98 protein-coding genes (2 of these 98 only partly in view) are annotated in these 115,042 nt (G+C 72.0%); 39 read left to right on the plus strand and 59 right to left on the minus strand.

All coding sequences use genetic code 11. The annotated features are described in order from the left end of the window. The 5 genes from ACZ5WG_RS31315 to ACZ5WG_RS31335 form a co-directional block, all read right to left on the minus strand. Positions 1 to 39: the beginning of a CU044_2847 family protein gene (locus ACZ5WG_RS31315; protein WP_468727626.1), read on the minus strand. 411 nt of this gene lie to the left of the window's left edge; 39 of the gene's 450 nt are visible here — the first part of the coding sequence; it begins with the start codon at positions 37 to 39; its stop codon lies off the left edge, out of view. 251 nt (positions 40 to 290) lie between these two features. Then, positions 291 to 698, minus strand: a complete 408-nt coding sequence (gene msrB, locus ACZ5WG_RS31320) for a peptide-methionine (R)-S-oxide reductase MsrB (protein WP_468727628.1) — start codon at positions 696 to 698, stop codon at positions 291 to 293. 22 nt (positions 699 to 720) lie between these two features. Continuing rightward, a complete protein-coding gene (murC, locus tag ACZ5WG_RS31325; RefSeq protein WP_468727629.1) occupies positions 721 to 2,118 on the minus strand; it encodes a UDP-N-acetylmuramate--L-alanine ligase in 1,398 nt (465 codons plus the stop codon). 82 nt (positions 2,119 to 2,200) lie between these two features. Further along, complete coding sequence (locus ACZ5WG_RS31330) at positions 2,201 to 2,668, minus strand: indole-3-glycerol phosphate synthase (protein ID WP_468727631.1); 468 nt, start codon at positions 2,666 to 2,668, stop codon at positions 2,201 to 2,203. Between the two features lie 148 nt (positions 2,669 to 2,816). Beyond that, a complete protein-coding gene (locus ACZ5WG_RS31335; RefSeq protein WP_468727632.1) occupies positions 2,817 to 3,620 on the minus strand; it encodes a pyrimidine reductase family protein in 804 nt (267 codons plus the stop codon). An 84-nt stretch (positions 3,621 to 3,704) separates the two neighbouring features. Here ACZ5WG_RS31335 and zapE point away from each other — a divergent pair, with 84 nt between their 5' ends. The 5 genes from zapE (at position 3,705) to ACZ5WG_RS31360 (ending at position 8,827) form a co-directional block, all read left to right on the plus strand. After that, positions 3,705 to 4,769 (plus strand): cell division protein ZapE, encoded by a 1,065-nt coding sequence (zapE, locus tag ACZ5WG_RS31340; protein WP_468727780.1) that lies wholly within the window; start codon positions 3,705 to 3,707, stop codon positions 4,767 to 4,769. A gap of 70 nt (positions 4,770 to 4,839) precedes the next feature. Beyond that, complete coding sequence (locus tag ACZ5WG_RS31345; RefSeq protein ID WP_468727633.1) at positions 4,840 to 5,265, plus strand: OsmC family protein; 426 nt, start codon at positions 4,840 to 4,842, stop codon at positions 5,263 to 5,265. Between the two features lie 168 nt (positions 5,266 to 5,433). Continuing rightward, on the plus strand, positions 5,434 to 6,792 hold the full coding sequence (locus ACZ5WG_RS31350) for an alkaline phosphatase PhoX (RefSeq protein WP_468727635.1): 1,359 nt from the start codon (positions 5,434 to 5,436) through the stop codon (positions 6,790 to 6,792). Between the two features lie 191 nt (positions 6,793 to 6,983). After that, on the plus strand, positions 6,984 to 7,814 hold the full coding sequence (locus ACZ5WG_RS31355) for a PPK2 family polyphosphate kinase (protein WP_468727781.1): 831 nt from the start codon (positions 6,984 to 6,986) through the stop codon (positions 7,812 to 7,814). An 83-nt stretch (positions 7,815 to 7,897) separates the two neighbouring features. After that, positions 7,898 to 8,827 (plus strand): polysaccharide deacetylase family protein, encoded by a 930-nt coding sequence (locus ACZ5WG_RS31360; protein WP_468727637.1) that lies wholly within the window; start codon positions 7,898 to 7,900, stop codon positions 8,825 to 8,827. Positions 8,828 to 8,919: 92 nt separating this feature from the next. Here ACZ5WG_RS31360 and ACZ5WG_RS31365 read toward each other — a convergent pair whose 3' ends face one another. From ACZ5WG_RS31365 to ACZ5WG_RS31380, 4 genes are read right to left on the minus strand one after another with little or no spacing between them, the layout of a single operon-like run. Continuing rightward, positions 8,920 to 9,132 carry a hypothetical protein gene (locus tag ACZ5WG_RS31365; protein ID WP_468727638.1) on the minus strand — a complete coding sequence of 71 codons (213 nt, stop codon included), beginning with the start codon at positions 9,130 to 9,132 and terminating at the stop codon, positions 8,920 to 8,922. 14 nt (positions 9,133 to 9,146) lie between these two features. Next, entirely contained in the window at positions 9,147 to 9,761 is a 615-nt protein-coding gene (locus ACZ5WG_RS31370) for an ABC transporter (RefSeq protein WP_468727640.1), read from the minus strand. Between the two features lie 19 nt (positions 9,762 to 9,780). Beyond that, on the minus strand, positions 9,781 to 10,596 hold the full coding sequence (locus ACZ5WG_RS31375; protein WP_468727782.1) for an ABC transporter ATP-binding protein: 816 nt from the start codon (positions 10,594 to 10,596) through the stop codon (positions 9,781 to 9,783). Next, positions 10,593 to 11,267 (minus strand): AIM24 family protein, encoded by a 675-nt coding sequence (locus ACZ5WG_RS31380; protein ID WP_468727641.1) that lies wholly within the window; start codon positions 11,265 to 11,267, stop codon positions 10,593 to 10,595. Before ACZ5WG_RS31380 ends, ACZ5WG_RS31375 begins: the two co-directional genes overlap by 4 nt. A 71-nt stretch (positions 11,268 to 11,338) precedes the next feature. Between ACZ5WG_RS31380 and ACZ5WG_RS31385 the strand changes: the two genes are divergently transcribed. The 4 genes from ACZ5WG_RS31385 to ACZ5WG_RS31400 all read left to right on the plus strand — a co-directional run bounded on the left by ACZ5WG_RS31385 (position 11,339) and on the right by ACZ5WG_RS31400 (position 16,509). Then, positions 11,339 to 12,106 (plus strand): aminoacyl-tRNA hydrolase, encoded by a 768-nt coding sequence (locus ACZ5WG_RS31385; protein ID WP_468727642.1) that lies wholly within the window; start codon positions 11,339 to 11,341, stop codon positions 12,104 to 12,106. A 103-nt stretch (positions 12,107 to 12,209) separates the two neighbouring features. Continuing rightward, a complete protein-coding gene (locus ACZ5WG_RS31390) occupies positions 12,210 to 13,574 on the plus strand; it encodes a multinuclear nonheme iron-dependent oxidase (protein ID WP_468727643.1) in 1,365 nt (454 codons plus the stop codon). Then, complete coding sequence (locus tag ACZ5WG_RS31395) at positions 13,571 to 14,653, plus strand: TIGR04222 domain-containing membrane protein (RefSeq protein WP_468727644.1); 1,083 nt, start codon at positions 13,571 to 13,573, stop codon at positions 14,651 to 14,653. The genes ACZ5WG_RS31390 and ACZ5WG_RS31395 overlap by 4 nt, the downstream gene beginning before the upstream one ends. A 149-nt stretch (positions 14,654 to 14,802) precedes the next feature. Continuing rightward, positions 14,803 to 16,509: an alpha/beta hydrolase gene (locus tag ACZ5WG_RS31400; protein WP_468727645.1), complete on the plus strand. Its 1,707-nt coding sequence runs from the start codon at positions 14,803 to 14,805 to the stop codon at positions 16,507 to 16,509. Between the two features lie 131 nt (positions 16,510 to 16,640). Here the strand turns inward: ACZ5WG_RS31400 and hemQ are convergent, their stop codons facing one another. Next, positions 16,641 to 17,354: a hydrogen peroxide-dependent heme synthase gene (gene hemQ, locus ACZ5WG_RS31405; RefSeq protein WP_053788392.1), complete on the minus strand. Its 714-nt coding sequence runs from the start codon at positions 17,352 to 17,354 to the stop codon at positions 16,641 to 16,643. Between the two features lie 23 nt (positions 17,355 to 17,377). Next, a complete protein-coding gene (gene hemG / locus ACZ5WG_RS31410) occupies positions 17,378 to 18,841 on the minus strand; it encodes a protoporphyrinogen oxidase (protein ID WP_468727646.1) in 1,464 nt (487 codons plus the stop codon). 177 nt (positions 18,842 to 19,018) lie between these two features. Here hemG and ACZ5WG_RS31415 point away from each other — a divergent pair, with 177 nt between their 5' ends. Together ACZ5WG_RS31415 and ACZ5WG_RS31420 are read left to right on the plus strand one after the other, a co-directional pair. After that, positions 19,019 to 20,011, plus strand: a complete 993-nt coding sequence (locus ACZ5WG_RS31415) for a DUF4349 domain-containing protein (protein ID WP_468727647.1) — start codon at positions 19,019 to 19,021, stop codon at positions 20,009 to 20,011. 60 nt (positions 20,012 to 20,071) lie between these two features. Then, entirely contained in the window at positions 20,072 to 21,472 is a 1,401-nt protein-coding gene (locus ACZ5WG_RS31420) for an FAD-dependent oxidoreductase (RefSeq protein WP_468727648.1), read from the plus strand. A 3-nt stretch (positions 21,473 to 21,475) separates the two neighbouring features. On the opposite strand, the gene ACZ5WG_RS31425 is transcribed toward ACZ5WG_RS31420, so the two are convergent. Next, positions 21,476 to 22,606 carry an NADAR family protein gene (locus tag ACZ5WG_RS31425; protein ID WP_468727649.1) on the minus strand — a complete coding sequence of 377 codons (1,131 nt, stop codon included), beginning with the start codon at positions 22,604 to 22,606 and terminating at the stop codon, positions 21,476 to 21,478. 46 nt (positions 22,607 to 22,652) lie between these two features. Further along, positions 22,653 to 23,756 carry a uroporphyrinogen decarboxylase gene (gene hemE / locus ACZ5WG_RS31430; protein WP_468727651.1) on the minus strand — a complete coding sequence of 368 codons (1,104 nt, stop codon included), beginning with the start codon at positions 23,754 to 23,756 and terminating at the stop codon, positions 22,653 to 22,655. A 91-nt stretch (positions 23,757 to 23,847) separates the two neighbouring features. Between hemE and ACZ5WG_RS31435 the strand changes: the two genes are divergently transcribed. The 3 genes from ACZ5WG_RS31435 to ACZ5WG_RS31445 all read left to right on the plus strand — a co-directional run bounded on the left by ACZ5WG_RS31435 (position 23,848) and on the right by ACZ5WG_RS31445 (position 26,871). After that, on the plus strand, positions 23,848 to 24,504 hold the full coding sequence (locus ACZ5WG_RS31435) for a DUF3000 domain-containing protein (RefSeq protein WP_468727652.1): 657 nt from the start codon (positions 23,848 to 23,850) through the stop codon (positions 24,502 to 24,504). Positions 24,505 to 24,811: 307 nt separating this feature from the next. Continuing rightward, entirely contained in the window at positions 24,812 to 25,474 is a 663-nt protein-coding gene (locus ACZ5WG_RS31440) for a helix-turn-helix transcriptional regulator (RefSeq protein WP_007267191.1), read from the plus strand. Between the two features lie 125 nt (positions 25,475 to 25,599). Beyond that, a complete protein-coding gene (locus tag ACZ5WG_RS31445; protein ID WP_468727653.1) occupies positions 25,600 to 26,871 on the plus strand; it encodes an HRDC domain-containing protein in 1,272 nt (423 codons plus the stop codon). Between the two features lie 33 nt (positions 26,872 to 26,904). Here ACZ5WG_RS31445 and ACZ5WG_RS31450 read toward each other — a convergent pair whose 3' ends face one another. Then, positions 26,905 to 28,107, minus strand: a complete 1,203-nt coding sequence (locus ACZ5WG_RS31450) for an alpha/beta fold hydrolase (protein ID WP_468727655.1) — start codon at positions 28,105 to 28,107, stop codon at positions 26,905 to 26,907. Positions 28,108 to 28,440: 333 nt separating this feature from the next. On the opposite strand from ACZ5WG_RS31450, the gene ACZ5WG_RS31455 reads away from it, so the two are divergent. From ACZ5WG_RS31455 to ACZ5WG_RS31490, 8 genes are all read left to right on the plus strand, one after another. Next, on the plus strand, positions 28,441 to 29,667 hold the full coding sequence (locus ACZ5WG_RS31455; protein WP_030154540.1) for a thiolase family protein: 1,227 nt from the start codon (positions 28,441 to 28,443) through the stop codon (positions 29,665 to 29,667). Then, positions 29,664 to 31,793, plus strand: coding sequence for a 3-hydroxyacyl-CoA dehydrogenase NAD-binding domain-containing protein (locus ACZ5WG_RS31460; RefSeq protein ID WP_468727657.1), 2,130 nt, complete (start codon positions 29,664 to 29,666; stop codon positions 31,791 to 31,793). The genes ACZ5WG_RS31455 and ACZ5WG_RS31460 overlap by 4 nt, the downstream gene beginning before the upstream one ends. 164 nt (positions 31,794 to 31,957) lie before the next feature. Next, positions 31,958 to 32,998, plus strand: coding sequence for a phage baseplate protein (locus tag ACZ5WG_RS31465; RefSeq protein ID WP_468727658.1), 1,041 nt, complete (start codon positions 31,958 to 31,960; stop codon positions 32,996 to 32,998). A 169-nt stretch (positions 32,999 to 33,167) separates the two neighbouring features. Next, entirely contained in the window at positions 33,168 to 35,162 is a 1,995-nt protein-coding gene (locus ACZ5WG_RS31470) for a hypothetical protein (protein WP_468727659.1), read from the plus strand. Between the two features lie 89 nt (positions 35,163 to 35,251). Further along, entirely contained in the window at positions 35,252 to 36,757 is a 1,506-nt protein-coding gene (locus ACZ5WG_RS31475; RefSeq protein WP_266997576.1) for a bifunctional cytidylyltransferase/SDR family oxidoreductase, read from the plus strand. Between the two features lie 2 nt (positions 36,758 to 36,759). Further along, complete coding sequence (locus ACZ5WG_RS31480; RefSeq protein WP_362632424.1) at positions 36,760 to 37,578, plus strand: rhamnogalacturonan acetylesterase; 819 nt, start codon at positions 36,760 to 36,762, stop codon at positions 37,576 to 37,578. Continuing rightward, positions 37,575 to 38,375 carry an Ig-like domain-containing protein gene (locus ACZ5WG_RS31485; protein WP_468727661.1) on the plus strand — a complete coding sequence of 267 codons (801 nt, stop codon included), beginning with the start codon at positions 37,575 to 37,577 and terminating at the stop codon, positions 38,373 to 38,375. The genes ACZ5WG_RS31480 and ACZ5WG_RS31485 overlap by 4 nt, the downstream gene beginning before the upstream one ends. Before the next feature lie 16 nt (positions 38,376 to 38,391). Beyond that, positions 38,392 to 39,993: a glycosyltransferase family 2 protein gene (locus tag ACZ5WG_RS31490; RefSeq protein ID WP_468727662.1), complete on the plus strand. Its 1,602-nt coding sequence runs from the start codon at positions 38,392 to 38,394 to the stop codon at positions 39,991 to 39,993. Positions 39,994 to 40,065: 72 nt separating this feature from the next. On the opposite strand, the gene ACZ5WG_RS31495 is transcribed toward ACZ5WG_RS31490, so the two are convergent. Further along, the gene (locus ACZ5WG_RS31495; RefSeq protein ID WP_468727663.1) at positions 40,066 to 41,118 is read right to left on the minus strand and encodes a PLL family lectin; all 1,053 of its coding nucleotides are present in this window, start codon (positions 41,116 to 41,118) and stop codon (positions 40,066 to 40,068) included. Between the two features lie 221 nt (positions 41,119 to 41,339). On the opposite strand from ACZ5WG_RS31495, the gene ACZ5WG_RS31500 reads away from it, so the two are divergent. Continuing rightward, entirely contained in the window at positions 41,340 to 42,407 is a 1,068-nt protein-coding gene (locus ACZ5WG_RS31500; RefSeq protein WP_468727665.1) for an LCP family protein, read from the plus strand. A gap of 74 nt (positions 42,408 to 42,481) precedes the next feature. Here ACZ5WG_RS31500 and ACZ5WG_RS31505 read toward each other — a convergent pair whose 3' ends face one another. The 6 genes from ACZ5WG_RS31505 to ACZ5WG_RS31530 all read right to left on the minus strand — a co-directional run bounded on the left by ACZ5WG_RS31505 (position 42,482) and on the right by ACZ5WG_RS31530 (position 51,105). Then, complete coding sequence (locus ACZ5WG_RS31505; RefSeq protein WP_468727666.1) at positions 42,482 to 43,978, minus strand: amino acid permease; 1,497 nt, start codon at positions 43,976 to 43,978, stop codon at positions 42,482 to 42,484. Positions 43,979 to 44,096: 118 nt separating this feature from the next. Further along, entirely contained in the window at positions 44,097 to 46,046 is a 1,950-nt protein-coding gene (dxs, locus tag ACZ5WG_RS31510) for a 1-deoxy-D-xylulose-5-phosphate synthase (RefSeq protein ID WP_468727668.1), read from the minus strand. 265 nt (positions 46,047 to 46,311) lie between these two features. Then, a complete protein-coding gene (locus ACZ5WG_RS31515) occupies positions 46,312 to 47,571 on the minus strand; it encodes a sugar ABC transporter permease (RefSeq protein ID WP_468727783.1) in 1,260 nt (419 codons plus the stop codon). 29 nt (positions 47,572 to 47,600) lie between these two features. Continuing rightward, on the minus strand, positions 47,601 to 48,389 hold the full coding sequence (locus tag ACZ5WG_RS31520; protein ID WP_030294056.1) for an ATP-binding cassette domain-containing protein: 789 nt from the start codon (positions 48,387 to 48,389) through the stop codon (positions 47,601 to 47,603). 280 nt (positions 48,390 to 48,669) lie between these two features. Further along, positions 48,670 to 49,785: an ABC transporter substrate-binding protein gene (locus ACZ5WG_RS31525; RefSeq protein ID WP_389410353.1), complete on the minus strand. Its 1,116-nt coding sequence runs from the start codon at positions 49,783 to 49,785 to the stop codon at positions 48,670 to 48,672. Positions 49,786 to 49,902: 117 nt separating this feature from the next. Beyond that, entirely contained in the window at positions 49,903 to 51,105 is a 1,203-nt protein-coding gene (locus ACZ5WG_RS31530; RefSeq protein WP_468727670.1) for an ROK family transcriptional regulator, read from the minus strand. 585 nt (positions 51,106 to 51,690) lie between these two features. Between ACZ5WG_RS31530 and mgtA the strand changes: the two genes are divergently transcribed. Beyond that, complete coding sequence (gene mgtA, locus ACZ5WG_RS31535; protein ID WP_468727671.1) at positions 51,691 to 54,438, plus strand: magnesium-translocating P-type ATPase; 2,748 nt, start codon at positions 51,691 to 51,693, stop codon at positions 54,436 to 54,438. A gap of 32 nt (positions 54,439 to 54,470) precedes the next feature. Continuing rightward, positions 54,471 to 55,040 (plus strand): MgtC/SapB family protein, encoded by a 570-nt coding sequence (locus tag ACZ5WG_RS31540; protein ID WP_468727673.1) that lies wholly within the window; start codon positions 54,471 to 54,473, stop codon positions 55,038 to 55,040. Here ACZ5WG_RS31540 and ACZ5WG_RS31545 read toward each other — a convergent pair. From ACZ5WG_RS31545 to acnA, 4 genes are all read right to left on the minus strand, one after another. Beyond that, a complete protein-coding gene (locus ACZ5WG_RS31545) occupies positions 54,983 to 55,918 on the minus strand; it encodes a carbohydrate ABC transporter permease (RefSeq protein WP_468727674.1) in 936 nt (311 codons plus the stop codon). The two genes, ACZ5WG_RS31540 and ACZ5WG_RS31545, sit on opposite strands and share 58 nt — an antisense overlap. 13 nt (positions 55,919 to 55,931) lie before the next feature. Further along, positions 55,932 to 56,876 (minus strand): carbohydrate ABC transporter permease, encoded by a 945-nt coding sequence (locus tag ACZ5WG_RS31550; protein WP_468727676.1) that lies wholly within the window; start codon positions 56,874 to 56,876, stop codon positions 55,932 to 55,934. 22 nt (positions 56,877 to 56,898) lie between these two features. After that, positions 56,899 to 58,326, minus strand: coding sequence for an N-acetylglucosamine/diacetylchitobiose ABC transporter substrate-binding protein (gene ngcE, locus ACZ5WG_RS31555; RefSeq protein WP_468727677.1), 1,428 nt, complete (start codon positions 58,324 to 58,326; stop codon positions 56,899 to 56,901). 294 nt (positions 58,327 to 58,620) lie between these two features. Continuing rightward, positions 58,621 to 61,350, minus strand: a complete 2,730-nt coding sequence (gene acnA, locus ACZ5WG_RS31560) for an aconitate hydratase AcnA (RefSeq protein ID WP_468727678.1) — start codon at positions 61,348 to 61,350, stop codon at positions 58,621 to 58,623. A 505-nt stretch (positions 61,351 to 61,855) separates the two neighbouring features. On the opposite strand from acnA, the gene ACZ5WG_RS31565 reads away from it, so the two are divergent. Together ACZ5WG_RS31565 and ACZ5WG_RS31570 are read left to right on the plus strand one after the other, a co-directional pair. After that, a complete protein-coding gene (locus ACZ5WG_RS31565; protein WP_468727680.1) occupies positions 61,856 to 63,385 on the plus strand; it encodes a helix-turn-helix domain-containing protein in 1,530 nt (509 codons plus the stop codon). A 317-nt stretch (positions 63,386 to 63,702) separates the two neighbouring features. Next, positions 63,703 to 64,206 (plus strand): GNAT family N-acetyltransferase, encoded by a 504-nt coding sequence (locus tag ACZ5WG_RS31570; RefSeq protein ID WP_468727682.1) that lies wholly within the window; start codon positions 63,703 to 63,705, stop codon positions 64,204 to 64,206. A gap of 59 nt (positions 64,207 to 64,265) precedes the next feature. Here ACZ5WG_RS31570 and ACZ5WG_RS31575 read toward each other — a convergent pair whose 3' ends face one another. Continuing rightward, positions 64,266 to 65,090: a hypothetical protein gene (locus tag ACZ5WG_RS31575; protein WP_468727683.1), complete on the minus strand. Its 825-nt coding sequence runs from the start codon at positions 65,088 to 65,090 to the stop codon at positions 64,266 to 64,268. A 99-nt stretch (positions 65,091 to 65,189) separates the two neighbouring features. Between ACZ5WG_RS31575 and ACZ5WG_RS31580 the strand changes: the two genes are divergently transcribed. Next, positions 65,190 to 65,279: an excalibur calcium-binding domain-containing protein gene (locus ACZ5WG_RS31580; RefSeq protein WP_468727784.1), complete on the plus strand. Its 90-nt coding sequence runs from the start codon at positions 65,190 to 65,192 to the stop codon at positions 65,277 to 65,279. Between the two features lie 115 nt (positions 65,280 to 65,394). Next, positions 65,395 to 66,771 (plus strand): cytochrome P450, encoded by a 1,377-nt coding sequence (locus ACZ5WG_RS31585; RefSeq protein ID WP_468727684.1) that lies wholly within the window; start codon positions 65,395 to 65,397, stop codon positions 66,769 to 66,771. 36 nt (positions 66,772 to 66,807) lie between these two features. Here ACZ5WG_RS31585 and ACZ5WG_RS31590 read toward each other — a convergent pair whose 3' ends face one another. Beyond that, positions 66,808 to 68,352 (minus strand): MFS transporter, encoded by a 1,545-nt coding sequence (locus tag ACZ5WG_RS31590; RefSeq protein ID WP_468727686.1) that lies wholly within the window; start codon positions 68,350 to 68,352, stop codon positions 66,808 to 66,810. A gap of 97 nt (positions 68,353 to 68,449) precedes the next feature. Between ACZ5WG_RS31590 and ACZ5WG_RS31595 the strand changes: the two genes are divergently transcribed. Continuing rightward, positions 68,450 to 70,519 carry a prolyl oligopeptidase family serine peptidase gene (locus tag ACZ5WG_RS31595; protein ID WP_468727687.1) on the plus strand — a complete coding sequence of 690 codons (2,070 nt, stop codon included), beginning with the start codon at positions 68,450 to 68,452 and terminating at the stop codon, positions 70,517 to 70,519. Positions 70,520 to 70,534: 15 nt separating this feature from the next. Here ACZ5WG_RS31595 and ACZ5WG_RS31600 read toward each other — a convergent pair whose 3' ends face one another. From ACZ5WG_RS31600 to ACZ5WG_RS31675, 16 genes are all read right to left on the minus strand, one after another. After that, a complete protein-coding gene (locus ACZ5WG_RS31600) occupies positions 70,535 to 71,203 on the minus strand; it encodes an HAD family hydrolase (RefSeq protein ID WP_468727688.1) in 669 nt (222 codons plus the stop codon). 101 nt (positions 71,204 to 71,304) lie between these two features. Further along, positions 71,305 to 72,240: an ABC transporter ATP-binding protein gene (locus ACZ5WG_RS31605; RefSeq protein WP_468727785.1), complete on the minus strand. Its 936-nt coding sequence runs from the start codon at positions 72,238 to 72,240 to the stop codon at positions 71,305 to 71,307. A 98-nt stretch (positions 72,241 to 72,338) separates the two neighbouring features. Further along, entirely contained in the window at positions 72,339 to 73,409 is a 1,071-nt protein-coding gene (locus ACZ5WG_RS31610) for an ABC transporter ATP-binding protein (RefSeq protein ID WP_468727689.1), read from the minus strand. Continuing rightward, on the minus strand, positions 73,409 to 74,395 hold the full coding sequence (locus ACZ5WG_RS31615) for an ABC transporter permease (RefSeq protein ID WP_468727690.1): 987 nt from the start codon (positions 74,393 to 74,395) through the stop codon (positions 73,409 to 73,411). The genes ACZ5WG_RS31610 and ACZ5WG_RS31615 overlap by 1 nt, the downstream gene beginning before the upstream one ends. Beyond that, on the minus strand, positions 74,392 to 75,396 hold the full coding sequence (locus ACZ5WG_RS31620; RefSeq protein ID WP_468727692.1) for an ABC transporter permease: 1,005 nt from the start codon (positions 75,394 to 75,396) through the stop codon (positions 74,392 to 74,394). Before ACZ5WG_RS31620 ends, ACZ5WG_RS31615 begins: the two co-directional genes overlap by 4 nt. 22 nt (positions 75,397 to 75,418) lie before the next feature. Beyond that, complete coding sequence (locus tag ACZ5WG_RS31625; protein ID WP_468727693.1) at positions 75,419 to 77,161, minus strand: ABC transporter substrate-binding protein; 1,743 nt, start codon at positions 77,159 to 77,161, stop codon at positions 75,419 to 75,421. A 269-nt stretch (positions 77,162 to 77,430) separates the two neighbouring features. Continuing rightward, positions 77,431 to 78,150: a scabin-related ADP-ribosyltransferase gene (locus ACZ5WG_RS31630; RefSeq protein WP_468727694.1), complete on the minus strand. Its 720-nt coding sequence runs from the start codon at positions 78,148 to 78,150 to the stop codon at positions 77,431 to 77,433. Positions 78,151 to 78,289: 139 nt separating this feature from the next. Further along, positions 78,290 to 79,000 carry a GntR family transcriptional regulator gene (locus tag ACZ5WG_RS31635; protein ID WP_468727695.1) on the minus strand — a complete coding sequence of 237 codons (711 nt, stop codon included), beginning with the start codon at positions 78,998 to 79,000 and terminating at the stop codon, positions 78,290 to 78,292. Between the two features lie 55 nt (positions 79,001 to 79,055). Beyond that, positions 79,056 to 80,018 carry an ornithine cyclodeaminase family protein gene (locus ACZ5WG_RS31640; protein ID WP_468727696.1) on the minus strand — a complete coding sequence of 321 codons (963 nt, stop codon included), beginning with the start codon at positions 80,016 to 80,018 and terminating at the stop codon, positions 79,056 to 79,058. Further along, positions 80,015 to 81,061, minus strand: a complete 1,047-nt coding sequence (locus ACZ5WG_RS31645; protein WP_468727697.1) for a proline racemase family protein — start codon at positions 81,059 to 81,061, stop codon at positions 80,015 to 80,017. The genes ACZ5WG_RS31640 and ACZ5WG_RS31645 overlap by 4 nt, the downstream gene beginning before the upstream one ends. Then, positions 81,058 to 82,062 carry a proline racemase family protein gene (locus ACZ5WG_RS31650; RefSeq protein WP_468727698.1) on the minus strand — a complete coding sequence of 335 codons (1,005 nt, stop codon included), beginning with the start codon at positions 82,060 to 82,062 and terminating at the stop codon, positions 81,058 to 81,060. Before ACZ5WG_RS31650 ends, ACZ5WG_RS31645 begins: the two co-directional genes overlap by 4 nt. Before the next feature lie 16 nt (positions 82,063 to 82,078). Further along, entirely contained in the window at positions 82,079 to 83,014 is a 936-nt protein-coding gene (locus ACZ5WG_RS31655; RefSeq protein ID WP_468727699.1) for a dihydrodipicolinate synthase family protein, read from the minus strand. A 76-nt stretch (positions 83,015 to 83,090) separates the two neighbouring features. Further along, complete coding sequence (locus ACZ5WG_RS31660) at positions 83,091 to 84,518, minus strand: FAD/NAD(P)-dependent oxidoreductase (RefSeq protein WP_468727700.1); 1,428 nt, start codon at positions 84,516 to 84,518, stop codon at positions 83,091 to 83,093. Continuing rightward, complete coding sequence (locus ACZ5WG_RS31665) at positions 84,499 to 84,813, minus strand: (2Fe-2S)-binding protein (RefSeq protein ID WP_468727701.1); 315 nt, start codon at positions 84,811 to 84,813, stop codon at positions 84,499 to 84,501. The genes ACZ5WG_RS31660 and ACZ5WG_RS31665 overlap by 20 nt, the downstream gene beginning before the upstream one ends. Positions 84,814 to 85,012: 199 nt before the next feature. Beyond that, a complete protein-coding gene (locus ACZ5WG_RS31670; protein ID WP_468727702.1) occupies positions 85,013 to 86,164 on the minus strand; it encodes an NAD(P)/FAD-dependent oxidoreductase in 1,152 nt (383 codons plus the stop codon). A 91-nt stretch (positions 86,165 to 86,255) separates the two neighbouring features. Further along, complete coding sequence (locus ACZ5WG_RS31675) at positions 86,256 to 88,652, minus strand: collagenase (protein ID WP_468727703.1); 2,397 nt, start codon at positions 88,650 to 88,652, stop codon at positions 86,256 to 86,258. A gap of 173 nt (positions 88,653 to 88,825) precedes the next feature. On the opposite strand from ACZ5WG_RS31675, the gene ACZ5WG_RS31680 reads away from it, so the two are divergent. Further along, on the plus strand, positions 88,826 to 90,199 hold the full coding sequence (locus ACZ5WG_RS31680) for an aminopeptidase P family protein (protein ID WP_468727704.1): 1,374 nt from the start codon (positions 88,826 to 88,828) through the stop codon (positions 90,197 to 90,199). A 49-nt stretch (positions 90,200 to 90,248) separates the two neighbouring features. On the opposite strand, the gene ACZ5WG_RS31685 is transcribed toward ACZ5WG_RS31680, so the two are convergent. The 3 genes from ACZ5WG_RS31685 to ACZ5WG_RS31695 all read right to left on the minus strand — a co-directional run bounded on the left by ACZ5WG_RS31685 (position 90,249) and on the right by ACZ5WG_RS31695 (position 92,472). Further along, positions 90,249 to 90,797 (minus strand): hypothetical protein, encoded by a 549-nt coding sequence (locus tag ACZ5WG_RS31685; RefSeq protein WP_468727705.1) that lies wholly within the window; start codon positions 90,795 to 90,797, stop codon positions 90,249 to 90,251. Positions 90,798 to 90,886: 89 nt separating this feature from the next. Further along, a complete protein-coding gene (locus ACZ5WG_RS31690; protein WP_468727707.1) occupies positions 90,887 to 91,312 on the minus strand; it encodes a RidA family protein in 426 nt (141 codons plus the stop codon). Beyond that, a complete protein-coding gene (locus ACZ5WG_RS31695; protein ID WP_468727708.1) occupies positions 91,309 to 92,472 on the minus strand; it encodes an acyl-CoA dehydrogenase family protein in 1,164 nt (387 codons plus the stop codon). Before ACZ5WG_RS31695 ends, ACZ5WG_RS31690 begins: the two co-directional genes overlap by 4 nt. A 138-nt stretch (positions 92,473 to 92,610) precedes the next feature. Here ACZ5WG_RS31695 and ACZ5WG_RS31700 point away from each other — a divergent pair, with 138 nt between their 5' ends. From ACZ5WG_RS31700 to ACZ5WG_RS31715, 4 genes are all read left to right on the plus strand, one after another. Beyond that, positions 92,611 to 94,311 (plus strand): AMP-binding protein, encoded by a 1,701-nt coding sequence (locus ACZ5WG_RS31700; RefSeq protein ID WP_468727709.1) that lies wholly within the window; start codon positions 92,611 to 92,613, stop codon positions 94,309 to 94,311. Further along, the gene (locus ACZ5WG_RS31705; protein WP_053788438.1) at positions 94,281 to 95,087 is read left to right on the plus strand and encodes a PaaX family transcriptional regulator; all 807 of its coding nucleotides are present in this window, start codon (positions 94,281 to 94,283) and stop codon (positions 95,085 to 95,087) included. Before ACZ5WG_RS31700 ends, ACZ5WG_RS31705 begins: the two co-directional genes overlap by 31 nt. Positions 95,088 to 95,219: 132 nt before the next feature. Then, the gene (locus tag ACZ5WG_RS31710) at positions 95,220 to 95,603 is read left to right on the plus strand and encodes a hypothetical protein (RefSeq protein WP_468727711.1); all 384 of its coding nucleotides are present in this window, start codon (positions 95,220 to 95,222) and stop codon (positions 95,601 to 95,603) included. 43 nt (positions 95,604 to 95,646) lie between these two features. After that, positions 95,647 to 96,486: a GNAT family N-acetyltransferase gene (locus ACZ5WG_RS31715; protein ID WP_468727712.1), complete on the plus strand. Its 840-nt coding sequence runs from the start codon at positions 95,647 to 95,649 to the stop codon at positions 96,484 to 96,486. Positions 96,487 to 96,507: 21 nt separating this feature from the next. Here the strand turns inward: ACZ5WG_RS31715 and ACZ5WG_RS31720 are convergent, their stop codons facing one another. The 7 genes from ACZ5WG_RS31720 to ACZ5WG_RS31750 form a co-directional block, all read right to left on the minus strand. After that, a complete protein-coding gene (locus tag ACZ5WG_RS31720; RefSeq protein WP_468727713.1) occupies positions 96,508 to 98,781 on the minus strand; it encodes a bifunctional salicylyl-CoA 5-hydroxylase/oxidoreductase in 2,274 nt (757 codons plus the stop codon). Positions 98,782 to 98,785: 4 nt separating this feature from the next. Further along, positions 98,786 to 99,613 carry an enoyl-CoA hydratase family protein gene (locus ACZ5WG_RS31725; RefSeq protein WP_468727714.1) on the minus strand — a complete coding sequence of 276 codons (828 nt, stop codon included), beginning with the start codon at positions 99,611 to 99,613 and terminating at the stop codon, positions 98,786 to 98,788. A gap of 151 nt (positions 99,614 to 99,764) precedes the next feature. Then, positions 99,765 to 100,778, minus strand: coding sequence for an ornithine carbamoyltransferase (gene argF / locus ACZ5WG_RS31730; RefSeq protein ID WP_468727716.1), 1,014 nt, complete (start codon positions 100,776 to 100,778; stop codon positions 99,765 to 99,767). A gap of 143 nt (positions 100,779 to 100,921) precedes the next feature. Next, on the minus strand, positions 100,922 to 102,148 hold the full coding sequence (locus tag ACZ5WG_RS31735; RefSeq protein ID WP_266634105.1) for an arginine deiminase: 1,227 nt from the start codon (positions 102,146 to 102,148) through the stop codon (positions 100,922 to 100,924). Positions 102,149 to 102,248: 100 nt separating this feature from the next. Beyond that, positions 102,249 to 102,752, minus strand: a complete 504-nt coding sequence (locus tag ACZ5WG_RS31740; protein WP_468727717.1) for a hypothetical protein — start codon at positions 102,750 to 102,752, stop codon at positions 102,249 to 102,251. Positions 102,753 to 102,936: 184 nt separating this feature from the next. Then, positions 102,937 to 105,483: a polynucleotide kinase-phosphatase gene (locus tag ACZ5WG_RS31745; protein ID WP_468727718.1), complete on the minus strand. Its 2,547-nt coding sequence runs from the start codon at positions 105,481 to 105,483 to the stop codon at positions 102,937 to 102,939. Beyond that, the gene (locus ACZ5WG_RS31750) at positions 105,480 to 106,952 is read right to left on the minus strand and encodes a 3' terminal RNA ribose 2'-O-methyltransferase Hen1 (protein ID WP_468727719.1); all 1,473 of its coding nucleotides are present in this window, start codon (positions 106,950 to 106,952) and stop codon (positions 105,480 to 105,482) included. Before ACZ5WG_RS31750 ends, ACZ5WG_RS31745 begins: the two co-directional genes overlap by 4 nt. 214 nt (positions 106,953 to 107,166) lie before the next feature. Between ACZ5WG_RS31750 and ACZ5WG_RS31755 the strand changes: the two genes are divergently transcribed. Beyond that, positions 107,167 to 108,225, plus strand: coding sequence for a hypothetical protein (locus tag ACZ5WG_RS31755; protein ID WP_468727720.1), 1,059 nt, complete (start codon positions 107,167 to 107,169; stop codon positions 108,223 to 108,225). Here ACZ5WG_RS31755 and mmuM read toward each other — a convergent pair. Further along, positions 108,204 to 109,139: a homocysteine S-methyltransferase gene (mmuM, locus tag ACZ5WG_RS31760; RefSeq protein WP_468727721.1), complete on the minus strand. Its 936-nt coding sequence runs from the start codon at positions 109,137 to 109,139 to the stop codon at positions 108,204 to 108,206. The two genes, ACZ5WG_RS31755 and mmuM, sit on opposite strands and share 22 nt — an antisense overlap. A 16-nt stretch (positions 109,140 to 109,155) precedes the next feature. Next, positions 109,156 to 110,079, minus strand: a complete 924-nt coding sequence (locus ACZ5WG_RS31765; protein WP_468727722.1) for an LLM class F420-dependent oxidoreductase — start codon at positions 110,077 to 110,079, stop codon at positions 109,156 to 109,158. 231 nt (positions 110,080 to 110,310) lie between these two features. Here ACZ5WG_RS31765 and ACZ5WG_RS31770 point away from each other — a divergent pair, with 231 nt between their 5' ends. After that, a complete protein-coding gene (locus ACZ5WG_RS31770) occupies positions 110,311 to 110,586 on the plus strand; it encodes a hypothetical protein (protein WP_468727723.1) in 276 nt (91 codons plus the stop codon). Positions 110,587 to 110,652: 66 nt separating this feature from the next. On the opposite strand, the gene ACZ5WG_RS31775 is transcribed toward ACZ5WG_RS31770, so the two are convergent. From ACZ5WG_RS31775 to ACZ5WG_RS31790, 4 genes are all read right to left on the minus strand, one after another. Continuing rightward, entirely contained in the window at positions 110,653 to 111,138 is a 486-nt protein-coding gene (locus tag ACZ5WG_RS31775; RefSeq protein ID WP_468727725.1) for a DUF6099 family protein, read from the minus strand. A 123-nt stretch (positions 111,139 to 111,261) separates the two neighbouring features. Beyond that, complete coding sequence (locus tag ACZ5WG_RS31780; protein WP_468727726.1) at positions 111,262 to 111,657, minus strand: nucleotide pyrophosphohydrolase; 396 nt, start codon at positions 111,655 to 111,657, stop codon at positions 111,262 to 111,264. Next, positions 111,654 to 112,976, minus strand: coding sequence for an AAA family ATPase (locus ACZ5WG_RS31785; protein ID WP_468727727.1), 1,323 nt, complete (start codon positions 112,974 to 112,976; stop codon positions 111,654 to 111,656). Before ACZ5WG_RS31785 ends, ACZ5WG_RS31780 begins: the two co-directional genes overlap by 4 nt. A 67-nt stretch (positions 112,977 to 113,043) precedes the next feature. Then, a complete protein-coding gene (locus tag ACZ5WG_RS31790; protein WP_468727728.1) occupies positions 113,044 to 113,439 on the minus strand; it encodes a cell division protein SepF in 396 nt (131 codons plus the stop codon). Positions 113,440 to 113,601: 162 nt separating this feature from the next. Between ACZ5WG_RS31790 and ACZ5WG_RS31795 the strand changes: the two genes are divergently transcribed. Together ACZ5WG_RS31795 and ACZ5WG_RS31800 are read left to right on the plus strand one after the other, a co-directional pair. Next, positions 113,602 to 114,315, plus strand: coding sequence for a DUF2470 domain-containing protein (locus ACZ5WG_RS31795; RefSeq protein WP_468727730.1), 714 nt, complete (start codon positions 113,602 to 113,604; stop codon positions 114,313 to 114,315). Between the two features lie 36 nt (positions 114,316 to 114,351). Then, positions 114,352 to 115,042: the 5' portion of an NADP-dependent oxidoreductase gene (locus tag ACZ5WG_RS31800; RefSeq protein WP_468727731.1), read on the plus strand. 230 nt of this gene lie beyond the right edge of the window; 691 of the gene's 921 nt are visible here — the first part of the coding sequence; it begins with the start codon at positions 114,352 to 114,354; its stop codon lies beyond the right edge, outside the window.

The raw sequence follows: 115,042 nt of genomic DNA on the forward strand, positions 1-115,042 counted from the left end.
GTCCACGACGGACACGGGTAACTCCACGAGGTACGCCATGTCTCCCCCTCCGGGGCACCCGGCCCCGCCGCCACGCGCCTTCGCCCACCCGCCGCATCTGACAGGTGCACGTCTGACAGGTGATCAGAAAGTACCGCCCCTCCCGGTGCCGCGCAGGGTTTTCCACCGGATCACCACCACCGGAAGCCGTCGCCCCGCCGGGCAGCAGCTCGGCGGGGCGACGTCATGCGAAGAGGGCGGGGCGCAGGCCGGGAGCGGCCCATGGCGGGGCCGGCCCCGGCGCCGGTTCGTCAGCCCCCGTCGGGGGTCAGCCGCAGCGAGATGGAGTTGATGCAGTAGCGCTGGTCGGTGGGCGTGGGGTAGCCCTCGCCCTCGAAGACGTGGCCCAGGTGGGAGCCGCACTTCGCGCAGAGCACCTCGGTGCGGACCATCCCGTGCGAGACGTCCGCCTTCAGCTCGACGGCGTCGGAGTCCTTCGGGTCGAAGAAGGACGGCCAGCCGCAGTGCGACTCGAACTTCTCGGTGGAGCGGAAGAGCTCGGCACCGCAGGCACGGCAGGAGTAGACGCCGGCCGTCTTGGTGTCGGTGTACTCACCGCGGAACGCCGGCTCGGTGCCGGCCAGGCGCAGCACCTGGTACTCGGACGGCGTCAGCTCCGCCTGCCACTGCTCGTCCGTCTTCTCGACCTCGTACGACATGACTCTCCCGATCCCTCGTCACTCAGTCCGTCAGCCGGGCGAGGATCGCCGGACCCAGGTCCGTGACGTCGCCCGCGCCCATGGTGAGAACGAGATCACCGGGCTTGGCCATTCCCGCGATGACGTCGGCGACGGCGGCCTTGTCGTGCTCGGCGGTGACGTCGGCGCCCGCGGTACGGGCCGCCGCGATGATGATCTCGCTGGTGATGCCGGGGATCGGGTCCTCGCGGGCCGGGTAGATGTCCAGGACCACGGCGGAGTCGGCGAGGGAGAGGGCCTGGCCCATCTCCTTGCCCAGCTCCTGGGTGCGGGAGAACAGGTGCGGCTGGAAGACGACCAGGATCCGGGAGTCCCCGGCCGCGCCCCGGATGGCCTCCAGGTCGGCGGTCATCTCGGTCGGGTGGTGCGCGTAGGAGTCGATGACCTGCACGCCCGCGGCCTCGCCCTTGAGCTGGAGGCGGCGCTTGACGCCGGTGTACTTGCCGAGGGCGGAGGCCAGGTTGTGCGCCGGGATGCCGAGGGCGACACCGGCGGCGAGGGCCGCGACGGCGTTGTGCGCGTAGTGGCGGCCGGGCACGGAGACGGTGAAGGTGAGCATCCGGCCGTCGATGACCACGGTGACCTCGCTGGTCAGACCACGCGGGGTGATCTTCGTGATCCGGACGTCGGCGCCCTCCTCCTCGCCGTACGTGACGACGTTCAGGCCCTCGGTGCCACGGACCCGGCCGGCGATCTCGGCGGCGCCCGCCTGGCCGTGGGCGACGACCAGGGTGCCACCGGGCACGATCTTGCCGACGAAGGTCTCGAAGGACTCGTAGATCTCGTCCATCGACGCGTAGTTCGCGTGGTGGTCGAGCTCCGCGTTGAGGATGATCGCCACCTGCGGGGTGTACTTGTGGAAGCTGCGGTCGCTTTCGTCCGCCTCGGCCACGAAGATGTCGCCCCCGCCGTGGTGGGCGTTGGAGCCGGGGGCGTCCAGGTCCCCGCCGATGGCGTACGAGGGGTCCAGGCCCAGGGCCGACAGGGACACCGCCAGCATCGAGGTGGTGGTGGTCTTGCCGTGCGTACCGGCGACCGCGATCGGCCGCAGGCCGTCCATCAGGGCGGCCAGGGCGTCGGAGCGGTGCACGACGGGGATGCCGAGCTCGGCGGCGCGGGCCAGCTCCGGGTTGTCGGCGCGGATGGCGCTCGAGACGACGACACAGGTGGCGTCGTCGGCGAGGTGGCCGGCCGCGTGCCCGATGTGGACGGTGGCGCCGTGGGCGCGCAGCGCCCCGGCCGTCTCCGAGTCCTTGGCGTCGCTGCCGGCGACCTGCGCGCCGCGCTGGGCGAGGATCTTCGCGATGCCGGACATCCCGGCGCCGCCGATGCCGATGAAGTGCGGGCGTTCCATGGCGTTCGGCAGGCCGGGCGGCGTCATACGGGATCTCCCCAAAGTGCGGGTCGGTACGTCGGGGGTCTCGGCGGTGCGGACCGTCCCGGCGCGTGTGTCGGACGCCAGCCTATTCGTTGTGGGCGAAGAGCTTGAGCACCGGAACCCCGACCTTGTGGCGCGCGCGGGAGGCCCAGTCCCGGTGGAAGAACTCCTCGACGAAGTGCGGAGCGGTCAGGACGATCACCTCGTCGGCGTTCGACTCCTCCACGACGCTCTTCAGCTTGTCGAGCGGATGGTCCTCGATGATCTGCCCGCTGGCCTTGGCGCCCTTCTTGCGCAGGGCCTCCAGGGAGAAAGCGAGGGCCTGCTCGGCCGGGCCGCGGGCGGCGTGGCCCTCGGGTACGTCGGCCTCATGGAGCGCCTCCGGGAGCTCACCGAGCGCCACGTCGTCGATGGCGCGCAGCAGCCGGTCCTGGTCGCCCCTGGGCTGCATGAGGACAAGGAAGGAGACCGGGTCGTCCCCGTGCAGGCTGGTGACGAAGTCCACGTCGACGCTGGTCAGCGGCTGCTCGATCATCAATACGCTCGTGAACACGGACGCCCTCTCCTTCATGGGCCAGGGCCGGTCGGCCGGCCCCTGCGGAAACCATCCTGCCCCGCTCTCGCACGGGGCCTTGCGGGGAATGTCTGCCCAGGTATGTGCCCACCGGAAGCTAAGCGGAACAAGAAATTCCGCCCCTTGCTCAGATCCGACGGTAGCTCGTGAACAGGAACCCGGCCTCCTCCAGTACGGAGGCGGGCGCCAGCCGGTGCGGCACGGCGACCGAGGGCCCACCCGAGATGCGCTGGGCGCCGCCCGCCGCCAGCATCGGCGAGATCGTCAGGCACAGCTCGTCCAGCGCGTCGGCGGCCACGAACTGCCCCAGCAGCCGGGGGCCGCCCTCGGTGAGCTGGCGGCGCAGCCCCCGGTCCGCGAGCTCCCGCACCACCCGGGCCGGATCCGCGCCGGCCCCGCTGCCGGCCACCACGACCTCGGCCCCGGCCTTGACGGCCGCGGCCACCCGGTCGGCGGGCGCGGCCGCCCCGGTCACCACGAGGGTGGGCACCAGGGGAGAGGTGAAGAGGGGAAGAGAGAAGTCCAGGTCGAGGCTGGCCGTGACCACCGCGATGGCGGCCGCGGGCCCCTGTCCGGCGGCCGCGCGCCGGGCCGCGAAGGCCTCCCGGGCCCGGGCCGGGCGGTAACCCTCCTGGCGAACCGTTTCGGCTCCGACGACCACCACATCGGCCAGCGCCCGCAGGGTGCCGAAGATCCGCATGTCGGTCTCGCCGGAGATCGGCTGCGAGCGCCCGTCGTGCTGGGCCGCGCCGTCCAGGGTGGAGACCATGTTGGCCCGCAGCCAGTGGCCCTCCGGGCCGAGCTCCGGGTACGCGTACGCATCCGCCAGCTCGTCCAGCGACCACTCGCGGTCACCGCGGTCCGCGCTGGCCGCGCGGGCCGGTGTCTGATCGGCTGGTGTCTGATCGGTCACAGGGAACAGGCGTCGCATCGGTGCAGTGTGCCACGCCCCGTAGAGTTAAGAGCTGTGTCAACATCACTCTCCACCTCCGGATCCACCTACGGGCGACCCCCGATAGCCGGCCCGGCCGACGTCGGCCCGCAGGCCCTGTGCGCCCGCGAGCCGCGGGTGCCCGCCGAACGGCTGGTGGCCGAGATGGTGCCGCCGCCCCGCTTCGACTCGGTGCGCTTCGACACGTACAACCCGGACCCCGGACAGCCGAGCCAGTCCGAGGCCGTCACCGTGCTCAGCGGCTTCGCCGCCGGGCTGGGCGGAGCCCACGCGAGCGGCGGCGGCAAGCGCCGCTGGTTCGCGAAGAAGGCCCCGGCCGCGACCGCCCCGCGCGGGGTCTACCTGGACGGCGGCTACGGCGTCGGCAAGACCCACCTGCTGGCCTCCCTCTGGCACGCCACCCCGGCCGAGCCCGCACTGAAGGCCTTCGGCACCTTCGTGGAGCTGACCAACCTGGTGGGCGCGCTCGGCTTCCAGCAGACCGTCCAGACCCTGGGCGGCCACCGCCTCCTGTGCATCGACGAGTTCGAGCTGGACGACCCGGGTGACACCGTTCTCGTCTCCTCGCTGCTCAGCCGTCTCGTCGAGCAGGGCGTGGCACTCGCCGCCACCTCCAACACCCTGCCCGGCAAGCTCGGCGAGGGCCGGTTCGCCGCCGCGGACTTCCTGCGGGAGATCCAGGGACTCTCGGCACACTTCCGCCCCCTGCGCATCGACGGCCAGGACTACCGCCACCGCGGCCTGCCGGAGGCGCCGGCGCCGTTCTCGGACGAGCAGGTCACCAAGGCCGCGTACGCGACCGAGGGCGCGAGCCTGGACGACTTCCCGGGCCTCCTCGAACACCTGGCCCGGGTCCACCCCAGCCGGTACGGCGCCCTCACGGACGGCATATCGGCGGTCTGCCTGACCGACGTCGGCCCGGTCCCGGACCAATCGACGGCCCTGCGCCTCGTGGTCCTGGCGGACCGGTTGTACGACCGCGAGATACCGGTCCTGGCATCGGGCGCCCCCTTCGACAAGCTCTTCAGTGAAGAAATGCTGAACGGCGGCTACCGCAAGAAGTACTTCCGGGCCATCTCGAGGCTCACCGCACTGGCACGCGACGCGAAACCCCTGGTGTCCCAGTAGGTTTGGAGGCGCCGGCCGTTCCCCTTGGGCGACGGTCCGGCCGTTCCCAATTCCTCCGAAGGGATCCACCATGGCCACCACGCGTACCGCGCACACCAACTGGGAAGGCAACCTGCTCAAGGGCGCCGGTGTCGTCACCCTCGACTCCTCGGGTCGGGGCTCGTTCGACGTCTCCTGGCCCTCGCGCGCCGAGGCCGCGAACGGCAAGACCAGCCCGGAAGAGCTGATCGCCGCCGCGCACTCCAGCTGCTACTCGATGGCGCTCTCGCACAGCCTGGACGGTGCCGGCACCCCGCCCACCCGGGTGGAGACCAAGGCCGATGTGACCTTCCAGCCGGGTGAGGGCATCACCGGCATCCACCTGACGGTGCGCGCCGAGGTCCCGGGCCTGGACGCGGAGGGCTTCGCCGCGGCCGCGGAGGACGCGAAGAAGAACTGCCCGGTCAGCCAGGCCCTGACGGGTACGACGATCACCCTGAGCGCAGAGCTCATCTGACGCCGGCCCCGGCGGGGCGCCGTTCCCGCCCCGCCGGCGTGTGAGGCGCGGAGGTTCGGGGGCCGGCTCCCGACAGCGGCGCCGCGGCCCGGCCCGGCGCGTCCGGTCGCGGGGCGCGGGGCCGCGTGGTACCACGGCCCCGTCACCCCCTCGCCCCGGGAGCCGCCGATGTCCGTCACCCGCCGTACCCTGCTCGCCGCCGGCACCGGCATCGGTATCGGTATCGCCTTCACCGGATCCCTCGGCGCCCTCTTCGCCGGGAGTTCCCGGGCCACCCCGCCCCGGCAGGGGTACGGGCCGCTGCTCCCGGACCCGCACAAGCTGCTCGATCTCCCCGCCGGGTTCCGCTACCGGGTGATCTCCCGCGCCGGCGACCCCCTCCGCTCCGGCGAGGGCACCGTACCGGCCAACTGCGACGGCATGGCCGCCTTCGACGCGGGCTCCGGCCGCGTCCGCCTCGTCCGCAACCACGAGAACCGCACCACCGCAGCCCTCCGCGTCCCCGCCGTCGACGGCCTCACGTACGACCCCCACGCGCTCGGCGGCTGCACCCTCCTCGACCTCGACCCGAGCGGCAGCGTCACCGCCGAGCGCGTCGCCCTCGCCGGCACCGCCGTCAACTGCGCGGGGGGCCGCACCCCCTGGAACACCTGGCTCAGCTGCGAGGAGACCGAGGACCGGGCCGGGACCTCCGGGTACACCGAGGACCACGGCTACGTCTTCGAGGTCGACCCCGCCGACCCGCACCGCTCCGGCGCCGTCCCGCTCACCGCGATGGGCCGCTTCGCGCACGAGGCCGTCGCCGTGGACCCGCACCGCGGGACCGTCTACGAGACCGAGGACGCCTTCATCGAGCCCTTCGGGCTCTTCTACCGGTTCCTGCCCGCGCAGCCCCTCCGCGGCCCCGGCTCCCTCCGCGCCGGCGGCGCCCTCCACGCCATGCGCGTCCCCGGCGTCCCGGACCTCTCCGTCGTGAAGGAGCCCGGCGCCGAGTTCCCCGTCGAGTGGGTCCCCGTACCGGACCCGTCCGCGGCCGGCACCCCGATCCGGTTCCAGGACTTCGGGCCGGGCGGTATCACCCACGCGCAGAAGCTGGAGGGCTGCTACTGGGGTGACGGCGGCGTCCACTTCGTCTCCAGCTACGCCCGCACCCTCGAGGGCGCGGCCGCCGACCACCACGGCCAGGTGTGGTTCCACGACCCGCGGCGCGCCACGATCCGCCTGGACGTGCTGTTCGGCCCGGCCGCCGACATCCAGCTGCCCGGGGACTCCCCCGACAACATCTGCCTGGCCCCGGACGGCGGCCTGATGGTGTGCGAGGACGGCGGCGGGGCGCAGTACGTCTTCGGCGTCACCCCGGCCGGCGAGGTCTACCCGATGGCCCGCAACGCCGACGACATCGGCCGGCCCGGGGCCCCGGAGTGGGGGGAGTTCGCCGGGGTCACCTTCTCCCCGGACGGACGGACGATGTACGTCAACGCCTACACGCCGGGGACCACCTTCGCCGTGACGGGCCCCTGGCGCTGAACGGCCGTGCCCTCGCGACCCCGTCCGATGTGGTGGAGGATCGGAGGGAATCGACCGGATCGGCGTAGGTGGCGGTGGCGGTGGCGGTGGCCAAGAAGACCAAGAAGAAGGACGAGAACGACAAGGACGGGAAGCGCGGCAAGGCCCCGAAGCGGGCCGGGCGGGCCGAGCCCCCCGCCCCGGACGCCCCGCTGCGTCCGCTGCTCCGCGTCCCCGCCGGCGAGCGCATCGACCTCGGCGCCTTCGATCCCGCCGCGACCCCCGGCGGCCCCGCCGGCAAGACCGCGGGCCTGGCCGCCACCGCGCAGCTGGCCGGGCCGCTCGCCTCGCTCCAGGAACGGCTGTACGCGGCCAGCACCGCCGGCGACCGCCGCCGCGTCCTGCTCGTCCTCCAGGGCACGGACACCAGCGGCAAGGGCGGCACGGTCAAACACGTGATCGGCCTGTTCAACCCCTCGGGCTGCCGTATCAGGGCCTTCAAGGCGCCCACCCCCGAGGAGCGGAGCCACCCCTTCCTCTGGCGCATCGAGCAGGCCCTCCCCCAGCCGGGCGAGATCGGCATCTTCGACCGCTCGCACTACGAGGACGTCCTCATCGCCCGGGTCCGCGAGCTGGTGTCGCGCAGCGAGCTGAACCGCCGCTACGCGCAGATCAACCGGTTCGAGGAATCCCTCGCGGCGGACGGCGTGACCATCGTGAAGGTGCTCCTCCACATCGGCTACGAGGAGCAGCGCAAGCGGCTGCTCGAGCGGCTCGACAACCCCGGCAAGCACTGGAAGTTCAGCCCGGCCGACATCGACGAGCGCGGACTGTGGCCCGCGTACCGGCACGCGTACGAGCTGGCCCTGGAACGCTGCTCCAGCGACGCCGCGCCCTGGTACGTCGTCCCCGCGGACCGCAAGTGGTACCGCAACTGGGCGGTCAGCAAGCTGTTGCTGGAGCACCTGGAGGAGTTGGGTCCGCGCTATCCCGAGGCCGGCTTCGACGTCGAGGCGTGCCGCGCCCGGCTGCTCGAAACCTGAAGGGGCGTGGCGGGCGGGCGATTCACGGGCCCGCCCCCGCGCCGCTGCGATCTGCTTTGCAGATGGTCATATATTTTGCCTGCGTGACCCTTTCTGTGCGCAATGTGGCGGTCGCGGCCGCCCTCAGTGCCGCTCTCTGCACCGCCCTCACCGGCTGCGGAGGCGGCAGCGGCACCTCCGGCTCCGGTGCCGGTTCCGGCAGCCAGGCCCGTATGGGCAGCCCCGGGGCCTCCGCGCCGCCGGCCTCCCCCGCCTCCCCCGCCTCGCCGCAGGCAGCCGGCTCCTCCCCCGCCGCCACCGCGCCGCCCGCCAAGGCCCCGACCCTGGCGCCCGGCCCGAACGGCCTGACCCCCGTCTTCGAGCGGGCGAAGCAGCAGACCGACAAGACCGTCGCGCTGACCTTCGACGCCGACATGACCTCCGACCAGGGGAAGCGGGCCGCGGACGGGGAGCATTTCGACAACCCGCAGCTGATCGCCACCCTCCGCAAACTGCAGGTGCCCTCGACGATCTTCATGACCGGCCGCTGGGCCGAGGAGTACCCGGACCAGGCCAAGTCGATCGGCACCGACCCGAACTTCGAGATCGCGAACCACTCGTACAGCCACCACGCCTTCACGTCGCCCTGCTACGGGCTCCCCACGCTCGACGCCGCCGCCGCGCGGGCCGATGTGGACCGGGCCTTCGCCGCCTTCCGCACGGCCGGCGCGGTCAACACCGTCCCGTACTTCCGCTTCCCGGGCGGCTGCTACGACGACCAGGCGCTGCGCGCCGTGTCCACGGCCAAGGTCACGGCCGTCCAGTGGGACGTGGTCAGCGGGGACGCCTTCGCCAAGGACCCCGACGCGGTGGCCGAGCAGGTCCTCGCCGGGGTGAAGCCCGGCTCGGTGGTGGTCATGCACTGCACGCGCAGCGCCGCCCCCGTCACCGAGGAGGCCATCCGTAAGATCGTCCCGGAGCTGCGCAAGCGCGGCTACCGCTTCGTGAAGGTGTCCGAGCTCATCGGGAAGTAGGCCGCGCCCAAGGGCCGTCCCCTAATCCCCGGCGGGCGCACGACGCCGGCTGCGGCACCTCGCGCCGATCCACCGGGGATTGCGGGACAGCCTTAGCCGGAGCAGGCGGTGCGCTGCGCGTCCTGCCACTCGCACACCGGACACAGCACCACGCCCGGCGTCGCGACCCCGTATTCGGTGGGCTTGCCGCACTCCAGGCAGTCGGCGTACGGCGGCCCGGCCACCCGCCCGGCCACCCGTCCGGCCGGCGCCGCCGGGGCGGGGCAGTACGACTCGGCCTCGGCCTGCAGGTCCATTTCGTCCATGCCCACGAGCGTACTCAGCCCCGGCGCGCGCTGACGAGGCAGGCCACCGCACCCGCCCCGCAGGCCAGCACCAGCGACCCCGCGAAGGCCGCCAGCGGCAGCGTCACGGCCTCCACCCGGGAACCCTCCACCAGCGCGGTCACCGCGCTGCGCGCCGGGGAGCCGGCGATGCCCCACGCCAGCAGCGAGCCCAGGCCGCCCGCGAGGACCGCGAGCCCCGTCGACCGCAGCAGCGGCCGGCTGCACAACGCCCCCACGGCCGCCCCGGTCAGCGCGCACGCGAGGACCGCCAGTACCCCGGCCAGGGCGGCGTCCTCCGGTTCCACCCTGCGCCCGGGGTTGCCGATCAGCAGCACCGCCACCGTGCCCCCGGCCCCGGCGAGCAGCGCGACGAGCAGGGCCGCCGCGTGCACCCGTACGGGACCGGCCGCGGCGGCCGCGCAGTCGCGGGCGGCGGCGGGCTCGTTGGTCACACAGAGCCGGACCGGCCAGGCCGTGATCGGTACCAGTCCGGCGGCCGCGAAGCCCAGCGAGTCCAGCAGCGGATCGCCCGGCCGCACCCCCGCGGCCAGGAAGGCGGCGTACAGCAGCAGCGGGCCGATCCAGCGCTGGGAGCGCAGCAGCAGCACTGCTAACGCAGCAGGCCGGTCACGGCAGTTCCTCCACGGCTCTGATGTGCCAGGGCGCGGGCGCGGTGAGCAGCTCGCGCAGCACGGCGTCGGACCGGGCGGCGGGCACCGTCAGCAGCAGGCCCCCGCCGGGCGCGGGCGCGGCGGCCAGGCCCGCGGGCGGCTCGGCGCCGGGCGGCCCGGCCGCCTCGATCCGTACGTACGGCCCTGCGTCGGCAGGCTCCCGCACGGGGATCAGCGCGGCCCCCTCGACGCGGTGGTGCGCATCGGCCGATCCGGCGAGCCGCGCCGGTTCGTGGTCGACGAAGACCACGGTGCCCCAGGCGGCGGTCCGCTCGGCGACGGCCCGGTCCAGCTCGGCACGCGCGGCGGTGTCGAGCCCGGTCCAGGCTTCGTCCAGGACGAGCAGCCCGGGCTCGGCGAGCAGGGCTTGGGCGACGGCCACCTTCCGGCTGCTGCCCTCGGAGAGTTCGGCCAGCGGGGTGCGCGCGTACCCGGCCGCGCCGAACCGCTCCAGCCACTCGGCGGTCCGGTCCGCCGCCTCGGCGCGTGCCAGCCCGTGCACCCGGCCCATGTGGGTCAGGTAGGCCGTCGCGGTGAGCGGCAGCGCCGCCGGGAAGCGCTCGGGCACGTAGGACGTCCGGCGCGGGCGCCCGGTGATCCGCCCCTCGGACGGGGTGTCGATCCCCGCGACGATCCGCAGCAGGGTGGACTTGCCGCCGCCGTTGCGGCCTTCGACGCGGACGAGCGCACCGGGCGGCAGGTCCAAGTCGACCCCGCGCAGCACCCAGGGCCGCCGCACTCCGTAGCGGCGGCCCACGCGGTCGAGTTTCAGTGGGCCGCCGTCGTCTCGGTCACCTCGCTGGGGCGGACGATGACGAAGCCCTCGCCGCGCAGCATCAGCTGGACGGCCTCGCCGGAGCCGCCGCGGATCATCGAGCCGACCGACTGGGAACGGTGCAGGCCCGTCTCCAGCTGGGCGCTCCAGCCGACCACCGCGTCGGTGTCCACGTACACGGGGTTCTGCGCCGTGACCGGGATGATGATCGGGTGGCCGTCACAGACCACGGCGAGCTTGCCGGTACCGGTGAAGAGGCTGTTGAAGAGGCCGCCGCCGGTCATGCCGGCGCCCTTCACCATCTTTATCTCGTACGAGAGCGTGGGGTCGAAGCAGAGCACGTTGCGGCCGTTGATGGTCAGCGAGTCGCCGGGTTCGAAGTCGATGACGAAGCACTGGCCGCCCTGGTGCGCGAACCAGGCCTCGCCCTGCCCGCGTACGGACATCAGCGCGAGGCCCTCGCCGGTGACGGCGCGCTTGAGCATGCCGCCTATGCCCTGGCCCTTGCGCTCGAACTGGAGGTTCCCCCGGAAGGCGACCATCGAGCCCTGACGGGCCAGCATTTCACCGTTGACGGTGTACTTCACGGACTTGGCGTTCTGCAGGGTCATGCCCGGAGCAGCGGCGGGCTGGGCCAGGTTCTCGGACGCAAAAAGATCGCTCTTCATGACCCCGATCCTCACCCGGCCCAGGACCCCGCGGCATCATCCTCAGGTTGGAGGCTGGCATCCTTGGCGGGATGAGCAGCCAGCACCAGAACCACACTTCGGACGTACCCGCAGTCGGGGCGGACAGCCCGTTCCGGCAGGAGCACGTCGTCCGCGACGAGGCACCGCAGTTCGTCCTGCCCCTGGTGGTGCGGATCGAGAAGGCCGAGCCGCCCGCCCGGACGGACGCGCTGGAGACGGCGGCCCGGGCGGTGCTGGTCCTGCTGACGGACGAGCGGGCGCACGGCGAGGGCGAGTGGGCCGAGGCGGTCCGGGACTGGCAGGACGCGCGGATCCGGAAGGTGGTGCGGCGGGCGCGCGGTGCCGAGTGGCGCAAGGCCGGCACCCTGCCCGGCGTCACGGTGCACGGTGACATGTCGGAGGTACGGGTATTCCCGCCCGTGCCGTTGGACGGCTGGCCCAAGGAGCTCGCGAAGCTCCAGGTCTCGGGAACCGACCTGGACGACCCGGAGCCGGTCGCTCCGGCCGCCCCGGGGATTCCGGTGCTGTGGCTCAACCCGGACCTGGAGATGTCCGCCGGCAAGGCGATGGCCCAGGCCGGGCACGCGGCGCAGCTGGCGTGGTGGGAGCTGACCGCCCCCGAGCGCACCGCCTGGCAGGACTCCGGTTTCCGGCTGGCCGTACGGACGGCAGCGCGCGAGCGGTGGGCGGAGCTGAGCGGGAGCGGGCTGCCGGTGGTCCGGGATGCCGGATTCACGGAGATCGCACCCGGTTCGGCGACGGTGGTCGCGGACCATCCGGCGCTGCGGGCGCGGCTCGCCGGCGGAGTTTCGCGCTGACCCGGAACCTCAAATGTTGCTCTGAACGTCCCTTGGTGCGGTTGGCCTGACTCCGTCGGGGCGATGACATCGGCACACGACCGATGAGGGGGGGCGAGGGGACATGAAGACCATGGCGCACCTGGGGGTGGGCATCGGATGGCGGCCGGAGATCGCTGACGCGGTGGAGCGGCTGCCGGGGCTGGACTGGGTCGAGGTGGTGGCCGAGAACATCTGCCCCGGCCACCTGCCAGCGTCACTGCTGCGGCTGCGCGAGCGCGGCGTGCGCGTCGTACCGCACGGGGTCTCGCTGGGGATCGGCGGCGCCGAGCGGCCCGACGCGCAGAAGCTGGCCGCGCTCGGGGAGCGGGCGGTGGCGCTGGGGGCGCCGCTGGTCACCGAGCACATCGCGTTCGTACGGACGGCCTCGCCGGCGCTGGAGGCGGGGCACCTGCTGCCCGTGCAGCGGACGCGGGACGCGCTGGACGTGCTGTGCGAGAACGTCCGGATCGCGCAGGACGCGCTGCCGGTGCCGCTGGCGCTGGAGAACATCGCCGCGCTGATCTCGTGGCCCGGGGAGGAGCTGACGGAGGGGCAGTTCCTGACGGAGCTGGTGGAGCGGACGGGGGTCCGGCTGCTGATCGACGTCGCCAACCTGCACACGAACCGGGTGAACCGGGGCGAGGACCCGTTCGCCGTGCTGGACGCGATCCCGCTGGAGGCGCTCGCCTACGTGCACGTCGCCGGGGGCGTGGAGCGGGGCGGGGTGTGGCACGACACGCATGCGCATCCGGTGCCGGCGGTGGTGCTGGACATCCTGGCGGAGCTGCGCAAGCGGGTGGAGCCGGCGGGGGTGCTGCTGGAGCGGGACGACGACTTCCCGGCCGAAGCCGAACTGGCGCGGGAACTGGCCGCGATCCGTCAGGTACTGGACCCTGCGGGGCTGCCCCCTGCCCGCCCTTCCTCCTCCCCCGGACTCCGTCCGGGAGGGACCCCCGCCCGGGACTCCGCCCCGGACCCCGCGCCTCGAACGCCGGCGGGGCCGGAAAGCGCGCCGCAGGCGGACGGGGAAGGGCTGGAGCGGGCCCGGACGCGCATCGGGCTGGAGCAGGCGGCGCTGCTGTCGGCGCTGGTGGGCGGGACGCCCGTGCCCGAAGGGTTCGACCGGCAGCGCGTACGGGTGCAGGCGCGGGCGCTGGCCGCCAAGCGGGCCGGGGTCGTCGCGAAGCTCGCGCCCGAGCTGCCCGGGATCCTGGGCGGTGAGGACCCGTACCGCGAGGCCTTCCTCGCGTACGCCCGCAACCGGCCCATGACCGCCGGATACCGGCGCGACGCCCTTGACTTCGCCGAGCACCTGCTGATCCAGGACCTGCCCGCCGACCCCGTGGCCCGGCGCCGGCTCACCTCCTGGTGGCGGGACCGGGTCGGGGCGCGGCCGCCGCGCCGGATCGTGCGCTGGGCCCGGACCCTCGTGGGGCGTGCGGCATGAACGTACTCGCCGTAGCGATCTGGATCGCCGTCGTCGTCTCCACCGTCCTGCTGCTCCGCGGCCTCCGGCGCTCCCGCCCGCCGTCGGCCGGTCCGGCACCGCGCCTGCACGACCTGTCCGAGGCCGCGTTCATGGCCGGCGGCCCCGGCGCGGTCGTGGACTCCGCGCTCGTCTCGATGCTCGGGGACGGCCGGCTGGTGGTCGGCGGTCCCGGGATCGTCCGGGTACGCTCCGGGGCGCGGGCCGGCGACACCGCGGAGCGGGCCGTGCTCGAGGCCCTTCGGCAGGCCCCGTCCGGCTGGCTCTACCAGGTGCGGTACGCCGCCATGGTCGACCCCGCCATCCAGGAGACCGGCGACGCTCTGGCCGCCCGCGGGCTGCTCGCGGCGCCCGGCTCGGGGCGGAAATGGCGGCGGTGGGCGCTGATCCAGGTCGTGGTGTGCGCGGTGTGGGTGGTGTTCTCGCTGCCCCTCACCTTCGTGGCGCTGGCGCTCGACTCCGGCCCGCAGGTGCCGTTCGCCATCAAGGTGTTCCCTGCGCTGGCAGGCGGAATCGTCATGGGCTGCGCCCTTGCGGCCCGGGCCAGGCAGCGGCTCACCCCGGCGGGGCGGGCGGCGCTGCGCGAGATCCGCACGCAGTACCTGAACGACCAGACCCCGCACGTGCAGACCGCCCTGCACGGGCTGCGCGGCCTGCGGGACCCGTACCTGCGGGAGCAGTTGGTGCCCGCCGCGCGTAGTACCAGGCTGGCGGCCGCGCAGTCGCGCTCCGCGCCCCGCGGCTCGTCCTCCTCGTCCTCGCCCTCGTCCTCGTCGGACTCCTGCGGGTCTTCCGCCGCGGTCCTGCCCGTCGTGTGGTGCGCGGGCAGCAGCGACGGCGGGGGAGGCTCCGGGGCCGGCTGCGGGTCCACCGGATCCGGCTGTGGCTCCCCGGGGTCGGGGGCGAGCTGTTCCTCGGGCTCGGGCTCCGGCTGCGGGTCCTCGTCGGGCAGCAGCTGCGCGAGCAGCAGCTCCAGTTGTTCCAGCAGTTCGAGCTGCAGCAGTTCGTCCGGTTCGAGCTGCGGCAGCAGCAGTTCCTGACCGGGCGCCTCGCCCGGGCCGATCCCGCCCTACGGGCGGCATCGGCCCGGGCAACGGGGGGAATCCGGCCGACACCCGGCGGTGATCCTGTACAGGGCCCCGGCCAGCGCATCTCATCGGTTCATCCGAAGAGATGAAGGCGGCCCGTGATGCAGACTCCGCTCGCCCGCTGCGGAGTCGCCGCGGCGGTGCTCTCCCTCACCCTCTGGACTCCGTCCCCACCCGCCCGGGCGACCGCCCCCGGCCCGGACACCGTCGGCCCCGCGGCGAGGGAAGCCACCGAAAGCGCCGGCTCCGCCGCGAGGACGGCCGCCGCGAACGCCGGCGCCGAACTCGCCGCCCGCCGCGCCGCCGAAGCCTCCGGGGCCTCCGGGCTCCGCTTCCGCCGCTGTGCCTCCGTCGAGGAGTTGCCCTCCACCGTGCAGTGCGCGAGCCTGCGGGTTCCGCTCGACTACGCCCGGCCCGACGGGCCGCAGATCTCCCTCACCGTGAGCCGGGTCGCCGCCACCGGCCTCGGCGGCGCCGCGCGCCAGGGTGCGCTCGTCTACAACCCCGGCGGCCCCGGCGCCTCCGGGATGTTCTTCCCGCTCCTCGGCGACCTCCCCGAGTGGGAGCGCATCGGCGCCGCCTACGACCTCGTCGGCTACGCCCCGCGCGGAGTCGGCCGTTCCGCCCCGCTGTCCTGCGAGGACCCGGCCGTCCGGGCCAAGGGCCCCACCCAGGTCCCGGCGGAGCCCTCCGCCGCGTACAAGCAGCAGCGCATCGCCGCCGCCCGGGCCTACGCCCGCGGCTGCGCGCAGCGGGCCGGCGCGGCCCTGCCGTATTACTCGACCCTCGACAACGTCCGCGACCTGCACGTGCTCCGCGCCGCGCTCGGCGAGGAGAAGCTGACCTTCATGGGCGCCTCGTACGGCACCTACCTGGGTGCCGTGTACGCCACGCTCCACCCCGGCCGCGTCCGCCGGATGGTCCTCGACTCCGCGGTCGACCCGGACCCGCGCCGCATCTGGTACCTCGACAACCTCGACCAGGCACCGGGGTTCGAGCGCCGCTGGTTCGACTTCCGCGCCTGGGCGGCCCGGCACCACTCCACGTACCGGCTCGGCGCCACCCCGGCGGCCGTGCAGGCGAGCTACGAGCGCGTGCGGGACGCGGTGGCGCGCACTCCGGCGGACGAGACCGTCGGCACCGGTGAGCTCCAGGCCGCCTTCCTGCAAGCCGCGTACTACGACGACGTGTGGCCGGAGCGGGCCGCCGCGCTCAGCGCCTTCCTGGCCGGCGATCCGGGCCCGCTGGCCGAACAGGCGCACCCGGAGCCGGAGTCGGCGGCCGCGCGCGAGAACGCGCGGGCGGTGTACACGGCGGTGCTGTGCAACGACGCCGCCTGGCCCGCCGAGTGGGAGACCTGGGACCGCGACAACACCGAACTGGCGCGCCGGGCGCCCTTCGAGACCTGGGCCAACGCCTTCCTGAACCTGCCGTGCGCGTACTGGCCGGCCGGCGAGCGGCAGCAGCCGGTGGCGGTCGGCGCGCAGCCGGCGGTGATCCCCCGCACGCTGGTCGTCGCGGCGGAGCGGGACGGGGCGACCCCGTACCCGGGCGCGCTGGAGCTGCAGCGGCGGCTCGGCAGCGGGGCCGCGCTGGTCACGGAGGAGGGGGCCGGCGCCCACGGAGTGTTCGGCGGACGCAATGGCTGCGTGAACCGTCACGTGGAGCGGTACTTGCTGACAGGTGACACCTCGGGGTGGCGTGTCACGTGTGCGCCGCATCCGGAGCCCGCACCGGTGTCGCTGGACGACCGGGCAGCACGAACCCCCGGGAAGGTACCCAGGGCTCTGCTGCCGCCAGTCGTCTGAACTTCCGGGCGGGATCTCCGGCTGCGTCGTTTCGGGGGTCAGGCCGTCATCCGGACCAGCCTCCCGATCCACCGGAGGCCGCTCCCCAGTCAAGAGAGCAGTACTCCGGTTCCTTCCCCCCAGGGGAGGTATCAGGCGAGCCCGGCCACCAGATCGGCGACGGACTTGCGGCGTCCGGTGTAGAAGGGCACTTCTTCACGGACGTGCATACGGGCCTCGGAGGCACGCAGGTGACGCATGAGGTCGACGATGCGGTACAGCTCGTCGGCCTCGAAGGCCAGCATCCACTCGTAGTCGCCCAGCGAGAAGGAGGCGACCGTGTTGGCGCGGACGTCGGGGTAGCCGCGGGCCATCTTGCCGTGGTCCGCGAGCATGCGCCGGCGGTCCTCGTCGGGCAGCAGGTACCAGTCGTACGAGCGCACGAACGGGTAGACGCTGACGTAGTCGCGCGCGACCTCGTCGGCCAGGAAGGCCGGGATGTGCGACTTGTTGAACTCGGCCGGGCGGTGCAGGGCCATGTTCGACCACACCGGCTCCAGCGCGCGGCCGAGCTTGGTGCGGCGGAACAGGTTGTACGCGGTCTGCAGCTCGTCCGAGGTCTCGGCGTGCCACCAGATCATGATGTCCGCGTCGGCGCGCAGGCCGGAGACGTCATAGGTGCCGCGGACGGTGATGTCCTTGGCGGCCAGCTGGTCGAACAGCTCCTGGACCTCGTCGGCGTAGCCGGTGCGGTCCTCGGGCAGGACGTCCTTCAGCTTGAAGACGGACCACAGGGTGTAGCGGATGACCTCGTTGAGGTCCTTCGCCTTCTTCCCCGCGTTGGGAATCTTCTCTGGTGCAGTCATGTGTCCATTGTCCCGTGTGCTGATCAGTGGTCGGTGCCAGGGGTGCCCAACGTGGCCATCACCACGTCGGCCGCCCTGCCGGCGCTCGCGATGCACGCCGGGATGCCCACGCCGTCGTACAGCGCCCCGCACACCGCGAGGCCCGGCAGGGCCGCGACGGCGCCGCGGATCCGGGCCACGCGGGCGAGGTGGCCGACCGGGTACTGGGGCAGGCCGCCGTCCCAGCGGGTGACGGTGGAGGCGACCGGCCGGGCCGCGAGGCCCACGGCCTCGCCGAGGTCGCGCAGCGAGACCTCGACCAGCTCGGAGTCCTCGCGCCCCAGGTCGCCCTCGTCGCCGTACCGGCCGACCGAGGTGCGCAGCAGGAAGAGATCGGGGTCGGCTCCCGCCCAGGCCCACTTGTTGCTGGAGAAGGTGGAGGCCTTGATCGTCCGGCCGTCGACGGGCGGTACGAGGAATCCGCTGGCGCCGCCCTCGGTGATCGCGGCGGGCAGCTCGGAGCGCCGGAAGGCCATCGTCACCAGGGCCATCGAGGCGTACTCGACGGACCGCAGCTCGCCGGCCGCGGCCGGCGCGAGCCCGTCCAGCAGCCGGGCGGCGGGCCCGGCCGGGACGGCCAGGACCACGGCGTCGGCGTCGAGCACCTCCGCGTCGGTGACGACCCTCCAGCCTCCGGCGCTGCGCTGGAGCCCGCGCACGGCGGTACCGGTGCTGATCCGCGCCCCCGCCGCCCTGCATGCCTCGGCCACGGCCTGCGGGAGCCGTCCGATGCCGCCGTCGATGCCGAAGAAGACGGGACCGGCCTGCTGGGGCTGCTGCGCGGCCCGCTGCTGGAGTTCGCGTACGCCGTCGCCCAGCGAGGCGTGCGTACGGGCGGCCTCGAAGAGCTGCGGGACGGCGGCCCGCATGGAGATGCGGTAGGCGTTGCCGGCGTAGACCCCGCCGAGGAGGGGCTCCACCAGGCGGTCGACGACCTCGTGCCCGAGGCGGGCGGCGACGTACTCGCCGACGGCCACGTCCTCGCCGATCTCCGCGGGCGGCAGCTCGCGTTCGGCCTCGATCCGGGCCAGGCCTTCGGCGGAGAGCACCCCGGAGGCGGCGAGCGGGGCCAGGTCGCCGGGGACGCCCATGACGTGGCCGCGCGGCATGGGCCGCAGCGCACCGCGGGTCCACAGGTGGGCGGTGGCGGTGGCGGGCGGCTGGAGGGCTTCGGCGAGGCCCACGGCCCGGGCCAGTTCCAGGGCTTCGGGGCGGCGGGCGAGCACGGACTCGGCGCCGAGGTCGACGGGTGCGCCGGCGAGCTCGCCGGCGAGCAGCTTGCCGCCGAGCCGCGGCCCGGCCTCCAGGAGCGTGACGCGCAGGCCGTCGGCGAGCAGCCGGTGGGCCGCGGCGAGGCCGGCGATGCCACCGCCGACGACGACGGCGTGTCCGGCCGGGGCCGCCGCCGCGCCTGCCGCGCCGTCCGTACGCATGTCCACTTCGTGCATGGACACATCGTCTCAGACCGTTCACCGGCCGATCACCGAGGCCGGACCGTGACCGCATCGGGATCGGCTCGGGACCGCCGGAGCGAAACCCGGGACGGGACCCTGTACGTCACAACGGCGACATCAGCCGATCCTCGGGGGGTACCACCGATGCGCACCAGCAAGAGAGTCACCGCTGTGAGACACCGCGGCGCGGCCACCCTGGCCGCCCTGTCCCTGGCCGGAGCGCTCGCGCTCACCGGGTGCGGCGCCGGCCAGGACGGCGCCGGCTCGGCCTCGGCCGACAAGGCCGCGGCCGGCGCCCCGGAGGGCGCGGCCCGGGGCAAGCCGGGGGCGGCAGCGGCGGCTCCCCCGGCGGCCGCGGGGACCTCGGGCTCCGATGCGGCCAAGAACGGGCAGCAGCCGGCTGCCGTACGCCCGCACGTCATCCGTACGGCCACGCTCGCCCTCGAGACGACGGACGCGCAGAAGGCCCTGGCCGCGGCACGTACGGCGGCGGAGGGCGCGGGTGGGTACGTGGGCAACGAGTCCACCAAGCGCGGCGAGGACGGCCGGATGACGTCCACGCTGACCCTGCGCGTGCCGGGCGACCGCTTCGACGCGGTGCTCGGCGCGATGGAGGGCAGCGGGAAGCTGCTCAGCCGCAAGGTCGACGCGCAGGACGTGACCGAGAAGGTCGCGGACGTCGACAGCCGCGTCAAGTCGCAGCAGGCGAGCGTGGCCCGGGTGCGGGAGATGATGGACAAGGCCTCGGCGCTCGGTGACGTGGTGATGCTGGAGAGCGAGCTGAGCAAGCGCCAGTCGGACCTGGAGTCGCTGCTCGCGCAGCAGACGGCGCTGAAGGACCAGACCTCGATGGGCACGATCACGATGGAGGTCTCGGAACCGGCCCCCAAGGCGGCGGACAAGCCGAAGGACGAGGAGCCGACCTTCCTGGGCGCCCTGAGCGGCGGTTGGAACGTCTTCACGACGATCGTGCGGTACCTGACCCTGGTGGTCGCGGTCCTGCTGCCGTTCGCGGTGACGGCCGTGCTGGTGCTGCTGTGCTTGCGCGCGTACCGGCGGCTGCGCCCGGCGAAGCCGAAGGCGGGGCTGACGCCGGAGAAGGTCCCGGCCGTACCGGGGGCGCGGTCCGCGGACCCGACGGAAAAGACCCACGTCCAGGACTGAACACGCATTCGGCCGTAGCGTGTTCGGTACGAGACGGCGGTGCGGAGGACGGGACGGACGATGGCGACGGAACGACTGGTGGTGGTCGGCGGCGACGCGGCGGGGATGTCCGCCGCGTCACAGGCCCGGCGGCTGAAGGGCCCGGCGGAGCTGGAGATCGTGGCCTTCGAGCGCGGGCACTTCACCTCGTACTCGGCGTGCGGGATCCCGTACTGGATCGGTGGCCAGGTCTCCGGGCGGGACCGGCTGATCGCCCGTACGCCCGAGGAGCACCGCGCCCGGGACATCGACCTGCGCATGCGCACGGAGGTGGTGGAGCTCGACGTGGCCGGGGGCCGGGTCCGGGCCCGCGATCTGGAATCCGGATCCGAATCCTGGACGGGCTACGACAAGCTCGTCCTGGCCACGGGAGCCCGGCCGATCCGGCCCCGGCTGCCCGGGATCGGCGCGCACGGGGTGCACGGCGTCCAGACCCTGGACGACGGCCAGCGGCTGATGGCCTCTCTGGAATTGACCGAGGGGCCGGAGCGTGCGGAGGGCCGCAGGGCGGTCGTCGTCGGCGCGGGCTACATCGGCGTGGAGATGGCGGAGGCGCTGGTCGCTCGGGGGTACGAGGTCACGGTCCTGCACCGCGGGCAGCAGCCGATGGCGACCCTGGATCCGGACATGGGCGCTCTGGTGCACGCGGCGATGAACCGGATGGGGATCCGTACGGTGTCCGGGGCGGAGGTCACGAAGATCCTCACGGACGATCGGGGCGGGGTCCGGGCGGTGGCCACGGCGGAAGGCGGGGAATACCCGGCCGACGTGGTCGTCCTCGGCATCGGCGTGGAGCCCCGTACGGCGCTGGCCCGCACGGCGGGGCTGCCGCTCGGCGAGTCCGGCGGCGTCCTGACGGACCTCTCGATGCGGGTCCGGGGCCACGAGAACATCTGGTCGGGCGGCGACTGCGTGGAGGTCCTGGACCTGGTGGCGGGCCGGATGCGGCACATCCCGCTGGGCACGCACGCCAACAAGCACGGCCAGGTGATCGGTTCGGGCGTGGGCGGCGGCTACGCCACGTTCCCGGGGGTGGTGGGCACGGCGGTGAGCAAGGTCTGCGACCTGGAGATCGCCCGTACGGGCCTGCGCGAGAAGGACGCCCTGGCGGCGGGCCTGCGGTTCGTCACGGCGACGATCAGCTCGACGACGACGGCGGGCTACTACCCGACGGCCGCGGACATGACGGTCAAGATGCTGGCGGAACGGCGCACGGGCCGGCTGCTCGGCGTCCAGATCGTCGGCGGCGCGGGCTCCGCGAAGCGGGTGGACATCGCGGCGGTGGCCTTGACGGCCGGAATGACGGTGGATCAGGTCGTATCCCTGGACCTGGGCTACGCCCCGCCCTTCTCCCCGGTCTGGGACCCGGTCCTGGTAGCCGCCCGCAAGGCCGTCTCGGCGGTGCGGGCGGCATCCGGCTGAGACCTAGCCCCGACGCGCGGCGCGCAGTTCGGACCGGACCAGCTCCAGCAGGCGGCCCGCCCAGTTCTGGCCGCTGCGGGGGCCGTCCGCGCGCCAGAAGGGGGCTTCGGAGATGCCGGTGTAGAGGATGCCCGCCTCCCCCGTGGCGAGCAGGATCTCGGCGAGCCGGGGGTGCTGGTCGAACTTGGCCCGCAGGAGCCCGGCCATGACCGCGAGCCGCACGGCCGGCCAGTCCGTACGCCGCGCCGCCCGTCCGCCCGTGTCCTGCGCCTCGCGCGCCGTCGCGCAGGCGCGGATCCGGTCGTGGTCGGCGGGTTCGGCCGCGGAGAGGGCCCAGTACCCGTGGAGCACGGTCGGGTAGGTCCGGCTCCCGTACGTGACGGGGGACTCGTAGTCGTTGCGCAGGACGAAGGCGCCGAGTTCGGCGGGCCGTCCGTTCGGATGCACGACCTCGTTGAGGACGACCGGGGGACGGGGCACTCCGGCGGGTTCGTCGGCGTACCGGACGGCCCGCCGCTCCTCGGCCTGCCCGACGGCCTCGTCGCATTGGGCGAAGTAGTCGCGGGCGCCCTGGTGCAGCTCTTCCGTCACCACCGGCCCGTCCCCGTCGACGGCCTGCCCGATGTCCGTCGTGAGGATCCGGAGCGGCCGGTCCTGGCGGTCCATGTCACCCAGGACGTAGATCCGCAGGTGGGCCGGGACGGCGAGATAGGCCTCCCGGAGCAGGGCCCGGTTGGTCTCGGTCGTCTCCCGCTGGTAGGCCCGGACGGCCTCCCGGAGCCGGTCGGCGGCCGTGGGCCGGCCGGCCAGCCGCACGATCTCGTCGGCGACCTCCCGGAGGAAACTCTCGTCGGTCCGCCGCTCCGGACTGCGGGACTCCCACTTCGACGGATCGGCGGGCCGCTCCCGGGTGTCCGGCCGGTCCAGTGCGATCTTCCCGGAAGCCAGCAGCTTCCCCAGCCCGGCCAGGTCGGTCGCCTTGGACCGGCCGAGGCTGATCCGGCCGTCCGCGTAGACGAAGAGGTGCTCGGGGTAGAGCTCGTCGGCCCGGTCGTACCTGCGCCATACGAGGCACCAGGCCCCGTCGATGTGTTCCCCGTCGGATATGCGAAACGTCGGTCCGTGCCATGTCATGCAGGGCACGGTACCGACGTTCTCGATCTTGTTGGGCCTGTGCGGATCAGTGGGCCGTCCGGGTGTGGACGTAGTCCACCAGGCGGGTCAGGGCGTCGGGGGGCGTAGTGGGGAGGACTCCGTGGCCCAGGTTGAAGACGTGGCCCTCCAGGCCCGACGCCGCCGCGAGGACCTCGTCGGTCTTCGCCCGCACGGCCTCCTCGGTGGAGAAGAGCACCGCCGGGTCCAGGTTGCCCTGGAGCGCCTTGCCGGGGCCGACGCGGCGGACGGCCTCGTTCAGCGGGACCCGGTAGTCGACGCCCATGACGTCCGCGCCGGCCTCGCCCATGAGGCCGAGCAGCTCGCCCGTGCCCACGCCGAAGTGGATGCGCGGGACCCCGTACGAGGCGACGGACTCCAGGACCTTCGCCGACGCCGGCATCACCGAGCGGCGGTAGTCCGCCGGGGCCAGTGCGCCGACCCAGGAGTCGAAGAGCTGGACGGCCGAGGCGCCGGCCTCGATCTGGACCTTCAGGAAGGCGGAGGTGATCTCCGCGAGGCGGTCCAGCAGGTCGGCCCAGAGCTCCGGGTCGCCGTACATGAGGGCCTTGGTGTGCTCGTGGTTCTTCGACGGGCCGCCCTCGACCAGGTAGCTCGCGAGGGTGAAAGGCGCACCGGCGAAACCGATCAACGGCGTGGCGCCCAGTTCACCCGTGAGCATGCCGATCGCCTCGGTGACGTACGGGACGTCCTCCGGGGTGAGGTCGCGCAGCTGTGCGAGGTCCTCGCGGCGGCGGATCGGCTGGGCGACGACCGGGCCGATGCCCGGCTTGATGTCCAGGTCGATGCCGATGGCCTTCAGCGGGACGACGATGTCGGAGAAGAAGATCGCCGCGTCCACGTTGTGGCGGCGGACCGGCTGGAGCGTGATCTCCGTGACCAGGTCGGGCCGCATGCACGACTCCAGCATCTGGGTCCCCTCGCGCACCTTGCGGTACTCGGGGAGCGAGCGCCCGGCCTGCCGCATGAACCACACCGGGGTGTGCGGCACCGGCTCCCGCCGGCACGCCTTAAGGAAGGCGGAATCGTACGTCTGACTCGGCTGGCCCGTCAGTGGGGTCTCCCCAGCGCGGGCGGAGCCTCGCGCGAGGGGAAGGTCGTTGGCGCTCACGCGCCAAATCTTCGCACGTATGAAGAAGTGCCCGGCCCGGCGCGGGTGTCCCTGCGCCGCACGGACGCTCGTTCCGCCTAGTCTTCCCCGCATGGCTGCGGCTCAGGGACGATTTTCAGATGGCGCTGACGGTGTGGACAGCACGAAGGAGAGCTCCGTCCCGCTCCCGTTCCGACGCGCGGTCGACGGCTTGAAGAAGGCGCGGCTGCGTCCGGGGATCGAGATCGACCCCACCAGACCGCCCCAGCGCCTGGCCCCGCACGCCTATGCCCTGGAGGCCGCGGTCGTGGACGGCGAGGACGACCTGGCCGACGGCCGGCTCATCCTGCTCCACGATCCGTCCGGGCACGAGGCCTGGCACGGGACCTTCCGGCTGGTGACGCTCGTACGCGCCGAGCTCGAGCCCGAGATGGCCGCCGACCCCCTCCTCCCGGAGGTGTGCTGGTCCTGGCTGACGGGGGCGCTGGAGGCGCGCGGCCTGGCGTACGGGGAGGCGAGCGGGACCGTGACCATGGCGAGCTCGCACTACTTCGGCGGACTCGCGGAGCGGCGGCCGGCCACGCAGATCGAGATCAGAGCCTCGTGGACGCCGCGCGAGGGCGTGGGCGGGGTGCCGGACACCTCGGCGCACCTGTCGGCGTGGTGCGAGCTGCTGTGCCAGATCGCGGGGCTGCCGCCGGTCGGGCCGACGGACTCGGGGACGGGTGTGGTCTCCCTGCCACAGCGGCGCGGTCCGCACCACCCGTAGCCGTAGCGCCGTACGGCGGCACCCGGGCGGCCGCCCGGGTCTGCGCATCCTCCGAATGCACCGCGCCCCGTAGAACGGCCGATCGAGTGCCGGCGGCGGGGTGTCGGAACCGGGCGCCCGTTGTGGGCTTCTGATCACCCTATGATCGATCGTGCGTCCGAATTGCCCGAATTGTTACTCACCAAATCGTGATCATTCCCTAAAGCCGGGCGGGTGACGTGCCGAAGGAGTCAGTGACCATCCGCACGGTTCGCACCGGCTTCCCTTCCCCGAGCCGGCCGTCCCGCCACTCCCCCAGGAGGCCTAGGTGTCCGTTCTTCTCGAGCAGCCCGCAAGCCTGGTCGCCTACCGCCCGAACAAGCCGACGGCCATGGTCGTCGTGGCCGACCCGCGCGTGCGTTCCACCGTGACCCGCCATCTGTGGGCCCTCGGAGTCCGTGACGTGATCGAGGCGTCGTCCATCGCGGAGGCCCGCCCCCGCGTCGGCAGCCCGCGCGACATCTGCGTGGCCGACGTACACCTGCCCGACGGTTCCGGTCTCACCCTGCTCTCCGAGACCCGGGCCGCGGGCTGGCCGAACGGCCTGGCCCTGTCCGCCGCCGACGACATCGGTGCCGTGCGCAACGCCCTCGCGGGCGGAGTGAAGGGCTACGTCGTCACCGGCACGCGGACCAACATCGGGCTCCCCACCCGGCCCGGCGCCGCCCCCATCGGCGCTGCCGCCGCCCGTATGCACCGCCGCCCCCCGGGTGCCCCGAGCCACCCGGGCGGCTACCGCGAGCTCTCCGGCCGCGAGGTCGAGGTCCTGCGCCTCGTCGCGGAGGGCCAGTCCAACAAGGCCATCGGCGTCTCGATGGGCCTGTCCGCCCTGACCGTCAAGTCCCACCTCGCCCGGATCGCCCGCAAGCTGGGCACCGGCGACCGGGCCGGGATGGTCGCCGTCGCCCTGCGGACCGGGATCATCCACTGACACCCTCCCGGCGGCTCCCGGGCAAACGCCCGGAGAAGCCGGGGAAACACCCGAGCCTCCACCTCGCGCCCGTCGCCGGAACGTTCCGGCGACGGGCGCGCCGTATCCGCGGATACCCTTGAGCGGTGACCGACGCCCAAGAGACCGCAGCAGACCTGCGCACCACCACCGGGGGCGGCCCCCCGGACGACGTCGAAAAGGCGCCGATTCCGTTGCTCGAGCCCCGCGAGGGGATCCCTCCGGTGGTCGCCGACGAGGACGCACTCGCCCGGGTGGTCGCGGCCTTCGCCGCGGGCACCGGGCCCGTGGCCGTCGACGCCGAGCGCGCCTCCGGATACCGCTACGGCCAGCGCGCCTATCTGGTGCAGCTGCGCCGCGAGGGCGCAGGATCCGCGCTGATCGACCCGGTCGGCTGCCCCGACCTGTCCGCACTGGGCGAGGCCCTGTCCGGCACCGAGTGGATCCTGCACGCCGCCACCCAGGACCTGCCGTGCCTGCGCGAAATAGGCATGGTCCCCACCTCCCTGTTCGACACCGAGCTGGCGGGCCGCCTCGCCGGCTTCCCGCGGGTCGGACTGGGCGCGATGGTCGAGAGCGTGCTCGGCTACGCGCTGGAGAAGGGCCACTCCGCCGTCGACTGGTCCACCCGCCCGCTCCCCGAGCCGTGGCTGCGCTACGCCGCGCTCGACGTGGAGCTGCTGGTGGACCTGCGGGACGCGCTGGAGAAGGAACTGGACCGGCAGGGCAAGCTGGAATGGGCCCGGCAGGAGTTCGACGCCATCGCCGCCGCCCCGCCCGCGCCGCCGCGCAAGGATCCGTGGCGCCGTACGTCCGGCATGCACAAGGTGCGCCGGCGCCGGCAGATGGCCGTCGTACGGGAGCTGTGGGAGTCCCGGGACCGGATCGCGCAGCGGCGTGACGTGTCGCCCGGCAAGGTGCTGGGGGACGCCGCGATCGTCGAGGCCGCGCTCGCGCTGCCGGCGAACGTGCACGCGCTGTCGGCCCTGCCCGGGTACGGGCAGCGGATGGGCCGGCGCCAGCTGGAGCAGTGGATGGCCGCCGTGGACCGGGCGAAGGCCCTGCCCGAGAGCACGCTGCCGCAGCCGGGGGCGACCCCGGCAGGTCCGCCGCCGCCGCGTTCGTGGGCGGACAAGGACCCGGCGGCCGCGGCGCGGCTGGCTGCGGCGCGCACCGCCGTCTCGGCGCTCGCGGAGGGGCTGAACCTGCCCCAGGAGAACCTGATCACCCCGGACACGGTCCGCCGGCTGTGCTGGGAGCCGCCGCAGCGGCTCGAGGCGGACGCGGTGGCGCAGGCCCTGGCGGGTCACGGCGCCCGCCCCTGGCAGGTCGAGCAGGTGACCCCGGCGCTGGTCGCGGCCTTGGCGGCCACGGCCTGAGCAGACCTGCCACGGACGCGTACGACGGGGTCCTCAGTCCTCCACGGGAGTGAGGACCCCCTCCTCGTCCCGGTAGTAGCTGCCGCTGGTCGCGCCCTCGACCTTGCCGTGCTTGAGCCAGTGCTCGGACATGGTGTGGACCGTCTTGTGCACCCGCTCCCAGGGGATCTGGTGACCCGCGCAGGCGATGCAGAACATCAGCTTCTTGGAGCCGGGGATGGCCTTGTAGAGCTCGGGCACCGAGAAGTACAGCAGGCCCAGGTGGGGCGCGGTGTTGACGATCGAGTCGTGCTCCCCGTACACGATGCACACGGGCACCTTGTTCCCGAGCGTGTCGTGCAGCGGGACGGTGGTGCGGTTCCAGCCCCACCAGTACGAGTTGCGGATGCGGTTGAGCCCCTCCGGGCTCCCGGCCACGGGCCCTCCCCACTCGGCGCCGACGGGGTCGGCCTGCATCATCGCCTTCCAGACCACGTCGACCATGTCGGCCTCGCGCTGGTCCGGGCACTTCAGGTCGTTCTGCCAGCTGCGGTCGAGCCCGAGCTTGGTGCCGAGGCTCATCGGGAAGCCGAAGGCCCCTGCCGGTGCGGAGACCGGCAGTGCCACGGGGGCACCGAAGTCGGTCAAGGGCTGGCTCTGCCTGCCCTCCGGCGGGAAGATCGGTGCCAGCAGGAACAGGCTGCGCACCTTGTCGGGATGCTGGATGGCGTAGGGCCCGAGCTGCTGGGCAGCCGCGGACCAGCCGATGAGGTCGACCTTCTTGACCCCGGTCAGGTTCTTGATGAACTCGACGACCGTGTCGACCTCGTCCCAGTCGCTCTGGGAGTTGTTGAGCTGCGCCTTGTACTCCGGCGGGCTCAGGTCGACCTGCGCGTCCGGGTTCGGGACGAGGAGCTTGCGCTGGGCCTCGGTGGGCTGAACGTTCCTCGTTTTGTCCATCTTCGGGCGGGTGGACAGGCCGGATCCCTGGAGCTCCATGACGAAGACGTCGAAGCCCGCCTTGGCCAGTTCTTCGGCCCAGCTGTACTTCTTGTGCTGCAGGTCGAAGCCGGCCAGGGCCGGGACGCTCCTGCCGTGCAGCATGAGGACGGGTCTGCGCGGGCCGCCGTTGGTGCCGTTGCGTTCCCGGACGAAGAGTTTGACCATCGTGTCGTAGTTCGCCGGGATGGTCGACTTGTGGTCCACCAGGTGGTCGGTGAGGACAGGGGCTGCCGCGGTGAGGACGGTCGATGCCATCGATTGGGCTCCGTGCGCTCGGTGCGCCCAGGGCGGTCGCCCGGGGCGTGCCCAGGGTTCGCACGGACGTGTGCCCGATGCCATCGACGTGGCCGTGGCGGCCGGGCGGCCGACCCGTTCGAGTAGCCCCGGGCGCTCCGATCAGCCGGGCGCACGGCGGGGCGCGAGGGGGCTCACGCGGCGTCGGGAGGTGTGACCTTCGCCGCTCCTCGGGGAGGGGGTGTGCACATTGGTTACCCGCAAGTAGCATGGGCCGGGTGAGCGGGCGCTCAGCAACACATGCCGAGCCGCCCCCGCGCAGCAGTGCACACCCGCACCTGGAGGAGAGCCAACGTGCCTCGTACCGTCAGGGACGTCGTCTTCGTCGACGGCGTCCGCACCCCGTTCGGCAAGGCGGGCCCGAAGGGCATCTACAACGGGACCCGCGCCGACGACCTCGTCGTGAAGGCGATCCGGGAGCTGCTGCGCCGCAACCCGGACCTGGACCCCAAGAAGATCGACGAGGTCGCCATCGCCGCGACCACGCAGATCGGTGACCAGGGCCTGACGCTGGGCCGTACCGCCGGCATCCTCGCGGGCCTCCCGCAGTCCGTCCCGGGCTACTCCATCGACCGCATGTGCGCCGGCGCGCTGACCGCCGTCACCGCCGTCGCGGGCGGCGTGGCCTTCGGTGCGTACGACGTCGCCCTCGCCGGCGGTGTCGAGCACATGGGCCGCCACCCCATGGGCGAGGGCGTCGACCCGAACCCGCGCTTCGTCTCCGAGAAGCTGGTCGACGAGTCCGCCCTCTTCATGGGCATGACCGCCGAGAACCTGCACGACCGGTACCCGACGATCACCAAGCTCCGCGCCGACGAGTACGCCGTGCGCTCGCAGGAGAAGGCCGCCAAGGCGTACGCCGACGGCAAGATCCAGCAGGACCTGGTCCCGATCTCGGTGCGCAACACCAACGAGGCGGCCGGTGAGACGGGCTGGGGCCTGGTCACCACCGACGAGCCGATGCGCCCGGGCACCACGCTGGAGAACCTGGCCGGCCTGAAGACCCCGTTCCGTACGCACGGCCGGGTCACCGCGGGCAACGCCGCCGGTCTCAACGACGGTGCCACCGCCGCGATCATCGCGTCCGAGGACTTCGCCCGCGAGAACAACCTCCCGGTCAAGATGCGCCTCGTCTCGTACTCCTTCGCCGGTGTCGAGCCGGAGGTCATGGGCTACGGCCCGATCCCGGCCACCGAGAAGGCCCTCGCCCAGGCCGGCCTGTCCATCGAGGACATAGGCCTGTTCGAGATCAACGAGGCGTTCGCGGTCCAGGTCCTCGCCTTCCTGGAGCACTACGGCATCGCCGACGACGACGCCCGCGTGAACCAGTACGGCGGCGCCATCGCGTTCGGCCACCCGCTGGCCTCCTCCGGCGTCCGCCTGATGACGCAGCTGGCCCGCCAGTTCGAGGAGCAGCCGCACGTCCGCTACGGCCTGACCACCATGTGCGTCGGCTTCGGCATGGGCGCGACCGTCATCTGGGAGAACCCGAACTTCAACGCCGAGGGAGACTCCAAGTGAGCACCACCGCTGAGCTCCTGAAGGGCGCGGCCGAGCTGTTCCCGGACGAGGTCGTCACGTCCGCGCACGTCCGCCACCTGGACCTGCCGTTCGGCGCCGGGCGCTTCGCGCTCATCACGCTGGACAACGGCTTCGACCACACCAAGCCGACCACCTTCGGCCCGCAGTCCCTCGCCAACCTGAACGCGGCGATCGACCAGGTCGAGCAGGAGGCCCTCGCGGGCTCCATCGTCGGCGCCGGCATCACCGGCAAGCCGTTCATCTTCGCGGTCGGCGCCGACCTCAAGGGTGTCGAGCTGCTGAAGCAGCACGACGAGGCGCTCGCCATCGGCAAGGGCGGCCACGACGTCTTCAAGCGCCTGTCCGCGCTGGCCGTCCCCACCTTCGCGTACTACAACGGCGCGGCGATGGGCGGCGGTGTCGAGGTCGGTCTGCACTGCACCTACCGCACCGTCTCGAAGGCCATCCCGGCCTTCTCGCTCCCCGAGGTCTTCCTCGGCCTGGTTCCCGGCTGGGGCGGCTGCGCCATCCTGCCGAACCTGATCGGCGCCGAGCGCGCGGTCTCGGTGATCATCGAGAACTCGCTCAACCAGAACAAGCAGCTGCGCGGCAAGCAGGTCTTCGACCTGGGCATCGCCGACGCGCTGTTCGAAGGCGCGGACTTCCTGGAGCAGTCGCTCCTGTGGACCGCGAACGTCCTGAACGGCACCACCGAGGTCGTCCGCGACGAGATCGACCGCGGCGAGGCCTGGGACGCGGCCGTCGCCAAGGGCCGCTTCATCGCGGACTCCAAGGTGCACGGCGCCGCTCCCGCCGCCTACCGCGCGCTGGACATCATCGCCGCGGCCAAGTCGGGCGACCTCCAGGCCGGCTTCGACGCCGAGGACGCGGCCCTGGCCGACCTCATCATGGGCGGCGAGCTGCGCTCGGGCATCTACGCCTTCAACCTGGTCCAGAAGCGCGCCAAGCGCCCGGCCGGTGCCCCGGACAAGTCCCTGGCCCGTCCGGTCACCAAGGTCGGCGTCGTCGGCGCGGGCCTGATGGCCTCGCAGCTGGCGCTGCTCTTCCTGCGCCGCCTCGAGGTGCCGGTGGTCCTCACCGACATCGACCAGGAGCGCGTGGACAAGGGTGTGGGCTACGTCCACGCCGAGATCCAGAAGCTGCTCGGCAAGGGCCGCATCAACCAGGACAAGGCCAACCGCCTGACCGCCCTGGTGACCGGTGTCCTGGACAAGGCCGAGGGCTTCGCGGACGCGGACTTCATCATCGAGGCCGTGTTCGAGGAGATGTCCGTCAAGCAGAAGGTGTTCGCGGAGGTCGAGGCGGTCGCCCCGGCGCACGCGATCCTCGCCACCAACACCTCCTCGCTGTCGGTGTCGGAGATGGCCTCCAAGCTCCAGCACCCGGAGCGCGTGGTCGGCTTCCACTTCTTCAACCCGGTCGCGATCCTCCCGCTGCTGGAGATCGTCCGCGGTGAGCAGACCGACGACGCCTCGCTGGCCACCGCCTTCGGTGTCGCCAAGAAGCTGAAGAAGACCGCGGTCCTCACCAAGGACGCCCCGGCGTTCGTCGTGAACCGCATCCTGACCCGCTTCATGGGCGAGATCCAGAACGTCATCGACGAGGGCACCCCGGTCGTCACGGCGGAGAAGGCCATCGAGCCGCTCGGCCTGCCGATGTCCCCGCTGGTGCTGCTGGAGCTCGTCGGACCGGCGATCGGTCTGCACGTCTCGGAGACCCTGAACCGCGCCTTCCCGGAGCGCTTCACCGTGTCCCCGAACCTGGCTGCGGTCGTCAAGGCCGGCAAGCGCGGCTTCTACGTCTACGACTCCGGCAAGCCGGAGCTGGACCCCGAGGTCGCCGCGCTCCTGGTCCAGGGCGATGTCGTCCTGACCGAGGAGCAGGTCCGCGACCGCGTCCTGGACGCGGTGGCGCAGGAGATCGGCCTGATGCTGGAGGAGGGTGTCGTGGCCGAGGCCCAGGACATCGACCTCTGCCTCATCACGGGCGCCGGCTGGCCCTTCCACCTGGGCGGCGTGACGCCGTACCTGGACCGCGAGGGTGTCTCGGAGCGCGTGAACGGCAAGAAGTTCCTCGCCCCGGGTCTGGCGAGCATCCCGGCCTGAGGCCCGTACGCCCGTACGTACGCCCGTACGCCGGGCGGTGCGTGAGCACCGCGGACGCCCGTCCCCCTCGTGGGGGCGGGCGTCCGCCGCTCTGCGGGGCGGGGCGGGGCCCGGCGCGGGGCCCGGCGCGGAACTCGCCCGTCCGGGCTGGCAGAATACGGTCCATGGCGGATGGCAAGACACCTTTCAGCCGCCGGACCCTGCTGTTCGCGGGCGGTGCGGTGGCCGCCGGCCTCACCACGAGCGGTCTGTCCTGGGCGCTGCGCGCCGGGGACGGCGGGCAGGACGATTCCCGGCCGGTGACCGGTGAGTTCGACATGCGGACCGGTGCGCAGCTGCTCGCTTCGACTCCGCTGTTCAATACGACGGGTCCGCAATCGTTCGCGTTCGACGACACGAACGGTCAGGTCTACACCCTGCAGACCGTTCAGGCCGGTATCCGGCTCGACGGCGAGGAGGACGCGGTCGACTCGGGCGACCGCAAGACCTCCGGCGATATGTGCCTGACCCGGCTCAGCAGTTCCGGGAAAACGCTCGGGCACATGTATCTGCGCGGCTTCGGCCACGGAATTTCGTGCGGCGTCGAGCCGACGGGCCAGCGCACGTACATATGGGTGGAGGGCAGGGCCGACGCCGAGAGCGGCTACGGCCGCACGGTGGTCCGGGTGCCGTTCAAGGACGGTTCGGTCCTCGACAGTTCCGACGAATCCGTCCACCATTTCGATCCGGTTCCCGGATCCACCGATGTCTCCCCCGCGCTCGACCTGGCCGGCGAACGGGTCCTGGTGAGCCACGAGGAGGAGGGCGTACACCGGTTCTCGGTGTACGGGATGGCGGATTTCCTGACCGGGAGCTTCAACCCCGCACAGGTCATCAAGGCCGGGGTGCAGGTCCAGGAAGAGGAGTGGTTCCAGGGCTGCGCACTGTACGGGGACTTCGTCTACGTGCTGACCGGCAACCCGTATACCGGGCAGAACGGGGACAATCCGCGGAAGTCCGGCGGAAATACATATGTCTCGGCAATTGACGTCCGCACCGGCAAGGCACAAGGGCGCCACCTCGTGACCGTGGCACCGGATCTGGCCTACCGGGAGCCGGAGGGAATCGCGGTCAGCCTGGCCGGCGGACGGCCGGCATTGTGCGTCGGATTTTCCGTGAAGGCGAAGGACCGGCGCGAGCTGGCGCTGTATCGCTACACCCTCTGAGACCCCCACAAGAAGGACTCGGGAGGGACTGATGTCACATGCGTTTGTGAAGATGCCCTAAATCATTGGCCTGTGGTTCACCAGGTGTTCTAGAGCCGTCCATGAGGCTGCTTATACTACTGCGACACTTCACAGGATCCTTATACCTCCACAGGGGAGGCACCGCACCATGGGCTCCAAGCGGCTGCGAGCCGTGTTCGGCGTTCTGATCACGGCTGGGCTCATCCTCAGCTTCGTCGGGATGCTGGTCGCCGTCGCCTTCGTCTCGCTCCCCCTGTTCGCAGGCTGCGCCGCGCTCAGCTACGTGGCCGACCTGATGCTCCACAACACCGAGTCGCCGACGCTGGAGAAGCTGCGCGACTCGCGCTTCGGCCTCACCATGCGCTTCCTGATCCGGCAGTTCCTGCTGCTGGGCCTGTGCGGGGCCATCGCCGACATCGAGTCGTTCGTGGCGCAGATGACGACCATCGGCCTGCTCCTCCTGTTCATCCTGCAGCTCGCGTACGGCGCGCTCCTCAAGCACGTCCGCAAGATGCGCAACGAACTCCCGTTCACCACGCGCGGGCTGGACCTGGAGGCGCTCGGCATCCGCCGCATGCCGCACCCGTTCCTGATGAACAAGCACGTCCGCAAGACGCTGCACCTGGACATCCCGCTGGTGGCCGGCTCGCTCGCCACCATCGCGACGGACGACTGGCGCTTCGTCACGTACGGCATGATCATCACCGTCTTCCTCGCCTATTTCTCGCTGCTGGTGCTGGTGCCCGACGCGCGCAACGCGCTCAAGCTGCCCACCACCGACGAGGCCATCGAGGAGCTCAACCACCAGCTGGCCGAATACCGCCCCCAGGTCGCGCTCTACTTCACGTTCGCCGCCGTCTCCAAAGACTTCATGTACCAGGTGAACATGTGGCTGGAGTCGCTGGAGGCGCTGGAGCTGCGGCCCATCATCGTGCTGCGCGAGCGGGCGACCCTGCGCTACCTGGACGCCACCTCGGTTCCCGTCATCTGCATTCCGAAGGCGGACAATCTCGCCCGTATCGAGATGAACGAACTCCGTGTCGCCCTCTACCCCGGCAACGCGGGCAAGAACGTGCACATGCTGCAGCGCGCCGAGGTCAAGCACGTCTTCATCGGCCACGGCGACAGCGACAAGCTCGCGAGCAGCAACCGCGTCAGCAAGGTCTTCGACGAGATCTGGGTGGCCGGCCGGGCCGGCCGCGACCGCTACGAGCGCATCAAGCACGCCGTGTCGCACCACCAGATCGTCGAGGTCGGCCGCCCCCAGCTGATGCCCCTGCACCGCTGGACCGGCCGGGTCGCGGGCCCCGTGCCCACCGTCATCTACGCCCCCACCTGGGAGGGCTGGACCGACGACGCCTGCTACACCTCGGTCATCCCGGCCGGCGAGAAGCTGATCAAGGCGCTGCTCGACTACGAGCGCGACATCCGCATCATCTACAAGCCGCACCCGCTCACCGGCTCGCGCTCCGCCGAGGCCGCCGCAGCACACCGCCGCGTCATCGCCCTCCTCGAGGAGGACAACGCCCGGCGCTTCGGCCGCAACCTCACCGACTCCAAGGCCGCCGCCAAGAAGCTCGCCCGGATCGACCAGCGCATCGCCGACCTCTCCGAGCGCGGCGTCCGCTCCAAGTACCCGGACCTCACCGAGGAGGAGCGGACCGCGCGCATCCGGCGCAGCCGCAACCAGGCCGGCGCCCTGTACTGGAGCGCCCTCCCCGACGCCGCGCACCACGTGGTGACCGAGCGGATCCCGGCCCTGTACGACTGCTTCAACCAGTCCGACCTGCTCATCGGCGACATGTCCAGCGTCGTCTCCGACTTCGTCGCGACCCTGAAGCCGTACGCGATCTTCAACCTCGACGGCCTGCCGGACGACCAGTTCCGCAACGAGCAGCGCACGGCGTACGCCTCGTACCTGCTGGACGGGGACTGCAACGGTCTCGCCGAGGCCATCGAAGCCACGCTGAACCCGCGCGAGGACCTCATGGCCCCGTACCGCGAGCAGCTCAAGGAGTACCTCCTCGGCGAGGAGTACCCGCCGTCGATCGTCCGCTTCAACGCGGCCGCCAACAACCTCTACCGGCGGGGGCTGCGCGACTTCCCCATCGAATACCCGGAGCAGGCCCCCTATCCCGTGTAGGCGAGCCTCCCCGGTGCTCGAGTCGCACCGCCCGCCCACCGCCCTGCCCGACCGCCGTGCCGCACCCCTCAGCTCAGGAAGAAGGAGCCTTGTCCTCCAGGCCCGTCCCCCACCGCACCGTCGCCGTCGTTCTCGCTGGGGGCACCGGCCAGCGCATCGGACTCGAGATACCGAAGCAGCTGCTCAAGATCGCCGGCAAGCCGATCCTGGAGCACACGCTCCACGTCTTCGAGAACGCGCCGGACGTCGACGAGGTGATCCTCCTCATGACGCCCGCGTTCGTGGAGGACGCCCGCCGCATCGTCGAGCGGGCCCGGCTGGGCAAGGTCACCCGGGTCCTGGCCGGCGGCTCGACCCGCAGCGAGACCACCCGGATCGCCATCGAGGCCGCGGCCGCCGGGCTCGGCGAGGGCGAGGACTGCAACCTCCTCTTCCACGACGCGGTGCGCCCGCTGCTCTCGCAGCGCGTGGTGCGCGAATGCGTCGAGTCCCTGGAGCGCTACCAGGCCGTCGACGTCGCCATCCCGTCCTCCGACACCGTCATCGTGACCCGCACCCACGGCGACGACGGCGAGTTCATCACCGAGGTCCCCGACCGCTCCCGGCTGCGCCGCGGCCAGACCCCGCAGGGCTTCCGGCTCTCCACGATCCGCGCCGCGTACGAGCGGGCGGCCGCGGACCCCTCCTTCCAGGCCACCGACGACTGCTCCGTCGTCGTGAAGTACCTGCCCGACGTCCCGGTCCACGTGGTCACCGGCGACGACTACAACATGAAGGTCACCCAGCCCGTCGACGTCTTCATCGCCGACAAGCTGTTCCAGCTCGCCTCCCACGCCGCGCCCGCCCAGGCCGGCGAGGCCGCGTACCGCGAGCAGCTGGCCGGCAAGACGATGGTGGTCTTCGGCGGCTCGTACGGCATCGGCGCCGACATCTCCCGCATCGCGGAGGGCTTCGGCGCCCGCGTCTTCGCCCTGGGCCGCTCCACCACCGGCACGCACGTCGAGAACCTCGACCACGTCGAGGAGGCCCTGGCCAAGGCCTACGCCGAGACCGGCCGCATCGACTACGTCGTCAACACCGCGGGCGTGCTGCGCGTCGGCCGCCTCGACGCGACCGACAACGACACGATCCGCGAGGCGCTCGAGGTCAACTACCTCGCCCCCGTCAACATCGCCCGGACCTCGTACAAGTACCTGAGCGAGACCCAGGGCCAGCTGCTGCTCTTCACCTCCAGCAGCTACACCCGCGGCCGCGCCGAGTACAGCCTGTACTCCTCGACCAAGGCCGCCATGGTCAACCTGACCCAGGCGCTGGCCGACGAATGGGCCGAGGACGGCATCCGCGTCAACTGCGTGAACCCGGAGCGCACGGCCACCCCGATGCGCACCAAGGCGTTCGGCCAGGAGCCCTCGGCCTCGCTGCTCACGTCCGAGTCGGTCGCCCTGACCTCCCTGGACGTCCTGCTGTCCGAGATGACCGGCCACGTGATCGACGTACGCAAGCAGGACCCGACCACGACGCCGGCGCAGCGTTCCGGCTTCGAGGCGGCGCTGGCGTCCGTACTGATCCAGACCACGGAGGACCAGGGGGTCTAGGCGTGACGTACACACCCGGACAGCAGCAGCCGCCGCGGAGGATCTTCGTGGCCGGCGACTCCGAGGCGGTCGCCCGGCCGTACAGCTATCTGCCGATGGTGGGCTGGGCCCAGGCGCTGCCCCTCTTCCTCACCGATGCGGTCGAGGTCGTCAACTGTGCCCGCGCCCGCGCGAGCTCGAAGAGCTTCCGCGAGCGCGGCCGGCTCCAGTGGATCCTCGACAACCTGGAGCCCGGCGACTACCTGCTGTTCGGCTTCGGCCAGATCGACTGGAAGACCGACCCCGGTCTGCACACCAAGCCGTTCTCCACCTTCCAGGAGAACATGGCCGCCTTCGTGCACGGCGCGCGCGAGCGCCAGGCCCACCCGGTGATCCTGCTGCCGTACGAACGGCGCCGCATGGACGCGCACGGCAACGTCGCCCGCTTCCTGGGCGACTACCCGCTCGCGGCCCGGCAACTGGCCGAGGACGAGCACGTTCCGGTCGTCGACCTGTACGGCCAGAGCGTGCAGTGGTGGGAGGAGCTCGGGCCGGAGCCGTCCAAGCTCGTCTTCACCTATCTGCGGCCCGGCGAGCCGCTGCTGGAGAACGTCCAGGACGGGGACAACGTGCACCTGCGGGCGGAGGGCGCGATCGAGTGCGCCCGGTTCGTCGCCCGCAGCCTCGCCGAGCAGGGCGTCATCCCCTCTCCGTGGGTCCGCGACCTCGACCGCCGCCGGTTCTCCTACGAGGAGATGGGCTGGCTGGACGAGGAGACGTTCTCGCACCGTACGAAGTCCCGGGTGTCCGAGCCCGCGGCACGCAAGGAGTCCAGCGCGTGAACCTCCTCCGCCGCGGGCAGGCCGTCGGCGACACCCCGTCACTGGGCGCCGTGTACGCGGCCCTGTACAGCTCGGCCGACCCGCGCCGCGGTGTCTCCCCGGGCGAGACCGTCCAGTTCGGCCTCTCCGTCGCACCCGATCAGGGCGCCTCGCGCGGCTGCGCGTACCTGGCGGAGGAACCGCTGACCGCCGTCGGCGAGATCGTCGGCGTGCAGGGGCTGGAGTACTTCCCCCGCCAGCGCTGGTTCCGGGCCCGCGCCGACGCCGGGGAGCAGACGACGGGGGTCCTGCACCTGCGCGTCGCCGACTCGGCCACGGCACGCAGCATCCGGCCCCGGATCCTCGTGGGCATCCCGGACGCCTCGGGCCGCAAGCTCGTGCGGACGGGGAAGCTCGCCGCCGAGCCCCTGCCGCTGCGGCCGGCCACCGCCCGTGGCCTGCGGATCGCGACCGCACCGGACCGGCCGGGCACCGTCAACGTCCTGTCGGCGGCGCCGGCGGGAAGCACGGCCATCTCCGTGACGCAGCCGCGGGGCGGCCGGGCGCAGCTGTCGCAGGACGGCTGGGTCACGTACGCGCCCGCCCCCGGCTTCACCGGCTACGACCGGTTCGAGTACACGGTGGGCACGGCCGCGGCCGCCAAGCTGACCTCGCACGTGAACGTCTTCGTGGGCTCCTTGGAGCACATCCCGGGCGCCTTCCCGCAGCATCCGGCGGACAGCACCCCGCGTCCCTGGCAATGGCCCGAACTCACCGGGGAGATGCCGTGGCCCCGCCCCGCCGCTCCGCAGAACTGACGAGGATCCCGACACCATGAACACCGCCGTCGTCGGCCCCACCGACGTCAAGGACGTGACGGTCGCCGTCCGGGTCTGCAATCAGGCCGCCGCGCTCGACGCCTGCCTGGCTTCCGTCTTCGTGCAGTCCATCGGCACGGAGCGGCTGGAGATCATCGGGGTCGACGACGGCTCCACCGACGAGAGCGGGTCCGTGCTCGCGCGCGCGGCGCACCAGTACCCCGCCTTCGTCCGCGTGGGGCAGGTGTCGCACGGGCTGAGTCCGGCGGCCGCCCGCAACTGGGCGCTGAGCCAGGTGCGCGGACGGTACGTCATCTTCCTGGAGGCCACGGACCGGCTGGCGCCCGACGCACTGGAGCGGATGGTCGCCGCGGCCGACGCCAACGAGGCCGACATCGTGCTCGGCAAGCTGGAGAGCTCGGGCCGCCATGCGGTCGCGACCTCGATGTTCCGCAAGAACCAGGCCTACACCGATGCGTACGCCTCGCGCGTCTACTGGTCCCTGACGCCGGACAAGCTGTTCCGCACCAGCCTGCTGCAGCGCCGCGGGCTGGCCTTCCCCACCGACATGGTGATCGGCGACGACCAGGCCTTCACGGCCGGCGCCTTCATCGGGGCGGACAACGTCTCGGTCGTCGGCGATGCGACCTGCGTGGTCAAGGGCCCCTCGCCGACGGAGCGGGTGACGCTGGTGGACCGGGTCGCCCTGGTCTCCCGGATGCTGGCCCTGGTCGGCTCGCAGCTGCCCGAGGGGCCGCGCCGGGACAAGCTCCAGTCCCGCCACCTGGAGGTGGAGCTCGGCAAGGCGACCGCGGCCGCGCTGCTGTCCGCCACCGACGCGGCGGAGCGGGACCAGGCCCTGTGGGCCGCCGCCGAGGTGCTGCGCACCCAGGCGTCCCCGGGGGCGCTGGCGCTGCTGCCGCGTCCGGTGGCCGTACGGTTCGCCCTGCTGGCGCAGGGCCGCTTCGCCGAGGCGCAGCGGATGGCCGCCTTCGAGGCGGACAAGGAGCGTCCGGCCGTCCGCAAGACGGTGGAGAACGGCCGGGTGTACACGACGCTGCCGTTCTTCCGCGACCCGCAGGTCGCCCTGCCGGACGAGCTGTTCGACATCACCGGTGACATGACGGTCACCCACCAGTTGGAGAAGGCCCGCTGGGACGGGCCGATGCTGCTGCTGGAGGGCTTCGCGTTCTTCGAGCAGCTGTCGACGAAGGACCGCGCCACCCGGGTGGTGCTGCGCGAGCGTACGAGCGGTGCGATGGAGAGCTGCCCCGTCACGGCCCGCCGGGACGATGAGCTGACCAACGCCAAGGGCAGGCCCCGGGCGATGGGCCGCTTCTCCTGCCGGGTCAACCTGGCGCAGACCTCGAGCGGCTGGCCGCTCCCGCCGGGCACCTGGGACTTGCACCTCGCGGTCGGCTTCGAGGGCGTGACCCAGGAGGTGCGGCTCGGCCCGCGGCGCGCCGGGGAGCTCGACACGACGGCCCGGATGCCGGTGCGGATCGCGGCCGCGCCCGGTGCGCAGGGCTTGGAGCTGGCGGCCACCCCGTACTACACGGAGTCCGGCGGTCTCAGCATCGAGGTGTCGCAGCGGACGCCGCTGCCGCAGCACGCCTGACGGCCGGGCCTCGGGACGGCCGGCGCGGCCCGCCCGGCGCGGCGGCCTGCCCGGCCGGCGCCGCCGTGAGCCTCAGGCGGCGTCCCAGGGGCCGAAGACCAGCCCCTGCTGGGTGGTGTCCTGACGGGTACAGATCAGTGCACCGTCCCCGTCGAAGGCGGCCACGACGATGCGGCCTGCCGCGTCGACCGCAACCTGGGGCGCGTGCGCGCCGTGGCCGCCGAGGGAGGCCCACCAGGTGCCGTAGCCCTCGTTCTCGGTGACGTAGGCGGTGAGTTCGATGTCCCCCTCGGCGCCGGTCTGCGCCAGCACCGTGCAGTCGTAGCCGCCGATGACGGCCCGGACCACGCCCGGCGCGCCCGTGCCGCCGGCGCCACCGAGGGCCATCAGGCCGCCGCCCTGTGCGCCCTGCTGCCCGCCCCGCCAGGCGACCAGCGAACCGTCGCCCGGGTAGCGCCAGAAGTACGTCACCCTGCGCGGGCCCGTCTCGCACAGGACCGGGGTGCCGGGGACGACCGGCGTGGGGATGCGGTCGGCGAGCTGGAAGCGGCCCTGGCCGACACCCACCCAGCGGTCGGCTCCGGCTCGGCCGAGGGCGAGCAGCTCGAGCGGCCCGCCCGCCGACATGAGCGGGGCCACGTCGCCCGCGTACGGCTCCGGCGCCACCTGCTTCCAGCCGCCCCACGCGCCCTCGGCGTTGCGGCTGCGCCGCAGGACGCCGCCCTGGCGCAGGGAGACGAGGACGTGCGTGGAGCCCGAGCGCTGGTTGACGGCGATGCGCGGCGGGCCGGCCAGCCGGTCGTCGGCGGGGCCGCCACGCAGGCCGGGAGTGCCGAGGCTGTGCCAGTCGATCATGCCGCGGCCCGGCTGGAACTGGGTGGAGACGATGACCTCCGGCCGCTCCGAGCCGTCCTGGGCGGCCCGCAGGGCGACGAAGTGCACGTACCCCTCGCGGCTCTGCGCCATCGAGACGGTGCCCAGCCAGCCCGGGACCTCGAACACGTCGGGGCCGGTCCAGCCGGCGTGGGGGGCCGCGGCCTCGGTCCAGCGCAGCAGGCCGTGCGGGGTGCACGCGTAGGCCGTCAGGCGGCCGTCGCCCCCCTTGAACAGCCAGTTTCCGGCCACCGACGGCGACCGGCGGGGACGTGGTCCGGCCGGGGCTGCATCCTGTGCCGCGCGGTCGGAAGTGGCGCCCCGGCTACCGCTTTTGCCTCGGATCACGCCACTGTCCGCCCTTCTGCCGAGTATGTCCTGCTCAAGCGACAGGGCTCTTCACCGGAAAGAACCAGCCACTCGAAAGTGTGTCTTATGATGCACCCCATCGATAATAGAAGGGCTCTGCCTCCATGACCGACCGGCCCTCGGCCACTACTCCCCCGTCCCGGCGCAGGCCGCGGCGCGGCGGCAGGCGACGTGCCCTGCGGATCGTGCTGCTGACGGTGGCCGTGCTCATCCTCGCGGCCGGTGGCGCGGGCTGGTGGGCCTACAGCCATCTCAACGGCAACATCGACAGCGTCGACCTGGACCAGGCGATCGGCGACAACCGCCCGAAGAAGGTCGTCGCGGGCGCGCAGAACGTCCTCGTACTCGGCTCCGACTCGCGCGCCGGGGCCAACGCGGACCTCGACCACGGCGATGTGAGCGGCGCCCGCTCGGACACCGCCATGCTGGTGCACATACCCGAGGGCCGGTCCAAGGCCACCGCGGTGAGCATCCCGCGCGACACCCTGATCAGCCGGCCCGAATGCAAGGACGCCGACGGCAAGACCGTCAAGGCCGCGAACCGGGTCATGTTCAACTCGGTCTACTCGCTGGCCGGACCGGCCTGCGTGGTCAAGACCGTGGAGCAGATGTCCGGGATCCGCGTGGACCACTTCGTCGAGGTCGACTTCGCCGGGTTCAAGGGCCTGGTGGACGCGCTCGGCGGGGTCACGGTCACCCTGGACAAGCCGATGAGCGGAGCCAAGGGCGGGCTCAAGCTCGACGCCGGCACGCACCGGCTGAACGGCGCCGACTCGCTGAAGTTCGTCCGTACCCGCTACGGCTACGGCGACGGCAGCGACCTCGGGCGCATAGGCCTCCAGCAGCAGTTCATGATGGCGATGCTGTCGGAGATCAAGAAGCAGGACGCGCTCGGCAACCCGGCCCGGCTCTACAAGCTCGCCGACGCCGGCACGAAGTCGCTGACCACCGACTCCGACCTCGCCTCCCTCACCTCGCTGGCCGACTTCGCCCAGAGCATGAAGGGCGTGGACCCGGACACCATGGAGACGATCATGCTTCCGGTCGCCTACGACAAGGTGGACCCGAACCGCGTGGTCGTCGCGGAGCCGCAGGCCGGCCAGCTGTGGGAAGCCCTGCGCACCGACCAGAAGGTCCCCGCCGCGGCGAAGGACTCCCCCGCCAAGGGCTGACGCCCCCGCGCACGCGCAAGCCGGCCGTACGGGTGACCCGTACGGCCGGCTTCGTCTTTCCTCCCCGAGGCCGCTCAGAACTCCGCGTCGACGCCGACCTTGCCGAGGCGGCTGTGCGAGCGTCCGTAGGCGAAGTAGACGACGATGCCGATCGCCATCCAGATGGCGAAGCGGATCCAGGTCTCGGCCGGCAGGTTGAGCATCAGCCAGAGCGAGGCCGCGATCGACAGGATCGGGATCACCGGCACCCACGGGGTGCGGAAGGACCGGTGCAGGTCGGGGCGGGTCTTGCGCAGGATGATCACGCCGAGGGCGACGAGCACGAAGGCGAACAGGGTGCCGATGTTCACCAGTTCCGCGAGCTTCTCCAGGCTGGTGAAGCCCGCGACGACGGCGATGATCCCGCCGAGCAGGAGGGTCGCCCGGTAGGGGGTGCGGTACTTGGGGTGGGTGACGGAGAAGACGCGCGGCAGCAGTCCGTCACGGCTCATCGCGAAGAACACGCGGGTCTGGCCGAGCAGCAGGATCATGCTCACGGTGATCAGGCCGACGGCCGCACCGAGACTGATGGCACCGGAGAAGAAGGGCTGGTTCACCGATTTGAAGGCTTCGGCCAGTGGCGCCGTCGGTGACATCTCCGAGTACTTCTGCATGCCGGTGACCACGAGCGTCACGGCGACGTAGAGCACCGTGCAGATCAGCAGCGAGCCGAGGATGCCGCGCGGCATGTCCCGCTGGGGGTTCCTGGTCTCCTCGGCGGCGGTGGCCACGACGTCGAAGCCGATGAACGCGAAGAAGATGAGGGAGGCCGCGGTGAAGATGCCCATGACGCCGAAGTTGGTGGGCGCGTAGCCGAACAGCAGCTGGACCAGTGGCGTGTGCAGGCCGTTGCCCGCCTCCTGCGGCTGGGCCGGGGGGATGAACGGCGAGTAGTTGTCGGCCTTGATGAAGAACAGGCCCGCGATGATCACCAGCAGGACCACGAAGACCTTGATGGCGACCACGACCGCGGTGATCCGCGCCGAGAGCTTCGTCCCGACGACCAGGATCGCCGTCAGCACCAGGATCAGCAGGAAGGCCAGCAGGTCGAAGCTTCCTCCCGCGTCCGGTCCGGACAGCGCGGTGGGCAGGTCCCAGCCCAGGTTGGTGTGCATCAGGTGGCGCACGTACCCGGACCAGCCGACCGCGACGACGGCGGTGCCGAGGGCGAACTCCAGCACCAGGTCCCAGCCGATGATCCAGGCGGGCAGCTCACCGATCGAGGCGTACGAGAAGGTGTACGCGGATCCGGCCACCGGCACGGTCGACGCGAACTCGGCGTAGCAGAGCGCCGCGAGGGCGCAGACGATGCCCGCCGCCACGAAGGCGAGAGAGGTGGCGGGTCCGGCGTTGTTCCGGGCCGCGATGCCCGTGAGGACGAAGATGCCGGTGCCGATGATGACACCCACACCGAAAACCGTCAGGTCCCAGGCGGAGAGCGACTTCCGGAGCGCATGTTCCGGCTCCTCCGTGTCACGGATGGACTGCTCCACCGTCTTGGTGCGGAAGACGCTGTTCAGGTCCTTGCTCACCGACGCACCTCCGACAGGTGACGACGCACACGAACGGGCCGGGAGGCCCACCCCTTCAAGGGTGATCTCCCGGCCCGTGACGTGCAACCGCGCGGCGATCTAGTGGCCGGTACCCGTCCTAGTCGACGGCGGCGGCCGGCTCGCTGTCGTAGCGCCCGTCCAGCTTGGCCACCAGGCCGGTGACCTGCCGGGCGATGTCCGGCGCGGTCAGTCCGATCTCGGCCATGATCTCCTTGCGGAGGGCGTGGTCGAGGAAGCGCTGCGGGATGCCGAAGTCGCGCAGCGGCACGTCGACGCCCGCGTCGCGCAGCGCCTGCGCGACGGCGGAGCCCACACCGCCGGTGCGGCCGTTGTCCTCGACGGTGACGACCACGCGGTGCCGGTCCGCGAGCGGGGCCAGGGCCTCGTCCACGGGCTTGACCCAGCGGGGGTCGACGACGGTCGTGGAGATGCCCTGCTTGTCGAGCAGGTCGGCGATCTCCAGGCACATCGGGGCGAGCGCGCCGACCGAGACGAGCAGTACGTCCGTGGGGGCACCTCCCAGGTCCGAAGGACCGAGGGGGAGGGTGACCTCGGGTGCCGGGGTGCGCAGGACGTCCATGCCGCCGATCCGGCCGACGGCCGGGACGGCCGGGCCGACGACGCCCTTGGAGTAGCGCACGACGGTCGGGGCGTCCTTGACCTCGACGGCCTCGCGGAGCTGGGCGCGCAGCTGCTCGGCGTCGCGCGGGGCGGCGAGCCGCAGGCCCGGCACGACCTGGAGGATGGACATGTCCCACATGCCGTTGTGGGAGGCGCCGTCGTCGCCGGTGACACCGGCGCGGTCCAGGACGAAGGTGACCCCGCACTTGTGCAGGGCCACGTCCATCAGGACCTGGTCGAAGGCGCGGTTGAGGAACGTCGCGTACACCGCGAAGACCGGGTGGACCCCGCCGGTGGCGAGGCCCGCCGCCGAAGTGGCGCCGTGCTGCTCGGCGATGCCGACGTCGTAGATCCGGTCCGGGAAGGCCTCGGCGAACTTGTTGAGGCCGACCGGGTGGAGCATGGCGGCGGTGATGCCGACGATGTCCGCGCGCTCGTGGCCCAGCTTGACCATCTCGTCGGCGAAGACGGAGGTCCAGCTGGCGGCGGCGGTCTTGACCGGCAGACCGGTGTCCGGGTGGATCACGCCGACCGCGTGGAAGCGGTCCGCCTCGTGCTCCAGGGCCGGGGTGTAGCCGCGGCCCTTCTGGGTGAGGCAGTGCACGATGACCGGGCCGCTGAAGCGCTTGGCGCGCTGCAGGGCGGACTCCAGGGCCTCGATGTCGTGGCCGTCGATGGGCCCGATGTACTTCAGGCCGAGGTCCTCGAACATGCCCTGTGGGGCGATGAAGTCCTTGAGGCCCTTCTTGGCGCCGTGCAGGGTCTCGAAGAGCGGCTTCCCGACGACCGGGGTGCGCTCCAGGAGCTCCTTGCCGCGGGCCAGGAAGCGCTCGTAGCCGTCCGTGGTGCGCAGGGTGGCCAGGTGGTTGGCGAGGCCGCCGATGGTGGGGCCGTAGGAACGCTCGTTGTCGTTGACGACGATGACGAGCGGGCGGTCCTTGGCGGCGGCGATGTTGTTCAGCGCCTCCCAGGCCATGCCTCCGGTCAGCGCGCCGTCGCCGATGACGGCGGCGACGTGGTGGTCCTCCCGGCCGAGCACCTCGTTGGCCTTGGCGAGGCCGTCGGCCCAGCCCAGCACGGTGGAGGCGTGGGAGTTCTCGATCACGTCGTGGTCGGACTCGGCGCGCGAGGGGTAACCGGAGAGGCCGCCCTTGGTGCGCAGGCCGGCGAAGTCCTGGCGGCCCGTGAGCAGCTTGTGGACGTAGGCCTGGTGGCCGGTGTCGAAGAGGACCTTGTCCTTGGGCGAGTCGAAGACCCGGTGCAGAGCGATCGTCAGTTCGACCACCCCGAGGTTGGGGCCGAGGTGCCCGCCGGTCTTGGAGACGGCGTCGACGAGGAAGGACCTGATCTCGGCGGCGAGCTGGTCGAGCTCCTCCTGGCTGAGCCGGTCCAGATCGCGCGGTCCCTTGATGCGGGTCAGCAGCACCCGTGCCTCCTTGCAGTTGCTTGCTGGTCTGTCGAGTCTAATGTTCCGTCGGCGACCGCGGTCATCGGGCTGCCGCACACGGGTCACAGCTTTGTCATAGCTGTAGACATCCCTGTGCAGATCACCCCGATGTCACACCTCACATTCAGGCGTATACCCACACAGGCGTACGCACGGTTGTACGTGCAGACGTACGCACGGATGCCCGGTGCCACACGGGGTGGCACCGGGCACTGTGACCGGTCTTACCGCATCGGACGCGGTGTCAGGCGCGTCCGGCCGTCTTCTGGGTCTTGCGGGTGACCGAGTCGATCACCACGGTGGCCAGCAGCACCGCACCGGTGATCATGTACTGGATCGGCGTGGCGATGCCCTGGAGAGCCAGACCGTACTGGATCGAGGTGATGACCATGACGCCGAGGAGGGCGTTCCAGGTCCGGCCCCGGCCGCCGAAGAGGCTGGTGCCGCCGATCACGGCCGCCGCGATCACGTTCATCAGCAGGTCGCCGCCGCCGGCGCTCTGGTTGGCCGCCGCGATCTTGGAGGCCCAGAAGAGGCCGCCGATGGCCGCGAAGGTGCCCGAGATCGTGAACACCGCGATACGGATCCCGACGACGCTGATGCCTGCGCGGCGGGACGCCTCGACGCTGCCGCCGAGGGCGAAGACGTTCCGGCCGAACGTGGTGCGGCGCAGCAGGAAGTCCGTGCCGGCCAGCACCACCACGAAGAGCACCACCGCCAGCGGCAGGCCCTTGTACTGGTTGAACACCGCGGCGGGACCGAAGGTGAAGACCGCCAGCAGGCCCGTGCGCAGGGCGATCTCGCTCATCGGACGGGACGGGACGCCCGCGGCCTCGCGGCGGCGGTTGTCGAAGAAGCTCGCCAGGAAGTACCCGACCACCGCGATCGCGGCGAGGCCGTAGCCGGCCGCCACGTCCGTGAAGAAGTACGTGGTGAGCTGGCCCACCACACCGTCGGAGTCGATGTTGATCGTGCCGTTGCTGCCGAGGATCTGCAGCATGGCGCCGGACCAGAAGAGCAGGCCCGACAGCGTGACCGCGAAGGCCGGCGCGCCGATCTTGGCGAAGAAGAAGCCGTGGATTGCGCCGATCAGGGCACCGCCGGCGACGGCGGCCAGGATCGCCACCCACTCGTTGACCCCGTGGGTGACGGCCAGGACGGCGAAGAGGGCACCCGCGACACCGCTGACCGAGCCGACCGAGAGGTCGATCTCACCGAGCAGCAGCACGAAGATGATGCCGACGGCCATCATGCCGGTGGCGACCATGGTGATCGCGATGTTGGTGAGGTTCTCCGGGGACAGGAAGTTCGCGTTCAGCCCCTGGAAGATGCCGCAGATGATGATCAGGCCGATGACGACCGGGAGGGAGCCCAGGTCGCCGGCCTTCATCTTGCGGCCGAACTCGCTCAGGTAGCCGGCCAGCCCCTGCTCGCGCACGAGCAGGCGCGGGTCCACCGCGGGAATGGAGTCCGCCGGGGCGGCGGGGTTGGCGAGCTGGGCCACCTCTTCCGCATGGGTGTGGTGTTCGGTGCTCACTTGCGAGCCTCCCCGGTACGGGCCGCACGGCGGGTCACGGCGTTGTCCGTGGCTCCGGTGATGGCGGAGATGATCTCTTCCTGCGACGTGTCCTTGACGGTGAAGACGCCGTTGTTGCGGCCCAGCCGCAGGACCGCCACCTTGTCGGCGACGGCCTTCACATCGGCCATGTTGTGGCTGATGAGGATGACGGCGTGGCCGCGCTCGCGCAGCCGCTCCACCAGGTCGAGGACCTGTGCGGTCTGCTCGACGCCGAGGGCGGCCGTGGGCTCGTCGAGGATGACGAGCTGGGGCTCGCCGAGCATCGAACGGGCGATCGCCACGGTCTGGCGCTGACCGCCGGAGAGCGAGGCGATGGGGATGCGGACACTGGGGATCCGGATGGACAGGGTGGTCAGGAGCTCGCGGGCGCGGCGCTCCATCTCCACCTCGTCCAGGACGCCGCGGCGCTTGAGCTCGCGGCCCAGGAAGAGGTTGCCGACGACGTCGATGTTGTCGCACAGCGCGAGGTCCTGGTAGACCGTCGCGATGCCCAGGTTCTGGGCGTCGTGGGGCTTGGTGATCGAGACCGGCTTGCCCTCCCACTCGATGACTCCGTCATCGATGGGGTGGACGCCGGCGATCGTCTTGACGAGCGTGGACTTGCCGGCGCCGTTGTCGCCGACCAGGGCGACCACCTCGCCGGAGTGGATCTCGAGCTCTACGTCGGTGAGCGCCTGAACGGCACCGAATCGCTTCGAGACCCCTCGCAACGCCAGCACGGGCGCAGCGGACACATGAACCATCTCCTTCGCCGCCTGACCGGCGGGGATGTCGTGCAGTAAGTGCAGGAGCGGGGTGGGATGAGGAATCGTTTCTGCCCGGCGCCCCACGGGTGGCGGGGGAAGAGGGGCGGGGCGCCGGGCAGGCGCGGGGGTCCTGGTGGACCGGAGGCCGCGGGGGCGGGCCTCCGGCCGGCAGGACGCTGGGGCCTCGGCAGGCCCGGGGGGAGCCTGCTTGCGGCCGGGACCGGCCCGCTTCCGGGCCGGGGTGGCCTACAGGGGGCCCGTGTGAGGCCCGGTCGGCCTACTTCAGGCCGAGGGTGGTGCAGGCGGCCGCGTACTTGTCGGTGCAGATCTCGTCGGCCGTGTAGACACCGTCCTTGATGACAGTGTCCTTGATGTTGTTCTTGGTCAGCGAGACGACGGGGACCAGGACCGAGGGGATGCCCTTGTCGGTCGGGCTGTCGACCTTGGAGGTGGTGACACCGTCCAGCTTCTCGCCCTTGGCGAGCGCGACGGCCATCTTCGCGGCGGCCTCGGCCTCGGGGGCGTACGGCTTGTAGACGCTCATGAACTGCTCGCCCGCGACGATCCGCTGCACACCCGCGAGTTCAGCGTCCTGGCCGGTGACCGGGGGCAGCGGGTCCATGCCGGCGGCCTTGAGGGCGGTGATGATGCCGCCGGCCATGCCGTCGTTGGCGGAGTAGACGCCGACGATCTTGTCCTTGCCGATCGCGGAGATCGCACCCGCCATGTTCGTGTTGGCGTTCTCCGGCTTCCACTCCTTGGTGTCGTACTCCTTGCCGATGGTCACCTTGCCATCGAGGACGGAGTGCGCACCCTTCTTGAAGAGGGCGGCGTTCGGGTCGGTGACCGACCCGTTCATCATGACGATCTCACCGCTCTTGGCCTTGTCGCCCAGGGCCTCCAGCAGGGCCTTGCCCTGGACCTTGCCGACCTCTTCGTTGTCGAAGGAGGTGTAGGCGTCGATCGGGCCCTCGGCGAGGCGGTCGTACGCCACGACCGGGATGCCCTTCTCCTTGGCCTTCTTGACCGAGCCGGCGATGGCCTTGGAGTCCACGGCGTCGATGACCAGGACGTTCACCTTGTTGGTGATCATCGTGTCGACCTGCGAGTTCTGCGTGGTCGCGTCCTGCTTGGCGTTGGCGTAGACCACCTCGGCCTTGCCGCCGGTGAGCTCGGCGACCTTCTTCTCGAAGAGCGGCTTGTCGAACTTCTCGTAGCGCGCGGTCTGGTTCTCCGGCAGGAGCAGACCGATCTTGATCGCGCCACCCGCGGCGGCGGAGCCGGACTCCTTCGGCTTCTCACCGGCCTCCTTGGCGCTGCCACAGGCAGCAAGGGAAGCGGCCATGGCGGTGGCGGCGACGGCTACGGCGGCTCTGCGCATGCGCGTGTTCATTTCTTGAACCTCCCTGACGAGGCCGCAGCGTTGCGGCCGAGGTGGACGTGAGTCAACCTCGGCCGCAGTTTGCCGTCAAGGAGTGAATCCTTAACGAGATGACAACGGTGCCATCCGTTATCTAACTGAAGGCAAGAGCTTGAGGTTCGGCGAACCGGCCAGAAGGGTCGAATCGCCCATCTCGCTCAGTACCAGGGCCAGCGCGCCCAGCACCTCGGCCCGGCCGCCCAACGACCCGGTGAGTACGGACAGTTGCCGTGCCGCGCTGGGGATCGCGTACCGCCCGACCGACTCACGTATGGGGGCCAGGATCAGTTCACCGGCCTCCGCCAGCGAACCGCCGAGCACCACGCGGCTCGGGTTCAGAACGTTGCACAGGTTCGCGACACCACTACCCACATGGCGGCCCACGTCGGCGATGACCCGGCGGCAGCCCGGGTCGCCCTCCCGGGCCAGTTCGACCACCCGCTCCATGGTGAGCTCGGGCCCGTGCGTGCTCTGCAGCAGCGGCAGCACGTAGCGGGCCGCGGCGAAGGTCTCCAGGCAGCCGCGGTTGCCGCAGCGGCAGACCGGTCCGGACTCGTCGAGGGTGATGTGCCCGATCTCGCCGGCGGTGCCGCCGGGCCCCCGGTAGATCTGCCCGTTGATCACCAGGCCGGCGCCGACGCCGCTGGCGACCTTGATGTAGGCGAGGTCCTTGACCCCGCGGCCGCTCCCCCACACCAGCTCCCCGAGCGCTCCGAGGTTGGCGTCGTTGTCCACGTACACGGGCACGCCGAGGCGCTGCGAGAGCTCCTGGCGGGGGTTGATCCCGGCCCAGCCCGGCAGGATCGCGGTGGAGCCGAGGGTCCCGGACTCCACGTCGATGGGGCCGGGGACGCCGAGCCCCACTCCGATGACCTTGTCCAGGCCCACCCCGATGCCTGCGATCAGCTCTCCGACCAGGGCTTCCGCCCGGTCGAAGCCGTCCGCCCAGGAGGCGTCCACGTCCAGCGGGGCGGACTCCTCGGCCAGGACCTGGTGGGCGAGGTTGCCGACCGCCACCCGTAGGTGGGTGTGGCCGAAGTCCACACCGATCACGATGCCCGCGTCGCCGCTGAGCGAGACGCTGCGCGCCCGCCGGCCGCCGGCCGAGGTGTCCGTGACCTCGACGGTCCCACCGTCCTTGAGCTCGCGGACGATGTTGGAGACCGTGGCCGCCGACAGTCCGGTGGACCGGGCGATCTCCGCCTGGGTCAGCGAACCCGCGAGCCGCACCGCCCGCACGACCCGTTCGAGATTCGCGCGGTGCAGTGAAGACTGCGATCCGGGAGTCTGCACGACTCATCCACTCCTGCCCATAAGCGACGGCCGACCGTCGCCCCCCGAGCCGGCGATCGCGGCTTGGTGCTCCGAGACCCCGGCGTCTCTCCAACTTGTGAACCTTAAGTCGAGCCTTTGGCCCTCCAGACGTCAAGAGGCTGACGCGGAACGAATCGGCCACTACCGGTCATAAGTATGAGAGACATCCCTCTAGATCGTGCTACGGTCGCTGCGGCGCCGGTCCTCTGCGGCCTTCCCGGCCGGATCGGGCGCCCTGTAATGAAGGCGCTACGCAAGGAGGTGTTCGGGATGAGTCCCGATCGAAGTCTTTGCAGCGCTCTCGTCGGCTGACCTTGATCAGCTGATCCTTCCCTGAGTGCGCACGGCCGCGGTACACCACCGCCGTCCCGTGCGTTTCTGCATCCCCTCTTTCCCCTCCCCCGCCTTTCCTTCCGCATGCCGCGGCCGTTCCGCCCGGCGTGCGTCATCCATGCCCTTCGGCGTGTCCGCCGGCGCTTCGCGCCGCCCTGCGCCGATCCGTGATCACTCCACGTGACCGCGCGGCTTCGTGCTGCCCGGCCGCAGTGGAGGGAGGTATTCGTCATGACCATGCTCACCCCCCGTACTCCGGCCAAGCTCGCACCGCCGGGCAAGGGCCGCCGCGAGCGCAAGGCCGCAGAGCTGGAGTCCCGTACCCGGCTCGCCGGCGAGCAGCTCGCCGGGTTCAGCGCCCGCCCCGGCGCCCAGGTCCTGCAGGACCTCTCCGCCACGCGCAACGGCCTCACGCACGCCGAGGCGACGCTGCGTCTGGAGCGGCACGGCGCCAACGTCGTCGCCCACGAGCGTGCCCCGCGCTGGTGGACCCAGCTGGCGAAGGCGTTCCGGAACCCCTTCATCGCCGTCCTGGTCTTCCTGGCCGCCGTCATGTGGTGGCAGGACCCGGCCGATCCGGGCGTCGTCATCCTCTCCGTGATGGTGGGGATCAGCGGGCTGCTGCGCTTCTGGCAGGAGTTCCGCTCCGGCCGCGCCGCCGACGCACTGAAGAAGCTGGTCACCACCACCTGCGCGGTGCAGCGCCGGGCCGGCAGCGGCGCGGGGCCGACCACCCTCGAGGTGCCCATGGACCAGGTGGTCCCGGGCGATGTGGTGAAGCTGGCCGCAGGTGACCTGGTCCCGGCCGACCTGCGGCTGATCACCTCCAAGGACCTGATGGTCGGCCAGGCCGCGCTGTCCGGTGAGTCCCTGCCGGTGGCCAAGGCCGACACTCCCCCTCCCTCGGCCGACGGGACCCCCGGCACCGAGGACCTCGGGCAGCCCGGGACCACGGACCCGGTCGAGGCCGGCAACCTGGTCCTCATGGGGACGTCGGTCACCTCCGGTACCGCCACCGGCGTGGTCGTCGCCACCGGCGCCGACACCTACTTCGGCTCGATGGCCGGCTCGCTGGTCGGCGAGCGCCCGCAGACCAACTTCGACAACGGCGTGCGCAAGGTCAGCTTCCTGCTGATCCGCTTCATGCTGGTCATGGTCCCGGTCGTGTTCGCGGTCAACGGCCTCACCAAAGGCGACTGGGACGAGGCCTTCCTCTTCGGCATCGCCGTCGCGGTCGGCCTGACCCCCGAGATGCTGCCGATGGTCGTGTCCGCCAACCTGGCACGCGGCGCGGTCGCCATGTCCAGGCGCAAGGTCGTCGTCAAGCGCCTCAACGCGATCCAGAACCTCGGCGCGATGGACGTGCTGTGCACGGACAAGACCGGCACCCTCACCGAGGACCGGATCGTCCTGGACCGCTACCTGGACGTGCACGGCAACGAGGACAACGAGGTCCTGGAGTACGGCTACCTCAACTCCCACTTCCAGACCGGCCTGAAGAACCTGATGGACCAGGCGGTCATCAACCGGGTCAACGAGGCCGAGGAGGTTGTCGTCGACGCACGGTTCTCGATGGTCGACGAGATCCCCTTCGACTTCGCCCGCCGGCGGATGTCCGTGGTACTGGGCCGCAACAGCATCGTGGGCGACCTCGGCCGCTCCGAGCACGTCATGATCACCAAGGGTGCGGTGGAGGAGGTCCTGGACCTCTGCACCCACATGACGGACCGCGGCCGGAAGGTCGAACTCACCGAGCAGCTGCGCCGGCACGTCACCCGCATCGCCGAGGACAACAACCGCCAGGGGCTGCGCGTCCTCGCCGTCGCCACCCGCACGATGAGCAGCCCGCGCCCTGCCTACTCCGTCGCGGACGAGGACCGGCTGACCTTGGTCGGCTTCCTCGCCTTCCTCGACCCGCCGAAGGCCGACGCCGCCCGGGCCCTCCAGGGCCTGGCCGACAAGGGTGTCGCGGTCAAGGTCGTCACCGGCGACAACGACCTCGTCGCAGCCCGGGTCTGCGCGGACGTCGGCATAGACGTCGGGCACGTGGTGCTCGGCAGCGAGATCGACGCCCTCGACGACGCGGCACTGCGCGCGCTGGCCGCCCGTACGACGGTCTTCGCCAAGGTCAACCCGGTCCAGAAGGCCCGGATCGTACGGGCCCTGCAGGCCGACGGCCACACCGTCGGCTTCCTCGGGGACGGCATCAACGACGCCGCGGCGCTGCGCGACGCCGATGTCGGCATCTCCGTCGACACCGCGGTCGACATCGCGAAGGAGTCCGCGGACGTCATCCTGCTGGAGAAGGACCTGACCGTCCTGGAACAGGGCGTGATCCAGGGCCGGACCACCTTCGGCAACACGATCAAGTACATCAAGATGACGGCGTCGTCGAACTTCGGCAACGTCTTCTCGGTCCTGGTGGCGAGCGCGTTCATCCCGTTCCAGCCGATGCTCGCGATCATGCTGCTGGTGCAGAACCTGGTCTACGACATCGCGCAGCTGGCGACGCCGTGGGACCGGATGGACGAGGAGTACCTGCGCAGGCCCCGCAACTGGGACGCCAAGGGCATCGGCCGGTTCATGGTCTGCATCGGCCCGATCAGCTCGGTCTTCGACATCGCGATGTTCGTGATCATGTGGAACGTGTTCGGTGCCGACAGCGAGGCCGATCAGGCACTGTTCCAGTCCGGCTGGTTCATCGAGGGCCTGCTCTCGCAGACCCTGATCGTCCACATGATCCGTACCCGGAAGATCCCCTTCGTCCAGTCCCGGGCCTCCTGGCCGGTGATGGTGATGACCGTCCTCGCGGTGCTGACCGGGCTGTACCTGCCCTTCTCGCCGCTGGCCGGGTCGCTGGGCTTCGTGCCGCTGCCTGCGGGCTACTTCCCGTGGCTGATCGGCGTACTGCTCGCGTACTGCACGCTCACGCAGCTCCTGAAGACCCTGTACATCCGCAAGTTCGGCACCTGGCTGTAGGAGCCCGGCAACGGGAAGAGGAGGGGAGGGCCATGCTGTTCACCGAATGGGAAATGGCCGGGCACCTGGCCGCCGCCCTCGGCTTCGGAGCGGCGATCGGGCTGGAACGGCAGTGGCGGGCCCGGATGGCCGGGCTGCGGACGAACGCCCTGGTGGCGGGCGGTGCAGCGCTCTTCGTGCTGCTCTCGCAGTACGGGTTCATCGGCGCCGTCTCGGAGGTCCAGTACGACGGCTCCCGGGTCGCGGCCCAGATCGTCTCGGGGATCGGCTTCCTCGGCGCCGGGGTGATCATGCGCGACGGGCTGAGTGTCCGGGGCCTGAACACGGCCGCCACCCTGTGGTGTTCGGCGGCCGTGGGCTGCCTGGCCGGAGTCGGCATGTTCGTCCTGGCCGCCTTCGGCACGGCGGGCGTGGTGGGGGTCAACCTCCTGCTGCGCCCGCTGGGCCGGCGCATGGACCGCGAGCCCGGGCGGGCGGCCGGGGCCGATTGCGCCGAACGGACGGCCGGGGGCGATCGGCGTCGCCCCCGGCCGTCGCCGCCCCGCTACTTGAGGGTGGCGGAGGTCAGGCCGGCCTGGATCTGGCGCTGGAAGGACAGGTAGACCACCAGCATCGGGATCATCGCGATGGTCACGCCGGCGAACAGCACCGGCAGGTCCGTCTCGTACCCCATCTGGTACTGCAGCTGGATCAGGCCCTGGGTGAGCATGTAGCGCTCGGGGTCCGATCCGGTCTGCGGCTGCATCAGCACGGAGGGCAGGATGTACTGGTTCCACTGGCCCAGGACATTGAATATCCCGACGCTGATCAGGCCGGGCTTGGCCATCGGCAGCATCACCTGGAAGAAGATCCGGGTGTCGGAGGCCCCGTCGATCACCGCCGCCTCGTGCACGGCCGTCGGCAGCGTGCGGAAGAACGAGTGCATGAAGAAGACGGTGAAGGGCATCGAGTAGGCCACGTACACCAGGATCAGACCCTGGTACGTGTTGAGCATGTCCAGACGCTTGACCATGAAGAACAGCGGGACCAGCGCCAGGAACACGGGGAACATGGCCCCGCTGACGAAGAAGTAGTAGAAGAGCCGGTTCCCCGGGAAGGGGTAGCGGGCCAGTACGTACGCCGCCATCGAGCCGAGCAGCATGGTCAGCGGCACCGAGAACGCCATCACGATCAGTGTGTGGGCGAAGTAGTCGCCGATGCCCTTGTCCCAGGCCCGGGAGAAGGCGTCGAAGTGCCAGTTGGAGGGCCAGCTGAGGGCCGATCCGCCGATCTGGGAGTCGGTCTTGAACGAGCCGAGCGCCAGCCAGATCAGGGGCAGGACGATCAGTATCGCCCAGACGGCGAGGAACCCGTGCGAGAAGACGTTCAGCACCATGCCGTCGGAGCCGGTTTTCCCGCCCTCCCCGGAGCGGCCGCTGCCGCCGGACCGCTCGGCCGAAGCCTCGCCCGGCGCCTTGATCACTGTGGACTCTGCAGTCATCGGGGATCTCCTCTCAGAACTCGATGCGCTCGCGGCGGGTGGCGCGCAGCGTGACGACGGAGAGGATCATGGTCAGGACGAGCATGACCACGCCCATGGCGCAGGCGTAGCCGCTCTTGCCGAAGTACAGGAAGTTGCGCATCAGCACCGTGGCCATGACCTCGCTGTGGTGGTCGGGGCCGCCGCCGAACTGGCCGGAAGTCATGGTCGACACCAGGACGAACATGTCCATCGCGGCGATGCCCAGGTAGACCGCGGAGGTCTGCACGGAGTCCCACAGCAGGGGCAGCGTGACCTTGAGGAAGGTCTGGGCGCGCCCCGCACCGTCGAGCAGGGCGGCCTCGTAGATGTCCTTGGGTACGGACTGCATGGCTGCCGAGAAGAGGACCAGGTAGAAGCCGACTCCGTGCCAGACCACCACCAGGAGCAGGCACCACAGGACGAGGTTCGGCTGGTTGAGCCATTCGACGGGGTGGGCCGGGTCGACCAGGCCCAGCTTGGTGAGGAATCCGTTGAGCAGGCCGCCCTCGTCGCTGCGGTAGACGGCGCCGAAGAGCACGGCGAGGATGGCCAGCGACAGGACCTGCGGGAAGAAGTAGACGATCTTGTAGACGGAGGAGCCGCGGACGCCCCGCACCCCGCCCGCCCCGCTGCGCCCTCCCGCGTTCACCATGAAGGCGAAGAAGAGGGCCAGCAGGATGGTGACGGCCGGGACGAACACCAGGAGCAGCAGGTTGTGCCACAGGGCGCCGCGGAAGACCTCGTCCTTCATCAGCGCGGCGTAGTTGTCCAGGCCGACGAAGTCGAACGTGGGCGACTGTCCGGACCAGTTGGTGAAGGAGTAGCCGAACGTCTGAATGTACGGCCAGATGACGAAAGTCAGGTACAGCGCGAGCGGCAGGATGAGGAAGCCGGCGATGAAGCCGATCCTTCCCTTGCCCTGTGCTACTTGGCTCATGGTGTCCGTCCCTTGGACGATGTCAGCTGCGGTGGTTGTTCTTGGCGTTCGGGTCCTTGGCAGCCTTGTCTACCGCAGCCTGGGCCCGCTTGATCCATTCCTTTGGCTGGATCCGCTTGGCCATCAGCTCATTGGACGCGTTCTGGATCTCGGTGTCCATCTCGCTGTACCAGTCGGGGTACAGGTAGTTGAAGGTGTTCGAGCCGGCCGTCTTGACGGCCGCGACCGCCGATGCCGTGCCGGGGCGCAGCTTGACGTTCGGGTCGACGCCGTCCTTGACCACGGTGAGGGAGTTGGCCTGCTGGGCGAAGAGGGTCGACCATTCGCGGGACAGCATCGAGCGGAGGAACTCCAGGCCGCCGGCCTTGTTGGCGGCCTTCTCCGGGACGATGAAGGGTTCGCCCGCGCCGGCCCGGATGGCCTCGAAGGGCAGCTTGCTGTCGGCCAGCGTCGGCACCGGCAGGAACTTCATGTCGAAGTCGTCCGGGGTCTGCTTGAGCTGCTCGTTCTCCAGCCAGGAGCCGGAGGGGATGAAGGCGGCCTTGTACTGGTTCCAGGCGGTCTGGGACTCCGTGTGGGTGAGGCCGTTGGTGCCGGCCATCAGCAGGTCCTTCTCGACGATCTCGTAGACCGCCTCGACGGCGGCGAGGGCGGCGGGGTTGCCCTCGAAGGCGTTGGGCTCGAGGTTGTCGATCGCCTTCATGGCCTCCAGACCGCCCTTCTTGGCGATCAGGTCCATGATGACGACGTTGATGTAGTACGGGTACTTGCCCTGGTGGGCGAGGCCGCCGATGCCGGCGGCCTTGGCCTTGGTACAGATGTCGAGGAAGTCGGCCCAGGTCTTCGGCTCGGCCCAGCCCTTCTCCTTGAAGAGCTTGCCCGAGTACCAGAAGCCGAACACCGTGTAGACGTAGTAGAGCGCGACGAACTTGCCGCCCTGGGTGCCCTGTTCGACGGTGCCGGGGATGAGCATGTCCCGGACCTTCTTGGCCGGGTCGTCGAGCGAGGGCGCGTCGAGCACCTGGGTGAGCTCGGCGAGCTGGCCGCCCTTGGCGAGGACGTCGATCTTGATCTGCTGGGCGCCGGAGTCGTCGATGACGTCCGGCGGGTTGCCGCCGTTGAAGCGGGGCTGGAGCTTGGCCGCGATCTCCTGGGTGCCCAGGTGGGAGCTGGTGGTGCCCCATTTCTTGTCGAAGGCGGCCTCCCAGGCCTTCGCGTAGTCGTCGCCGAACCCGCCCTTGAAGACGACGACGTCCAGCTTGCCGCCCTTGGCCACGCCGAAGGGGTTCTCCTTGGTCACCGCACCCTTGTCCGGCCCCTTCGTGGACGTGTCCTCACCCCCGGAGGCGCAGGCGGACAGGAAGCTCATCGTGGGCACCGAGATCAGTCCCAGTGCCACGGAGCGCTTGATCAGGTCACGGCGGCCGATGCCCTCACCAGTGGATCCCATGCTCATGTCCTCGCCTTCGTCAGAAGTGTGAAGGAGGCCGGAAATCGCGACGGTCACCGCGCATACGGACATCACCGCAGGTCCCCGCCATCCCCCGGTCCGGTACCGCTCGTAACGCGGTGATCCGGACGGGCACAGGTATAGTCCACTTCCGCTCGTGTGAGCAAGATCATGCACACGGTTGTCCGTCAGCTTTTCCGAGTTGAGACCTCCCCGAAACCTGGCCCGGGCCTGGAAAAGCGGAAGGGCCGTACCCCCTTAACGGGGATACGGCCCTTTGGTGCCGCTAGGTGCTCAGCCTCGGATGAGGTTGCGGAGCACGTACTGCATGATGCCGCCGTTGCGGTAGTAGTCCGCCTCACCCGGGGTGTCGATGCGGACGACCGCGTCGAACTCCACACCGGTGTCGGTGGTGACCTTGACCGTGCGCGGGGTGGTGCCGTTGTTCAGCTCCTCCACACCGGTGAAGGAGAAGGTCTCCTCGCCGGTGAGGCCCAGCGCGGCCGCCGAGGCGCCCTCCGGGAACTGCAGGGGCAGCACGCCCATGCCGATCAGGTTCGAGCGGTGGATGCGCTCGTAGGACTCGGCGATGACGGCCTTGACGCCGAGCAGCGCGGTGCCCTTGGCGGCCCAGTCACGGGACGAGCCCGAGCCGTACTCCTTGCCCGCCAGGATGACCAGCGGGATGCCGGCGGCCTGGTAGTTCTGCGAGGCGTCGTAGATGAACGCGACCGGCGCGCCCTCGGCCGTGAAGTCGCGGGTGAAGCCGCCCTCGGTGCCCGGCGCGATCTGGTTGCGCAGGCGGATGTTGGCGAACGTACCGCGGATCATGACCTCGTGGTTGCCGCGGCGGGAACCGTACGAGTTGAAGTCGCGGCGCTCGACGCCGTGATCGGTGAGGTACTTGCCGGCCGGGGTGTCGGCCTTGATCGCACCGGCCGGGGAGATGTGGTCGGTGGTGACCGAGTCGCCCAGCTTCGCCAGCACGCGCGCGCCGGCGATGTCGGAGACCGGGGTGGTCTCCATGGTCATGCCCTCGAAGTAAGGGGGCTTGCGCACGTAGGTGGACTGCGGGTCCCACTCGAACGTGTTGCCGGTCGGGATCGGCAGCGCCTGCCACTGGGCGTCGCCCGCGAAGACGTCCTGGTAGGACTTGTTGAACATGTCCTCGCCGATGGCGTTCGCCACGACGTCGTTGACCTCGGCCTCGGAGGGCCAGATGTCCTGGAGGAAGACCGGCTTGCCCTCGGTGTCGATGCCGATGGCGTCCTTGGTGATGTCCACCTTCATGGAGCCCGCGATGGCGTACGCGACGACCAGCGGCGGGGAGGCCAGGTAGTTCATCTTGACGTCGGGGTTGATCCGGCCCTCGAAGTTGCGGTTGCCGGAGAGCACCGAGGTGACCGCGAGGTCGTGCTCGTTGATCGCCTTCGAGATCTCCTCGTCCAGCGGACCGGAGTTGCCGATGCAGGTGGTGCAGCCGTACCCGACGAGGTTGAAGCCCATCTTGTCCAGGTACGGGGTCAGGCCGGCCTTGTCGAAGTAGTCGGTGACGACCTTCGAGCCCGGGGCCAGGGTGGTCTTGACCCACGGCTTGCGGGCCAGGCCCTTCTCGACCGCCTTCTTGGCCACGAGCGCCGCGGCGACCATGACGTAGGGGTTCGAGGTGTTGGTGCAGGAGGTGATCGCGGCGACGGTGACGGCGCCGTGGTCGATCTCGAAGGAGGTGCCGTCGGCCAGGGTGACCAGCGTCGGGCGGGTCGGCACGCCGTTGTGCTCGGCGGGGGCGTCGGACGCCGGGAAGGACTCCTTGCCGGCCTCCTCGTCCTCGCTGACGTAGTTGCGCACGTCCTGCGCGAACTGCTCGGCGGCGTTGGCCAGGACGATGCGGTCCTGCGGGCGCTTCGGGCCGGCGATGGAGGGGACGACCGTGGAGAGGTCGAGCTCCAGCTTCTCGGAGAAGTCCGGCTCGGCGGCCGGGTCCAGCCACAGGCCCTGCTCCTTGGCGTACGCCTCGACGAGCGCGACCTGCTGGGCGTCGCGGCCGGTCAGGCGCAGGTACTTCAGGGTCTCGTCGTCGATCGGGAAGATCGCGGCGGTGGAGCCGAACTCCGGCGACATGTTGCCGATGGTGGCGCGGTTCGCGAGGGAGGTGGCGGCGACGCCCTCACCGTAGAACTCGACGAACTTGCCGACGACGCCGTGCTTGCGCAGCATCTCGGTGATGGTCAGCACGAGGTCGGTGGCGGTGGTGCCGGTCGGCAGCTCGCCGGTCAGCTTGAAGCCGACGACGCGCGGGATCAGCATGGAGACCGGCTGGCCGAGCATCGCGGCCTCGGCCTCGATGCCGCCGACGCCCCAGCCCAGCACGCCCAGGCCGTTGACCATGGTGGTGTGCGAGTCGGTGCCGACGAGGGTGTCCGGGTACGCCTGGCCACCACGGACCATGACCGTACGGGCCAGGTGCTCGATGTTGACCTGGTGGACGATGCCGGTGCCCGGGGGGACGACCTTGAAGTCGTCGAAGGCGGTCTGGCCCCAGCGCAGGAACTGGTAGCGCTCCTTGTTGCGGCCGTACTCCAGCTCCACGTTCTGCGCGAACGCGTCCTTGGTGCCGAACTTGTCGGCGATGACGGAGTGGTCGATGACCAGCTCGGCCGGGGAGAGCGGGTTGACCTTCGCCGGGTCGCCGCCGAGGGCCTTCACGGCCTCACGCATGGTGGCGAGGTCGACGACGCAGGGGACGCCGGTGAAGTCCTGCATGATCACGCGGGCCGGCGTGAACTGGATCTCCTCGCTGGGCTGGGCCTGCGAGTCCCAGTTGCCGAGCGACCGGATGTGGTCGGCGGTGATGTTCGCGCCGTCCTCGGTGCGGAGCAGGTTCTCCAGCAGCACCTTCAGGCTGTAGGGAAGGCGGGCAGAGCCCTCAACCTTGTCCAGCCGGAAGATCTCGTACGACTCGTCGCCCACCTGCAGCGTGCTGCGGGCGTCGAAGCTGTTCGCCGACACGACAGTCTCCTTCATGCATGAAATTCGCGCGTTTTACCGCAATCCTGCCGCCACGCCCTGTGGCCAATCCGCTAAGGTAAGGCTAAGTTAGGTAATCCTTACCAGCAGGGGCGGCTGCGGTACGCCTTCGGCAGATATCTCGATGTCGAGATAACTCTAGTGCATTGCCGCGCCCTGGTCATGCACGGCATGGGCCAGATCACAGGGAACCCCGGAAACGCGGACATCCGCTTCACACCCGCGAGGACGTACACACGGCGAGCGCCGCCGGGGCGGCCGGCCGGCCCGGCGGCGCGCCGCGCGGGGAACTCCGGCAGCGCTTCCGGTGCGGCGCCGCACCGGAAGCCGAATGGCCGAGCCGGAGCTCGGCCTTGCGGAGCTGCCGGAGCCGCCGGAGCTAGCGGGGCAAATGTGTACAAGGGGCACGACACATACGAGCCCGGACAGAACTGATGGTGGGTAACACCCGTCTGCCACACCCGAAGCAGGGGGCATCTCATATCTGAGATACGGTGCGTCCATGGCAGACGACTACCTCGTACGCATCGGCAAGCTCATCCGTGACGCCCGGCAGCACCGGGGCTGGACGCAGAGTCAGCTCGCGGATGCACTCGGCACCAGCCAGAGCGCCGTGAACCGGATCGAGCGCGGCAACCAGAACATCAGCCTTGAGATGATCGCCCGAATCGGTGAAGCTCTCGACAGCGAGATCGTCTCCCTGGGCTACGCCGGCCCGATGCATCTGCGGGTCGTCGGCGGGCGCCGGCTGTCCGGCGCCATCGACGTCAAGACGAGCAAGAACGCGTGCGTGGCGCTGCTGTGCGCCTCGCTGCTCAACAAGGGCCGTACGGTCCTGCGGCGGGTCGCCCGCATCGAGGAGGTCTACCGGCTCCTCGAGGTCCTGAACTCCATCGGTGTCCGCACCCGCTGGATCAACGAGGGCGTGGACCTGGAGATCGTCCCGCCGGTCCGCCTCGACATGGACGCCATGGACGCGGACGCAGCCCGCCGCACCCGGAGCATCATCATGTTCCTGGGCCCGCTGCTGCACCGGATGGACCAGTTCCGCCTGCCGTACGCCGGCGGCTGCGACCTCGGCACCCGCACCATCGAGCCGCACATGATCGCCCTGCGCCGCTTCGGCCTGGACATCACCGCGACCGAGGGCATCTACCACGCGAAGGTCGAGGCGGGGGTCTCCCCGGGCCGCCCGATCGTCCTGACCGAGCGCGGGGACACGGTCACCGAGAACGCGCTGCTGGCCGCCGCCCGGCACGACGGCGTCACGGTCATCCGCAACGCCTCCTCCAACTACATGGTCCAGGACCTGTGCTTCTTCCTGGAGGCGCTCGGCGTCAACGTCGAGGGCATCGGCACGACCACCCTCACCGTCCACGGCGTCCCGAACATCGACGTGGACGTCGACTACTCCCCCTCCGAGGACCCGGTCGAGGCGATGAGCCTGCTCGCCGCCGCGGTGGTCACGGAGTCGGAGCTGACGATCCGCCGGGTCCCGATCGAGTTCATGGAGATCGAGCTCGCGGTGCTGGAGGAGATGGGCCTCGACCACGACCGCTCGGCGGAGTACACGGCGGACAACAACCGCACCCGCCTGGTCGACCTGACGGTCCGCCCCTCGAAGCTCGAGGCGCCGATCGACAAGATCCACCCGATGCCGTTCCCCGGGCTGAACATCGACAACGTCCCGTTCTTCGCGGCCATCGCGGCCGCCGCCCAGGGCCAGACCCTGATCCACGACTGGGTGTACGACAACCGGGCCATCTACCTGACGGACCTGAACCGGCTCGGCGGCCGCCTCCAACTCCTGGACCCCCACCGCGTCCTGGTCGAGGGCCCGACGCGCTGGCGCGCGGCGGAGATGATGTGCCCGCCGGCCCTCCGCCCGGCGGTGGTCGTCCTCCTGGCCATGATGGCGGCGGAGGGCACCTCGGTCCTGCGCAACGTCTACGTCATCAACCGCGGCTACGAGGAACTCGCAGAACGCCTCAACTCGGTGGGCGCCCAGATCGAGATCTTCCGCGACATCTGACCCAGCCTCAGGTCAGGACGCCTCTCCGTCCTCCCGGGCCGTCCGTGGGCCGTCGTCGGTGTCCCCGCCTCCGCGGAAGACACCGCCGGCGGCCCTCCGCGTTCGCGCCTGCCTGTTGGGCATGAGGTGCGTGCAGGTCCGCAGGGGGAACCCGGGGTCGCTGTGACCGAGGTACCCGGACAGGGCCTCGGCGTTCTCCCCCGCGTCTCCCCCCGCGTCCAACAGGACGGACGCGCAGAAGTGCCTCAGGGCGTGCCTCCCCTGCTCGCTGGGGGTGCACAGGCCCGAGTGCCGCGTCCGCCCTCTACCGTGGGCCCATGGACGACTCCCTGCGACTCGAGCCCTGGGCCGAAGGCGACTTCTGGCTCCTGCTGCGCAAGAACGAACCGGTCATGACGGCACACCTCGGCGGCCCGGAGACCGAAGCCAAGCTCGAGGACCGGCACCAGCGGTATCTGGCGCTGTCCGCCCGCGAACCGGCGGCCGGACGGATGTTCCGGATCGTCGCAGGAGGCGAGAGCGTGGGCACCATCGGCTTCTGGGAGCGCACCTGGAAGGGCGAAGAGGTCTACGAGACCGGCTGGGGCGTCCTGCCCGAGTTCCAGGGCCGCGGTCTCGCCGCGAGGGCGGCCCGCGCGGTCATCGCCCACGCGGGGAAGCACGGTGCGCGCCGCCACCTCCACGCCTTCCCGTCCGTCGACCACGGGGCGTCCAACGCCGTCTGCCGCACGGCAGGCTTCACGCTCCTCGGTGAAACCCAGTTCGAGTACCCGCCGGGCCACCGGCACACGAGCAACGACTGGAGGGCGGTACTGGCCTAGGGGTGTCCGGCGGATCGGGCACGAGGGTCGGACCACGTGCGTGCCCGGACCTCCGGCCGCTACGGGAGCGGGGTCGTCCAGGTGCGGCCGTCGTACGGGGTCAGGCCCGGGGAGATCTCGAAGGTCAGCTCCTCGGCCCCGCGCGCGGGGAGGAAGCCGAATTCGGCCGTCGCCGTGGCCCCCGCCGGGAGGGTGCCCTCGAACGGGCGCGGGAGCTCCCGGTCGTGGATCCCCCAGAGGTGCCCGGCAGTGCGGTGATCGGTCGCCGTCGGGATCGCCTTGCGCAGGTCGAGCGGGCCGTCGGAGTGGTTCACCACGGTCACCTTCAGCCGGGCCCCGGGCCGCAGCGGGCCGTCGGCGGCCGGTCCCGCCCCCACCGGCTGGTAAGCAGCGAGGTCCCCCACCGTCACCTCGACGCCGTTGTCGTACGTGTACGTCGTGCCGAACGGCATGGCTCCGGAGGCCTGCGGGAGCGGGGCCGAGGACTGCGGCACCGGGACGAGGGGGATCGGCGTGGCTGCGGAGGGGCCGCCGACCACGCCGCCCTCCCAGTCGGTCAGCGTGTGCAGGGTGGCGCTCAGTCCGTACAGGGAGAGCCCGATCCCGAGGACGCCGACCGCCGTGCCGAAGACCGCGAGCAGCTTGTGCGGAGCGCCCCGGAAGGCCCGCGAGCAGGCCACCCCGCCGAGGGCCACGGCGGCCAGGCCCAGCGGGAAGCCCACCCAGAACAGCAGCCGTTCGGTGGCGACCAGGGCGGCGAGGGCCCCGAGTACGAGGGCCGGTACCGCCTGGCCGTTCGTTTCCGGCGGCTTCGGCTCCCGCGGGGCCGGGGACGGCGGCGGGGCGAAGGGGTTGGCGGCAAAGGGGTTCGGGGGCTTGCTCATCCGGCGCCGGCGTCCTCAGGTGCATGTCAGGGAAGTTGACGTGAAACAGCTTCACATGTGGTGGAGCGACACGCATACGCTGCGGCGGCTCCACCGGCGGTGGCGGGGGCGGCGCCCGTGCGGCGCGGCCGGCCCGGTCACCGTGACGCCCTCGACCGGGACAAGGACGGCATCACCTGCGACAAGTAGTGACAAAAAGGCAAGCCGGGCGATGAGTTTCAGCCGCATGGCGGAGCGATCCTCGGCGCCCCCGGCGCGGGCCGGGCAGAATCGGCCCCGTCGGTACGGTGTCGAGGGGGCGGCCATGGCAGCAGTGGATACACGGACGGAAACCGGTACGGAGGTACCCGCGCTCGGCGGGATCCCCCTGCTCGGTTCCCTGTTCGACCTGAAATCGGACTCGCTCGGAACCTATCTGCGCGCCCAGCAGCAGCACGGCGACGTCGTACGGATCACCGCCGGCCCGCCGGGGCTGCGCGCCGAGCTGTACTGCATCTTCTCCGCGGAGGGCGCGCAGCAGGTCCTGGCCTCGGAGTCGGCCAACTTCCGCAAGGACAACGCCTTCTACCAAGAGCTCCGGGACTCCTTCGGCAACGGCCTGCTGACCAGCCAGGACGAGGACTACCTGCGCCAGCGGCGGCTGGTCCAGCCGCTGTTCACCAAGCGCCGGGTGGACGGCTACGCCGACGCCGTCGCGGCCGAGACCCGGGCCGTCATCGCGGGCTGGGAGAAGGCCCCCGGCGCGGTGGTCGACGTCGGCGAGGAGATGATGCAGCTCGCCCTGCGCGCGGTCGCCCGGATCCTCTTCGGCACCGACGTGGACGCCACCGTCGACGTCGTCGACCGGTGTTTTCCGGTCATCACGGATTACGTGCTGCGCCGCGGCTACTCCCCCGCCAACATCCCGCGTACCTGGCCCACGCCGGGCAACAAGCGGGCGGCCGCCGCGATGGACGAGCTGTACGCGGTGTGCGACAAGATCATCGCTGAGCGGCGCAGCGGGGCCGGGGGCGAGGACCTGCTGAGTCTGCTGGCCACCGCCACGAGCACGGACGACGGCGAGTTCGACGCCGCCGAGCTGCGCGACCAGGTACTGATCTTCCTGCTCGCCGGCCACGAGACGACGGCCACCTCGCTCGCCTTCTCCCTGCACCTGCTGGCCCGGCACCCCGAGCAGCAGGCGCGGGCCCGGGAGGAGATCTCCCGCGTACTGGGCGACCGTACGCCGGAAGCCGCCGACCTGGACCGCCTCCCGTACCTCACTCAGGTCCTCAAGGAGGCGATGCGGCTCTATCCGGCCGCCCCGGTCATCGGCCGCAGCTCGGTCGCGGCCACCGAGGTCGGGGGACGGACCATCCCGGCGGGCTCCGACGTGATCCTGGCTCCCTGGGTGACGCACCGGCACCCCCGGTACTGGCCGGACCCGGACCGCTTCGACCCGGACCGCTTCACCCCGGAGGCGGAGGCCGGGCGCCCGCGCTACGCCTGGTTCCCGTTCGGCGGCGGCCCGCGCGCCTGCATCGGGCAGCACTTCTCGATGCTGGAGTCGGTGATCGCGCTGGCGATGATCCTGCGGGCGTACGAGTTCGAGGCCGTGGACACCGACGTCCCGGTCAGCGCCGGGATCACCCTGCGGGCGGAGGGCCCGGTCCGCTGCCGGGTCCGGGGCACGGCCGTGTGAGACACGCAGGCGGGCGGCTTGCGCCGCCCGCGCGTCTCAGGCAGCCGCCTGGACGTGGTTGCCCTTGAGGCGTTCCAGGTCCGAGGGGCGGACCTGGATGACGAACAGGGCGATGAGCGCCGCGATCAGGGCGAAGCCTGCAGCGACGATGAACGCGGCGCTCACGCCCGAGGTGAGCACCTGGTCGCCCCACGGGTCCGGAAGTTGGCCTGTACGCAGGAAGACGGCCTTCTGGACCGGGGCGGCCTGGCTCAGGAACGCCGGGACCAGGTCGTGGGCCTCGTTGCGGCTGGCCGTACCGAACACCGTGACCAGGATCGACAGGCCCAGCGATCCGCCCACCTGCTGCGTCGTGTTGAGCAGTCCGGATGCCGCGCCCGACTCCCGGTCGGCGACGTTGGAGAGGGCCATCAGGGTCAGCGAGACGAACTGCATGCCCATGCCGAGGCTGAAGACGAGCATCGGGCCCAGGATGCTGCCGAGGTACGTCGAGTGGATGTCGGTCTGCGTCAGCCAGGCCAGGCCGGCCGCCGAGCACAGGGCGCCCGTCACCATGAAGGGTTTCGGTCCGATTCTGGGCAGCAGCTGGGACGTGATGCCCGCGCCGACGGCGATGACGACGCTCACCGGCAGGAACGCGACGCCGGCCTGGATCGGGCTGAAGTCCAGCACGTTCTGCACGAACAGGGTCAGGAAGAAGAACATGCCGAACATCGCGCAGGCGAGGAAGAGCATGATGCCGTACGACCCGGCCCGGTTGCGGTCGGCGAACATGTGCAGCGGGGTGATCGGCTGCGGCGAGCGCCGCTCGTTGAGGAAGAACAGCAGGAGCAGGACCACGGCCGCACCGAAGGATCCGAGGGTGACCGGGTCGGTCCAGCCCTCCTGGGAGGCGCGGATGAAGCCGTAGACGAGCGCGACCATGCCCAGGGTGGACAGCAGCGCGCCGGCGAGGTCGAAGTGTCCGGGGTGGCGTTCGGACTCCCGGATGACCCGCGCCGCCATCACCGCAATGGCCAGGGCGATCGGGACGTTGACGAAGAGCACCCAGCGCCAGCTGAGCCATTCGACGAGGACGCCGCCGGCCAGCAGGCCGATCGCGCCACCACCCGCCGAGACCGCGGCGAACACGCCGAACGCCCGGTTGCGCGCCGGGCCTTCGTGGAACGTGGTGGAGATCAGCGCCAGCGCGGTCGGGGAGGCGATGGCGGCGCCGACGCCCTGCAGGGCCCGGGCGGCCATCAGCTGGCCCTCGTTCTGCGCGAGTCCGCCCAGCATCGAGGCCAGGCCGAAGAGCAGGACGCCGAAGATGAACACGCGCTTGCGGCCGAGGATGTCGCCGGTGCGCCCGCCGAGGAGGAGCAGTCCGCCGAAGGTGAGGGTATAGGCGTTGACGACCCAGGACAGGCTCTCGGTGGAGAAGCCGAGGGCGGTCTGGATGTGCGGCAGCGCGATGTTCACGATGGTGATGTCGAGGACGACCATCAGCTGGCACGAGGCGATGACGAACAGCGCCAGCCCGTTGCCGCTGCCCCGGACCTTGCCGTCGGTCCCGCTGGTCGGCGTTGCGTTGTGGTCCACCTTTTCGACGCTAAACCTGCTACCCGGGGTACACCACTCGAATGGCCTAGGCTGCATGACATGTACAGTGTGCCATTTCACATGACACACTACGATCATGGATGACTTCCTCAGGCTCTCCGCGAGCACCGGCCGCTTCACGTACGGCGCCCCGCGCGCGTTCTCCTTCGGGGACGACGGCCGGCTGCTCTGGTTCCTCCGCTCCACCGGCCCCGCCGACGCCTTCGACAGCCTCTGGGTCCTGGACACCGCCACCGGCACCGAGACCCGCCTCGCCGACCCCCGCGAGCTGTCCCCCGAGCCGGGCGCCCTGCCGGCCGCCGAGCGCCGGCTGCGGGAGCGGATCCGGCTGGTCGCCGCCGGGATCGGCTCGTACGCGCTCTCCGGCGACGGCCGCAGCGCGGTGTTCCCGCTGTACGGGCGGCTGTACCGGGTCAGGTACGAGGACGCCCCCGCGGTCGAGGCGGTTCCCGCCGCCGGGCCCGCCCTCGACCCCCGGCTCGACGCCGACGGCTCCCGCACCGCGTACGTCGCCGACGACGTCCTGTACACCCACCCGGGCGGCCGGGTCAGCCCCGCCGACGGAGCCCGCTGGGGCGTGGCGGAGTTCGCCGCCGCCGAGGAGCTGGACCGGGGCCGGGGCCACTGGTGGTCCCCCGACGGGGAGACCCTGCTGGCCGCCCGCGTCGACGAATCCGCCCTCCAGCGGCGCCACTTCGCCGATCCTGCGCACCCCGAGCTCCCGCCCGAGGACTTCGCGTATCCCGAGGCGGGCGGGCCCAACGCCGAGGTCCAGCTGTGGGTTCTCGGCCCCGGCAGCACCCGGGTACGGCTCGACTGGGACGCCGAGGCGTACCCGTACGTCTCCGACGTCGACTGGCCCGCCGATGACACGGCGGAACGGGAGATCCTGCTCACCGTCCGGGACCGGCTCCAGAGGTGCGTCCTGCTGCTCTCCGCCGACCCGGCCACCGGCCGTACCCGGGAGCTGTCCCGCACCACCCACCCCCAGTGGGTCGACCCGATGCTGCCCGGCACCCCGGCCCGGCTCGCCGACGGCCGGATGCTCACCGCCGCCGACACCCCGGACGGCGCCGCCCGCGGCCTCGCCGTCGACGGGAAACCGCTCACCGGGGACGGCATCCAGGTCCGCCGGGTGGCCGGCACCCACGGCGACCGGCTGCTGATCGAGGCCGGCCTGCGCGACCCCGCCGAACAGCAGGTCCTGCTCCTCGACCCCGCCACCGGTGAGCTCACCCCGCTGGCCGACGGACCGGGGGTGCACAGCGTCCAGGCCTCCGCCGGAACACTGCTGCTGACCTCCGCCGACGCCGACGGGACCAGGCGGACCGTGCGCACGGCCGACGGGCGCGAGTTCGCTCCGGCCGACCTGTCCGCGCCGCTGCCCTACCGGGTGGTCCCGCTGCTGGAGCGGGTCACCGAGCACGCCGTCCCCACCTCGGTGGTGTTCCCCCGCGGCCACGTCCCCGGCCGGCGGCTGCCCGTCCTCATGGACAGCTACGGCGGCCCCGGCTTCCAGGACGTGTCCGCCGAGCCGCGCCGCTGGCAGCACCGCCAGTGGTGGGCCGACCGGGGCTTCGCGGTGGTGACCGTCGACAACCGCGGAACCCCGTACGTCTCCCCCGCCTTCACCCACGCCGTGTACCGCGGGTTCTCCGAGGTCACCCTGGACGACCAGGTCGAGGCCCTGCACGCACTCGGCGAACGCCACCCGGACCTGGACCTCGGCCGGGTGGGGGTACGCGGCTGGTCGTACGGCGGCTACCTGTCCGCGATGGCGGTGCTGCGCCGCCCGGACGTCTTCCACGCGGCGGCCGCCGGGGCCGCGCCGACCGACTTCCGGCACTACGACACGGCGTACACCGAGCGCTACCTCGGGCTCCCGCAGGAGAACCCCGAGGTGTACGAGCGGGACTCGCTGATCCCGGACGCCCCGAACCTGATCCGGCCGCTGCTGCTGGTCACGGGCCTGGCCGACGACAACGTCCACCCCTCGCACACCCTGCGCCTCTCCCAGGCCCTGACGGACGCAGGCCGCCCGCACCAGCTCCTGGCCCTGCCCGGCGTCACCCACATGACCCCGAACGGCACGAAGGAGAAGCTCATGGCCCTGGAACTGGAGTTCTTCCGCCGCGAACTGGCCTGACGGCTTGCGGACCGCTCAGACCGCGGAGTCCCGGTGCGCTCCCGTCGCGAAGGCGAGGATGTCGGGTACCGCCTCGCGCAGGCTCGCGAAGTGGCGGTGCACCCCGTCCACCGGGACCGCGGTGTTGACTCCCCACACGGTCATGCCGGCCCGCAGCCCGGACTCGACGCCGGACGGGGCGTCCTCGATGACCAGGCAGTCCTCCGGCCTGGCACCGAGACGCTCCGCGGCCAGCAGGTAGGGGACCGGCGACGGCTTGCCCTCGTCGACGGCCGCGGCGTCCACGACCACGCCCGGAACCGGCAGTCCGGTCCGGGCGAACCGCCCGCGCACCCGGTGCCCGTAGTTCGAGGTCACCAGTGCCCAGCACCCCGAGGGCAGGCCGGACAGCAGCTCCGCTGCGCCGTCGAAGGCCGCGTAGACACCGGACCGGACGTCCTCGTCCTCCAGTTCGTGCAGGGCGGCCAGGCATGTCTGCGGGTCCTGTTCCGGGGCCACCGCCGCGAAGGTCTCCATGGGACGCGTCCGCAGCGCGACTTGATGGACGGCCTCGGGGTCGAGTCCGTACCGCCCCGCCCATGTCTCCCAGACCCGGCGCTGGTTGGCCACCGCGTCGATCAAGGTCCCGTCGACATCGAAGAGGACGTGTCGCACGGAGCCCGGCAGGGTCGGTTCGCTGGTCACGCCGTGATCATGCCATCAGCCCCACAGCTCGCGGACGGCGGGAGGACCCCGGGCCGATCGTGTCGGCCCGGGGTCCTCCTCCTTCTTCCCCTGGATCCCCGTCAGTCACCGGGGAAGTGGCAGGCCACCTCGCGGGAGGCGGCGATCCGGAGCAGCGGGCGCTCCGTCCGGCAGATCTCCTGCGCCTTCGGGCAGCGCGGGTGGAACGTGCAGCCCGGGGGCGGCGCGGCCGGGCTCGGCGGGTCGCCGAGCAGCACGATCCGCTCCCGCCGCCGCTCGGCCGCCGGGTCCGGCAGCGGTACGGCGGACAGCAGCGCCCGGGTGTACGGGTGCTGGGGGTTCTCGTACAAGCTGCGCTTCTCGCCGATCTCGACGATCCGGCCGAGGTACATGACGGCGACCCGGTCGCTGACCCGTTTCACCACGGACAGGTCGTGCGCGATGAACACGTAGGCCAGGCCGAGTTCGCGGCGCAGGCGCTCCATCAGGTTGACGATCTGCGCCTGGACGGAGACGTCGAGCGCGGAGACGGGTTCGTCGGCGACGATCAGCCGGGGGCTGGTGGCCAGTGAGCGGGCGATCCCGATGCGCTGGGCCTGGCCGCCGGAGAACTCGTGCGGGTAGCGGTCGATGTGCTCCGGGATCAGCCCGACCAGGTCCATCAGCTCGGCCGCCCGGCGGCGCGCGTCGGATGCCGACCAGCCCTGCACGAGCAGCGGGTCGGAGATGATCCGGGCCACCGTCTGGCGGGGGTTGAGGGAGGAGTGCGGGTCCTGGAAGACCATCTGGAGGTGGCGGCGCAGCGGACGGAGTCTTCCTTGCGGAAGCCGGGTGATGTCCCGTCCGCCGAAGGCGATACTGCCCGAGGTGGGCTCCAGCAGCCGCACCAGCATCCGGCCGGTGGTGGACTTCCCGCAGCCCGACTCGCCCACCAGGCCGAGGGTTTCGCCCGCCGCGAGGTCGAAGGAGATCCCGTCGACGGCGCGCACGGGCGCCCCCCGGCGCCCGGACGCGGCGCGCCTGCCGGGGAAGGCCATGGTGAGATCGCGTACGGACAGCAGCGGATCGGGCGGCGCCGGATCCGTCCCGGCCCGGTCCGGCCGTGCGGTGGTGTCAGGGGGGCGGGCCTCTACGGTCATCGGGACGCCTCCGGGGCGGTCGGGGCGGTCAGGGCAGCCGGGGTGGACGCCGTGCCCGGCACGGCGTCGGCTCCCGTGAAATGGCATGCGGCAGTGCGCCCGGCGATCCCGTAGGGCCGTGGCTCGGGACGCTCGGTGGCACAGCGGCGCTGCTGCTCCGGGGTGCCCGCGGCGGCGAGGTGGCAGCGCGGGGCGAACGCGCAGCCCGGGGCGGGCGCGAGCAGGGAGGGCGGGGAGCCGGGGATGGCCCGCAGGGGCTCGTCGTCGGCGTCGTCCAGCCGGGGCAGCGAGTCGAGCAGTCCACGGGTGTACGGGTGCGCCGGGTCGGCGAACAGCTCGTCGACGCCGGCCTGTTCGGCGGCCCGGCCGCCGTACATGACCAGCACCTCGTGCGCGACGCGGGCGACCACCCCCAGGTCGTGGGTGATCATCACGACGCCGAGGCCGCGCTCCTGCTGGAGCCGGGCGATGAGCTCCAGGATCTGCGCCTGCACGGTCACGTCGAGGGCGGTGGTGGGCTCGTCGGCGATCAGCAGATCGGGTTCGCAGGCCAGCGCCATGGCGATCATCGCGCGCTGGCGCATGCCGCCGGAGAACTGGTGCGGGTACTCCCCCGCCCGGCGGGCCGGTTCCGGGATGCCGACCTCGCCGAGCATGTCGACGGCGCGCCGGCGCGCGGCGGCCCGGCCGGACTTGAAGTGCACCCGGAAGTGCTCGGCGATCTGCTCGCCGACGGTGTAGTAGGGGTGCAGGCTGGACAGCGGGTCCTGGAAGATCATGGCCATCTTCCGGCCGCGCAGCCGGGACAGCTCCTTCTCGGACATGCCGGTCAGCTCCTGTCCGGCCAGTGCGATGGAGCCGCCGACCTCGGCGCCCCGGTGCAGGCCCATGACGGCGAGCGAGGTGACCGATTTGCCGGACCCGGATTCACCGACGATGCCGAGGGTCCGCCCGGCCTCCACGGTGAAGCCGAGCGCGTCGACGGCCCGTACGGAGCCGCGCGGGGTGGTGAAGGTGACGCGCAGGTCGCGCACTTCCAGCAGGGGGGCGGCGGCTGGTGCGGCCATCAGTACCTCACCCTCGGGTCGATGACGGCGTACAGGAGGTCGACGACGAGGTTGGCGACGACGATGAAGAAGGCGGCGAGCAGCGTGACCCCGAGGACCACCGGCTGGTCCGAGCTGACCAGGGCCCCGTAGAACAGCCTCCCGATGCCCGGGAGTCCGAAGATGGACTCGGTGATGACGGCTCCGGCGAGCAGCCCGCCCAGGTCCATGCCGAAGATCGTGAGGATCGGGGTCATCCCGGAGCGCAGCCCGTGCTTGACGACGACCGTGCGCTCGGGCATGCCCTTGGCGCGGGCGGTACGGATGTACGGCTCGGCCATGGCCTCGATCATGGAGCCCCGGCTCTGGCGGGCGTACATGGCCGCGTAGAGCAGGGCGAGCGCGGTCCAGGGCAGCAGCAGGTTGGCCGCCCAGGCGCCCGGGTCGTCGGTGAAGGCCTGGTAGGTGGGGTAGGGCAGGAGCCCGGCGACGCGGATGACCCCGTAGATGAGCATCACGGAGGTGAAGTAGACCGGCAGCGAGGCAGCGGCGACCGCGCCGACCATCAGTGCCTTGTCGGTGGCGGTGTCCTTGCGCAGGGCCGCGGTGACCCCGGCGCCCAGGCCGAGGACGAGCCACAGCACGGCGGCGCCCACGGCGAGGGAGGCGGAGACCGGGAGGCGGTCCATCAGCAGGTCCCACACGGGCAGGGAGTTCTCGTACGAGTAGCCCAGGCAGGGGAAGTCGCACTGGACGGCGTACTGGCCGGTGCCGAGGGTGCGGCCGGTGAAGATGCCGGTGAGGAAATCGGCGAACTGCCGCCACACCGGCTGGTCCAGGCCGAGGTACTCCCGTACGTCGGCCAGCCTTTCGGCGCTGCAGGTCTTGCCGCAGGCGGCCGCGGCCGGGTCGGAGGGCAGGACGTAGAAGATGAGGAAGGTGACGGCGGCGATGGCGAGCAGGACGCCCGCGAGGGCGAGCAGCCGGCGTCCGAGGTAGAGGATCACGTGCGGCCGCCCCTCGGGTCGAGGATGTCGCGCAGGGCGTCGCCGAGCAGGGTGAAGGCGAGTACCGCGAGGAAGAGGAAGGTGCTCGGGATGACGAAGTACATGGGGTCGGTCTCGTAGAAGGCGACGGATTCGGCGATCATCTGGCCCCAGGACGGGGTGGGCGGACGCACGCCCACGCCGAGGTAGCTGAGCGCGGCCTCGGTGCTGATCATGCCGGGGATCAGCAGGGTGGTGTAGGCGATGACCGGGCCGGAGACGCCCGGGAGGATGTCGCGGGTCAGGATCCGCCAGGAGCTCGAACCGCCGACGCGGGCGGCGTCGACGTACTCGCGGTGTCTGAGGGAGAGGGTCTGGCCGCGGACGACGCGGGCGACGCCGGGCCAGCCGAAGACGCCGATGACGGCGGTCATGAGCACGATCCGGTTGACGTCCTTGGCCACCGACAGCATCGCGATCATGAAGATGAGGGAGGGGAAGGACATGGTCAGGTCCATCAGCCGGGACAAGGCCGCGTCGGTGCGGCCGCCGAAGTAGCCGGCCGCGATCCCGGCGGCGGTGCCGGCGACCACGACGATGGCGGTGGCGGCGAAGGCGATGAGGAGGGAGACCTGGGCGCCGTGGACGACACGGGCGAACAGGTCGCGGCCGGTGACGGGTTCGACGCCGAGCCAGTGCTCGGGGCTGATCCCGCCGAGGGAGCCGAGGGGCTGGCCGCCGAGGTAGGGGTCGATGGCGGACTTGTCGAACTCCTCGGGGGACCAGCCGCCGAGCGCGCCCAGCCAGGGGGCGGTGACGGCCATCAGGACGAAGAGGAGGACGACGCAGAGGCTGACGCGGACGGCGGGGCGGCGGCGGAGCTCCCGCCGGGCGAGCTGCCAGGGGCTGCTGCCGGTGGCTGCCGCCGCGGGACCGTCCTTGGCGGCGCCGGGGGCCGGTGCCCCGCCCGGGGCCGGGGCAGGGGCCGCCTGGCCGCCTGCACCGGGTGCGGTGGTGGTCATGGTGTCGGGGGTTCCGTCGTCCTCAGCCCTGGCTCTTCGAGGGGTCCTTGAGGCCGACCGTGCCGTAGTCGATGGTGCCGGTCCACACGGGGTGGCCGTAGGCGCCCGCGATGTTGGGGCCGACGAGCAGCGGCTTGCGCTCGAGCAGGACCGGGACGGCCGGGGACTTCTTCATGATCTCGGCGTCGAGGTCGATCCAGGCCTGGTTGGCCTGCTTGGCGTCGGCCATGGCGTTGATCTCGTCGATCCGCTTGATGGTGGCCTCGTCGCGGAACTGGCTGTTGTTGCCCTGGTTGCCCTTCTCCTTGATGGTGCGTCCGTCGAAGACGAAGGGGATCCAGGTGGAGCCGGAGGGGTAGTCGGGGCACCAGCCGGAGAGCGTCATGTCGGGGGTGGTGGAGAGGTCGCCGATGACGTCGTAGTACGCGCCGGGGTCGATGGTGTCGATGACGACCTCGATGCCGACGCGGGACAGGCCCTGCTGGATGGCCTCGGCCTTGTTCTTGTCGCCGGTGGAGACGGCGAGGGAGACCTTCAGGGTCTCCTTGCCGGCGGCCTTGAGGAGCTCCTTGGCCTTGGCGGGGTCGCCCGCCGGGGCGATCTTGAGGGTGTCGGCCTGCTTGCCGCCGGAAAGAGCCGGGGGCAGGTAGGCGGTGGCGACCTCGTTGAGGGCCGGGCCGCCGCCCGCGGTGACCACCGCCTCCTTGTCGACGGCGTACTGCATGGCCTCGCGGACCTTGGGATCGTTGAACGGCGCCCGGGAGTTGTTCAGGGAGAGCATCTCGGTGCAGCCCTGGGACTCGGCGAGCAGGCGCGCCTTGATGTCCTGCTTCGGCAGCACCTTGGGGGCGCTCTCGGGGCGCATGTCCATGTACTGGACGGTGGAGGCGTCGGCGCCCTCGCCGGCGATGATGCGGTCGTCGATCTGGCCACCCTTGAGGCCCATGACCACGACGAACTTGTCGGGGTAGGCCTTTCTGACCGTGTCGGTCTTCGGGTCCCAGTGCTCGTTGCGGACGAGGACGAGCTTCTTGTCTCGGTCGTACGACTCGATCTTGTACGGGCCGGAGGAGAACGGGCGGGCGTCGTACTGGGTGCCCTTCTCCTGGGACTGCGGGACCGGGGCGAAGGTGGGGAGGGTGGCGGTGGCCGAGAACTCGGCGACGGGGCGCTTGAGTTCGAAGACGATGGTGCGGTCGTCGGGGGTCTTGACGGAGTCGAGGTGCTGCCCCTGGAGCGGGCCCTTGTAGCCCTCCGTGCCGGCCAGGTACTGGGCGGCGTAGTCGGGGCCGCCGGTGAGGTCGGGGGCGAAGGAGCGCTCGACGTTGTACTTGACGTCCTGGGCCTTGATCGGCGTTCCGTCCTCGTACTTCACGCCCTCCTTGAGGGTGAAGGTCCAGGTCTTGCCTCCGTTGGAGGGCGTGCCGAGGTCGGTGGCGAGGTCGGGGACGAGCTCGCTGCCGGCCTTGCCGGGCTCGGCCTTGAAGGTGACGAGCGTGCGGTAGAGGAGCCGGGTCCCGAAGTCCATGGCCGGCATGACCCAGTTGCGAGCGGGGTCGAGGTGGGCGAAGTCCTGGTTGGACAGGACGGTCAGGGTCCCGCCCTTGACCGGGGTGCCGCCGAGGACCTTGCCGTCGTTGGCGGCGGCGGGGTTGCTCGCGCCGGCGCCGGTGGAGCCCTTCTTGGGGTCGGAGCAGCCCGAGGCGCCGAGTGCGAGTGCGGCCACCAGGGCGGTGGCGAGGGCGAGTTGGGTGCGCTTGGTCATGGGTCACTCCAGTGAAGGGCCGCGCTCTATGATGTGACCGGTAACATAGTAATGTGAAATTGCACTGACAAGAGGTTGGTGTCGCCGTTACCCAGCCGTATCCAAATCCGGCCCCTCAGAAGCGAGTTGAATCTGCCGGGCAGCCCGAGCGCGGCGACTGCCCGACGGCGCGCAGCGCCAGGCGGTCGAGGGTCGTCATCCCGTCACCACCTGGCGCTGCGCGTCACGACGAACGGCCGGAGCGGCACCGGCTCCCACCGGGGATCAGCTCAATGCGACGAACCGGCCGTTTGCTTTTCCTTGTGCTTGCTCAGGACCGGACGGAAGTTGCTGTTCGTCACACAGCCGAGGTTCGTGTAGATCCTGTCGTTCGTCTGCGGGTCGAAGCCGGCGAGGTGGTACTGGCAGGCTCCTTCGATGAACCTGGCTTCGACGCCGCCGGGAAAGTCGATCTCCTTGTTCCACAGGAACTGCGACTGGAGGCCCGTCTGCCGCGCGGTGGCGTTGATGTCGATCCCGCCGGGAGCCTGGATCGCGTAGACCCAGCCGTCGTTCCCGCCCCCCGTGGCGAATTCCTGCGCCACCCACCGCTCACAAGTGGTGCTCACGTGCGCGGCGTTCAGCTGCCCGCTCCCTCCGATGATCCACTGCGACAGCGGGGTGAGGTCCGAGCCCCGCCCGGCGAAGCCGCTGGTGAAGATCGTTTGGGGGGGCCGCGTGTCGCCCCGCCACAGCGTGTTCACGTCGTGCCGCCAGTACCAGGCCTCGCGCACCGCGGCGAGGTCCACCTCCGGCCGGATCCCGGGGTCCTTCGTCGTCTGCATCCACTCCGACGCGCTGTAGCCGCCGGTCGGGCCGCAGGGGCCGGTATCACGGATCTGCTGCGGGGTGCCCGGATACGGATCCGCCGCGCTGGCGGGTGAGCCGAACGCCAACGAGACGGTGACCAGGACGGTGGCGGAGGCGATCCGGAATGCAGTCTTCAACACAGTCGGCACAACCCATCACTCGGTGCACAGGACTCTGTGTTGGTAGACGGATTCCGGGCGGAACCAACCTCCGTTCGCAGCCGTCACCCGGCAGCCTCAGGAGGTCCACCCGCCCGGCGCACTCTCCCCGTCAGACGGCCTAGACGCCCGAGCCGAGGCCTCCCGGCGTGCGGCCGACCGGCTCGTCGCGGCCCTGGGCCCAGAGGGAGCGGACGTGGCCGAGGTGGCGGACCATGCAGGCCTCCGCCGCTTCCGCGTCCCCGGCGATCATCAGGTCCAGCAGCTCGATGTGCTCCTCGGCGGACGAGACCAGCTTCCCGGCCTCGTCCAGGCCCGTCAGTCCGTACAGCCTCGACCGCTTGCGCAGGTCGCCGACCGTCTCCACCAGGCGGTCGTTGCCCGCCAGGGCGAGCAGCGAGAGGTGGAAGCGGCGGTCCGCCTCCAGGTAGCCGATGAGGTTGTGCTCGCGGGCGCTGGTGACGATCTCCTCCGCGACGGGCCGCAGGGCCTCCAGCTGCTCCGCCGTGGCGATCTTCGTGATCCGGCCGATGGTCGGCACCTCGATCATCGTGCGCAGTTCGGTGTACTGGTCCAGGTCGCGCTCGCTGACCTCGGTGATCCGGAAGCCCTTGTTGCGGACGGGTTCCACCAGGCCCTCGCGGGCCAGGTCGAGCATCGCCTCGCGGACGGGCGTTGCGGAAACCCCGAGTTCGGCGGCCAGGCCGGGTGCCGAGTAGACGCTGCCGGGGCGCAGTTCACCCGCTATCAGGGCGGCTCGAAGGGCGTGGCCGACCTGGTCGCGGAGCCGTTCCTGGGCCTTGATGAGACTGTGCTGCTTCAGGTCACCCATTACTGTTCCTCCGAACCCCTTTGCACCACCGAGTGCAGAGGAACAGCGTACAATGTCACGTTGCGCTTATTCTCCGAGCGGTGGTGTCTCCCGCGGCGCGATACATCGCCACCGCCACAGCGAGATCTTCCCAGGCCATGCCCACGCTCTTGAAGAGCTGTGGACAACTCGGGGGTCCGGCCACCGGCATCCGGCCCGTCACCAGGTCGGCCAGGGTGCCGCTGATATGACCGGGCCCGACGGCCCCCTCCGCCTCCGGCACCAGCAGGTCCCCGGCCTCGCGCAGCGCCGCCGCCCTCGACTCCACGTACACCGCGGCCCGCCGCACGAGGGCGGTGTCGGTCTCCCGGGCGTCCGGCTCGTGCGAGCCGACGGCCACGACCGTCGCGCCCGGGGCCACCAGCCGCCCGTCGAAAAGGGGCTCGCGGGCCGTGGTGCAGCACAGCACCAGGTCCGCGCCGGCCACGTCCGCCGGGGTGCCCGTACGGGCCGGGACCCCGAGGGTGCGGGCGTGCTCCGCCAGTTCCTCCGCGGCGACGGGATTGCGGGCGACGACCACGGCCTGCGCCAACTCCCGTACGGTCCGCACCGCTTCGAGATGACCGTACGCCTGTGGGCCGGCGCCGAAGAGCACCAACCGCAGGGCCCGCCCGGCCGGCGCGAGGTGGCGCAGGGCGAGCGCCGAGACCGCCGGGGTGCGCAGGGCGGTCAGCGCCGCGCCGTCGAACAGGGCCAGCGGGCGCAGGGTCGGCCCGTCCAGCAGCAGGTACGAGCCCGTGATGCGGGGCAGGCCGAGAGCCGGATTGCCGGGCGCCACCCCGGCGATCTTGACCCCGGCGTACGCCCCCGCCGCGGCCGGCATCAGCAGCAGCTCGCCGCCGCCCGGCACGGGGATGGCCGAGCGCTGCGGGCAGGACTCCGGGTCCAGCCCGGCCCTCAGTACGTCGGCCAGCGCGTCGGCGGCTGCGGCCGGGCTGAGCAGTGCCGCCGTCTCCGCGGCCTCGAACTGCGGGATCACAGCAGGAATCCGGGGCCGAGGGCGTCCTGCGGATCCAGTACGAAGGTGTGCTCGCCGGTGCGGTACGCCGTGCCGGTGACCTCCGTGACGAGGCCGTCGCGGGAGCCCCCGGGCAGCGCCCGGCCGGTGAACACCGTGCCGACCACCGACTCGTGGAGCAGGTCCTCGCCCGCCCCGAGCCGCCCGTCCTCGGCAAGCAGCGCGAGGCGCGCCGAGGTTCCCGAGCCGCAGGGCGAGCGGTCGATCTGCCCGTCGGCGAACACGGTGACATTGCGCTGGTGCGGCCCGAAGGGCGTGTCGGTCAGCTCCTCGTGGAGGATCACCCCGTAGACCCCGGACAGCAGCGGCCCATCGGGGTGCCAGGTACCCGGGTGGGCGGCCAGCGCGGCCCGGATCTCCTGCCCGGCCCGGACGAGTTCGGGCAGCGCGGCCCTGGAGACCGCCAGGCCGAGGTCCCGGGCGGCGACGGACGCGTAGCAGGCGCCGGCGTGCGCGAGGTCCACCTCCGCCATGCCCAGGGTGGTCGCCACCGGCACCTTGCGGGCGCCGACCCGGGCCGGGACGTTGCGGAAGGTGACCCCGGTGGTGCGGCCGCCGCTGCGGTGGACGGTCGCGGCGACCCGGCCCGACGGCACGTCGATCCGCACCTGTACGTCCCCGTCGTCCGGGGCGGCGACCCGGCCGGTGTCCACGGCCCAGGCGCCGAGGGCCATCGTGCCGTGGCCGCAGGCGGTGGAGTAGCCGTCCTTGTGCCAGAACAGCACACCGAAGTGGGCCCCGTCGTCGTCCGGGGGCACGACGAACCCGCCGTACATCCCGGCGTGTCCGCGCGGCTCCTGCACGAGGAGCCTCCTTACGTCGTCCAGCGGGCTCCGGCGCGGGGCCGTCCCGGAGCCTCCGGGACCGATCGCGGTGGCGCAGCGCTCGGCGACGGTGTCCCCGGGCACGGGCGGCAGGCCGGCCGCGGCGACGTCGACGATCCTGAAGGGCTCCCCGGCGGTGTGGTAGTCCACGGTGCGTACGGCGGCGTTCGCGCCGCTCACAGCAGGAACCCTGCGGGGAAGGGGTCGGAGGGGTCGAGGAAGTACTGGGCGGTGCCGGTGATCCACGCCCGCCCGGTGACGGTGGGGACGACGGCGGGGAGCCCGCCCACCGTGGTCTCCCCGATCAGCCGGCCGGTGAACTCCGTCCCGATGAAGGACTCGTTGACGAAGTCCGCGCCGAGCTCGAGGAGACCGCGGGCGTGCAGCTGGGCCATGCGCGCGCTGGTCCCCGTACCGCAGGGCGAGCGGTCGAACCAGCCCGGGTGGATGGCCATGGCGTGCCGGGAGCGGCGGGCGTCGGAGCCGGGGGCGGCGAGGTAGACGTGCTTCACCCCGGCGATGGAGGGGTTCTCGGGGTGGACGGGCCGGTCGCCGGAGGCGTTGATCGCGTCCATGACGGCAAGTCCGGCGGCGAGCAGCTCGTCCTTGCGGTCACGGTCGAAGGGGAGCCCGAGGGAGTCGAGGTCGACGAAGGCGTAGAAGTTCCCGCCGTAGGCGAGGTCGTAGGTGACCGTGCCGTGGCCGGGGACCTCGGCCTTCAGGTCGAGCCCGACACAGAAGGAGGGGACGTTGGTGAGGGTGACGGCGGTGGCCGCCCCGTCCTCGACGCGGACGTCGACGCTGACCAGCCCGGCCGGGGTGTCCAGCCGGACGGTGGTGACCGGCTCGACGACCTCCACCATGCCCGTCTCCACCAGGACGGTGGCGACCCCGATGGTCCCGTGCCCGCACATGGGGAGCAGGCCCGACACCTCGATGTACAGCACGCCGAAGTCGGCGTCGGGCCGGGTGGGGGGCTGGAGGACGGCGCCGCTCATCGCGGAGTGGCCGCGCGGCTCGTACATGAGCAGGGTCCGGACGTGGTCCGTGTGCTCGATGAAGTGGAGCCGCTTCTCGGCCATGGTGGCGCCGGGGATCACCCCGACGCCGCCGGTGATCACCCGGGTCGGCATGCCCTCGGTGTGCGAGTCCACCGCGTGGTAGATGTGGCGCGTACGCATTCCGGTTCCCCCGTGACTAGTTGAGGCCCTCGGCGAGGGCCTTCTCGGTGGCGGCGCGGACGGCCGCCTCGGTCTCCCCGGTCAGGGGGAAGCGGGGCGGGCGGGTGGCGCCGCCGGGGCGTCCGGCGAGGTCCATGGAGAGCTTGATGGCCTGGACGAACTCGGTCTTGGAGTCCCAGCGCAGCAGGGAGTGCAGGGACTTGTACAGCGGCAGCGCGGTGGCGACGTCCCCGGCGACGGCGGCCCGGTAGAGCTCGGCGCAGGAACGCGGCAGGGCGTTGGGGTAGCCGGCGATCCAGCCGACCGCGCCGGCGAGGGCGAGTTCGAGGAGGACGTCGTCGGCGCCGATGAGCAGGTCGAGGCCGGGGGCGAGTTCGGCGATCTCGTAGGCGCGGCGGACGTCCCCGCTGAACTCCTTGACGGCGACGATGCTGCCGTCGCCGTGCAGGCGGGCGAGGAGGGCGGGGGTCAGGTCCACCTTGGTGTCGATGGGGTTGTTGTACGCGACGACGGGCAGCCCGGCGCGGGCGACCTCGGCGTAGTGGGCGCGCACGGTCGCCTCGTCGGCCCGGAAGGCGTTGGGGGGCAGCAGGAGCACGGAGCCCGCCCCGGCCTCGGCGGCCTGGTCGGCCCAGCGGCGGGCCTCGGCGCTGCCGTAGGCGGCGACGCCGGGCATGACACGGCCGCCGTCACCGCCGGCCGCCTCGACGGCGGTACGGACGACGCGGGAGCGCTCCTCGTCGGTGAGGGTCTGGTACTCCCCGAGCGAGCCGTTGGGGACCACGCCGTCGCAGCCGTTGGCGATCAGCCAGGCGACGTGCTCGGCGTAGGCGTCGTAGTCGACGCTCAGGTCCTCGCGCAGGGGCAGCGCGGTGGCGACCATGATGCCGTGCCAGGGGCGGGTGCGGGTGTCCGTACCGGTGGTGGGCGCGGGGGTGTGCGCGTCGGTCATGTGAGAGCTCCCTAGGGTGATGTGTGACATTTTACTAGTGGGTGTGAGGTGGCCACAAGGGCTCTGACCCGGTGGATCAACTGTCCGCCGGGGGCAGTTCGGCGAGATGGCGCAGCGGGACCGGGCAGGACAGGGGCCGCCGGTCGGGTGCGGGGTCCTGCCCGGCCAGGGCGGCGACGGCCGGTCCGCACATCCGGCCCTGGCACCAGCCCATTCCGGCCCGGGTGAGGAGTTTGACCGTACGGGCGTCCCGTGCGCCGAGGCCGGCGACGGCCTCGCGGATCCGGCCGGCCGGGACCTCCTCGCAGCGGCACACGTCGGTGTCGTCGCGGAGCCAGTCGGTCCAGCCGGCGCCCGGGCGGTGGGCGGCGCCCATGGCCTCGGCGAAGGCGCGGAGGCGGGCGCGGCGGCGGGCCAGGGCGGCGGGGACGGGCCGGCCGGCGATGGCGTGGGCGGCGATCTCCCCCTCGAGCAGGGCCAGTTGGGCACCACCGATGCCGCCGGTCTCACCGGCGGACCAGATGCCGGGGACGGAGGTCCGCTGCTCGGCGTCCAGCGCCAGGGCGGCGGTGTCGTCGGCACTGCGGCGGGTGGCGCAGCCGAGGCCGGTCGCCAGCTCCAGTTGGGGGACGAGCCCGTGGCCGACGGCGAGGGCGTCGCAGGGGATCCGGCGGGCGGTGCCGGGCACGGGCCGCCAGTCCCGGTCCAGGCGGGCCACGGTGACGGCCTCGACGCGGCCGGTGCCGTGTGCCGCGGTCACGGCGTGCCGGGTCAGCAGCCGGATGTGGCGACGGAGCAGGGCGCCGCCGTACGTGGCGGCCTCGGCGAGCTTGCCGGGGTTGCGCAGCAGGGCGGGGACGCGGCCGGCGTAGCCGCTGTACGCGGCGGCTTCGACGACGGCCGGCACCCGGGCCCCGGCGGCGGCGAGCGACCCTGCGACGGCGAGCAGCAGCGGCCCGCTCCCGGCGACGACGACCCGCTTGCCCGGCAGTACGAGCCCGCTCTTGAGCATGGCCTGCGCCCCGCCGGCCCCGACCACACCGGGCAGGGTCCAGCCGGGGAAGGGCAGTTGCCGCTCGTAGGACCCGGTGGCGAGGAGTACGGCCCGGGCGTGCAGGGTGGCGGCCGCCTCGTCGGGGCCGGCGACGGCGTGCAGTGTCCAGGCGGGGCCGTCCGGCACGACGGCCCAGACGTGGTGACCGGGCAGGTACGTGATCCGGCCGGCCTCCTCGTGGGCACGGAGGGCGGCTTCGCGGGAGGCGAAGGCGGCCCACCCGTGGTGCAGGGCTTCGGGACGGTCGGCCCCGAGCCCCGGCGCGGGGTGGCGGTAGTACTGCCCGCCGGGCCGCTCCCCCGCATCGAGGAGGACGACCCGCAGCCCGAGCCCGGCGGCGGTGACGGCGGCGGCGAGCCCGGCGGGGCCCGCACCGACGACGGCGAGGTCGGGCGCGGGGCCCGTCGCGGCGGGGCCGGACGCCGCGGGGTCAGACGCCGAGCTCGGCATGGCCGGTTCCCTCCTGGGTGGTGACGGTGTCCCCGGGGCGGGCGGGGACGAGGCAGGCGCGCTGGTTCGGGCGGCCGTTGACGGTGACGAGGCAGTCGTAGCAGCTGCCGATCCCGCAGAACGCCCCGCGCGGGGCACCGCGTTCGCGGGTGGTCCGCCAGGCGAGGATCCCGGCGCCCCACAGCACGGCGGCGATGCTCTGCCCCGCCTGGGCGCTGAGCTCCCGCCCGTCGAAGCGCAGGACGTACGTGGCCGAGGGGGCTCCGCCGACAAGGGTGCGCGGGGTCTGGCTCATCGGCGGTTCTCCTTGGGCGTGGTGCGGGTGGCGGGCCGGTACCGGGTTCCGCTGCGCGGGCCTTCTCCCGCCCCGCCCTTTCTCCGTTTCCCGGTGATCCGCCCCGGGCCCTCCCCCGGACGACGTCCGGGGGGACCCCCACGCCTCGAACGCCGGCGGGGCTGAATCTCGCACAGCCCGGATTCGGCGGCCGGGCCGGTCATCGGGCCGGGTCCCGGTCGAAGCGGGCGGGGTGGAACGGCGACAGGGGGAGCGGGGGCTCGGCCCCCGTCAGGGTCGCGGCGATCAGGACGCCCGTGGCCGGGGCCAGGCCGATGCCCGCGCCCTCGTGGCCGCAGGCGTGCAGCAGACCCGGGACCCGGGGGTCCGGTCCGATCGCCGGGAGGTGGTCCGGGAGGTACGGGCGGAAGCCGTGGTAGGTGCGGAGGATCCGGACGTCCGCCAGGACGGGGAACAGTGCCGCCGCCTGAGCCGCGAGGCGGCGCAGGGCCTCCACCGACAGGGACCGGTCGAAGCCGACCCGCTCCCGGGTGGCCCCGATCAGCACCGGGCCCGAGGGCGTGCCCTCCACCACCGCCGAGGACTGCAGGTCCGCCGAGCCGCTCGCGACGTCCGCGATGTAGTCGGCGGCGTAGACCTTGTGCCGGACCACCCTCGGCAGCGGCTCCGTCACCAGGACGAACCCGCGGCGCGGGAGCACCGGCAGGGACACGCCCGCCAGTTCCGCGATGCGGCCGCCCCAGGTCCCGGCCGCGTTCACCACCGCCGGGGCGAGGAGTTCACCACCGCGCGTGCGGACACCGCGGACACCTCCGGCCCCCGTCAGGATCCCGGTCACCTCCTCCCCCAGGTACACCGAAGCCCCCGAGGCGGCCAGCAGTCTGGCCGCCGCCTGGGCCGGCTGGACCTGGGCGTCCTGCGGGTACAGGAACCCGCCGGCCTGCCCCGGGGCCAGATGGGGCTCCAGCTCGCGGAGGTCGCGGGCCCCCGCCTCGATGGCTTCGACCCCGGCGGCACGCTGGCCTTCGGCGAAATCTCGCAGCGCCCCCAGCGAAGCCTCGTCCGGGGCGACGACGAGCCCGCCCTTGGCCTCGTACTCGATCTCCTGCGGGAGGACCGCGGCGAGTTCGCGCCACAGGCCGGCCGACAGGAGGGCCAGGTCGAGCTCCGGGCCCGCCTCCTTGTCGGAGACGAGCAGGTTGCCTTCACCGGCTCCCGTCGTGCCGCCCGCGACGGGGCCGCGGTCGACGACGGCCACGGAGAGTCCGGAGCGGGCCGCGTAGTACGCGATCGCGGCTCCGACGACGCCGGCGCCGATGATCACGACGTCCAGGGGATGTCTCTTGGGCACGGCAGTAATATGTCACATTCTTTAGTCGGTGCCTAGGTCGGCCGTGCCGGTCCCTCCCCCCGTTGCGGAAGGGACCGGCACGGTCGCGGGATCAGCTGCGCAGCGGGCCCTCGCAGCTGTAACTCGACGTCCCCGCCTTGTGGTCGGTCCAGATCTCCACGGGGCCGAAGGAGCAGTTCATGTCGGCCAGGTTGTTCGAGGCCGCGCCCGCCCGGTCGAGGATGAAGTAGTCCACCGTCTCCGACATGTCCTTGAAGTTCTGGTCGTCGCTGCGCCAGTTCTTCAGGTTCGCGGTGATCCGGCCGGTGCAGGTGAACCGGCGCTTGCCCGGGTCCCCGTTCTCCACGCAGTCCGGGGTGTTGTACGTGGCCGTCGCGAAGGCCGACTTCACGTTCGCCAGCGCGGAGTCCCGCAGCCGGTCGTTGGGCGTGAAGACGGTGTTCGGCACGTAGAGCTGGTCGACCTTGGCGATCTGCGCGTCCAGGAAGCGGTCGTAGTCGCGCTGGAGGTACGTGTCGGCACCCATCCGGTGGCGCCACGCGTCGTACCCGGCGACGTCGTTGGCCCGCAGGTGGGTGTACATCTCGCGCAGCAGCGAGGGCTTCTCGGTCCACAGGAACTCGAAGAACGTGCCCGCGTAGTTGTAGAAGCGGAATCCGTCGCCGTCGTACGTGGCGTTCAGCAGCTGCTCGACCGACATCCGCGGGCCGCCGCCGGCGGTGTCGCTGATGATGCCCTTGACCAGGGACTTGCGGACGGCGATGCCGTTGTCGCGGGTGGCGCCGTCGAAGAACTCGGCGGTGCCCTCGTCCATGGCGGTGGTGCGGTCGCCCTCGTACCAGGGGCCCTCGCCGAAGAACCCGGGGACGGCGAACCGGCCGTTGAGGTAGTGCGTGTACTCGTGGCGGAAGAGCTCTTCGAGGGTCAGGGAGGAGTCCTGCGGGACGCGCCGCTGGTACGTGTAGAAGGTGGCGCCGTTCTCGATGTACATGCCGCCGTTGCTGGTCCCGTAGCCGTACAGCATCGTCTGGTAGGTCACGTAGTCGGCGCGGGAGGCGTACAGCACGATGTTCAGCGTGGTGTTGGGGTCGCCGGCCAGCGGCTGGTCGGTCCCGAGCACCCGGTGGAACTGCGTCTTGACCTGCTTGCTCGCGTAGTAGAGCTGGTCGACGGTGGCCCGGTCGAGGGCCGTGCGGACCTTGATGGCGCCGCTGTCGTAGGTGTAGGTGTTCGGGAAGAGCATCTTCTCGATGTCCTCCTTGCACACCCCGTACTGCTTGCACGCGTTGTAGGTGTTCAGCCAGGAGACGATCTTGGCCCACTGCTCGCTGCCGTTGCCCCACCCGGACTTGACCGGCTCCAGGAGGGCGCCGAGGTCGGCGGCGATCTGGTCCTGGAGGCCGTCGATCTGGCCGAAGCGGCCGTACTCGCCGAGCGCGTCGCGGGCCGCCCAGTCGTTGGCGGTGCCCTTGAGGTGGGTGTATCCGGCGAAGGCCTTGAAGGCGGCCCGGTAGGAGGAGTCGGCCTTGGCCGCGGCCTGGAAGGCGCTGTCCTGGTTGCCCGGGTACACGCCGAGGTAGTTGACGGTGAGGGCGGCGAGCGCCGCACCGCCCCAGGCCGCGTCGGTGTTGGTCGCGGTGTGCGACGCGTCCAGGGTGGCCAGGACCTTCTTGACGAGGCCGAGCTGGCTCTGGCGCATGCCGGGGCCGGTCGCATAGAGGGCCTCGCGCAGGGTGCGGGCGTTGGAGGCGGTGGCGTCGAAGGTGCGGGCCGCATTGCCGAAGTCGGTGACGGCCTTGCTCATGGCGCCGACGGTCGCGGCGTCGGTGAGGTCGATCTCGGAGCGCGAGAAGTCGTGGTACATGGCGGCGTGCAGGTACGTGAACATCTCCTCCAGGTGCGAGGAGCCCCGGCCGTCGTGGGCGGCGGCCAGGCCGGATATCCGGCGGGAGACGGCCTGGACGTGCGCGTCGGTCATGACGGGCACCAGCCGGGCGTCCCAGGTCCAGATCAGCCCGCGCAGACAGCCGTCGGCGGTGACGGCCGGGTCGGCCAGGAAGTCGGCGAACTGCTCGGGGGACAGGCCCGTGATCCCGTCGAGGGTGCAGGGGACGCCCGCGGCGACGCTCTGCGCGGAGGTCGCGGCCTGGGCGGCGGCGGCGAGCTTGCGGCTCTTCTCGGTGCGCTCGGTGCGCTCGGCGGGAGCGGCGGCGGCCTGGGCGGCCCCGGGGACGCGGCCGTCGGCTGCCAGCCCACCGGGGGCCTGGGCCGTGGCGGGCGCGGCCTCCTTGGGCGAGGCGAGGTGGTCGACCTCGTCGAAGGGGTTCGGGGCGGGCGCACCCGAAGTGAAGGTGCCGGGCACGGCGGCGGGGGCGGCGGGCGCGGGCCGCCCGGCGGTCTGGGACACGGCCTGACCCGCGGAGGCGAGCAGCGTCACCGCGACGGCGGCGGAGAGGAGAGACGTACGCACAGCTCTGTGCTGAGACACCAAAGACTCCTGGTTGGGAGGGGAGGTGGGGGAAGTGGTGCGTGAACTGCCCTGCGTCACACGGCGTTTGACGGGGATTAACGTGCCGCGGTGTGAGCTGTAACATAGTAATGTGAAATTGCACTGACAAGACCTGTGCGCCCACCAGTTCGCATCTTCTTGAGGGAGCCCCCGTGACCGACACCTCCGCCCGCCTCAACATCGGCAGCCATGACCTGCCGGTATCACCGGAGTTGTCCCGTTTCATGGCCGCCGACTGGGCCGCGTCCCCCCTTCCCGACGCCGCGCGGGTCTCGGCGTACGAGGTCACCCCGGCCCGGCGCGCCCGGCTCTCGGCGCGCTTCCCGGGCGAGCGGCTGATCGTCCCGGCCGGCGAGCTCAAGGTCCGCTCCAACGACTGCGACCACCGCTTCCGCCCGCACAGCGCGTACGCCTGGCTGACCGGGCTGACGGGCGAGGACCAGGTGGGCCACGTCCTGGTGCTGGAGCCCTCGGGCCCGCACGGCCACGAGGCCGTGCTGTACCTGCGCCCCCGCTCCCCGCGCGTGGACGGCAACGAGGAGTTCTACCGGGACCGCCGGTACGGGGAGTTCTGGGTCGGCCGCCGCCCCGACCTGGCGGAGGCGCAGCGGCTGACCGGCCTGCGCTGCGCCCACCTGGACGACCTCGGCTCCCCGGCGGGCCGCAACGCCGCGGCCGACACCGAACTCGCCTCCGCCCTTTCCGAGTTGCGCCTGGTGAAGGACGCCTGGGAGGTGGGGCAGCTCCAGCTCGCCGTCGACCACACCGCCGCCGGTTTCGAGGACGTCGTACGGGCGCTGCCGCGCGCCCTGGCGCACCCGCGCGGCGAGCGGTGGATCGAGGGGGTCTTCGGCCTGCGCGCCCGGGCGGAGGGCAACGGCACCGGGTACGACACGATCGCGGCTTCGGGCGCGCACGCGTGCGTCCTGCACTGGATCCGCAACGACGGCCGGCTCGACCGCGGCGATCTGCTGCTGCTGGACGCGGGCGTGGAGACCGACAGCCTCTACACGGCGGACATCACGCGCACCCTCCCGCTGTCGGGGCGCTTCTCCCCCGTCCAGCGGCAGGTGTACGAACTGGTGCTGGCGGCGCAGGACGCGGGCATGGCGGCGCTGCGCCCGGGCGCGAGCTTCCGGGACTTCCACCGGGCCGGGATGCGGGTGATCGCGGAGGGCCTGGCGGAGTGGGGCGTCCTGAAGGACGCGCGGGGCGACCTGCACCGGCGGTACACGCTGTGCAGCAGCGGTCACATGCTGGGACTGGACGTCCACGACTGCGCGAAGGCGCGCGCGGAGACCTACCTGGACGGGGTCCTGGAGGAGGGCCAGGTGCTGACGGTCGAGCCGGGCCTGTACCTGCAGCCGGACGACGAGACCCTGCCCCCGGAGCTGCGCGGCATCGGGGTGCGCATCGAGGACGACCTGGTCATCACCGCGAAGGGCGCCCGACTGATGTCGGGCGCCCTGCCCCGCACGGTGGCGGGGATCGAGGAGTGGATGGGGTCCCTACTGGAGGCCCGGTGAAGCCGGACGGTCAGTGACCGGTGAAGCCTGCGGGCCGGCGGCCGAGTGGCTAGTGGCCACCGCCACCTCCGCCGCCCCCGCCGCCCCCGCCACCACCGTGGCCGCCGTTGCCTCCGCCGCCCCCGCCGTCGCCTCCGCCGCCCCCACCGCCGTCGTGGCCGCCGCCCCCGCCACCGCCGTCGCCGCCACGGCCGCCGCCGTCGTGGCCGCCGCCTCCACCGTCGCCGCCGTATCCGCCGCCGTCGTGGCCGCGGTCACCGGACCAGCCGTTGTCGTGGCCACCGCTCCAGTTGTCGTTGTTGCGGTCGTGGTTGGAGCGGCCGTCGTTCCAGTTGTTGTTCCAGTTGGCATTGTTGTGCCGGCCGTCGTTCCAGGAGTCGTTGTCCCAGCACCAGCTGGGGCGGTCGTTCCAGTTGTGCCAGCGGGAGGAGTCGCAGCAGTCACGCCGGTTGTCCCCGCGCCAGTCGTCGGAGCACCATCCCGTGTTGTTCTGCTGGGTCTGAGGAAGACCCGCGGCGAACGCCCCGCCGACAGGCATCAGGCCGAGCGCGAGGCCCGCGGCACCTGCCACGACCGTCGCGGTGATCACACGGCGCATGACCATGCACCTCCGAGCATTGAGACATTTCTTACAAAAAGGTCATTTCCACCCTCACCCCTCGCTGGCCCGCTGTCAAAACCACCTGGTCAGCGATCCGGCAACTCGAATGCGGCCGTACCGAGTACGGCGATACCGTCCAGTTCGACCAGGGCGGGCTCATCCCAGAGGCGGACGACCCCGATGACCGCCATGGCCGGGTAGTCGCGGCCGGCCAGCCGGCGCCAGACACGGCCGAGTTCGGGCGCCTGGGTGCGGTATGCATCCACGTCGACCGTGTAGACCGTCACGCGGGCCAGGTCGGCCGGGGTGCCGCCGGATGCGGCGAGGGCCGCCAGGAGGTTGGCCAGAGCGCGTTCGAACTGCTCGGGCAGGGTGTCCCCGACCACTTTGCCCGAGGCGTCGAGGGCGGTCTGGCCCGCCAGGAAGACCAGCCGGGAGCCGCTCGCGGCCACGGCGTGGGAGAAGCCCGTCGGCGGGGAGAGCTCCGCCGGGTTGATCCGCTCGAGACTCACCGGTACAGCTCCTTCGCGATGATCGTGCGCTGGACCTCGCTCGCGCCCTCGTAGATGCGCGGGGCCCGGACCTCCCGGTACAGGTGCTCCAGCAGGTGGCCGCGCTGGAGGGCGACGGCGCCGTGCAGCTGGACCGCGTGGTCCACCACGTACTGGGCCGTCTCCGTCGCGAGCAGTTTCGCCATCGCCGAGCGGCGCGGGACGTCCGGCGAGCCGGCGTCGTACGCACCCGCCGCCGCGTAGACCAGGAGCCGGGCGGCCTCGGTGCGGGTGGCCATCTCGGCCACCCGGTGGCCCACCGCCTGGAGGTCGCCCAGTACCCCGCCGAACGCGGGCCGCGCCGCCGTGTAGGCCAGGGTCGCGTCCAGGGCGGCCCGGGCCATGCCGACGGCGAAGGCGCCCACGCTGGGCCGGAACAGGTTCAGCGTGTCCATCGCCACCCGGAAGCCCCGGCCGGGCTCGCCCAGCAGGTCCTGCGGGCCGACCGGGACCCCGTCGAAGGACAGCCGGCCGATCGGATGCGGGGAGAGCATGTCCAGGGGCTCCCCCGACAGGCCGGGGCGGTCGGCCGGGACCAGGAAGGCGGTGACCCCCTTGGCGGCCGGACCCTCGCCGGTCCGGGCGAACACCGTGTAGAAGTCCGCCTCGGGGGCGTTGGAGATCCAGCACTTCTCACCGCTGAGCCGCCAGCCGCCCCCGCCGACGCCACCGCCGACGCCACCGCGCCCGCCCCCGTCCGCCGCGCTCCCGGCGTCCGGTACGGCCTGCAACGCCAGCGCCGCCGCGTCCGAGCCCGCCCCCGGCTCGCTCAGCGCGAAGGCCGCCACTGCGCGCCCGGCCCGCACCTGCGGCAGCCACCGCGCCCGTTGCTCCGGTGTCCCCGAGCTGAGCACCGGATGCGCCCCCAGACCTTGGAGGGCGAGGGCCGTCTCCGCCTCCGTGCACCCGTACGCGAGGGATTCGCGGAGCAGGCACAGCTCCAGCGCCCCCGAGGTGAACACCCGCTCCAGCAGGCCCAGCTCACCGAGTGCCGCGAGCAGCGGGCGGTTGACCCGTCCCGGCTCCCCCTTGTCGGCGAGCGGCCGCAGCCGGTCCGCCGCCAGCGCGCGCAAGTGCCCGCACCACTCCTCTTGTTCCGCCCCGAGCGCGAATCCGGTCATCCGAATATCCCCGCTTCTATCGCGTCCTGTTGACTGCCGTCACCATCACGATACGCTCGTAGCGCACGTGCACGGCCTGCTCCGCCACTTCGGTCGCCCACCCGGGGGCCGCTGCCGTTGCAAGGGGGCGAACCCGCCTTGGAGCTCAAGCCTTCCGCCCACGCCGACACCTTCGCGCGCGACCACCTGCCGCCGCCCCACGCCTGGCCGCGACTGCTGTTCGAACTCCCCGAACTGGCCTACCCGGACCGGCTCAACTGCGGCGCCGAGCTGCTCGACACCACCGTCGCCCGGTTCGGGCCCGACCGCCCGGCCTTCCGCAGCGGCACGGGCGAGGTGTGGTCGTACGGGGAGCTGCGCGAGCGCGTGGACCGCCTCGCGCACGTGCTCACGGCGGACCTCGGCGTGGTCCCCGGCAACCGGGTGCTGCTGCGCGGCCCCACCGGCCCGTGGCTCGCCGCCTGCTGGCTGGCGGTGATGAAGGCGGGGGCGGTGGCGGTGACGGTCCTCGCCCAGCAGCGGGCGCAGGAGCTGGGCACGGTCTGCGCGATGGCCCGGGTGCAGCACGCGCTGTGCCATGCGGGCGTGCTGGACGACCTGGCCAGGGCCGAGGTTCCCGGCCTGCGGATCACCCCGTACGGCGGCGAGGCCCCGGACGACCTGCTGCGGCTGGCCGGCCGGCACGAGGGGCCCTTCCGCGCCGTCGAGACCTCCGCCGACGACGTGGCCCTGATCGCCTTCACCTCCGGGACCACCGGCCGCCCCAAGGGCTGCATGCACTTCCACCGCGATCTGCTCTCCGTCGCCGACACCTTCTCCCGCAACGTCCTGCGCCCCCGCCCCGACGACGTCTTCGCGGGCAGTCCGCCGCTCGGCTTCACCTTCGGCCTCGGCGGCCTGGTCGTCTTCCCGCTGCGCGCCGGCGCCTCCGCGCTGCTGCTCGACCAGGCGGTCCCGCGCCGGCTGCTGCCCGCCCTCGCCGCACACCGGGTCACGGTGCTGTTCACCGCGCCCACCGCGTACCGGGCGATGCTGGACGACCTGGGCCCGTACGACGTGGGCGCGTACGACCTGTCCGCGCTGCGCCGCTGCGTCTCGGCGGGCGAGAACCTCCCTGCGGCCACCTGGCAGGCCTGGTACGAGCGCACCGGACTGCGGATCATCAACGGCATCGGCGCCACCGAGCTGCTGCACATCTTCATCTCCGCGGCCGACGAGGACATCCGTCCGGGTACGACCGGCCGCGTGGTGCCGGGCTGGCAGGCGCGGGTGGTGGACGCCTCCGGCCGCCCGGTCGCGGACAACGAGCCGGGGCTGCTGGCCGTACGCGGCCCGGTGGGCTGCCGGTACCTGGCGGATCCGCGGCAGGAGGAGTACGTACGGGACGGCTGGAACCTGACCGGGGACACCTACGTCCGCGATCCGGAAGGCTACTTCCGCTACGTCGCCCGCGCCGACGACATGATCGTCTCGGCGGGCTACAACATCGCCGGTCCGGAGGTGGAGGAAGCCCTGATGCGCCACCCGGACGTGGTGGAGGCCGCGGTGGTGGGCCGCCCGGACGAGCGACGCGGGCAGATCGTGGTGGCGTACACCGTCCTGCGGGCGGGCTCGGCGCTGACGGAGGAGGCCCTGCGCGCGTTCATGCGGGCGGAACTGGCCCCGCACAAGTGCCCGCGCGCCTTCGTCTTCCTCCCGGCCCTCCCCCGGACGGCGACCGGGAAACTGCAGCGGTTCCGGCTGCGCGACGCAGGGGTCGAGCTCCGCGAGCCCGGGCTGACCGGCGAGACGCCCCCTACAGTGAACCCGTGGTCGAGCAGCACACCCCGCGATCCCTGATCGTCACGTTCTACGGAGCCTACGGGCGGGCCTTCGAGGGTCCGGTCCCGGTGTCGGCGCTGGTCCGCCTGCTGGGCGCGGCCGGCGTGGACGCCCCGTCGGTCCGCTCGTCGGTGTCCCGGCTGAAGCGGCGCGGCTTCCTGCTGCCCGCGCGCGCCGCGGACGGTTCGGCGGGGTACGGGCTCTCGGCGGAGGCGCGCCAGCTGCTCGACGACGGCGACCGGCGGATCTACGGGGACCGCGACGCGCACCCGCCGGGGGAATGGCTGCTGGCGGTGTTCTCCGTACCGGAGCAGGAGCGGCACAAGCGGCACCTGCTGCGCTCGCGGCTCGCCCGGCTCGGCTTCGGCGCGGTGGCGCCGGGGGTGTGGATCGCCCCGGCCCACCTGTACGAGGAGACCGGGCACACCCTGGACCGGTTGCACCTGACGGCGTACGTGGAGCTGTTCCGCGGCGGCCACCTCGGCTTCGCCCCGACCGCCGAGGCGGTGGCCCGGTGGTGGGACCTGACCTCGCTGGCCAAGCAGCACGAGGAGTTCCTCGACCTGCACGAGCCGGTGCTGCGCGCCCTCCAGTCGGGCCCGGCGCCCACCCCGGAGGAGGCCTACCGCGGCTACCTCCTGGCCCTGGACACCTGGCGCCGCCTCCCGTACGCCGATCCGGGCCTGCCGCGCGAGCTGCTGCCGGCGGACTGGCCCGGCGACCGGGCGGCGGCGGTCTTCGCCGAACTGCACGCCCGGCTGCGGGACATCGGGGCGGGGTTCCTGGAACCGTAGGCAACGGCGGCCGCGTCACGAAGTGTTGTGACACATCGTGATCTTCCTCCGCCGCCACCGCTCCCGACCCCGCGGCGGCCTTCGTACCCGCCGCAGCCCCAGCCCCAGCCCCAGACCTGGTACCAGGCGCCCGTGACACCGCCCGGGCGGCGGGCCGCGCGCCTCCAGCTGGCCGGGGCGGCGCTCGTCGGCGCCGCGGCGGGGTTCACGGCCTCCCGGCTCGCTGCCGGCGCCCGCGCGTACTGCGACGCGGGCTGGGAGGCGGGCGGGAAGTTCGAGCTGAACTTCGAGATGCTGTTCCTGGTGCCGGGCTGCGCAGTCCTCGCCCTGGTCCTCGCACTGCTCACCCGTCGCCTGCCCCTGCCGGTGCGGGCCGTGCCGGTCCTGGCCGCCTTGGCCGCGGTGGTGGTCTGGTACTTCGCGGTCAAGGGCACGCTGGACGGCTACCCCGGGGATTCGGGGCTGTGCGGGCCCGACAACGTGCCGCCGTGGTGGCCGGCCTGGCTCCCCTCGTAAAAACCGGTGTGCGCGGGGAAACGATTCGGCGCCATCATGAGCCATGACCTGGACCTTCACCCATGACCTGGCGGCCTATCTGGCCGCGGCGGGCCCGGCCGTGGCCGGCGACCCCGTCGCCAACACCTCCCTGCTGACCGTGACCGACGCGCTGGAGCGGCGCGGTCTGGACGCCTACGGATCCGCCGAGCCCTTCTTCGGCTGGTGGACCGGCGCCGACGGGAGCGTCGCCGGCGCCCTGCTGTGCACCCCGCCGCACCCACTGCTGATCGGGGCGCTGCCGGCCGAGGCCGTCCGCGGCCTGGGGGCCGCGCTCGCCGCCGAGCCGCTGCTCTGCGGGGTGGAGGCGCTGAGCGCCCGCCGCCGCGACGCGGAGGCGCTGGCCGCGGCCTGGGGGAAGCCGAGCGAGGTCACCGAGGAGAACCGCCTGTACCGGCTCGCCGGACTCGTTGCCCCGGATCCCGCCCCGGCCGGGCGGGCGCGGACCGCCACCGAGGCCGATCTGCCGCTGCTGATGGACTGGGCCGGCGCGTTCAAGCGGGAGACCGGGGAGTCGGGCGGCCCCTCCGAGGCGTTCCTGCGCGACCGGCTCTCGTACGGGGGCATGCTGCTCTGGGAGGACGCGGGGACGCCGGTGTCGATGGCCGGGTTCTTCCGCCCGATCGGCTCGACCGCCCGCATCGGCCCGGTGTACACCCCGCCGGAGCTCCGCGGCCGCGGCTACGCCGCCGGGGTCACCTACGCGGTGAGCGAGGCGGCGTACGCGGCCGGCGCCTCGGAGGTGCTGCTCTTCACGGACCTGGCCAACCCCACCAGCAACGGCGTTTACCAGCGCCTGGGCTACACCCCGGTCGAGGACCGCATTGAGGTGGCCGCCCTCTGAGGGCAGCCGTATGAGCCTCCCTCAGCCGCGGCCGGCCGGCGGTTTGCGGCTGCCGGCCCGGTAGGGGGCGGGCCAGGGGGCCGCCGGGCCGGCGTAGGACTGGTCGGCGGCCGCGTGCAGGGTCCAGTGCGGGTCGTACAGGTGGGGGCGGCCGACGGCGCAGAGGTCGGCGCGGCCCGCCAGCAGGAGGGAGTTCACGTCGTCCCAGGAGGAGATGGCGCCGACGGCGATGACCGGGACGCCCAGCGCGTTGCGGATCCGGTCCGCGTACGGGGTCTGGTAGGAGCGCCCGTACTCGGGGCTCTCGTCCGCCACCACCTGGCCGGTCGACACGTCGATGGCGTCGGCGCCGTGGGCGGCGAAGGCGGCGGCGATGTCCACCGCGTCCTGGGCGGAGGTGCCGCCCGGGGCCCAGTCGGTGGCGGAGATGCGGACGGTCATGGGGCGGTCGTCGGGCCAGACCGCGCGGACCGCGTCGAAGACCTCCAGCGGGAACCGGAGCCGGTTCTCCAGCGGGCCTCCGTAGGCGTCGCTGCGCTGGTTGGTGAGCGGGGACAGGAAGCCGGACAGCAGATAGCCGTGGGCGCAGTGCAGTTCCAGCAGGTCGAACCCGCAGCCGGCGGCCCGTACCGCGGCGGCCGCGAAGTCGGAGCGGACCGACGCCAGGTCCTGCGCCGTCAGTGCGCGCGGAACGGCCGAGACGCCCGGCCGGTAGGGCGCCTCCGAGGCCGCCACGACCGGCCAGTTGCCCTCCGGGAGGGGATCGTCCATGCCCTCCCACATCAGCCGCGTCGAGCCCTTGGGACCGGAGTGGCCGAGCTGGACGCCGAGCGCGGTGCCGGGCGCTGAGGTGTGCACGAAGTCGGCGATCCGGGTCCAGGCCGCCGCCTGCTCCGCCGTGTACAGGCCGGTGCAGCCGGGGGTGATCCGGCCCTCGGCGGACACGCAGACCATCTCGGTCATGACCAGCGCGGCTCCGCCGAGGGCCCGCGCACCCAGGTGCACCAGGTGGAAGTCCCCGGGCGTCCCGTCGCCGTCCTGTGCGGAGTACATGTCCATCGGGGAGACCACGACCCGGTTGCGCAGGGTCAGCCCGCGCAGCTTCAGCGGCGTGAACATCGGCGGGGTGTCCTCGTCCGGGCAGCCGAAGTCCCGTTCCACGGCCCGGGTGAACCGCTCGTCGCGCAGCCGCAGGTTGTCGTGGGTCACCCGGCGGCTGCGGGTGAGCAGGTTGAAGGCGAACTGCCGGGCGGGCTGGTCCACGTACCCGGCGAGTTCCTCGAACCACCGCATGCTGGCGGCGGCGGCCCGCTGGGTCGAGGCCACCGCCGGCCGCCGTGCGGCCTCGTACGCGGCCAGGGCGGCGGGCACGTCCGGCTGCGCGGCCACGGCTTCGGCGAGCGCGAGCGCGTCCTCCACCGCCAGCTTGGTGCCGGAGCCGATGGAGAAGTGCGCGGTGTGCGCCGCGTCGCCGAGCAGGACCACGTTGCCGTGGGACCAGCGCTCGTTGACGACCGTGCGGAATTCGGTCCACGCCGAGCGGTTTCCGTGCAGCGGCCGGCCCCGCAGGGCCTCGCCGAAGATCTTGGCGCAGCGGGCGGCCGATTCGTCCTCGTCGCACAGGTCCAGGCCGGAGGCCCGCCACACCTTCTCGTGCATCTCCACGATCACGGTGGAGGCGTCCGCCGAGTACGGGTAGGCGTGCAGCTGCATGACGCCGTGCTCGGTCTCGGCGATCTCGAAGCGGAACGCTTCGAAGGCGAAGTCGGCGGCGAGCCAGATGTAGCGGCAGTGCCCGCTCGTCAGCGTCGGGCGGAAGTGCGCGGCTGCGCTCTGCCGGGTCGTGCTGTGCACGCCGTCGGCCGCGACGACCAGGTCGTACGAGGCCGCCAGCAGCGCGGCGGCCGGCGCCCCGGTGCGGAAGCGGAGCTTCACCCCGAGCCCGGCGCAGCGCTCGTGCAGGATCTCGAGCAGCCGGCGCCGCCCGATGGCGGCGAAGCCGTGGCCGCCGGAGGTCAGCAGCCGCCCGCGGTGGACGATGTCGATGTCGTCCCAGCGCACGAACTCCGCGCCGAGGGCGGTGTAGACCACGGTGTCGGCCGCTTCGATGCCGCCGAGTGTCTCGTCGGAGAGCACCACGCCGAAGCCGAAGGTGTCCTCGGGGGCGTTCCGTTCCCAGACCTCTACGGTGTGCCCCTGGCGGGCCAGCAGTGCGGCGGCGTACAGGCCCCCCGGCCCGCCGCCGACAACGGCGACCCGCAATGCGCTGCCGACCCGCGTCGTGCCCGCAGCCATGGCGCTACCTGCCCTTCCACTCCGGGGGCCGCTTCGCGGTGAAGGCGGCGTGGAACTCGGCGTAGTCCCGGCCGTTCATCAGCAGGGCCTGGGTGTTGGCGTCGAGCTCGACCGACGCGGCCAGCGGCATGTCGAGTTCGGCGGTCAGCAGCGCCTTGGTCTGCGCGTACGCGAGGGCCGGGCCGGCCGCGAGGTGAGCGGCGAGTTCGGCGGCGCGTACGCCGGCCTTGCCCTCCTCGGTGACCTCGCTGAGCAGGCCGATGCGTTCGGCCTCCGGCGCGCGTACGGGCTCTCCGAGCATCAGCAGCCGGGTGGCGTGGCCGAGGCCGACGACGCGGGGCAGCAGGTACGCGGCGCCCATGTCGCCGCCGGAGAGGCCGACGCGGGTGAAGAGGAACGCGAAGCGGGCGGTGGGGTCGGCGATCCGGAAGTCGGCGGCGAGGGCGAGGACGGCGCCGGCCCCGGCGGCGACCCCGTGCACGGCGGCGATCACCGGGAAGGGGCACTCACGGACGGCCCGCACCACCTGGCCGGTCATCCGGTTGAAGTCGAGGAGCTCGGCGGTGTCCATGGCGAGGGTGGCGCCGATGATCTCGTCCACGTCCCCGCCGGAGCAGAAGCCGCGGCCCTCGCCGCCGAGCACGAGGGCTCGCACGGACCGCTCCCGGGAGAGTTCGGCGAGCAGATCGCGCAGGTCGGCGTAGGCGCCGAAGGTGAGGGCGTTGAGCTTCTCGGGGCGGTCGAGGGTGACGGTGGCCACGCCGTCCTGCCGGGTCACCCGCAGGTGGCGCCACCGTTCGGTCGCTGCTGTGGAACCGATGAAGGGGCTCACACGATCGACGGTATCACTGCATCGTGACTGCCGTCACAGAAACGCGACACACGGATGGGGCCACCACCCCGCCCGCGGACGGGAGGGCCCTCTGGTTCGCCCCCCCACCCGGCCCGCATGACTATGCGCCGCTACGCGGTATCAGCCGCAACTAGGCGCCGACCGGCCCGGCGAGGGTCGCGACGAGTACGGCCTTGATGGTGTGCAGCCGGTTCTCGGCCTCGTCGAAGACGAGGGAGTGCGCGGATTCGAACACCTCGTCCGTCACCTCCAGCGACTCCAGCCCGTGCCGCTCGTGGATCTCCCGGCCGACCTTGGTGCCCAGGTCGTGGAACGCGGGCAGGCAGTGCAGGAACTTCACGTCCGGGTTCCCGGTCGCGCGCAGCACGTCCATCGTGACGGCGTACGGGGCCAGGGCGCCGATCCGCTCGTCCCAGACCTCCTTGGGCTCGCCCATGGAGACCCACACGTCGGTGGCGACGAAGTCCGCCTGGGTCACGCCCTCGGCGACGTTCTCGGTCAGGGTGATCCGGGCTCCGCTGGCGGCCGCGAGCCGGCGCGCCTGCGACACCACGGACTCGGCCGGCCAATAGGCCTTCGGTGCGACGATGCGTACGTCCATGCCGAGCAGCGCACCGGTCACCAGGTACGAGTTGCCCATGTTGAAGCGGGCGTCGCCGAGGTAGGCGAAGGTGATCCGGTCCAGCGGCTTGGCGCAGTGCTCGGTCATGGTGAGCACGTCGGCCAGCATCTGGGTGGGGTGCCAGTCGTCGGTGAGCCCGTTGAACACCGGCACGCCGGAGTGGGCGGCGAGCGCCTCGACGGCCGCCTGGCTGTCACCCCGGTACTCGATGCCGTCGAACATCCGGCCGAGCACCCGCGCCGTGTCCTTGACGGACTCCTTGTGGCCGATCTGGGAGCTGGCCGGGTCGAGGTAGGTGGTGTGGGCGCCCTGGTCGGCGGCGGCGACCTCGAACGCGCAGCGGGTGCGCGTCGAGGTCTTCTCGAAGATCAGCGCGATGTTCCTGCCCTGGAGGCGGCGCTGCTCGGCCCCGGCCTTCTTGGCCGCCTTGAGGCCGGCGGCGAGCTCGATCAGGCCGCGGAACTCGGCGGCGGAAAAGTCGAGCTCCTTGAGGAAACTGCGGCCGACGAGGTCGGTGGCCATCGGGGTACTCCAGGGTCGCGCTGACAGGGGATGCTGGAAGTGTATACGTTAGCCTGCATTGATATACAGCCCCCCATCCGCCGGACCCCCGGCCTCCGCTTCCGCCGGTCCCCCGTTGCGCGGTCCTCCTTCTCCCCTCCGGGTCAGGCCGGGTCCCGCTCCACCGGGCAGCTCATGCACCGCGGCCCGCCGCGGCCCCGCCCCAGCTCGCTGCCCGGGATCTCGATGACCTCGATGCCCTCCTTGCGCAGGTGCGTGTTGGTCGTCACGTTCCGCTCGTACGCCACCACGACCCCCGGCTCGACGGCCAGGACGTTGCAGCCGTCGTCCCACTGCTCGCGCTCCGCCGCGTGCACGTCCTGCGTCGCGGTCAGCACTCGGATCGAGTCCAGCCCGAGCGCTGCCGCGATCGCCCGGTGCATGTGCTCCGGCGGATGGTCGGTCACCTTCAGCTCCTGCAGGCCGGCGCCCGGCTCGATCGTGTAGGAGCGCAGCATGCCGAGGCCCGCGTACTGCGTGAACGTATCTCCGTCCACCATCGTCATCACCGTGTCCAGGTGCATGAAGGCCCGCCGCTTCGGCATGTCCAGCGCCACGATCGTGGTCGCCGACCCGGCCGCGAAGAGGCCGCGCGCGAGCATCTCCACCGCCTGCGGCGTCGTCCGCTCGCTCATCCCGATCAGCACCGCGCCGTTGCCGATGACGAGCACGTCCCCGCCCTCGATGGTCGAGGGGTAGTCCGCCTGCCCCTGCGACCAGTAGTGGAAGGCCCCCGAGGAGGTGAAGAGCGGGTGGTGCTTGTAGATCGCCTCGAAGTGCACCGTCTCGCGCTGCCGGGCCGGCCAGCGCATCGCGTTGATGGACACCCCGTCGTAGATCCACGCGGAGGTGTCCCGGGTGAACAGGTGGTTGGGCAGCGGCCCCAGCAGGAAGTCGTCCAGCTCCATGGCGTGGAAGCGGACCGACACCGGCTCGGCGTGCCGCTCGAGGTACTCCCGCTTGGTCATCCCGCCGACCAGCGCCTCGGCCAGCCCGGTCGCCGGCAGCTGGTCGAAGACCGCGCGCAGGTGGTCGGTGGCGAGCGGACCGTACTCCTTCTCGTCGAACACCCGGTCCAGTACGAGGTGTCTGGCCTCCGGGATGTCCAGGGCCTCGCACAGCAGGTCGCCGAAGAGGTGCACCTCCACGCCGCGGTCGCGCAGTACGTCCGCGAAGCCGTCGTGCTCCTGGCGGGCCCGGCGCACCCACAGCACGTCGTCGAAGAGCAGTGCGTCCTTGTTGCTCGGTGTGAGCCGCTTCAGCTCCAGGTCGGGCCGGTGGAGGATGACGCGGCGAAGCCGCCCGGTCTCGGAGTCGACATGGAATCCCATGGCGTACACGTTCGCAGACCGGACGGCTTTTTGACGTGGCGTTCGCTCAGGAGAGCGGGCGGAACCGGCAGCCCCTGCAGGCCCGGCAGCCCCCGCGCGATCAGCGCAGACCGAGGAGTGCCGTCGGGGTACCGATCAGCTCCGGGGTGGTCAGGCCCAGCTTGGGCACGGTCAGGTCCGGGATCCCGAAGTTGTCGCCGTTCGGCATCTTCAGCGGGGCGCCGACGACCGCACCGGGGGTGCGGGCGAGCAGGTCGGTGGCCGGGGACTCCACCGTGCCCTCGCCGTCCGTCTTCGGGTCGCCGAGCAGGTTCGGCACCGGCGCGCCGACCAGGGTGCCGCCGAGCTCGGTGCTGACCGGCAGCACCGGGAGGATCGGGCTGGGGAGCAGATCGCCCGTGTGGTACCGGGGGGCCTCCGGGGCGCCGACGACCGGCACCGGCACCGCGGTGGCCACGCGCGGGGTGTCCACGCCCAGCGTGGTCTTCACGGCGTCCAGGGGCACAGCCACCGGCACCGAGTCGGCCACGGCCGGGGTGGCCGCGCCGGCCGCGGCCATACAGGTCATGAGTGCCGCAATGCTTCCGCGCGCGGTCATCTTCATAGGTGACGTTCCGTCCTTCCAGGGTCGCGGACATTCCGCTGCCCTGGATGAACGATCCCGCCGGTGGTTTTCCCGGCGTTCTTCGGGAAAGTTCCCCCATACGACCTAATTCGGGGCCGTACGGGGGCCTCACCTTTACGGCGGCGTGCGACGGGCCGCCACCCTCCGCTTCACGGCCCCTGCGTCACAACCGGGGGTCGACCGGCTCCGATTCGAGGGCGAGCACCCCGAAGACCGCCTCGTGCACCCGCCACAGCGGCTCCTCGCCCGCCAGCCGGTCCAGGGCCTCCAGTCCGAGCGCGTACTCGCGCAGGGCCAGCGAGCGCTTGTGCCCCAGGAACCGCTGGCGCAGCTTCTCCAGCTGCTCCGGACGCGTGTACTCCGGCCCGTAGATGATCCGCAGGTACTCGCGGCCGCGGACCTTGACACCGGGCTGGACCAGGCGGCCCTTGCCGTCCCGGGCGTACGCCTGGAGCGGCTTGACGACCATGCCCTCGCCGCCCGCGGCCGTCAGCTCCAGCCACCAGTCGGTGCCTGCCCGTACGGAGTCCTCGTCGGCGGTGTCGACCAGGATCCGGCCGGTGCGGCGCAGCAGCCCGGTGCCGGCCGCCTCGTCGGCGGCGACGAGCCGGTCGAGCCAGAACAGCTGCTCGTCGTGCGGTACGGCGGCCAGCGAGCGCCCGGCTGCCGCCAGCAGCTGGAAGGGCGCGAACCGTACGCCGTCCAGCCCGTCGGTGGTCCAGCAGTAGCGCCGGTAGGCCTCGGTGAACCGCTCGGCGTCGGCGGCCCGGTCCCGCTGGCGGGCGAGCAGGTCGCCGGTCTCGATGCCCCGCCCCTTGGCCGCGGCCAGGGCGGCGAGGGCGTCCGGGAAGACGGCGCGGGAGGCCGCGCCGACGGCGGCGTACTGGTTGCGCAGCAGGCCGGCGGACTTCAGCGACCAGGGCAGCAGCTCCCCGTCCAGCAGCAGCCAGTCGGTGGCCAGCTCCTCCCACAGGCCCGCGTCGGTGATGGCGCCGCGGAGCCGGGTCAGGACCTCCTCGGTGACCTCGGGGTCGTGGAAGAAGGGCCGGCCGGTGCGGGTGTAGACGGACCCGGTCGGGCCCTCGACGCCGAAGCGCGCACGGGCCGCCTCGGCGTCCTTGCAGACGAGGACGGTGGCGCGGGAGCCCATGTGCTTCTCCTCGCAGACGACCTGGGCGATGCCGTCCTTGCGGTACTGGGCGAAGGCCTCGGCCGGGTGCTCCAGGTAGCCGCCCTCCTGCGAGGTGGCCGTGGGCGCCATGGTGGGCGGCAGGTACGGGACCAGCCGCGGGTCCACCGCGAAGCGGCTCATGACCTCCAGGGCCGCCGCCGCGTTCTCCTCGCGCACGGTGACGTTGCCCAGGTGCCGGGTCTCGACGATCCGGCGCCCGTGGACGTCGCCCAGGTCGAGCGGGCGCCCGTCGTGCCCGCCGGGTGCTTCGGTGGCGAGCGGCCTGACCGGCTCGTACCAGACCTTCTCGGCCGGTACGTCGACCAGTTCGCGCTCGGGCCAGCGCAGGGCGGTCATCTTCCCGCCGAAGACGGCGCCGGTGTCCAGGCAGATGGTGTTGTTGATCCAGGCGGTGTTCGGGACCGGGGTGTGGCCGTAGACCACGACGGCCTTGCCGCGGTAGTCCTCGGCCCACGGGTAGCGCACGGGCAGGCCGAACTCGTCGGTCTCGCCGGTGGTCTCCCCGTACAGGGCGTGCGAGCGGACCCGGCCGGAGGTGCGGCCGTGGTACTTCTCGGGCAGGCCGGCGTGGCAGACCACCAGCTTGCCGCCGTCGAGGACGTAGTGGCTGACCAGGCCCGCGATGAAGCTGCGGACCTCCTGGACGAACTCCTCCGGCTCGCGGCCCAGCTGCTCGACCGTCTCGGCGAGCCCGTGGGTCTGCTGGACCTTGGAGCCCTTGAGGTAACGGCCGAGCTTGTTCTCGTGGTTCCCGGGCACGCACAGGGCGTTGCCGGACCCGACCATGCCCATCACGCGGCGCAGGACGCCGGGGCTGTCCGGGCCGCGGTCGACGAGGTCGCCGACGAAGACCGCGGTGCGGCCCTCCGGGTGGACGCCGTCCTCGTACCCGAGCTTGCCGAGCAGGGTCTCCAGCTCGGAGGAACAGCCGTGGATGTCGCCGATGATGTCGAAGGGGCCGGTGAGGTGGGTGAGGTCGTTGAACCGCTTCTCCCGCACTATTTCCGCGCTGTCGGCCTCCTCGGGCGTGCGCAGCACGTGCACCTTGCGGAAGCCCTCGCGCTCCAGTCCGCGCAGCGAGCGGCGCAGGTCGCGGCGGTGCCGCTGGATGACGGCGCGGGGCAGCCCGGCCCGGTCGGGGCGGCCGGCGTTGCGTTCGGCGCAGACCTGCTCGGGCATGTCGAGGACGATGGCGATGGGCAGCACGTCGTGCGCGCGGGCGAGCTGGACCAGCTGCCGGCGGGCCTCGGGCTGCACGCTGGTCGCGTCGACGACCGTGAGGCGCCCGGCCTCCAGCCGCTTGCCGGCGATGTAGTGGAGGACGTCGAAGGCGTCCCGGCTCGCACTCTGGTCGTTCTCGTCGTCGGAGACGAGGCCCCGGCAGTAGTCGGAGGAGATGACCTCGGTGGGCTTGAAGTGCTTGCGGGCGAAGGTGGACTTGCCGGATCCGGTGGCCCCGATCAGGACGACGAGGGACAGGTCGGTTACGGGAAGTACGCGCGTACCGGTACTGGTCATGCTGCCTCGCCCTCCTTGACGGTATCGGTGTTGATCTGAGTGAAGACGGCCATCTGGGTCGGCGGCCCCACCTCGGGGTCGTCGTCGCCGACGGGAACGAACTCGGCGGCGTACCCGTACCGTTCGGCGACCTCGCCGGCCCAGGTACGGAACTCCGCGCGGGTCCACTCGAAGCGGTGGTCGCCGTGCCGGACGTGCCCGGCGGGCAGGGTCTCCCAGCGGACGTTGTACTCGACGTTCGGGGTGGTGACGAGGACGGTGCGGGGGCGGGCCGAGCCGAACACCGCGTACTCCAGGGCGGGCAGCCGCGGCAGATCGAGGTGCTCGATGACCTCGCTGAGCACGGCCGCGTCGTACCCAGTCAGCCGCTTGTCGGTGTAGGCGAGCGAGCCCTGCAGCAGCTGCACGCGGCTGCTCTGCCGCTCCCCCATCCGCTCGAGGCGCAGCCGTTTGGCGGCCATGCCGAGGGCCCGCATGGACACGTCGACGCCGACGATCTCGGTGAAGGCGACGTCCTTGAGGAGGGCCTGCACCAGCTGGCCCTGTCCGCAGCCGAGGTCGAGGACCCGGGCCGCGCCGGCGGTGCGCAGCGCTGCGAGGATCGCCTCGCGGCGCTGCACCGCGAGCGGTACGGGCCTCTCCTCCGTGTCGCGGTTCTCGTCCACGGCGTTGTCGAGCTCCTCGACCTCGCTGCCGTCGGCCTCGGCCAGCCGGACCAGCTCCAGCCGCTCCAGGGCGTCGCGGGTCAGCCGCTTGTGGCGGGCGAGGTAGCGGGCGCTGATGAGCCCGTTCTCGGGGTGCGCGGCCAGCCAGCCGTCTCCGGCGCACAGCAGCTTGTCCACCTCGTCGGGGGCGACCCAGTAGTGCTTGGCGTCGTCGAGCACGGGCAGCAGGACGTAGAGCTGCCGCAGCGCGTCGGCGAGCCGCAGCTCGCCCTCCAGGACGAGCCGCACGTACCGGGAGTCCCCCCACTCGGGGAACTGCTCGTCGAGCGGTACGGGTTCGGCCTGTACGAGGTCCCAGCCGAGCGGGTCGAACAGCCGGTGCACGAGGGCCGCCCCACCCCGGGCGGGCAGCGCCGGGATCTCGATCCGCAGCGGACGGGCCTGCTCGGGCAGCTCGGGCCGGGCGGTGCACCGGCCCTTGAGCGCACTGCGGAAGACGGAACTGAGCGCGACGGCGAGCAGCGAGGAGGCGGCGTACGGACGGTCGTTGACGTATTGCGCGAGAGCGGCGTCGGGCGCCCCGCCCCGGCCCTTGCCCTGCCCGCGCCGCACGAGCGCGACGGGATCCACCTCCAGCAGCAGCGCCGCCGTGCACCGCTCGTCCGTGGCCTCGGGGTAGAAGACGTGGGCGGTGCCGTGGGAGGTGGAGAACGCCTGCGCCTTGCCAGGGTGCTTGTGCAGCAAAAAGCCCAGGCCGGTGGCCGGGTGCTCAGCACTGCCAGTGGTGGAGATCGTCAGGAACATGCAGCTCAGCATGCCTGCCGACGGATACCGGGGGCCACCGGATTTCGCCCCGCCACCGCCCTCCGCCCCGTCGGCGGATCCCGATCCGGGCAAGTGCCCGGCACCCGCGCGGCCCGCGTTGTACGGTCCCCGGAACACGTCGTTCCCCGTGCCTCTGCAGCCCCGTATCCCAGGAGGGCTTCCCCTCGTGCACCCGCCGCAGCCTTACCCACCCATGCCCGCGCCCGGCCGACGCTGGTGGCAGCATCCCGCCCTGATCATCGCCCTGCTGGTGGTGATCCCGCCCGCGGGTATCGCGCTCGCCTGGACGAGCCGGTGGGGGCAGGCCAAGAAGATCGTCGCAACGGTTCTCGCCGGTCTGTGGTTCCTCACGCCGTTCATGGGCGACCCGCCGGAGAGGGCCGAGGCCGACTCCAAGCCGGCCGCCCTCGCTTCCGCCTCGCCCAGCGCGAGCCCGAGCCGGACCGAGCCGCCCTCCCTCGTCGGCCGGAGCCTCAAGGAGGCGAAGGCCACGGCGCTCGCCGCCGGATTCGGCGTGCTCTCGCACGACGCCTCCGAGGGGAACGCCGCCCAAGTGGCCGAGGACGACTGGAAGGTGTGCTTCCAGAGCGTGATCACCGAGAAGGCCGGTGCGATACCCGCGCTCGACTTCGGCGTGGTCCGCACCGACGCCCCGTGCCCCGCGAAGGACGGGGATCCGATCCCCCGGCCGAAGATGCCGCGAGTCGTTGGTCTGACCTTCGCGAAGGCGTCCGAGACGCTCAGGCCGATCGGCTTCCAGAAGATCGAGCCGCAGAGCGCGTTCACGGACGTCACCCTGCCGGCCGCCGTGGACGACTGGGTCGTCTGCTTCCAGGAGCCCGGAGAGGGCAAGGAAGTCAGCGCGCCGGGGACCACCTCCGCCGCCCTGAAGCTCGCGTCCCCGGGGACCACCTGCCCGAGTGCGCCGAACGCCCGGCTCCACCCGGAACCGGCGGCGACGCATGAGGACGACGACTCCGGCAGCACCGCATCGGGCGGGTCCTCTTCCGGGGGATCCACATCCGGGGGTTCGTCCTCCGCGGGGTCTTCCACCTCCGGCGGGTCTTCCTCCTCCGGCGGGTCTTCCTCCTCCGGTGGGTCTTCCTCCTCCGGCGGCTCCGACAGCGGCGGCGGGGGCGCGGGCACCGTGACCCCTGGAGCGTTCTGCTCGCCGGCCGGGGCGACCGGCGTCAGCAAGAAGGGCGTCTCCTACACCTGCAAGGGTCCCGGTCAGCCCCGCTGGCGCCAATGACCGGTCCCGTCCCCCTGAATCCCCGCGGCCAGCTCGGCGATGCCCGGCGGGCCGATGCGGCAGCAGCCGCCCAACAGGCGGGCGCCCGCTCTGCGCCAGGCTTCGACGGGCCAGGGGGCGGGGTGGGGCGGGGCGTGCCAGGTGGCGGTGGCCGCCTCCCAGACCGAGCCGTCGTTGGGGTAGGCCAGGAGCGGTTTGGCCGTGGCGGAGGCGGCGGCCTCCAGGGCGGGCAGGGCGTCCGCCGGATCACAGCAGTTGACGCCGACCGCGATGATCTCCGGGGCCTCGGCCGCGAGGGCGAAGGCCTCGGGGAGCGGCTGGCCGGCCCGGGTACGGGCGCCGGCCACGGTGTAGCTCAGCCAGGCGGGCGCGCCGGTGCCGGCGAGGACGGTGAGGAGGGCTTCGGCCTCCTCCGCGTCCGGGATGGTCTCCAGCGCCAGGACATCGGGGCCCGCCGCGAGCAGGGCCTCGATGCGGGGGCGGTGGAAGGCGGCGAGCTCGCGCACGCTCAGCCCGTACCGCCCGCGGTACTCGGAGCCGTCCGCGAGCACCGCCCCGTACGGGCCGACCGAGGCGGCGACCCAGACCTCGTGGTCCGCGGCCTCGGCCGCCCGGGCGGCCAGTGCGACGCTGCGGTGCAGCAGGTCGGTGGTCGCGGCCCGGTCGTGGCCGTGGGCGGCGAAGGCCTCGTACCCCACCTGGTAGCTGGCGGTGATCAGCACCTCGGCGCCGGCCCGCGCGTACGCCGTGTGGGCGGCCTCCACCTGGTCCGGCCGCTCGGCGAGCACCCGGCCCGACCAGAGGCCGCCGGACAGGTCGCAGCCCTGGTCGGTGAGCTGGTTGCTCAGCCCGCCGTCCAGGAGCACGACCCTGCGGGCCAGGGCTTCGGCGAGCGGGCCGGACGCGCGGGGCATCGGTCGTGCGCCTCCCTCAGCCGAGCTGGGACAGCACCTGGGCCGAGATCAGCTCCAGGTGGTCCAGGTCGTCGAGGTCGAGCAGTTGGAGGTAGACGCGGGAGCTGCCGACGGCCGCGTAGGCGCCGATCTTCTCCACGACCTCGGCCGGGGATCCGGCCAGGCCATTGGCCTTGAGCTCGTCCACGTCCCGGCCGATGGCGGCGGCGCGGCGGGCGACCTCGGCGTCGTCCCTGCCGACGCACACCACGAGGGCGTTGGAGTAGACGAGGTCGTCGGCCCCCCGCCCGGCCTCCTCGGCGGCCCGGCGCACCCGGCCGAACTGCCGCTCGCTGTCCGCGATCGACGCGAACGGCATGTTGAACTCGTCCGCGTACCGGGCGGCGAGGCGCGGGGTGCGCTTCGCGCCGTGGCCGCCGATGAGCACGGGCACCTTGGCCTGGGCCGGCTTGGGCAGCGCCGGGGACTTCTCCACCTGGTAGTGGGTGCCGGCGTAGTCGAACGTGGCGCCGGGCTCGGTGGCCCACAGGCCGGTGACGATGGCCAGCTGCTCCTCCAGCCGGGCCATCCGCTCCGCCGGGAACGGGATGCCGTACGCCTTGTGCTCCTCCTCGAACCAGCCCGCGCCCAGGCCCAGTTCGATCCGGCCTCCGGACATCTGGTCGACCTGGGCCACCTGGATGGCGAGCACGCCGGGCAGCCGGAAGGTGCCGGCCGTCATCAGTGTGCCCAGCCGGATCCGCCGCGTCTCGCGGGCCAGGCCCGCGAGGGTGATCCAGGCGTCGGTGGGACCGGGCAGGCCGTCCGCCGAGCCCATCCGCAGATAGTGGTCGGACCGGAAGAACGCGTCGAAGCCCAGGTCCTCGGTGGCCTTGGCTACGGTCAGAAGGGTGTCGTAGCTGGCGCCCTGCTGGGGTTCGGTGAAAATACGGAGATCCATACCTCCCATCCTGCCTCCCCCGGCCACCTCCGGCAGGCGCCCCCGTCCCACCCCGGCAGGGTGAATCTGCGTCAACCCTGCGGTCCGCCCCGTGCCCGGCCAGTGACCAGCCCGGACGGTGATCGTTGGCTCGGACGGAGCCGGACCGCCCGGCCCGCGTGCCGGCGGCCCGTCGCCGGTGCGTCCACCGCCCCCTTCCCCCGTGGAAGGGCCAGGGCCGAGGAGGCCGCCATGTCCCACGAGGCCGTGCCGGAGACCCGCCAACAGGACGAACAGACCGGACAGGCAGCACACGAGCCCGCACGTCAGGAGCCCGCGACGGCCGCCCAGGGTGGCGCCCCGAAGGGCCTGCTGCAGCAGATGGAAGAGCTGATGGCGGCGCTGAACGCCGACCTGTCGCAGCTCGACGCCGACCTCCAGTCCTCCACGGACCGCACCCCCGGCACGCCGCCGGCCCCGGGCAGTCGTGCCCCCGAGAGCGAGCGCCCGTCTTACGGTTCGTACTGACCGTGCGGGTCCCGTCGCGCGCGGCGGGACCCTCGGCCCCGTTCTCCCGTCCTTCGCACACTCCCGTCAGGCCACGCCCGAGGCGGACCCCCGTTCGCGCACCGTCAGGCGCCGCAGGACGGCCCGGACCCGGTCGCTCGATTCGTCGGCCGCGTCGATGGACTCTATGCACTGCCAGTACAGGCCTTCGTCGTCCGTCGCACAGGCCACCCCGACCAGGGCTATCCCCACTTCGCCGAGCAACGCCTGCAGTCCGAGCAGAGCCTGGCGGACATCCGCCACCTCGGTCAGCTGCGCCGCTCTCGGCGGATAGTCGGGCGCACTGCCCTCGCCGTGCAGGGCGGCTCTGTCGAGCACCCCGCAGCCTCTGCCCCCTGCTTCACCCAGTCCCCGTGCCTCCGATCTCAGCTCCGGCGGCCCGGTGACCGCCAGCCAGCTCCCTATCCCCTGCGCGAGCGCCTGGGCCTGCCAGGCCTCGCCCACGATGTCCATCGCCGCCCCGCTCTGTGCCAGCGCGTGCCGGCCGGCCGCGATGAGCCGTACCGCATCCATATGCCGTCCCCCGTCCGCACGACATCCACCGTCCTCACCACTACCCAGAGTGAGGGCAATGAGCCAGTAAAGCCAGGGGTATTCGGAAATCTATGGACACAAACATGGTTGTGGACGACGCCATCACTCCGAAGAGTGACAATTCGATGTCGGAGGCCCTGTCACCGGGAAGCGGAGCTCGTTCCTCTCGATCTTCGCGGCGAGCGCATCCAGCACATCCACCCCGAGAACCTCACAGAATTGCAGCAGATACGCCAGCACATCGGCGACCTCATCGGCCACGCGGTGCGCGGTTTCCGGCTTCTCCATGACCTTCGCCGACTGTTCCGGGGTCAGCCACTGGAAGATTTCGACCAGTTCGGAGGCCTCCACGCTCAGCGCCACGGCCAGGTTCTTGGGCGTGTGGTACGGCTCCCAGCCGCGCGCCGCCGCGAACTCGGCCAGTCTCCGCTGCAGTTGGTGCAGCCGCTCGTGCGGGTGCGGCTCGTCCCCGTGCCGTACGTCCTGCTCATCGCTCATGGCGTCAGGTCTACCACCGTCACCCCCGGGGTGAGGCGGGCGGCCGCGGCCGCCTCCTCCCCCACCGCGGCGACCAGGCGGACGTGGCCGCGGCCGCAGCACAGCAGGGCCAGCCGCAGCAGCTCGGCGATCTGCCGCCGGTCCAGGCCGCGGTCGAAACCGTCGGCGAGGACGGTCAGCGCCTGCCGGGCGGAGAGCAGTTCGGCGGCCGGGTCCATGGCCAGCACCCCTGGGCCGGTCAGCAGGACCAGCGCTAGCGCGAGGAAGCGGAGCTCGCCCGCGCCCAGCCGGCCCAGTTCCGTGGCGGGCCCGGCGGGGCCGCGGTCCAGCAGCGCCGTGACCGGGCCGTGCGCGGGAGCCCGTACGTCCAGGCCCTCCACCGGGCCCGAACAGCCGGTCCGCGCCGCCGCGGCCAGCAGCGCATGGCGGGTCCCGCACTCGTGGCGGGTCCGGCGCAGGACGTCGGCCAGGTTGGCGCAGTCACCGAGCAGCCGGCCCGCGCCCGGCGGGACGGGGGCCCGCATCCGATCGGGGTGCGGGTCGCAGGGGAACACCGAGCGCAGGGCCACCACCATCTGCTCGGCGGCGGCCAGGACCTGCCGCTGTCCGGCCGTGGCTCCGGCCACGCGCAGCGGGAGCAGAGCGGTGCCGAGCCGGTCGTCGGGCAGCGGGGCCCGGGTGACGCCGATGGCCCCACCGGTCAGCCAGGAGGCCTGAACGGAGCGCCGGCCGGGGTCGCGCAGGGCGGTGCTGAGCAGGATCTGCCCGTCCGCCGAGAGCCGTTCGCCGACGATCCGCAGTGCGGGCTCGGCCTGGACGGCGAGGTCGAGACGGACGGGCCCGGCCGGGCCGTCGACGGTGCAGCCGATGCGGAATCCGCGCCGGCCCTCGCCGTCGGGCAGGGCCCGGTCGGGGATCCGGGCCCGCGGGTCGGGAAACGCCTCCTCCAGGGTGGCCCCGGATCCGAGCCCGGCCAGGGCCTCGTAGGCGGCGAGGGCCTGGGACTTGCCGCTACCGCTGGGCCCGGTCAGGAAGGTCACGGGCCCGAGCGGGAAGACGGCCGCGCGGTGCACCCCGAAGGCGGAGAGCCGCAACTCGGTGACGGCGGGCCGGTGGTGCACGACGGGCCGTGCGGTATCGGCCGGCACACCGGGCGACACGGCGCCGCCGTCCGGAGCGACGGCCGCGCCGGGCGGCGCGCAACGGCCGGACGGCGCGGCGGCGCCGGACGGCGCGGCGGCGCCGGACGGCGCGGCGGCAGGGGTATCGGCTAACGCGACAGGGGCAGATGCCTCCGCCGCGTCCAAGGTGGCGTCCATGCGCCGGACGGTACGGGCCGCCGGGCCCCGGGTGGGACCGGCGAACCGTTCCGCCCTGGCGACCTTCCTACGATCGGGGGACGGCGGCGGCCGCGATCCCCTCGACCTCGGTCCCGACGGGCGCCAGCAGGAAGACGTTCCGGTCCACCCGGTGCATCCCGCTGCCCAGCCCGAAGACCACGCCGCTGCTGAAGTCGAGGATCCGCTTGGCCACTTCGCTGTCCGCGCCGGTGAGGTCGAGCAGCACCGGGATCTGCGCGATCAGGTACTCGGCCACCTCCCTGGCATCGGCGAAGATCTGGACCCTGAGCACGACGAAGCGCCGCTGTTCCGCCGCGGCAGCTCCCGGCGCCGTGGGGATCGTGCGGTGGTCCACCCGGGAGGGCCACTCGTTGCGACTGCGCAGGGGGACCACCTGCGCGAGCCCCTCCCACTGTTCGTCCGTGACGTCGTACCTGCTCACCGGGCCGCCTCGGCCGTGCGCTTCATGTGCATCCCGCCATCCTCTCGCGTTTCACCCGTTCAGCCCAACAACGACACGAGCGAGGCGGGGTACTCCTGCGAAAGCGAATAGGTTAGGTTAGGCATACCTAAGTCACTCGCCCAGGACGATGGAGAGATCCACATGCGCATGTCCGGTGCCGCCCCCGCCACCCCGGCCGCCGGCCGGCCCACCGACGCCGAGCGGGTCCGGTCGATCCTGGTGGCCGCCCACTCCATGACCGTGGTCACCGACGGGCTGCGCAGCGAGGTCCGCCACCTCGACGGGGCGGACCCGATGGGCCGGCTGCACCTGCACCCCGGCGAGCCCGGCGGCGACGGCGAGCACCGGCCGTCGATCCGGCTGGAGTTCACCGACATCGCCCCCACCCCCGTACGGGACCGGGTGCGCGCCCGCGTCACGGTCCTGGGGCGGCTGCTCTCGCCCTACACGGACCAAGGCGCCGACTCCACCTGCATGGAATTCGGCCGCGCCGTCCTCGAGACCGCGGAGGGCCGCTCGTACGTCGGCCTCGAAGAGCTCGACGCGTCCTGCCCCGACCCCCTCGCGCCGTTCGAGGCCGGGATGCTCACGCACCTCCTCGACGACCACGCCGAACTCGTCACCCTCCTGCTGCGACTGGTCCAGCCGCTCCCCACCGGCGCGATCCTGCGCGTACTGCCGCTCGCCATGGACAGGTACGGGATCACCCTGCGCCTGGAGCAGCGGCGCGGCCACCGCGACGTCCGGCTGCCGTTCCCCTCGCCGCTCGACGACGTCGAGCAGTCCGGGGTGCAGATCCAGGCCCTGTTCAGCGCGGCCCGGCGGAGCTCGCACCGCAACAGCCTGCCTGCCTGAGGAATACGTCCGCACGGGGCTCCGTTGGGGACGATCATGAAGGCAATCACGTACAGCGCATACGGAACTTCCGAGAACCTCACGCTCGTTGACGTACCGCAGCCCAAGGTAGGCCCGGGCGAGGTGCTGGTCCGGGTCAAGGCCGCCGGCGTGAACCCGGTGGACTGGAAGCTCGCCGCCGGATACCTCGACCCGATCCTCGAGGTCCGCTACCCGGTCATACCCGGCTGGGACGTCGCCGGAATCGTCGAGGCCGTCGGCCCCGACACCTTCGACTACGCGGTCGGCGACGAGGTCTACGGGTACGTCCGCAAGCAGTGGGTCGAGCTCGGCACCTACGCCGAACTGGTCACCGCCCCCGTCCGGACGCTGGCCCGCAAGCCGCGCGAGCTGACCTTCGAGCAAGCAGCGGGCATCCCGCTGGCCGGCCTCACCGCGTACCAGTCCCTCGTCCGCGCGGGCCTCAAGGCCGGCGAGACCGTCGTCATCCACTCCGCGGCCGGCGGCACCGGCTCCCTCGGCGTGCAGATCGCCGTCGCGCTCGGCCTGCGCGTCATCGGCACGGCCGGCGCCCACAACCACGACTACCTGCGCTCGCTCGGCGCCGAGCCCGTCCTGTACGGGGAGGGCCTGGCGGACCGGATCCGCGCCCTCGCCCCCGAAGGCATCGACGCGGGGCTGGACTTCTTCGGGGACGGCGCCGTCGAGATCCTCCAGTCGCTCGTCA

This window comes from Streptomyces sp. NPDC032745, assembly GCF_055579465.1.

Bases quoted from the DNA above. Each gene is read 5' to 3' on its own strand.
- msrB (WP_468727628.1), bottom strand. From the start codon at position 698: ATGTCGTACGAGGTCGAGAAGACGGACGAGCAGTGGCAGGCGGAGCTG.
- murC (WP_468727629.1), bottom strand. From the start codon at position 2,118: ATGACGCCGCCCGGCCTGCCGAACGCCATGGAACGCCCGCACTTCATC.
- ACZ5WG_RS31335 (WP_468727632.1), bottom strand. From the start codon at position 3,620: ATGCGACGCCTGTTCCCTGTGACCGATCAGACACCAGCCGATCAGACA.
- ACZ5WG_RS31345 (WP_468727633.1), top strand. From the start codon at position 4,840: ATGGCCACCACGCGTACCGCGCACACCAACTGGGAAGGCAACCTGCTC.
- ACZ5WG_RS31350 (WP_468727635.1), top strand. From the start codon at position 5,434: ATGTCCGTCACCCGCCGTACCCTGCTCGCCGCCGGCACCGGCATCGGT.
- ACZ5WG_RS31365 (WP_468727638.1), bottom strand. From the start codon at position 9,132: ATGGACGAAATGGACCTGCAGGCCGAGGCCGAGTCGTACTGCCCCGCC.
- ACZ5WG_RS31380 (WP_468727641.1), bottom strand. From the start codon at position 11,267: ATGAAGAGCGATCTTTTTGCGTCCGAGAACCTGGCCCAGCCCGCCGCT.
- ACZ5WG_RS31385 (WP_468727642.1), top strand. From the start codon at position 11,339: ATGAGCAGCCAGCACCAGAACCACACTTCGGACGTACCCGCAGTCGGG.
- ACZ5WG_RS31390 (WP_468727643.1), top strand. From the start codon at position 12,210: ATGAAGACCATGGCGCACCTGGGGGTGGGCATCGGATGGCGGCCGGAG.
- ACZ5WG_RS31395 (WP_468727644.1), top strand. From the start codon at position 13,571: ATGAACGTACTCGCCGTAGCGATCTGGATCGCCGTCGTCGTCTCCACC.
- ACZ5WG_RS31400 (WP_468727645.1), top strand. From the start codon at position 14,803: ATGCAGACTCCGCTCGCCCGCTGCGGAGTCGCCGCGGCGGTGCTCTCC.
- hemQ (WP_053788392.1), bottom strand. From the start codon at position 17,354: ATGACTGCACCAGAGAAGATTCCCAACGCGGGGAAGAAGGCGAAGGAC.
- hemG (WP_468727646.1), bottom strand. From the start codon at position 18,841: ATGCACGAAGTGGACATGCGTACGGACGGCGCGGCAGGCGCGGCGGCG.
- ACZ5WG_RS31420 (WP_468727648.1), top strand. From the start codon at position 20,072: ATGGCGACGGAACGACTGGTGGTGGTCGGCGGCGACGCGGCGGGGATG.
- ACZ5WG_RS31425 (WP_468727649.1), bottom strand. From the start codon at position 22,606: ATGACATGGCACGGACCGACGTTTCGCATATCCGACGGGGAACACATC.
- ACZ5WG_RS31435 (WP_468727652.1), top strand. From the start codon at position 23,848: ATGGCTGCGGCTCAGGGACGATTTTCAGATGGCGCTGACGGTGTGGAC.
- ACZ5WG_RS31450 (WP_468727655.1), bottom strand. From the start codon at position 28,107: ATGGCATCGACCGTCCTCACCGCGGCAGCCCCTGTCCTCACCGACCAC.
- ACZ5WG_RS31465 (WP_468727658.1), top strand. From the start codon at position 31,958: ATGGCGGATGGCAAGACACCTTTCAGCCGCCGGACCCTGCTGTTCGCG.
- ACZ5WG_RS31470 (WP_468727659.1), top strand. From the start codon at position 33,168: ATGGGCTCCAAGCGGCTGCGAGCCGTGTTCGGCGTTCTGATCACGGCT.
- ACZ5WG_RS31490 (WP_468727662.1), top strand. From the start codon at position 38,392: ATGAACACCGCCGTCGTCGGCCCCACCGACGTCAAGGACGTGACGGTC.
- ACZ5WG_RS31500 (WP_468727665.1), top strand. From the start codon at position 41,340: ATGACCGACCGGCCCTCGGCCACTACTCCCCCGTCCCGGCGCAGGCCG.
- ACZ5WG_RS31520 (WP_030294056.1), bottom strand. From the start codon at position 48,389: ATGGTTCATGTGTCCGCTGCGCCCGTGCTGGCGTTGCGAGGGGTCTCG.
- ACZ5WG_RS31525 (WP_389410353.1), bottom strand. From the start codon at position 49,785: ATGAACACGCGCATGCGCAGAGCCGCCGTAGCCGTCGCCGCCACCGCC.
- mgtA (WP_468727671.1), top strand. From the start codon at position 51,691: ATGACCATGCTCACCCCCCGTACTCCGGCCAAGCTCGCACCGCCGGGC.
- ACZ5WG_RS31540 (WP_468727673.1), top strand. From the start codon at position 54,471: ATGCTGTTCACCGAATGGGAAATGGCCGGGCACCTGGCCGCCGCCCTC.
- ACZ5WG_RS31545 (WP_468727674.1), bottom strand. From the start codon at position 55,918: ATGACTGCAGAGTCCACAGTGATCAAGGCGCCGGGCGAGGCTTCGGCC.
- ACZ5WG_RS31550 (WP_468727676.1), bottom strand. From the start codon at position 56,876: ATGAGCCAAGTAGCACAGGGCAAGGGAAGGATCGGCTTCATCGCCGGC.
- ngcE (WP_468727677.1), bottom strand. From the start codon at position 58,326: ATGGGATCCACTGGTGAGGGCATCGGCCGCCGTGACCTGATCAAGCGC.
- acnA (WP_468727678.1), bottom strand. From the start codon at position 61,350: ATGAAGGAGACTGTCGTGTCGGCGAACAGCTTCGACGCCCGCAGCACG.
- ACZ5WG_RS31565 (WP_468727680.1), top strand. From the start codon at position 61,856: ATGGCAGACGACTACCTCGTACGCATCGGCAAGCTCATCCGTGACGCC.
- ACZ5WG_RS31570 (WP_468727682.1), top strand. From the start codon at position 63,703: ATGGACGACTCCCTGCGACTCGAGCCCTGGGCCGAAGGCGACTTCTGG.
- ACZ5WG_RS31575 (WP_468727683.1), bottom strand. From the start codon at position 65,090: ATGAGCAAGCCCCCGAACCCCTTTGCCGCCAACCCCTTCGCCCCGCCG.
- ACZ5WG_RS31585 (WP_468727684.1), top strand. From the start codon at position 65,395: ATGGCAGCAGTGGATACACGGACGGAAACCGGTACGGAGGTACCCGCG.
- ACZ5WG_RS31595 (WP_468727687.1), top strand. From the start codon at position 68,450: ATGGATGACTTCCTCAGGCTCTCCGCGAGCACCGGCCGCTTCACGTAC.
- ACZ5WG_RS31605 (WP_468727785.1), bottom strand. From the start codon at position 72,240: ATGGCCTTCCCCGGCAGGCGCGCCGCGTCCGGGCGCCGGGGGGCGCCC.
- ACZ5WG_RS31610 (WP_468727689.1), bottom strand. From the start codon at position 73,409: ATGGCCGCACCAGCCGCCGCCCCCCTGCTGGAAGTGCGCGACCTGCGC.
- ACZ5WG_RS31620 (WP_468727692.1), bottom strand. From the start codon at position 75,396: ATGACCACCACCGCACCCGGTGCAGGCGGCCAGGCGGCCCCTGCCCCG.
- ACZ5WG_RS31625 (WP_468727693.1), bottom strand. From the start codon at position 77,161: ATGACCAAGCGCACCCAACTCGCCCTCGCCACCGCCCTGGTGGCCGCA.
- ACZ5WG_RS31635 (WP_468727695.1), bottom strand. From the start codon at position 79,000: ATGGGTGACCTGAAGCAGCACAGTCTCATCAAGGCCCAGGAACGGCTC.
- ACZ5WG_RS31650 (WP_468727698.1), bottom strand. From the start codon at position 82,062: ATGCGTACGCGCCACATCTACCACGCGGTGGACTCGCACACCGAGGGC.
- ACZ5WG_RS31655 (WP_468727699.1), bottom strand. From the start codon at position 83,014: ATGACCGACGCGCACACCCCCGCGCCCACCACCGGTACGGACACCCGC.
- ACZ5WG_RS31660 (WP_468727700.1), bottom strand. From the start codon at position 84,518: ATGCCGAGCTCGGCGTCTGACCCCGCGGCGTCCGGCCCCGCCGCGACG.
- ACZ5WG_RS31665 (WP_468727701.1), bottom strand. From the start codon at position 84,813: ATGAGCCAGACCCCGCGCACCCTTGTCGGCGGAGCCCCCTCGGCCACG.
- ACZ5WG_RS31685 (WP_468727705.1), bottom strand. From the start codon at position 90,797: ATGCGCCGTGTGATCACCGCGACGGTCGTGGCAGGTGCCGCGGGCCTC.
- ACZ5WG_RS31695 (WP_468727708.1), bottom strand. From the start codon at position 92,472: ATGACCGGATTCGCGCTCGGGGCGGAACAAGAGGAGTGGTGCGGGCAC.
- ACZ5WG_RS31715 (WP_468727712.1), top strand. From the start codon at position 95,647: ATGACCTGGACCTTCACCCATGACCTGGCGGCCTATCTGGCCGCGGCG.
- ACZ5WG_RS31720 (WP_468727713.1), bottom strand. From the start codon at position 98,781: ATGGCTGCGGGCACGACGCGGGTCGGCAGCGCATTGCGGGTCGCCGTT.
- argF (WP_468727716.1), bottom strand. From the start codon at position 100,778: ATGGCCACCGACCTCGTCGGCCGCAGTTTCCTCAAGGAGCTCGACTTT.
- ACZ5WG_RS31735 (WP_266634105.1), bottom strand. From the start codon at position 102,148: ATGGGATTCCATGTCGACTCCGAGACCGGGCGGCTTCGCCGCGTCATC.
- ACZ5WG_RS31740 (WP_468727717.1), bottom strand. From the start codon at position 102,752: ATGAAGATGACCGCGCGCGGAAGCATTGCGGCACTCATGACCTGTATG.
- ACZ5WG_RS31745 (WP_468727718.1), bottom strand. From the start codon at position 105,483: ATGACCAGTACCGGTACGCGCGTACTTCCCGTAACCGACCTGTCCCTC.
- ACZ5WG_RS31750 (WP_468727719.1), bottom strand. From the start codon at position 106,952: ATGTTCCTGACGATCTCCACCACTGGCAGTGCTGAGCACCCGGCCACC.
- ACZ5WG_RS31755 (WP_468727720.1), top strand. From the start codon at position 107,167: ATGCCCGCGCCCGGCCGACGCTGGTGGCAGCATCCCGCCCTGATCATC.
- mmuM (WP_468727721.1), bottom strand. From the start codon at position 109,139: ATGCCCCGCGCGTCCGGCCCGCTCGCCGAAGCCCTGGCCCGCAGGGTC.
- ACZ5WG_RS31765 (WP_468727722.1), bottom strand. From the start codon at position 110,079: ATGGATCTCCGTATTTTCACCGAACCCCAGCAGGGCGCCAGCTACGAC.
- ACZ5WG_RS31770 (WP_468727723.1), top strand. From the start codon at position 110,311: ATGTCCCACGAGGCCGTGCCGGAGACCCGCCAACAGGACGAACAGACC.
- ACZ5WG_RS31775 (WP_468727725.1), bottom strand. From the start codon at position 111,138: ATGGATGCGGTACGGCTCATCGCGGCCGGCCGGCACGCGCTGGCACAG.
- ACZ5WG_RS31780 (WP_468727726.1), bottom strand. From the start codon at position 111,657: ATGAGCGATGAGCAGGACGTACGGCACGGGGACGAGCCGCACCCGCAC.
- ACZ5WG_RS31785 (WP_468727727.1), bottom strand. From the start codon at position 112,976: ATGGACGCCACCTTGGACGCGGCGGAGGCATCTGCCCCTGTCGCGTTA.
- ACZ5WG_RS31795 (WP_468727730.1), top strand. From the start codon at position 113,602: ATGCGCATGTCCGGTGCCGCCCCCGCCACCCCGGCCGCCGGCCGGCCC.